This is a genomic window from Pseudomonas sp. TH21, from assembly GCF_016651025.1.
GTDB classification, from domain to species: Bacteria; Pseudomonadota; Gammaproteobacteria; order Pseudomonadales; family Pseudomonadaceae; genus Aquipseudomonas; species Aquipseudomonas aylmerensis.
Window position 1 is genome coordinate 1,716,059 of sequence record NZ_JAEKEQ010000001.1, and the last position, 109,452, is coordinate 1,825,510.

Below are 109,452 nucleotides of genomic sequence, written 5' to 3' on the forward strand. Positions count from 1 at the left end.
CATTCGTGAAGCGCTGCATCGCTTGGGCCAGGAAGGGCTCACCCGTTACGTGCGCAATAAAGGCGTGATGGTCCGGCGGCTTGAACGCGCTGAGGTGCGCGATTTGTTTGTCGTGCGTCGCACCCTGGAGTTGCAGGCCATTGCCCAGAGCAGTGCGCTTGCCCGGGATCAATCCGCACGTATGCAGGACGCGATCGACGCCACCACTTTGGCCCGCGAACGCGAGGATTGGCGTGCGGTGGCGACCCACAGCCTGGTGTTCCATCAGCAGATTGTCGGGTTGATGCGCAGCCCGTTGTTCGATGAGTTTTTTGCCCAGGTGATTGCCCAGTTGCGTCTGGTGTTTTGCGCGGCGCCGGATGAGCAGCGTTTCCAGTCGCCCTGGTTGGAGCGCGATCGCGAGATTTACTCCTTATTGGCCCGAGGAGACAAGCCGGCGGCAGGGGAGGCGATGAGTCTTTACCTGGATGATTCGGAGCGTCTGTCCCTGGTCCTGTTCGACCACTCCTGATTGAGGATCCGCATCATGTACAAAGACTATCCGGCCGCTTATCAGGTCAGCAAAGGTTCAGCACTGCAGGTCGACACTGCATTCTATGAGCGGATTCGCGACAAGGTGAGCCAGCGCACGCTGGTCGAGCAGTTCGAGGTGCCGATCCGAACGGGCAGGGCGTGGAAAGTACCGGCCGGGCATGTGTTTCGAGTGACTACGCCGGTCGGCCCGCAGGTCGGCGACTTCAACGTGTGGAACGCCAACGACCCTCGCGAGCGCCTATGGGCGGCGCGCACTCGTCAATTGCAGGGCGCCCATGTCAGCACCCATGACCGCCTGTGGTCGAACCTGCCATTTTTGAGGCCTTTGGTGACAATCACAGACGACAGCCTCGCCAGTTACGGCATCGATGAACACGGCGGGCGCCTGCACGATTTGCTTGGTACGCGATGCGATCCCTACGTCAACCGCATGCTCACCGGTGAGGACTTTCACCACCATTGCCATTCGAACCTGACCCGCGCGGTTTTACCGCACGGTCTTACGGAGTTCGATGTGCATGACGTGCTGAATATTTTCCAGTGTACGGGCCTGAATCATGACGACATGTATTTCATGAAGGCGTGCCCGGCGCAGAAGGGCGACTACCTGGAGTTCTTTGCCGAGATTGATTTGCTGTGTGCGCTGTCGACGTGCCCGGGCGGGGATTTATCGCTGCCGATGTGGGGCCCGCAGGCACAGGATCCGCTGACGGTGTGCCGTCCGCTGGGGGTGGAGATCTATAAGCTGGAGGATGAGCTGCTGAACGGCTGGAGCCAGCCGGAGCGTGCTGCCTACAAGGGGCAGCACGGTTTGCATATTGCCAAGGCGCCTTGGGAGTAACCCCAAGGTTCAGCGATCCTGCGCGTCCTTGGCATCCGCCTGGGCGTTGCGCTCGGCGACGCGCTTGCGTTGTTCGTCGGTGAGTTCCACCTTGTTGGCGCTGTCACGCAGCATCATCAACCCACCGACGATCGACCCGATCGCTACCACTAAAATCAACCATGCATACCACGGCATAAGGCTCTCCTTGAGGCAGATTGCCGTGGGAGAGTTTTCCCACGGTAATAACTGCTTTGAGTGACAGGCTTTCTTACTAGTTCAGTGTAGGCCCGTTCTGCCTCCAGTAGATCAGAGCCCGGTCAACATCGCATCCGCCGGTGCATCCGCGCGGTCCTGCGCGGTCAGTTGGAAGTAGATGAAGCCCGCCAGCATGAAGCCCAGGAAAATCAGGCCGATCAGCGCGTTGAACCAGGCCATGGCCACCAGGCAGACCACCGCCAGCACCAATGCAATACCCGGCACGATCGGGTAGCCCGGCGCGCGGAAGGTGCGTTCCAGCAGCGGTTCGGTCTTACGCAATTTGAACAGGCTGAGCATGCTCATGATGTACATCACGATGGCGCCGAACACGGCCATGGTGATCATCGCTGCGGTCAGCGTCATGCCACCGAGGTTGATCAGGCCGTCGCTGTAGATTGCGGCGATGCCTACCACGCCACCGGCAATGATTGCCCGGTGAGGTGTCTGAAAGCGCGACAGTTTGGCGAGGAAAGACGGCAGGTACCCGGCGCGGGCAAGGGCAAAGAACTGGCGCGAGTAACCGAGGATGATCCCGTGGAAACTGGCGACCAGACCAAACAGGCCGATCCACACCAACATGTGCAGCCAGCCGGAGCTGTCGCCCACCACGGTTTTCATCGCCTGCGGCAACGGATCGTTGATGTTCGACAGGGTGCGCCAGTCGCCCACGCCGCCCGCAAAGAACATCACGCCCATGGCCAGGATCACCAGGGTGAGGATGCCGCTGATGTAGGCTTTTGGAATGGTGCGCTTCGGATCTTTCGCTTCCTCGGCTGCCATGGCCGCGCCTTCGATGGCGAGGAAGAACCAGATGGCGAACGGAATCGCGGCAAACATCCCGGCAATCGCCGGGGCGCCGAAGGTGTCGGAACCGGCCCAGCCGTTCAGGGCGAAGTTGCTGAAGCTGAAGGCGGGGGCGACCACGCCCATGAACACCAGCAGTTCGGCGACGGCGAGTACGCACACCACCAGCTCGAAGGTGGCGGCGAGTTTCACGCCGAGGATATTCAGGCCCATGAACACGATATAGGCGCCGACGGCGGCGTGTTTCGGGTCGAGTGCGGGAAACTGTACGTTGAGGTAGGCGCCGATGGCCAAGGCGATGGCGGGTGGCGCAAAAACAAACTCGATCAAGGTGGCGAGGCCGGCGATTAATCCGCCTTTCTCACCAAAGGCACGACGGCTGTAGGCAAATGGGCCACCGGCGTGAGGAATTGCGGTAGTTAGCTCGGTGAAGCTGAAGATGAAGCAGGTGTACATCGCCGCGACCATCAATGAGGTCACCAGGAAGCCCAGGGTCCCGGCAACACCCCAGCCATAGCTCCAGCCGAAGTACTCGCCGGAAATCACCAGCCCGACCGCGATGCCCCATAAGTGCAGGGTGCCCAAGGTGGGTTTGAGTTGTGTGTTCATGATGTTGCTCTCCCTGAACCGTTTGGAATGATTCAAGGTGTTGCAGCGGCCATGCCAGCCTGAGGATCGTTGTCGTAAAGCCGCGTTACTGTCGCGTGGGGGATGGTTTGGCGTTTGAATTTTGCCGGTGTCGCACCAGATAAGTGCGGTGGTGCTTGAGCTGCCGCCATCGCGGGCAAGCCCGCTCCCACGGGCGGCCGTGTCTTTTTCTGCTTAAACACAGGGGACCGAGTCTTTCCAGATCAAGCACGGTCAAGTGTGGGAGTGGGCTTGCCCGCAATGAGGCCCTCAAATTCCCCACAAATCCCCCTGTAAACCCCGCATAAACCCACTCTTTACGCCGTCTTTACGCCCCAGCCACACCCTCGCTCTCGTTCCTTTACGCCCCTCCTGCCGACAATTGCCCCACACGCGGCACTCGCCGCTAAACGGAGAGACTTCCATGAGCGTTCTGGACGGGGTGTCACTGCTATTGGCCGTGGCACTGTTCATTTATCTGCTGGTTGCGCTGTTACGCGCGGATCGGAACTAGGAGCAGGGCTATGCACAGTTATGACTATTGGCTGATCATCGCCTTCTTTGCCGTGGTGCTGGTGCCGGCACCGTTCCTGGGGCGGTTCTACTACAAGGTGATGGAAGGCCAGCGCACCTGGCTCACGCCGGTGTTCGGCCCCGTCGAGCGCGCGTGTTATCGCCTGTCGGGCGTTGACGAGCATCAGGAACAGAGCTGGCAGAAATACACGCTGGCCTTGCTCGCGTTCAACCTCGCAGGTTTCTTGCTGTTGTTCGCGATCCTGTTGTTCCAGGACTATCTCCCGCTGAACCCGCAGAAATTGCCGGGTCAGGAATGGACCCTGGCCTTCAACACCGCGGTCAGTTTCATGACCAACACCAATTGGCAGTCCTACAGCGGTGAGGCGTCCCTGAGTTACCTCAGCCAGATGGTGGGCCTGACCGTGCAGAACTTCGTCAGTGCGGCCACCGGTTTGGCAGTCCTGGTCGCTCTGTGCCGTGGGATTGGTCGCAAATCCACCAAGACATTGGGTAACTTCTGGGTCGATATGACTCGGGCGACCCTCTACGGCCTGCTGCCGCTGTGCCTGGTGCTGGCATTGTTCCTGGTGTGGCAGGGCGTGCCGCAAACCTTCGCGCATTATGTGGATGCCGTGACCATGCAAGGCGTGGATCAAGTGATCCCCCTGGGGCCTGCCGCCAGCCAGATTGCGATCAAGCAATTGGGCACCAACGGTGGCGGCTTCTTCGGCGTCAACTCGGCGCACCCGTTTGAAGACCCGACTGCCTGGGCCAACCTGTTCGAGTTGGCGTCGATCATCCTGATCCCGGTGGCGCTGGTCTTCACCTTCGGCCATTACGTGAAGGACCTGCGTCAGAGCCGCGCGATTCTCGGCTGCATGCTGGCGTTGTTCATCATCGGCGGCGCGACCTCGCTGTGGGCCGAATACCAGCCTAACCCAACCCTCAACAATCCGGCCGTGGAGCAAACCGCACCACTGGAAGGTAAAGAGGCACGCTTCGGTACCACCGGTACCGTGCTGTGGTCGGTGACGACGACGGCGGCGTCCAACGGCTCGGTCAACGGCATGCAGGACAGCCTCAACCCTCTCAGTGGGATGGTGGCGCTGGTCAACATGATGGTCGGCGAAGTGATCTTCGGCGGCGTCGGTGCTGGCATGTACGGCATGTTGCTCAACGTCTTGATCGCGGTGTTCCTTGCCGGCCTGATGATCGGCCGCACTCCGGAATACCTCGGCAAGAAACTCCAGGCCAAGGAAGTGCAATTGCTGGTGGTGACCCTGCTGGTGATGCCAGTCGGCGTGCTTGTGCTGGGCGCTATCGCCGCCAGCCTGCCGGGTCCGGCCGGTGCCATCAGCAACCCCGGGCCCCACGGTTTCAGTCAGTTGCTCTACGCCTACACCTCGGCCAGCGCCAACAACGGCTCGGCATTTGGCGGCTTCAGCGCCAACACCGCGTTCCATAACTTGATGCTGGGCCTGGGCATGTTGATCGGCCGCTTCGGCTACATCCTCCCGGTACTGGCCCTGGCCGGCAGCCTGGCGATGAAGAAGACCGCACCGATCGGCCAGAACAGCTTCCCGACCCATGGCCCGCTGTTCGTGACCCTGTTGACCGTGACCATTTTGCTGGTGGGCGGCCTGACCTTCCTGCCGACGCTGGCACTGGGCCCTATCGCTGAACACTTGAGCATGGGCTTCTAAGGGGATATGAAAATGAATATGCCTGCAAAAAACGCGGCTCCGGTGAACACCCAGGAACCGCCAAAAACCGCGATGTCCGCCCTGTGGCGCCCGGCGCTGGTCCAGGCCTTCGTCAAGCTGGACCCGCGCCAGCTGCAACGCTCGCCAGTGATGCTGGTGGTCGAGTTGACCGCCATCCTCACCACCGTGTTGTGCTTTGTGCCCGACACGGCAGTGCCGACCTTCGTCGCCGTGCAGATTGCCGTGTGGCTGTGGTTCACCGTGCTGTTCGCCAACTTCGCCGAGGCCTTGGCCGAAGGTCGTGGCAAGGCCCGCGCTGACAGCCTGAAGGCCGGCAGCGAAGGCCTCAGCGCACGCCGCAAGGAGGCCGATGGCAGCTTCAAGGTCGTGCCGGCCGCCAGCCTGCGCAAAGGCGATGTCGTGCGCGTCACCGCCGGGGAAATGATCCCCGGTGACGGCGAGGTCATCGAAGGCATCGCCGCGGTCAACGAGGCGGCGATCACCGGCGAATCCGCACCGGTGATCCGCGAGTCCGGCGGCGACCGCTCGGCCGTTACCGGCAATACGCGCCTGGTGTCGGACTGGCTGCTGATCCGCATCACTGTCAACCCTGGCGAGTCGACCCTGGACCGCATGATTGCGTTGGTGGAAGGCGCAAAACGCCAGAAAACCCCCAATGAAGTCGCGCTGGATATCCTGCTGATCGGCCTGACCTTGATCTTCCTGTTGGTGGTGGTGACCCTGCAGCCGTTCGCCCACTTTGCCAATGGCAGCTTGCCGCTGGTGTTCTTGGTCGCACTGCTGGTGACCCTGATTCCTACCACCATCGGCGGCTTGTTGTCGGCCATCGGCATCGCCGGCATGGACCGCCTGGTGCGCCTCAACGTGATCGCCAAGTCTGGCCGCGCCGTGGAAGCGGCGGGCGACGTGCATGTGTTGCTGCTCGACAAGACCGGCACCATCACCTTCGGTAACCGTCGTTGTGCGGCGGTGGTCGCGGCGCCTGGTGTCAGCGGCCGGGACTTGGCCGAAGGCGCGCTGCTGGCGTCACTTGCGGACGACACGGCGGAAGGTAAATCCATCGTCGAATACCTGCGTGCCTTGCACCCCCAGGCCGAGCCATCCCTGGATGAGCTGACCGCCGTACCGTTCAGTGCTGAAACCCGCTTGTCCGGTGTCGACTACCAGGGCCGCGTGTTCCGCAAAGGCGCAGTGGACTCGCTGCTGGCGTTTATCGGCCAGCAACGTCGCGACCTTGCCCCTGCGCTGTCGCGGGAAATCGACAAGATCGCCCAGAGCGGCGGCACCCCGTTGCTGGTGTGTGCCGATGGCAAGCTGCTGGGCGCGATCCACCTCAAGGACGTGGTCAAGCCCGGCATTCGCGAGCGTTTCGCCGAGCTGCGCAAGCTGGGCATCCGCACCGTGATGGTCACCGGTGACAACCCGCTGACCGCCGCCGCGATTGCCGCCGAAGCGGGCGTGGATGACGTGCTGGCCGAGGCTACTCCGGAGAAAAAACTCGCGCGCATCCGCCACGAACAGAATGACGGTCGCCTGGTCGCGATGTGCGGCGACGGTGCCAACGATGCCCCGGCGCTGGCCCAGGCTGACGTCGGCATGGCGATGAACGACGGCACCCAGGCCGCACGCGAGGCGGCCAACATGGTCGACCTCGACAGCGACCCGACCAAGCTGCTCGACGTGGTGCAGATCGGCAAAGAGTTGCTGGTGACGCGCGGTGCGCTGACCACGTTCTCTATCGCCAACGACGTGGCCAAGTACTTCGCGATCCTGCCGGCGCTGTTCGCCTCGATCTACCCGCAACTGGGCGTGCTCAACGTGATGCACCTGCAGAGCCCGCAGAGCGCGATTCTGTCGGCGATTGTGTTCAACGCCTTGATCATCGTGGTGCTGATTCCCCTGGCCCTGCGAGGTGTGCGTGTGCAGGCGGCGAATGCCGCGGCGTTGCTGCGCCGCAACCTGTTGATCTATGGGCTGGGCGGGATCCTGGTGCCGTTCGTGGGCATCAAGGCGATCGACATGCTGCTGACTGCGCTGCACCTGGTGTAACCCCAACCCTGGTAGGAGCCGGCTTGCCGGCGATGGGTCCGATGCGGTCCGACTGACCCTTCGTCATCACCGGCAAGGACCAAGCGTCCTCCGGCTCCTACAGGTCGTGATGATTCAATGTGAGGAATGTGCAATGTCTAACATGATCCGTCCGGCCCTGAGCCTGCTGGTGCTCATGACCCTGATCACTGGCGTCGCTTACCCGCTGGTAGTGACTGGCGTCGCCCAAGTGGCGTTCCCGGACCAGGCCAATGGCAGTCTGGTGCGCGACGACAGCGGCAAAGTGCGTGGTTCCAGTCTGATCGCCCAGGATTTTACCGGCGACAACTGGTTCCACCCACGGCCATCGGCCGGCGCGTTTGCCACGGTTTCCAGCAGCGCCAGTAACCTGGGCCCAAGCAACCCGGCATTGGCCACCCGTGTGTTCGACGACGCGAATAAACAGTTGGTGCCCGCCCAGGGCCCTGTGCCTCTGGCTTCGCTGACTACCTCTGGCAGCGGTCTTGATCCACACTTGCCACCTGCGGCAATTGCCTATCAACTGGCGCGAGTGGCGGCGGCGCGGAATGTGCCGGTGTCGACCTTGCAGCGCTTGCTCGATGAACACATCGAAAGCCCGCTGGTAGGCCCGCCGGTGGTGAATGTGCTGGCGCTGAACATGGCCCTGGAAAAATTGTAAGCGGTGGTGCCGTCATCGCGGGCAAGCCTGCTCCCACAGGGTATGCATGCCTAACGTGGGAGCGGGCTTGCCCGCGATGACGGCGTGACAGACTCCCTATGAATACCTGAAGGAACCCTCGCGCATGAGCGACTCCGGCCGCGCCGACGCCCTCTTAGCCGATCTGCCCCGGGATGGCCGTGGCCGGCTCAAAGTCTTCCTCGGCGCCGCGCCGGGAGTGGGCAAGACCTACGCCATGCTCCAGGCGGCGCACACGCAGTTGCGCCAGGGGGTGCGGCTGATCGCCGGCGTGGTCGAAACCCACGGGCGCGCCGAGACTGAAGCCTTGCTCAGCGGCCTGCCGCAGCAGCCATTGTTGCGCACGGAATACCGCGGCGTGATGCTCGAGGAAATGGATCTCGATGGCCTGCTCGCCGCCAAGCCCAAGCTGGTGCTGGTCGACGAACTGGCCCACAGCAATGCCCCCGGCAGCCGGCATGAAAAACGCTGGCAAGACATCCAGGAACTGCTCGCCGCGGGCATCAACGTGTTTACCACGGTCAACGTCCAGCACCTGGAAAGCCTGAACGATCAGGTGCGTGGCATCACCGGCGTGCAGGTGCGCGAAACCCTGCCGGACTGGGTGCTGCAAGAGGCGGATGAACTGCTGCTGATCGACCTGCCATCGCGCGAACTGCTGGAGCGCCTGCGCGACGGCAAAGTCTATGTGCCGGAGCAGGCTCGCGCGGCCATCGATGCGTTTTTTACCCAGACCAACCTGATGGCGTTGCGCGAGCTGGCGATGCAGACCGCCGCCGCCCACGTCGATGACGATTTGGCCCAGGGCTATCGCCAACTTGGCCAGGCTGCGCCAGCGGTGCGCGGTCGTTTGCTGGTCGGCGTGGATGGCGATGCGCAGGCCGAGCGCCTGGTGCGTCATGCCAGTCGCGTGGCCCAGCGCCGGCATTTGCCGTGGAGCCTGGTGCATATCGATAACGGCCGCGCGCGCGATGAGCAGTCGCGCCTGCGTCTGCAAAACGCCCAGCAACTGGCCGAGCGCCTGGGCGGGGAAGTGGTGCTGCTGCGTGCGGGGGAGGTGGCCAAGACCTTGATCCAGCATGCCGCCGAACGCCGTGCCAGCCTGGTATTGGTTGGGCAATCGCGGATGCGCTGGCGCCGCCGCGTGTTCGGTGGTGGCCTGGCCGCACGGCTGTTGCGCAATGCGCGGGGCCTGGAAATCAACGTGCTCGACAGCGACGACATCCCCGCACCGCCGCGTCTGCCGGATGTGCGCGGCTTGGTGTGGTTTGACTACGCTTTGGCGGTGCTCGCCACCGTGGTGGCTGCGGCTGTGGCCTGGGCGGTGTCCAGTGTGTTGCCGCTGCCGAATATTTCCCTGGTGTTTCTCGCCGCCGTGTTGCTGGTGGCGGTGCGCAGCAGTCTCGGGCCGTCGCTGGTGTGTGCCGCGCTGTCGTTCCTGACGTACGACTTTCTGTTTATCCCACCGAATTTTTCCTTCGCCATCCAGCGCGAAGAGGACGTGCTGACCCTGCTGTTCTTCCTGCTCATGGCCGCGCTCACGGGTAACCTGGCTGCCCGCCAGCGCCGGCAGTTGCAGGCGTTGCGCGATACCCAGGAAGAAACCAGCGAATTGCTCGACCTGTCGCGCAAACTCACGGCCGCCACCGATCGGCAGGCGGTGATCAGTGCGGCGGCGCATCATCTGGAAGGTTGGAGCGACCTGGACCTGTGCCTGGTCAATCGCGATGGCCAGGGCGGCTGGAAGGTCGAGACCGGTGGCCCATTGACCCTCACCGAAGCCGAACGCGCTGCCGCGGACTGGGCCTGGCAGCATGACCAGCCAGCAGGCATGGGCACCGGCACCTTGCCGTTCGGTCGTTGGTGGTGGTGGCCGCTGTCGAGTGAGGAGGGGCCCTTGGGCTTGCTCGGGGTGAGTGCCAAGCCCGGCCGGGAGTTGAGTGGCCAACGCCGCCGCTTGCTCACTGCGCTGAGCCAGCCACTGGCCCAGGCGCTGGCGCGGGCGCAACTGGCGCAGGAGCTGGAGTCGGCGCGCCTGCACGGCGAAACCGAGCAACTGCGCAGCGCGTTGCTGGCCTCGGTGTCGCATGATTTGCGCACGCCGTTGACGTCCATGCGCGGCAGTATCGACAGCCTGCTGGCGCTCGGTGAGGCGATCCCGCTGGAGGATCGCCGCGAATTGCTCGAAGGTACCCGCGATGAGGCCGAGCGCCTCGACCGTTACATCCAGAACCTGCTCGACATGACGCGCCTCGGCCACGGCGCCCTGAAGCTGGCGCGCGATTGGGTGTCGCCGGGCGACATCGTCGGCAGCGCACTCGGGCGTTTGCGTGCCGTATTGGCGCCGCTGCAGGTCAGCACCCAGGTGCCGGCGGAGTTGCCGTTGCTGTATGTGCATGCCGCGTTGATCGAGCAGGCGCTGGTCAATGTGCTGGAAAACGCCGCGCGCTTTTCGCCGCCCCAGGGCCGTTTGCAGCTCAGCGCCGGTGTCTCTGACAACCAGCTGTTTTTGCGGTGGCCGATGAGGGCCCGGGGATTCCCGAGGAGGAGCGTGCGAAGATTTTCGATATGTTCTACACCGCCGCCCGAGGCGATCGCGGCGGGCAGGGCACGGGGCTGGGCCTGGCGATCTGCCAGGGCATGGTTGGTGCCCATGGTGGGCATATCAGCGTGGCCGATGGCATCGACGGGCGCGGCACCTGCATCACTTTATTCCTGCCGCTGCCGACCCAGCCTGGCCTGGAAGGCGAGCCGTGAGCTACCCTCTTTTCTCCACGGAATTTGATTGGACACCATGAGCCAGACCGCGACGATTTTGGTCATTGATGACGAACCGCAGATCCGCAAGTTCTTGCGCATCAGCCTGGCCTCCCAGGGCTACAAAGTGATCGAGGCCGGCACCGGCAACGAGGGCTTGGCCCAGGCGGCGTTGAGCAAGCCGGACTTGCTGGTGCTCGACCTCGGCCTGCCTGACATGGACGGCCAGCAGGTGCTGCGCGAGTTTCGCGAATGGTCGATGGTGCCGGTCCTGGTGTTGTCGGTGCGGGCCAGCGAAGGGCAAAAGGTCGAGGCCCTCGACGGTGGCGCCAATGACTACGTGACCAAACCTTTCGGCATCCAGGAATTCCTCGCCCGCGTGCGCGCGCTACTGCGCCAGGCCCCGGCGGGGGAAGCCCAGGAAGCGGCGTTGCGGTTTGGCCCCTTGACCGTCGACCTGGCCTACCGCCGCGTGCTGCTGGACGGCGTCGAAGTGGCGCTGACCCGCAAGGAATACGCGGTGCTCGCGCAACTGGCGCGGCATCCGGGGCGGGTGATTACCCAGCAGCAACTGCTCAAGGATATCTGGGGCCCGACCCACACCGATGACAGCCACTACCTGCGCATCGTGGTGGGCCATCTGCGCCAGAAACTGGCGGATGACCCGACCCAGCCGCGATTTATCGTGACCGAGGCGGGGGTGGGTTACCGGTTGTTGAATGCTTGAGTTTATCGGCGCCTGGACGGGCGTCATCGCAGGCAAGCCAGCGCCTGCATTCGTCCGCATTCCAGAGGGCGAGCTCGATTGAATGTGGGGCCTGGGCTTGTCTGGTTTTTGTGACGGGGGACGACATTTTTGCAGGCCAGTTCCTGCATTCGTCCGCATTCCAGAGGGCGAACTCGATTGAATGTGGGAGCCGGGCTTGCCCGCGATGAGGCCCTCAGCTACCACCCACCTGTCAGCGCTGCTCACTCTCATACCGATCCAGCGTGTCACTGGCAATTTCCCGCCCCAGCGCGATCAACTCCGGCGCCTTGTAGAACTCGAAAAACCGGCACACCCGCTTCGGCACGTTGATCAGGATATCCGGCGGGTAGCCCGCGATCTTGTACTGCGCCAGCGACGTCTGCATCACCTCGAAGCTTTGGTTGATCAGGTCCAGCAATGACGCCGGGCCGACGTTGTCGATGATGAACGAGCCAGTCGCCGACTTCGGTGCCCCGGCCTTTTCCGGCGCGGCGGCAGGTTGCTGGGATTCCGGCTCGGCCGACTCCAGCCACGGGTTGATCTCGGCCGCCTGGGCCTGCAGGGCTTCCTGCTCCAGCTTCAACAACTGCTCGGCCTGTTTGCGGCGAAACGGCAAGTGCGAGCCGAGGGACTTCACCAGGCTGTCGAAACGGCTCTTGAACGCCGGCGGACGCTGGATCACCGGCAACTGGTAGTGCTTCTGATTGGTGGCGTTGAGGTTGACCGCAATGATCAAGTCGCAATGGCTCGACACCACCGGCACGATAGGCAGCGGGTTGAGCAGGCCGCCGTCCACCAGCATGCGGTTGCCTTGCATCACCGGGGTGAACAGGCTCGGGATCGCCGCCGAGGCGCGCATGGCCTGGTGCAGGCAGCCCTCCTGGAACCAGATCTCCTGCTGGTTGGTCAGGTCAGTGGCGACGGCGGTGTAAGGGATGCGCAGCGCTTCGATATTGATCTCGCCGACGATCTTGCGGATCTGCCCGAAGACTTTCTCGCCGCGAATCGCGCCGAGGCGAAAGCTCACGTCCACCAGGCGCAATACATCGAGGTAGTCGAGGCTCTCAATCCAGTTGCGATATTCGTCCAGCTTGCCGGCGGCGTAGATCCCGCCGACCACAGCGCCCATGGAGCAGCCGGCGATACAGGCAATGTCGTAGCCGCGCCGTTCGATTTCCTCGATCACCCCGATATGGGCGTAGCCCCGCGCCCCACCGGAGCCCAGCACCAAGGCAACACGCTTTTTCATGGTCGATGTCCTCCCCTAGGCAAGCACCCACAATGCACCTTTTGAGGGGGTGGCTTCAATCTTCGTGCGGGCATGCAGTATTTTTCCAGGAAAGCCATGCAGCTCGGGTATGCTCTGGCAATAGGCGAGTTCGATTTCAGGTTGACTGATAAGGCACTTTTCCTTGCAGGAAACGTCTACAGCGTACGACTGTTTTTCTTTATTTGAGGTGTCATCAATGAAAGCCTGGATGTGTGTGCCTGTGATCGTGTTGGCCCTGGCCGGTTGTGCCGGGAAAACCGCGTACCGCGACAGCTGCGGCACGCAACTGGATGCAGCGTGGCACGAACTGGACTTGGCCAAGGCTGAAGGTTTTGCCGGCACCGTGAGCTACTCCAAGGCCCTGTCTTTGTTGACCGGCGCCAAGACCCAACAGCAATTCGAAGCGTTTGAAGGCTGCTCCAACAAGGCCGAGAAAGCGCGGTTCTATATTCGTGAGTCGCGCGCCGGCCGCTAAGCCGTCTACGCTGGCGTGAGCCAGCCGGGATTTTCATCGTCAAGGGGGAAGGGATGTCAGCTTTGGTCGATCAGTTAGTCGCTCAGGTCATTGGCCTGGAAGTAGGGTTACTGAGCTGCCAGGCTCGCCTCGCTGCCGTCACCGACGATGAATCCCTGCACGACCTGCGCACTACTGTGCGCCGCCTGCGCAGCCTGTTGCGCCCCTTGCGCGGGCTGCCCGGGGTGGAACAGGTTGAGGCGGCCGCCCGTGCGGTCGGCCAATTGACTACGCCGCTGCGTGACCGTGAGGTGCTGGCGGCGTATTTGCACGCGCATGGCCACCACGAGGCCGCTGATCGGCGCATGCGCCTGCAACCCGATGCGTATCGCCATGTGGCGCAAGGCGCAGAACTTGCGCATTTGCTGCTGATTCTCGATGCATTCCCACGGTTTATCCGCGCCAGCGAACATCAGAAATTGCTCAAGGGCCTGCGTCCGCGAATCCAGAAACGACTGGCCAAGCAATGGCACCAACTTGATCAAGCCCTGAAGGATCCTGAGCACGATCGCCACCGCCTGCGTTTGTTGATCAAGCGCGTGCGTTACGCCGCCGAGGCCTATCCCGAGTTGGACAAGCTGCCCGCCAACGCCATGTCGCGCCTGAAAAAGGCCCAAGGTGCCCTGGGCGACTGGCATGACTGCTGGCAGTGGCTGGCCCAGGCTGAACACCAGGCGGATTTGCAGCCGTGTGTTGCCGTGTGGCATCGCACCATGGCCAAGGCGCAAGGGCAGGCGGACCGCGTGCTGGACAAGCTCAGCGCCGATTGTTTCTAAAACGGTCCGGGTTTTGGCCGGAATAAGCGCTGTACGTTGCTGGCTCGATGGTTAAGATCCTTCATCTGTTTCTTTTGATGTGAGGTCGCCATGCGCTTTAGTGATTTGCTCGACGCCGCCCGAAACCACCCGCTGGACGTCACCATTCCCGCCGAGTGGGCCCAGGGCCGCGCCACGTTTGGTGGTCTGGTCGCCGCCTTGCAGTACGAAGCGTTACGCGCCAAGGTGCCGGCGGATCGCCCATTACGCTCGCTGGCAATCACTTTCGTCGGCCCGGTAGCGCCTGACGTAGCGGCCAGTTATGAAGTCGAAGTCTTGCGCGAAGGCAAGGCGGTCAGCCAATTGCTTGGCCGTGTGGTGCAGAACGGTGAAGTGGCGACATTGGTCCAGGCCAGTTTCGGCGGGTCTCGCGCGTCGGAAATCGATGTGGCGAGCGAGCCACCGCCGGTGTTCAAGCACTGGGATGAGTGCCAGGAGTTGCCCTATATCAAGGGGGTCACCCCTGAATTCATGCGCCACCTGGCGATGCGCTGGAGTGTCGGCGGCTTGCCGTTCACCGGTAATAAGTCCCGCGACATGGGCGGTTGGGTGCGATTGCGTGGGGATGTCAAAGAAGAACCGCTGACCGAGGCGCATATTCTCGCCCTGGTCGATGCCTGGCCCCCGGCCTTGCTGCCGCACCTCAAGAAGCCAGCGCCAGGCAGCACCCTGACGTGGACCATCGAATTTATCCAGCCGCTGCAGGACCTGACGACCCTGGACTGGTGCCAATACCACGTCAACATCGAACACGCCCGTGACGGCTATGGCCATGCCGCTGCCGCACTGTGGGGCCCGACCGGCGAGCTGATCGCCTTAAGCCGCCAGACCGTGGTGGTCTTCGCCTGACCTCAATGCCGGTGGCGCTGGCGCCAGGCACGCCACCAGCCGCCGCTCAGCACAAAGCGCGGGAAGGTCACGAACTGCTCGACCACCAGGCGTTGCACTGCGTCTTTACGATCACTGAATGGCTCACTGGCCTGGGCTTCCAGGCTATGTCCATGACGCTGCAGCGCCAGGCCGGCGAGAATGCCGACAACGCCAATGGCGAAGCTGGCCAGGCTCAGGCTGAACACCCCCGACACAATCAACAGAAACCCGATGATGAACAGCGGCACCGCAATCAGGTGCAACGCCAGGTTGGTCGGGTGTTGATGGTTCTGCGGGTAGTTACGCCATTGCCAGGCGGGGAGATTGGGATGACGTTTGCCCATGGTGGTGAATCCTCTGTCCGTTGAAACAACATGCAGAGAGTCTAGGTGGGGTTGCGTGAGGGGGCGAATTGGGGCTGGCTATGGGGGTCATAGAGGGCGATTTTTGACAGGTTACCCTCATGTCAAAATAGCGCAGTCAGGGTCGTCCCTGTGCATCGGATACGTAAGAATAGGTATGCGGTCGTAGGACCGCTGCAATACCTTTGCATCGTGCAGAACCTCAGGTTCACCGAGGCCTAGTTGTAGGGTGGGGACTACAGGTTGAACAGTCCTACAGTTTCAACTGCCCGATCGCCTTACTCAGTTCTCCAGCCAGCGTCGCCAGTTCATTGCTGGTCGTCGCGGAGTCCACAGTCTGTTGCACGGTGTTCTCGGTCACGTCACGGATGCTTACCACTGCGCGGTTCATCTCTTCGGCGACGTGGCTTTGCTGTTCGGCGGCGACGGCGATCTGGGTGTTGCTTTCGCGCATTTGCGCCACGGCGCCGGTGATTTCGGCGAGTGCGGCGCCGGCCTCCTGGGCTTGTTGCACGCAGTCGTCAGCCTTGAACGAGCTTTCCTGCATGAAGTCCACTGCGTCGCGCGTGCCGGCTTGCAGCGCCGAGACCATGCGGGTGATTTCGTCGGTGGAGCTCTGCACGCGCTTGGCCAGGTTGCGCACTTCGTCGGCAACCACGGCGAACCCCCGGCCCATTTCGCCGGCGCGCGCGGCTTCGATGGCGGCGTTGAGCGCGAGCAGGTTGGTCTGTTCGGCGATGCTGTGGATCACGCCGACCACACCGTTGATTTTCTGGCTGTCCTCGGCCAGTTTCTGGATCATTTCGGCGGTCTGTTGCACGCCGGTGGACAGCCCGGCGATTGAGCGTTGCACGCGGGTGACCACTTCCTGGCCGCTGCCGGCGAGGGTGTCGGCGGTCTGGGACAGGTCGCGCGTGGCACCGGCATGTTGAGCAATGTGGTAGACGGTGGCGGTCATCTCGTTGATAGCAGTGGCGGCCTGGTCGGTCTCGCTTTGCTGGCCGAGCATGCCGTGCTGCACTTCGTTCATGCTGCTGGCCAGCCGCGCGGCACCCTCGTCGAGTTGCCGGGCGGTGCGTGCCACCGTATTGACCACCCGCTGGTAGCCGGCTTGCATGGCGTTGAAGGCGCTGGCCATCTGGCCGACCTCGTCCTTGCAGGCCAAGGGCACACGGGCCGACAGGTCGCCGGTTTTCTCCACGTGCAGCATCACGTCCTTGAGGGTATTGAGCTGGCTGAGCAGGAAGCGGATCAATAACTGCGAAGCGCCGAGCATCGCCAGCATCAGAATCAATACGGCCACCGCATAGTTGGCGAAGCGTTCGCGGAACACCTGGCTCAGGCTGGGGGCATAGGCCAGCACGGCGACCTGTTGGCCGTCGGGGCGCGCGATCACTTCGGCGCCCATCAGCGGGTTCTCGCCAAACAGCGGCATACGGTTGAGGTCGACCCAGCCGTTGGCGCCGCTCAGGGCTGAAAGATCCTGGTCAGCTCGTTGTGGGATCTGGCCTTGTGCATATGTCAGCCAGTGCTCATCTGTGGGCAGGGCCTTTTCCGCCGGCCAGGCACTGAGCAATCGCGCCTGGGCCTGCGCCGAGGCCTGGGACGCATCGCTGCGCGCCTGTTGTTCAAGCTGCACGGCGTACAGCACCAGCAGCAGGGTGGTGATGAACGCGACCGCGTTGACGGCCCAGAATTTGTACTTCAGCGAGATATTGCTAAGCCAGGCACCCATGGAAGGTTTTCTCTGATAGCGGAAACAGTATTGGCAAGGTGCCATTATTGTGCCGCTACTCAGGAAGCCGGTTTTGACATGGGTCAATGCGCCGCATCAATCCACGGCAGGCAAGCCAAAAAACGCGCGCGCGCTGGCGGTGCTGTGCGCGGCCAGGTCTTCCACGCTTTCGTTGCGGTGCAACGCGACTTCGCGCAGTACTTCCGGCAAGTAGGCCGGTTCGTTGCGGCCGTTTTTTGGTTTCGGCCGCAGGGTGCGTGGCAGCAGGTAGGGGGCGTCGCTTTCCAGCATCAGACGGCCACGGGGAATTTCCCTCACAAGCGGGTGCAAGTGTGTCCCACGGCGTTCGTCGCAGATCCAACCGGTGATGCCGATGTGCAAGTCGAGGTCGAGGTAGCTGAACAATGCCGACTGTTCGCCGGTGAAGCAGTGCACCACGGCGGCGGTGAGGTGGTCGCGGTAGTCCTTGAGGATTTCCAGCAGGCGTTGGTTGGCGTCGCGTTCATGCAGAAATACCGGGAGTTTCAACTCGACGGCCAGGGCCAAGTGCTCTTCCAGGACTTTCTCCTGCTGCGGGCGTGGGGAAAAGTCGCGATTGAAGTCCAGCCCGCATTCGCCCACGGCACGCACGCGGCTTTCACTGAGCAGGCCGCGCAAACGCTGGGCGCTGTCGCCGTTCCAGTCACTGGCGGAATGCGGGTGGATGCCGGCCGTACTGAACAGGCGCTGGCCGCTTTCATCGAGTTTCAAACACAGTTCCAGGGCCTGCTCACTGCCGTCGACGCTGGTGCCGGTGAGTACCAATTGCTGTACGCCAGCGGCATAGGCTCGCTCGAGAACGGCCAGGTGCTTCTCGTCGAAACTGGGGTTGGTCAGGTTGACGCCGATATCAATGAGTTGCATGGTGCTATCTCCGCCTGCGGCCGGAAAGCATATCAGAGCTGTAGATTTATAAGAAAATCGAAGAACTACAACGAGTTATAGCTGTCTTTGAACGTCGCAAGTGACATTGTGGTCGGCCGACCGCCTGACCCAGTGTCGCCGTTGCGTACCTTGCCAGCGCATAAAGCGCTCTGTTTCTGACGCCCACCGCCTCGTTTTTCGCGAGAGCGTTGGCCAGTATTCTTTCCGGAGAGCGGATGATCCGACCCTCGGCGTTGCTTATGTTGTGCCTGACGTTATTGCTGCCCATGGCGGCGGTTGCGCGTCTGGACGGGCCGCTGGAAGTGACCAAGCCCAGCAAGGTGCGCGACTTGGCGGAGATCCGCTCCAGCCGCACCTTGCGCGTATTGGTCAACCAAAGCCGCAATAGCTCTGGTGAAGTGCAGGGCCAGGCTATCGGGGTGGAATATCACCGCCTGCGCGCCTTCGAGCAGTACCTCAATGGCCACGCCCGTGATGGCCAGGAAATCAACCTCAAGATCATTCCCAAGGCCAAGGACCAACTCCTTGGCGCGCTGGCCCGTGGCGAAGGCGATCTGGTGGCCCCTGGTGAACTGCTGGATGTGAAGGCCGCACACAAGATCAGCACCAGTGACCCGATCGCCAGCGGAGTGCCGCTGTGGCTGGTGGGGGTCAAGGGCGAGCGGCGGTTTACCAAGTTGGAGCAACTGTCTGGCCGGACCGTGGCGCTGACCACTGGCAGCGCGGCGGCGGATGCCATCAGTCAGGTCAATCAGAAGCTGGCGCTGCACAAGCAGCCGTCGATCAAGGTGGAATGGGTCGACCCGACGCTCGCGGTGGAGGACGTGCTGGAGATGGTCCAGGCGGGGATTTTTCACCTGACCATCGTCGAGAAGCCGATTGCCGAGCGCTGGTCGAAAATCTTGCCCAAATTGCGCTTCGATAAGCAGGTGGCGATCAGCGAACCAGGTGACGAGTACTGGTTCGTGCGCCAGGACGCGTCGATGCTGCGGGCCAGCATCGATCGATTTCTCAAGACCTATCGCACGCCCTCCGACCAGGATGTCGCGTTCCAGCGTATCTATCGGCGCCTGTACCAAGTGCGCAATCCGCTGGCCCGGGTCGACCGCCAGCGCCTGGAGAAGCTGCGCCCGGTCCTGCAAAAACATGCGCGCGAGCAGGGCATGGACTGGTTGAACCTTGCGGCATTGGCCTTCAAGGAGTCGGCACTCGACCCCGGCGCGCGCAACAGCGGCGGCCCCACCGGCCTGATGCAGATCACGCCGTCGGCGGCGCAGCGGGTGGGGGTCAACAATATCGAGAACCTCGACAGCAATGTGCAGGCCGGTGCGCGCTATCTGGCGATGATCCGCCGCAAGTTTTTCGCCAGCCCCAAGCTCAATGAGCGCGAGCGCATGGCCTTTGTACTGGCGGCCTACAACATGGGCCCGGAGCGCGTCCAGGGCATGCGCACCGAGGCCAAGCGCCGGGGGCTCAACCCCAACCAGTGGTTCTTCCAGGTTGAACGCATTGCCATGGAGCAGGTGGGCATGAGCGGCGTCAGCTATGTTAATAGCGTTAACAAGTACTACTTGGCGTTCGATCGGGAGCGGGAGTCCCTGGAGCCGCCAGCGCCGAAAATTGCCTCACGGAAGTAATCGATTAATTCGATATTGATAAGGCAGTTTTTGCGCTTTTAACATTGCTTAAACTGATTAATATGGCGGCCAACCAACCCCTGTTTCGAAAAGGATTACAAGCATGAGCCCACTGATCAAAAGCCTCCTGACCACCCGTGCCGGTTACGGCCTGACTGTCCTGCGCATTGTTGTTGGCATTATCTTCGCGGCCCACGGCTCGCAAAAACTCTTTGGCTGGTTCGGTGGCTACGGCCTGGCCGGCACGGCGCAGTGGATGGAAAGCATCGGCCTCGCACCGGGTACCCTGATGGCACTGTTGTCGGGCGGGACCGAGTTCTTCGCCGGCCTGGCACTGATCATCGGTTTGCTCGCTCGCCCGGCGGCACTGGGCTTGACCATCCTGTCGCTGGTGGCGATCTTCTCGGTGCATATCCATAACGGTCTGTTCATGGCCAATAACGGGTATGAGTTCGCATTGGCGCTGCTCGGCGGCGCGCTGGCAGTGCTGCTGGAAGGTGCCGGCAAATTGTCTGCAGACCGCGCCATCGCCCGCTGATCGACGTCTGGAAAACCGACAAGGCCCGCCCCTGTGCGGGCCTTTTCGTTGCCCGCCATTCTTGACACCGCCCCTGCGGCTTCTCTAGGATGCCGCTCATGCGCCGATTTAAACAGCTAATTGCGGGGCGCCACCGGGACTCTATGCAGCCCGACAGAAGCTTGTACTCCCATGCCGAGACAGCTTTGAAATTCCGCTAAAGCGCTGGTTCGGTGTTGCCTCTCACCTGCCCGCAGACTTTTGAGGCAGAGACACGACACGATGAATGCACTACGCCCCCTGATACGCCTGGCCCCGATCACCGCGGACCTGACTCAACGCAATCCGAAAATTCTCCTGGGCGGCAAGCACCAGCCGACGCTGTTGCGTTACCTGGATGGCTGGCCGCGTCGTACCGGGCGGCCATCGGCGTTCCTGATCCAGTTTGTGGAAGACGGCGACTCTCTCGCCCGTTTTGCCAACAACAGCTTTGACCTCGCGGTCATCCAGGCTCCGAGCGCCGTCAATGCAGCTGAAGTGATCGGCCATCTGACCCGCATTGCCCGGCAAGGGCTGATCGCCAGGCGTTGAGGTTCAGCGACGTGCGGCCTCGCCGTTCAAGCGTCGTCGACGATGGCCGAGAAACACCAGCCAGGCAACCAGGCACAACATCAGCGGGATCGCGAAGGTCACGCCCAGTTTTATCGCCAGCTCCAGGCGATTGATCTGCGCGTATGCCTCGGCCTTCAAGGCGTGCAACTCCATGGGCAAACGCAGGCGCTCCTTATTGAGGGCCTGCAATTGCGTCCTGGTGTCCACTGCCTGGGTGCCCAGGTTGATCACTTGTGGCGTCAACTGCCGCCATTCCTGTTCCGTTCGCTGCAGGCGTCGTTCCACCTCATAGGCCTTGCCGCGATAGACCTGTTCGGCGGCGTTGCGCATGGCCTCCAGCAGGGTCGGTGAGTTGCTTGCTGGTGTACGCGGCCGAACGTTGGCCAGTGCTTCAAGGGCGGACAGGTTATCCAGTGTATTCAAGATAAACAGTGCGTTGCTGTCAGGCGTCGCGGGGCTGAGCTGATCGGTGAGCATGTCGGTGTCGGCGACCACCACGACATGGATCTTTGTCGCTTTTTGCACGCCCGGCGGTTGACCCTTGATGCCTTCAGGAAATGCCGAATAAGCCGGCCCCTCGATACGGGCCGCAATTACATGACGTTTGCCTTGTTTGGGCAGCACGTCAGACAATGCGTCACGCACGGTGACGTCCACGAAACGCTCGGTATCCATCAGCTCGGCGTGCTCGGAGCTGTACAGCAGGGGGGTAAATGTCGTGCGACTTTTAGCCAGGCGAGAGACAGCGCCGCTGCTGGATACGATCACGGTGTTCAATTTCCAGGTGCTCACATCCTGCGTGTTCATCGCCTGCCGTGGCAGGTTTAACCGGGCTGGGTACCGCTCCGCGTTTCTTCCGGGGCCCGGCTCAGTCCAAGACGAATAGAGGCCGTCGACCAGCAGCTTATCCGCTGGCATCTGGATACCCCAGGCGGCCAGCAGTTCGTGCAATCGAGTATTGGCTGGCGCACGGCCTGAGCGTTGCTCGCCCAGGGGGTCGATAAACATCATCAACCTGCCGCCCTTCAATACAAATTGTTCAATGCCATACAGGGTCTGTTCGGACAACGCGGCGGGCTGCACCACCATCAGTGCCTGGACATATTCCGGGATGCGCACGGTCGTCGACTCCAGCAGCGCGAGGTTAAAGTGCTGCTGCACGGTCTTGAGCAGCCGCCCTGCGGATTCCTCCATCGCTTGCCCTGAGATCAGACCGACAATGGGGCGCTCAGGGTGTTGCAACTTATAGATCAAGTGGCTGATTTCGTAATCGAGCAAGGGCTCACGATCAAGGCTGAATGATTCGATGCGTTGCGCACCGTGACCGGCACGGGTACCGATAAGGCCCAGAAAACCGCCCTCATCGTCGAGGCCAAATAGCTCCGCTTTGTAGGCATCCTCTGAAAAACGTGCAGGTTCGATAAGGTGCAGGTTGAGCATGCCTCGGGCGGCTTTTTCATATTCCTTGAGCCGGTCCTCGATACGCTTGCCATAGCGTTTCATCGCGGGACTTCTTGCTGGGGCGTTGTTGGCGTTGAAGTAATACAAGTCTACCGGGCTTTCCAGGGAATTCAGGAAGTGCCGTACGGTGGGGGATAAAGTGTGGATCTGGGAACGGGAATAGTCCCAGCGAATGTCGGGAAGTTTAACTATCCAGACCAGGTTGAACGCGAGGAATAGTAAAAGCAAGACAATAAGTGTCATGCCGGTACGCAGAGTGGATCGCATGGGGCTTTCCTTCTCAGCGATGCTTGTAATTAAGGGTGATGGTCGCCGCAGTGAGGAAGGCCAGGATCATGCTAATGAAGTAAAGAATGTCGCGAAGTGCAAATTTTCCATCGTCCAGGCTGCTGAATCTTGAAAGCGGATTGAGGGAACTCAAACTGTCGATAACCCAAATGGGCGCTTGATGTTCCAGAGCATCGAGTAAAGATGAAAGTCCACTGACGGTGAGCAGTAAGCCCATCGTCAGTATGACGACGACGGTACGCTGACGGACGCAAGTGAAGATGAAACAACCGGCAGATAGATAACTGCCCGCCAGCAGCCAACTTGCCAAAAATTGCGAGGCTATAACGGCGTTGTCCGCCCTGCCCAGATAATTGGCGATGATGACCAGCGGAAACGTCAACAGCAGAGCCACGCCGACTACAACCCAGGCAGCCAGGAACTTGCCGATCACCCACTCAAAGGGGGTGACGGGCAATGTTTTCATCAGTTCGAGAAAACCGGCATTCGCCTCATCCGACCAGAGTTGCGCCGCCAGGGCGGGGATCAAGAGTAAGTAAAGCCAGGGATGCAGTTGGAAAAAAACCTGCAAGGTGCTGCTGTCTTGCTCCAGCCACGGGCTGAGGTGAAAACCCAAGGCCACGGACAGTACTAAAAAAATCGCCACGCTCAGGTATGTGCCTGGTGTGCAGGCATAACTGGCGAGTTGGCGCTTGAAAATGACGGGCAGCAATTTCAAAGAGTGGCCTCTCGGCTCAGGTGGTGGACCACATCGTTCAGGCGGCCTGACTCCTGGTGCAGCGAGCTGATTTGCCACCGACGACTGGCGATGAGTGTGTGAATGTGTGAGGAGATGTTATGGCCCGGCATGGCCAGCACGGTCACGGTGCCGGGGGCATGGCGATGCTCTTCGATGCCCGCCACGCCTGGCAGGACGGCGAGCGCCAGCAGGTCCAGAGGCGTTTGCGCGGTCAGGGTAACTGCCTGGAAATGACGGGAATCGCGTTGCAGATCAGGCAGTGGCGTATCGGCCACCAGACGCCCGCCCGCAAGCACCAGCGCCCGTGTGCAGAGTTCGGACAATTGATCGCAGTGCCGGGACGCGATGATCACCGTCATCTCCTGCGTCAACGACCTAATAAGCGCCCTGAAGGTGTGTCTTTGATCGGGTGCCAGTCCTTCGGTCGGCTCATCCAGTAACAACAAGGCCGGACCATGCAGGATGGCTTGGGCAATCGCGACTTTACGTTTCCATCCAGTGCAGAGTGTGTCGAGGGGCGCGTTGAGAATGGGCCATAACTCCAGTCGCATGGCGGCGTGTTCCACGCGCGCGCGTTTTTCTGCGCCGTGGAACCCACGAATGCTGGCAATGAAATGCAGGAACGCGTTTGCCGACATCGTTGGATGACCGAGATCCCGGTCCAGTTGATAGCCGATCGCTTTCTTTATCTTGAGAACTTGCGGGTTGATACCCTGGACAGTGACGTGTCCACTGGAAGGCGAAGTTGTACCGGAAAGTATATTCAACAGTAGCGTTTTAACAGTAGGGTCTTCTCCAAAAAGCCCCAGGCATTCGTGTTGATTGGCGCTGAATGAGAGATCACTGATAATGTTTTTCTTGTCCAGGTATTTTGTCACGTTGCTTATTTCGATCATGTGTTTACCGAATAAGTTTGGTATGACGTTAAGGGAGAGATTTTAAAAAGGGTACGGATAATCATCGCTTTTGGGAACGACGATCAGCATTAATAAGAGAAGTCCTACGTGTGTGCCCGGTACATCGCTGAAACAATTGGAGTGTGTGTTGACTTTTAAATTTCGAATGTTTATTTGATGTTTGTATAGACGTTCTGCGCTGTGTAACGAGGCCTGATAATCATGATGCTGCTACGTACCCTAGTTCTTGAACGCGATGGTCAGGATGCACCGGTCAACGGCGCACTGCTCTGTGGGTTTGCTGTTGGTCAGATTGCCTCCAACTTCCTCGTTTACAGCCTCGATGAAGAAGTTGAACCGGGGAGTTCCAGGGTTTACATCGCGGCATTGCGTAAAAAAGCCGAACGGTATTTTCTCGGTGGTGTCGAGTCCAGGGACGACTTGCAAGTTGCCATGCATGTGTTCAAGCAAATTCTGACGTTGGCGGCGTCGGGTGCAAAAGCCGCTGGCGTCACGGAAACCCAGTTGCCCTATCATTTTGTCGATTTGAAAGGCTGCAAGCTGCCGCCTGCCAGGCCCGAGGATCACCACTCGGTGATCATCAAGAAAGCGCTGGTGATGAAGGTGATTACCCTGGGCATTTCCGCGCCTGCGTTGCCGGCAATCGAAAGCGCGTCATTGATCGTGCCGTCCATTCGCTTTTCATCGAAATTAAGCTCGTCCCCCAGGGCAGCGATCGCGGCCGACCCTGCCCGTGTACCTGAGCACGAGCAGCCTGTCGAAGAGCCACGCCCGGTGGCGATCGAAATGCCGGTAAACCGCGTACAGGCTGAACCTGTGATGCCGCCCGCGCCGGAGCCGCGGGGTCAACCTGGATTGCCCGCGCCCATGGACCAGAACGCCATGTTCGAGGTGGACAGTACACTGACCAACCTGGCGCGTGTCGCACAGGAGTTGACCCAACAAAAGCTCGCCGTCATCGAACAGCAGGCGGCGCTTGATCAATGGCAGGCTCGATTGCAGCAGGAACAAAGCCAGTCCGATGAGAGGTCTCGAGAGCTGGAGCAGCGCATTGCCCAGTTGCATGACCAGTCGCTTGCGGTCAGCCAGAGAACCGAAACACTGAAGGTCATGACGTCGCAGGTGTCGAACCTGCGCCAAAGCTTGCGCGCGATGCTGCTGGACCTGGACCAGGTCCTGGATGGCTAGACCGGCCTGGCTACTTTCCCGGGTTCATTTATCATCAACGCCAGCCAGCCGACGCCAGGGCATGATTGCCTGGCCGATTGGCACCTATGGACATTGCCTGGGGATGCATGCGTTTGAGTACCAAGCTGATTACCAAAGAAGGTCATGAAGCGCTGAAGAAAGAGCTGGACTACCTGTGGCGCGAAAAGCGCCCGGACACCACGCGCAAAGTGACATGGGCTGCCTCGCTGGGCGACCGCAGCGAAAACGCCGACTACCAGTACAACAAGAAATTGCTGCGCGAGATCGATCGCCGGGTCCGGTACCTGCGCAAGCGCCTGGAAGACATGCGCGTGGTGGAGTACATGCCCGAGCAGGAAGGGAAGGTGTTTTTCGGCGCCTGGGTCGATATCGAAAACGAGCAGGGCGAGACCAAGCGTTTTCGGATTGTCGGCTATGACGAGATTTATGACCGGATGGACTATATCTCCATCGACTCTCCGATGGCCCGCGCGTTGTTGCGCAAGGAAGTCGATGATGAGGCCATTGTGCAGACGCCCGGCGGCGAAGTGTGCTGGTGGATCACCGGGATCGAGTATGTGAAGTGAGCGCCGTTGGCCCGCGTCCTTTGAAGGACGCGGGCCATTGTGTTTTCAGCCTTCGCGCAATACGGTCAGAGGGCTGGCATTCAGTGCGCGGCGCGTACCGAAGACCCCGGCCCCGCCGATCAGTACCGCACCGATCACCGGCAGCACCAACAACCACGGGTGCGGGTGCCAGGCCAGGTCAAAGGCATAGCGGTACAGCACCCAGGTCACCAGCTCGGTTCCCAGCGCCGCCAGCAACCCGCTGACGGCACCCAGCAAGCCGAACTCGATGCGCCTGGCCTTGACCAGCAGCTTGCGTTCGGCACCCAGGGCGCGCAGCAGTGCACCTTGGCGGATCCGCTCATCAAGGGTGGCCTGCAGGCCGGAGAACAACACCGCCATTCCGGCCGCCAGCACAAACAGCAGCACGTACTCCACCGCCAGGGTCACCTGCGCCAGGATGCTGCGCAACTGCTCCAGCAGTGCCTCGACCTGCAGGATGGTCACGGCCGGGAAGGCACGCGACAGATCGACAATCTGCTGGTCGTGCCCAGGCGCCAGGTAAAAGCTGGTCAAGTAGGTCGCGGGCAGATCCTTCAGCGTGCCTGGCTGGAAAATCATGAAGAAGTTCGGCTGGAAGTTGTCCCAGTTGATGGTGCGCAGGCTGGTGACCCGCGCTTCACGGTTTTCCCCGCCCACGGTAAACACCAGGTGGTCGTTGAGTTTGAGCTTGAGGCTTTCTGCGACCTTGGCTTCTACCGAGACCCCGGGGATTTCATCGGTGGGTTGCTGCGACCACCAGGTGCCCGCTGTCAGGGCGTTGCCCGGTGGCAGGTCGGCGGCCCAGGTGAGGCTCAAGTCACGTTGCACCGCGCGGTCGCCGCTGGAGTCCTTGCTGACAATCTCCTGCACCGGTTCGCCGTTGATGCTGATCAGCCGGCCCGGCACCACGGGATACAGCGGTGCTGACTGCGCCTGCAGCTCCAGCAGGCGAGCGCCGAACGCGTCTTTGTCGGCCGGCAGGATGTTGAGGGCGAAATAGTTGGGCGCATCCTTGGGCAACTGGTTTTGCCAGGTGTCGAGCAACTCGCCGCGCAGCAGGGCAATCAAGCCCATCGACAGCAGGATCAGGCCAAAGGCCAGGGACTGGCCAGCCGCCGCCAGCGGGTGACGCAGCAATTGTCCCAGGCCCAGGCGCCAGGGCAGGGAGGCGCGGGCCAGCAGGCGTCGCAAGCTTTGCAGCAGCAACAGGAGCAGGCCACCGAGTACCAGCGCTGCCACCACGCCACCGCCGAGCAGGGCGAAGGTCAGCACCAGGTCGAGGCTCAGGCGCCACATGATCAGGCCCAGGGCGAACAGGGCTGCGCCGTAGACCATCCAGGTGCTGGAAGGAATCGGCAGCAGGTCGCGACGCAGTACCCGCAGCGGCGGCACCCGACCCAATGCCGCAAGTGGCGGCAGGGCGAAGCCGGCGAGGGCGACCAGCCCGGTGCCGATCCCGGCGATGGCCGGCAGCAGGCCGCCAGGCGGTACGTCCGCCGGCAGCAGATCGTGCAGGAAGTAGAACAGGCCAAACTGCGCGAGCCAGCCGAGCAGGGCGCCGGTCAGGCTCGCCAGCAGGCCCAGTACGCTCAATTGCAGGCTGAACAGCAACATCGCTTCACGGCGCGATAACCCCAGGCAGCGTAACAATGCACTGGCGTCGAAGCGGCGGGTGGCGAAACGGTTGGCCGACAAGGCCACGGCGACGCCGGCCAGCAGCACTGCCACCAGGCTTGCCATGTTCAGGTAGCGCTCGGCCTTGCCCAGGGCGCCGCCAATCTGCTGGTTGCCGTCTCGCGAGTCCTGCAGGCGCTGGTTGGCGGCGAGGCCGGGCTTGACCAGGTCGCGATAGGTTTGCAGCGCTGTGCTGCCCTGTGGCCCGCGCCACAGTTCGCGGTAGCTGACGCGGCTGCCGGGCTGGACCACACCGGTGGCATCCAGGTCCGCCAGGTTGATCATCACCCGGGGCGTGAGGCTGTAGAAGTTACCGGCGCGGTCGGGTTCGTAGGTGAGGATGCGGTCCAGGCGCAGGGTCTTCATGCCGACATCGATACTGTCGCCGACCTTGAGGTCGAGTGCAGTCAGCAGCCGCGCCTCCACCCAGGCTTCACCGGGCTTCGGGCCACCTCCCGGGGTTTCATCGCCAAACGGCGCAGCCGCGCTTTTCAGCTCACCGCGCAGCGGGTACTGCTCGTTGACCGCCTTGATGCTGGAGAGCTGGATGCCGTTGTCGGTGGCAATCACGCTGGAGAATTCGACCACCCGGGCGTGATCCAGGCCCAGTTCGGTCCCCGACCGGATTTGTTCGGGCCGCGCCGGCGAGCTGCCTTCAAGCACCAGGTCGGCGCCGAGGAACTCGGTGGCGCGCAGCATCATGGCGCCATTGAGGCGGGCACCGAAATAGCCGATGGCGGTGCTGGCAGCTACCGCCACCAGCAGGGCGAAGAACAACACGCGCAATTCGCCGGCGCGGGCATCGCGCAGCAATTGGCGCATGGCAAGGCTGAACAGGCGCAACAGCGGCAAACGTGCCATCAAGGCTCCAGGGGCGCGACCATCAGGCCGGCTTCAAGGCGGATCAGGCGTCGGCAACGGTGGGCCAGGCGCTCGTCGTGGGTGACCAGCACCAGGGTCGTGCCGCTTTCTTTGTTGAGCTCGAACAGCAGGTCGCTGATGCGCTCGCCGGTGTGGCTGTCGAGGTTCCCGGTGGGTTCATCGGCAAATAGCACGTCCGGTTCGGCAGCGAACGCGCGGGCGATCGCCACTCGTTGCTGTTCACCGCCGGACAACTGGCGCGGCGAGTGGGTCAGGCGTTGGCCCAGGCCGACTCGCTCCAGCAAATGGGTGGCGCGCTCGCGGGCGTCTTTGCGGCCGTCCAGCTCCAGCGGCAGCATGACGTTTTCCAGGGCGTTGAGGCTGTCGAGCAACTGGAAGGACTGGAACACGAAGCCCACGTGCTCGGCGCGGATGCGCGCACGCTGGTCTTCGTCGAGGGTGCTGAGGGCTTGCCCGGCGAGTGTGACTTCGCCGCTGCTGGGCAGGTCGAGGCCGGCCAGCAGGCCCAGGAGGGTGGATTTACCGGAGCCGGAAGCACCGACGATAGCCAGGCTATCGCCCTTGTTCAGTTCCAGGCTCAGTTCGTGCAGGATAGTCAGTTCACCTTCCGCGCTGGGAACCACTTTGCTAAGGTTCCGCGCGATGAGAATGCTTGCGCCCATGGAGAATCCGATGCGAATGTGGTTTTTGAGTGCTGGCCTGGCCTTGATGTGCATGGCCCAGAACGCAGCGGCGGGTACAGTCCTGATCGTTGGCGATAGTATCAGTGCCGGTTTCGGCCTGGATACCAGCAAAGGGTGGGTAGCGTTGCTGGGACAACGGCTCAAGAAGGAAGGTTTCGACGATAAAGTGGTCAACGCTTCCATCAGCGGCGACACCAGTGCCGGAGGCTTGGCGCGCCTGCCGGCGGCGCTTGCAGAGCATAAGCCGGATGTCGTGGTGATCGAGCTTGGCGGCAATGACGGCCTGCGCGGCCAACCGCCTGCGCAATTGAAACAAAATCTTGCGTCGATGATCGATCAGTCCAAGGCCGGCGGCGCCAAGGTGCTGTTGCTGGGCATGCAGTTGCCACCCAACTACGGCCCGCGCTACACCACGGCATTCGCTGAAGTGTATGGGGCACTGGCCAAGGAAAAAAACGTCCCGCTGGTGCCGTTTTTCCTCGAGGGCGTCGGTGGTCATCCCGAACTGATGCAGGCGGATCAACTGCACCCGGCGGTCGGCGCCCAGGGCAAGTTGCTGGAAAATGTCTGGCCGACGCTAAAACCGCTGCTTTGACGCTTTTCTACCGGCAGGCTTTCGGCTAAGGTGGCGCCCCCCCGATTTGGAGCCCTTGATGTCGCGTCCTGCCTGGTCCCTGTTTAACTACCAACTGATCGAGCCGGACGAGCAGCTGGATCTGTTCGCCTGCCAGGAAGTGCGGGTGCATCTGGTCACGCGGCAATTGGAACTGGGCGGCTCCATCGATCGTACCCTGTGCGGTACGTTACTGCCGGCGCAACCGCGGTGGTCGCTGGTCGATCGCTCGATCTTCCAGGACCAGCGCCTGTGCCCGTTGTGCCGGGCGATTCTGGAGTCCCAGAAGCGCGGCACGCCGCCAATCTGGCCGGAGCTGCGTTTCGAGCTCTAGATGCAGCTGCAAGCTTCACGCTATAAGCTGTAAGCTAGCGGCTGAAAGCTTGCAGCTTGCAGCTTGTTTTTAACCTACCCGTCGTTCTGCGAAGGATTTTCCGGATGTTGTCGCGCCTTTCCGTCGTCACCTGCTGCCTGTCTCTTGCTGCACTTTGTGCGGCCGGTTCTGCGTCAGCCTTGCAGTTGCCCCTGCCCCCGCCAGGCGAGGACATCGTCGGTCAGGTCCAGGTGATCAAGGCCAAGTACGAAGACACCTTTGCCGACCTGGGCACGACCTATGACCTGGGCTATTCGGAGATGGTCGCGGCCAACCCGGGCGTGGATGCCTGGTTGCCGGGGGCGGGCACTGACATCGTGCTGCCGACGCGTTTCATCCTGCCGCCCGGTCCTCGGGAAGGCATCGTGATCAACCTGGCGGAGTACCGGCTCTATTACTTCCCCAAGGGCCAGGACGTGGTCTACACCTTCCCGCTGGGGATCGGTCGTGAGGGCTGGGGCTCGCCGGTCGCCCACACCACGATTACCGGCAAGATCCCTAACCCGACCTGGACCCCGCCCGCCTCGATCAAGGCCGAGCACGCCGCCAATGGCGATCCGCTGCCCAACGTGGTGCCGGCCGGTCCGGACAATCCTTTGGGACCGTTCAAGTTCACCCTGGGCACCCCGGGCTACCTGATCCACGGTTCGAACATGAAATTTGGTATCGGCACGCGTACAAGCCACGGTTGCTTCCGCATGTTCAACAACAACGTGCTGGAGATGGCCAGTATGGTGCCGGTGGGTACCTCGGTGCGCATCATCAACGATGCCTACAAGTTCGGCAGCAGCGGCGGCAAGGTCTACCTCGAGGCGCATACGCCGCTGAACGACGACGGCACGCCTTCGGTGGTCGACAAGCACACGGCGGTCATCAACGCCTTGCTCAAGCGTGAAGACCTGGCCAATAACCTGCGGGTCAACTGGGATCAGGTGCGTGATGTGGTCGCGGCCGAAGACGGCCTGCCCACCGAAATCGGGGTGCCGGGTGCAGCGCCGATAGCGTCCAGCGCGCCGATCGACCTGCAGCAATAAGCCTGCTCGACCCTGAGCCCGCCACAGCCTTGCGCTGCGGCGGGCTTTTTATTGCGCGGCATCGAGGCACGAATCGCGGGCAATAAAAAAGCCGACCCAAGAATGGATCGGCTTGATAACAACCCCGAGGGATTATTACTTGCGGCTTGCTTTTTCAAGCATGCGCAGAGCGCGCTCGTTAGCTTCGTCAGCAGTCTGTTGTGCTTTTTGAGCAGCAGCCAGAGCTTCATCAGCTTTACGGTAGGCTTCGTCTGCACGAGCCTGGGAGCGAGCTGCTGCGTCTTCAGTTGCAGTCAGACGAGCTTCGGTTTCTTTGGAGACGCTGCTGCAACCGGTAGCCAGAACTGCGGCCAGAGCCAGAGCAGAGAATTTCAGAACGTTGTTCATCGTGTTCCCCTTCAAGGACTTTCTATTAAATGGCTATTTCCTCAGAGTGAGTTCATAGCCGGCGTACATACTACTCATTACTTGTAGTAAGTAAACTGACGTAGCGCAAGAAGCAAAAAAAATTCTTGTGCCGAATCTATTTTGGCTAATCTTTTGGAGGTTTGTATAAAAACCGTCCAATTTTTTGCAGTCGGGCGAAAATTGGATCCAGGCTGAAAGGGCCGGCCCGCATGTGTTAAGCCTTGTAAACAGATGAAAATTTATATATCGAGGCCGACACTTTCGCGCTGCTTGCCTTTACCACGCCTGGCATCTTTTGCGCATGTAGAGTGACTTTAAGAGCGGCAGTTCGTCTCAAGGTTCAACGGCCGGCAAATGTTCAGGCTATCGGTCACCGGTTGATCGAGGCCCTTTCTATATCCACCCATGGCAAGGATGACGAGTGCGGCTTGAGCAATGGCAGGATTGGTGCCTACTATTCTCTACGTGCTGGTTGTGAGCGCTAAAGGTTTTCTCGTTGTCGAAACCGGCACGGGGTGGCGTAGATGTTCCTTCGCCGGAAAAACATCGGTAAGGTAGGGGTCGCAATCTTAGACCCGCGAGGAGTAGTGATGAGCGAGGCGTTGTCCATCCACCATGACCAGGCTGGTCATCAGTTCGAGACCAATGTGGACGGTCATCGTGCCTATCTGACCTATATGGACCTCGGGAAGCAGACCCTGGACATCTATCGGACCTTCGTGCCCAACGCGCTGCGCGGCCGTGGTATTGCGGCGGCATTGACCGAAGAAGCGCTGAAGTTCGCCGAAGAGGCCGGCTACACGGTGATCCCGTCCTGCTCCTATGTCGAACGCTACATGGAGCGCCACCAGCGCCATGCAGCGAAGCTGTAAGCCACACGCTGCAGCATGAAAAACGCCGGGCTTAGCCCGGCGTTTTTGTGTGCGCTCGATTCAACCGCACTGTCAGGTGCGTTTGCGCTTGGGCAAGACGTCCTTGAGCTTGGCGTGCATGCTGCGCAGGGTGTTCTCGGTAGCAGCCCAGTCGATGCAGGCATCGGTGATCGACACGCCGTACTGCAAGTCGGCGAGGTCCTTTGGAATCGCCTGGCAGCCCCAGTTCAGGTGACTCTCGACCATCAGGCCGATAATCGACTGGTTGCCTTCGAGGATCTGGTTGGCGACGTTTTCCATGACCAGTGGCTGCAGCGCCGGATCCTTGTTGGAGTTGGCGTGGCTGCAGTCGACCATGATGTTCGGCTTGATCTTGGCCTTGTTCAGGGCCTGCTCGCACAGCGCGACGCTGACCGAGTCATAGTTGGGCTTGCCGTTGCCACCGCGCAGCACCACGTGACCGTAGGCGTTGCCCTTGGTGGTGACGATGGAGACGCCGCCTTCCTGGTTGATGCCCAGGAAGCGGTGAGGGCTGGAGACCGATTGCAGCGCGTTGATCGCCACGGTCAGGCCGCCGTCGGTGCCGTTCTTGAAGCCGACGGCCGACGACAGGCCGGACGCCATTTCGCGGTGGGTCTGGGATTCGGTGGTGCGGGCGCCGATGGCCGACCAACTGATCAGGTCCTGCAGGTACTGCGGGGAGATCGGGTCGAGGGCTTCGGTGGCGGTGGGCAGGCCCATTTCCGCCAGGTCCAGCAGCAACTGGCGACCGATGTGCAAGCCGTCCTGGATCTTGAACGAGTCGTCCAGGTACGGGTCGTTGATCAAGCCTTTCCAGCCCACAGTGGTCCGTGGTTTCTCGAAATAGACGCGCATCACCAGGTACAAGGTGTCGGACACTTCCGCTGCCAACACCTTGAGGCGCTCGGCGTACTCGTGGGCAGCCTTGAGGTCGTGGATCGAGCAGGGCCCGATCACCACGAAGAGGCGGTGGTCGGTGCCGTCGAGAATGTCACGGATGACTTCGCGGCCCTTGGTGACGGTCTGCAGGGCAGCGTCGCTCAGGGGGATTTCGCGCTTGAGCTGATCGGGTGTGATCAGCGTCTCGTTGGATTCGACGTTAAGGTCATTGATCGGTAAATCAGCCATCGTGTTACTCGCCAGGGTCACGGGTGCCGGCCGCCAGCCATCCCCGTGCGGCGGGCACAGCATGATTTTGAATACAGGGGGGAGGAACCTTAGCGCGTAACACGGGCCCGCGACAATGGGCAAAGCCCGCTTTAATCCCGTGCAGGCCGCACAAATGCTTCATGGGAGAACTCGCTGGCATGGCGCGCCACCCACTCGCGGGCCAGGGCTTCGAGTTGTGCAGGTGTCGGTTCGGCATCTTCGTGCTGGCGGCAGTAGCGTTCCATCCGGCATGCTTGTTCGCCCATGCGCGCGCCGAACAACGCATGCTCATCGGTAAACGAGATGCCGATGCGATAGCCGTTTTCGACCTTGCGGCACCAGGCTACATACCCCGGATACCGGGCGTTGGCGCCCAGGGACGGGATGTGCAGGTCAACGGCTGTGCCCTGGCGCCAGGCGCGTGGCCAATGGCAGGCGATGCCGCCCAGGCCGACCGTGTGCAGGCGCTGGCGGGGGAGGGCAGGAGAGGGACGTTGGATTAACTCGACAGCGACATCATCAGGGTGAGGTAAAAAACGACCCATGTACACGGACTCCGAGCACCGTCCAGTTGACGGCGGTGGCAGCAGTATAGTGAAGGAACTGGAATTGACCGACCTGGATATTGACCAGCAATTGCTGGGATTGCCAGGTATTTCGCTGGTGGTGTTCACCAGCGTCGGGTGTTCCAGTTGCCGTTGGGCGCGCCAGCAGCTACCGGGCTGGTCCCTGCCGATTGACCGCGTGTGCTGGGTGGATGCCGGCCACAACGGCGGCGCGGTCGAACGCTACCAGATCTTTCATTTGCCCGCGTTGTTCGTGGTGTGCGAGGGTCAATTCCTCGGGCAGTTACAGACACGTCTTACACTCACTGACCTTACCGACGCGATCAATCAAGCGCTTACCCGTACTCCAGAGGATCTGCCATGACAGCACAGTCGCCCCGCATTGGCATTATCGGCACCGGCGCCATCGGTGGTTTCTACGGCCTGATGCTGGCGCGCGCCGGTTTCGATGTGCACTTCCTGTTGCGCAGCGAATACGCCGCGGTCAGTGAGCATGGTTTGCACCTGAACAGCAGCGTGCATGGTCACTTGCACCTGCATCCGGTGCAGGCCTACGCACGGGCCGCCGACATGCCGCCGTGCGACTGGCTGCTGGTGGGCACCAAGTCCACGGGTAACGTTGAGCTGGCCCCGACTATCGCCCAGGTCGCGGCGCCGGATGCCAAGGTGGTGTTGCTGCAAAACGGCCTGGATGTGGAAGACAGCCTGCGTGAACACTTGCCGGCGTCGCTGCATCTGCTGGGTGGGCTCTGCTACATCGGCGTACACCGCTCCGCGCCTGGCGTGGTCGAGCATCAGGCGCTGGGGCGGGTCAACCTGGGGTATCACAGTGGCACCGCGGCCAACGACGACGCCCGTCGGCAGGCGATTGTCGAAGCCGGCGCCGCGTTGTTCCACCAGGCCGGCATCGACTCCCAGGCCATGGCCAATGTGCATCAGGCGCGCTGGCACAAGTTGGTGTGGAACGTGCCCTATAACGGCCTGTCCGTCCTGCTGGGGACCGGCACCACGGCGATGATGGCGGACGAATCCAGCCGCGAGTTGATCCAGGCATTGATGGCCGAAGTGGTGCAGGGCGCCCATGCTTGCGGGCATGAAATCCCCGCCAGTTACGCCGAGCAGATGTTCGCCATGACTGAAACCATGGACGACTACCTGCCGAGCATGTTTCACGACCACGTGCATAAACGCCCGCTGGAACTGGCGGCGATCTATGCGCGGCCACTCGCCGCGGCCAAAGCCGCTGGTTGCGAATTGCCACGGATGCAGGCGCTGTATCAGGCCTTGAGTTTTATTGATCGGCATAATCGCTGAGTGAGGAAACACACCATGGCCAAGGGTTTGGGTGACAAGTTGGTGCTGGCGATTTCCTCGCGGGCACTCTTCGACTTGAGTGAAAGCCACAAGGTCTATCTGGCCGAGGGGGTCGAGACCTACCGCCAGTACCAGATCGAACACGAGGAAGAAATCCTCGAGCCGGGCGATGCCTTCCCGCTGGTCAAGAAGCTGCTGAGCCTGAATGCCAGCCTTGGTCGCGCCCGGGTCGAGGTGGTGCTGGTGTCGCGCAACAGTGCCGACACCGGCTTGCGTGTGTTCAATTCCATCCAGCATTACGGCCTGGATATTTCCCGCGCCGCTTTCGTCGGAGGGCGTAGTCCTTATCCTTATTTGGCAGCGTTCGGTTGCCATCTGTTTCTTTCCACCCATGCTGAGGATGTGCGCAGTGCCCTCGATGCGGGGTTTGCGGCAGCGACGATTTTGTCCGGCGGTCCACGCCGTGCCTCCAGTGAGGAATTGCGGATTGCCTTTGACGGCGACGCGGTGTTGTTCTCCGATGAGTCGGAGCGCGTGTACCAGTCCGGCGGGTTGGAAGCGTTCCAGGCCAGCGAGCGCGAGTCGGCGCGCCAGCCGTTGCATGGCGGTCCGTTCAAGGGGTTCCTGGCCGCGCTGAACCTGTTGCAGCGCGAGTTTGCGGACGAGGACTGCCCGATTCGCACGGCGTTGGTCACTGCGCGTTCGGCGCCGTCCCATGAGCGGGTGATCCGTACCTTGCGCGAGTGGGATATTCGCCTGGACGAGTCGCTGTTCCTGGGTGGGCTGGAGAAATCCGCGTTCCTGGAAGCGTTCGCCGCCGATGTTTTTTTCGATGACCAGGCCGGTCATTGCGAGAAAGCCAGGGAGGTGGTGGCCACCGGGCATGTGCCTCATGGCATCAGTAATGAAGTGAAGAGCTAAGTCAATCCAAGTCGTCCGGGCGCTGCTAAGCTGATTCAATCTCCGCCGTCCTGGCAGTCCAGGAGGTTCTATGATTCGCTCGATGCTCTTTGCCACGGACCTTGGTCTGTACGCGCCTTATGTGATGCAGCATGCGTTGGCGCTGGCGCGGACGTTCAAGGCAGATCTGTACGTGATCCACGTGGTCGAGCCGATCGGGTTGTTCGCCGAATCGGTGTTGCAGAGCTACCTTGATGAGAAGGCCCTGAGTGAATGGCAGAGCCAGGGGCTGACCACGGTGATGGCGACGATCGAGCAGCGGGTGCTGGACAGTTTTCGCGAGGAGTTGGGGGAAGGGGAGCAGGACCTGAAGGTGATTCGCTCGGTACGGGTGATCCAGGGGGATCCGTGCGAGGTCATACTCGATCAATTGCGCAAACTCTCCGTAGACCTGCTGATCGTCGGCAGCCACAGCCACGCGACTTCCGCTGCCACTCCGCTGGGGCGTACCGCAGCTCGGGTGTTGCAGCTGTCTACCGTGCCGGTTTACCTGGTGCCTTCGTTACAACGTCGACGCAGTGATGACGTGTGATGGGTAAATAACGATAAAAAGTTCTAGATTTATCCGTCAAACCTTTAATATAGTTATATACCGTCGCTGATACCCGTGGCGTCTATTTGCTTTGAGGGACACATATGAAGCTTCAACAACTGCGCTACATCTGGGAAGTGGCGCACCACGACCTCAACGTTTCCGCTACCGCTCAAAGCCTCTACACCTCGCAACCCGGTATCAGCAAGCAGATCCGCCTGCTCGAAGACGAGCTGGGCGTCGAAGTGTTCGCGCGCAGCGGCAAGCACCTGACCCGTGTCACCCCGGCGGGTGAGCGCATCATCACCACCGCCGGCGAGATCCTGCGCAAAGTCGAAAGCATCAAGCAGATCGCCCAGGAATTCTCCAACGAGAAGAAGGGCACCCTGTCCATCGCTACCACCCACACCCAGGCGCGTTATGCCTTGCCGCCGGTGATCCGCGATTTCATCAAGCAATACCCTGACGTCGCGTTGCACATGCACCAGGGCTCGCCGATGCAGATCGCCGAAATGGCAGCTGACGGCACCGTCGATTTCGCCATTGCCACCGAAGCCCTGGAGCTGTTCGGTGACCTGGTGATGATGCCGTGCTACCGCTGGAACCGTTGCGTGGTCGTGCCTCAAGGTCACCCGTTGGCCAAGCTGCCGAAGCTGACCCTGGAAGCCCTGGCCGAATACCCGATCGTGACCTACGTGTTTGGTTTCACCGGCCGTTCCAAGCTCGACGAGGCTTTCAGCCATCGCGGCCTCACGCCGAAAGTGGTGTTCACCGCCGCCGACGCCGACGTGATCAAGACTTACGTGCGCCTGGGCCTGGGCGTGGGCATCGTGGCCAAGATGGCCGTCGATACCAACCTCGACAAAGACCTGGTGGTGCTCGATGCCAGCGAGTTGTTCGAGTCCAGCGTGACCAAGATCGGCTTCCGTCGCGGCACGTTCCTGCGCGGCTTCATGTGCGACTTCATCGAGAAATTCGCGCCGCACCTGACCCGTGAAGTCATGGCCAAGGCGATCCAGTGCCACAACAAGCAGGAACTGGAAGAACTGTTCGACGGCGTCGAGTTGCCGGTTCACTGACATTGCAGGGGCTGGCTTGCCGTGGTGAGGGAGCGTGCTCCTTCGCCACTATCAGCTCGCTCCTGCAGGCGTTTATTTGGCCTCGGTCACCGTAAAGTGCTGCCGGGCGCCCGCCACCAGAATCTCCACCTCATCCCCTTCGAATTTGTGCAGCAGGCTCTTGCCCAGCGGCGAGCGCGGGGTGATGACGGTCACCGGTTGCCCGACCACATCCACTTTCAAACCCGCCGCGTCCGGCGCCAGGAACAGCCACTGCTGACGACCGTGCTCGTCTTCCAGCCCGAGTAGCGCGCCGATTTCTATACCGCGCTGATCATCATAAGCACGCAACGGCATGCTCTGGCACAGCGCCAGCGCCTGCTTGATTTCCTCGACCCGTTTGGCTTGGCCCGCCGCGAGGTAGGACGCCTCGAGGCCCAGGGTGTCGTATTTGTTTTCGGCGATGTTTTCTTCGTGGGTCGCGGTTTCGTAGGCGGTCTGCGCGGCGCGTTGGGCAATGTCGAGATCGACGCTGAGCTTCTCCAGCACAAGCTGGTGGACGGCGTGTTTATTCATGGCTGTGCTTGATCATTCGCAAAATTGCAGGACATTTGCCCGGCTCTTTTCATTGGGCGCGTTCTGGTCCTGTTGCAGCCAGAACTGGCACTTGGGGTTGGACAGGTTGCGCGCGTTGGTGCGGGCCTGATCCAGGCTCTGCTGTTGCTCCTGCTTCTGCAGGTTCTGTTGATACTGCTCGAACATTCGGTTCGGCGGCTCCGGCACAGCCACCGCCGGTTTACCCAGTTGCTGGACAGCTTGGGCCACGGGCGCCAGGGTTTGCGGGAAGAGGTAGCGCGATGCCAGCCAACTGGTCAGCACAATGGCGATAAACCCCAGCCACACCCCCATGGCGATGGCGAACGTAAGCTTGGGCAGCGACAACGATTGATCCGACATGATGGCCTCCTGGCAGGCAATTGCGGCGTGGCGGCGATTGTCGCACAGCCGCTGTGCAGAATAATCGCGATCAAGCCTTCTGCATCAGGGCATTTATGCGGACAATCGGGCCTTTGATCGTAGGAGCCCGGAATGAAAGCCCGCTGGGATATTTTTTGCAGCGTCGTCGACAATTACGGCGACATCGGCGTGACCTGGCGCCTGGCCCGGCAATTGGTGGTGGAGCACGCCTGTTCCGTGCGTTTGTGGGTCGACGACCTGCGGGCCTTCGAGCGCATGTGCCCGGAAATCGATGTGCACCTGGACGAGCAATGGCAAGAGGGCGTGGAAGTGCGCTTTTGGCCGACCGAATGGCGGGACACAGCCTCCGCCGATGTAGTCATCGCCGCGTTCGCCTGCCAGTTGCCGCCCGAGTACATGGAAGCCATGGCGGCAGGCGCGCGTGCGCCCTTGTGGATGAACCTCGACTACCTCAGCGCCGAAGAGTGGGTGGTGGGTTGTCATCGCCTGCCGTCAGTGAAGTTCAAGGGGGTGCAGAAGTACTTCTTTTTCCCGGGTTTCCGACCGGGCACCGGCGGGCTGCTGCGCGAGGCTGGATTGCTGGAGCAGCGCCAGGCGTTTCAGCAGGACGCAGCCGCACAGCGCCAGTTCCTGCAGGCCCTGGGCGTATTTGCGACAGAGGGAGCACGCCTGATTTCATTGTTCGCCTACGAAAATGCCGGGCTGGGCCGTTGGCTGGATGTGTTGTCGAGCGACGTGCGGCCCACGCACCTGTTGGTCCCGGAAGGGCGCATCCTCGGTGATGTGCAGCGCTGGCTTGGCGTGGAGGGCCTGGTGGCGGGGGACGTGCATCAGCGCGACGCCTTGACCGTGCAGGTGCTGCCGTTCGTGCGCCAGGAGCAATATGACCGCCTGCTCTGGTGCTGCGACTTCAATGCGGTGCGCGGCGAAGACTCGTTCGTGCGTGCCCAGTGGGCCGGGCGTCCGCTGTTGTGGCACATCTATCGGCAGGACGAAGACATCCACCTCGACAAGCTCGATGCCTTCCTCGCGCTGTACACCGCGGCTTTATCACCGGCTGCCAGCGCTGCATTGATCGCACTCTGGCAAGCCTGGAACACTGATGGCGATATGGCACAAGCGTGGAAAATGCTGCTGGAGCACTGGCCGGAGGTGAACCAGCATGCGCAGACGTGGTGTCTGGAACAAGGCTTGCAGGCCGATCTTGCGACGGCGCTGGTACAGTTTTATGAAAGTTGGATATGATACGCGACCTTGATTTTTGTAAATCCCATCCAAATTTCGGATATACGCAATGAAAACTGGTAAAGAACTGAAACCCGGTACAGTGATCCGTCTCGAAAACGACCCTTGGCTGGTTCAGAAAGCTGAGTTCACCAAGTCTGGTCGTAACAGCGCAATCATGAAGACCAAGCTGAAGAACCTGCTGACCGGTTACAAGACCGAGATCGTCTACAGCGCCGATGACAAACTGGACGACGTGATCCTCGACCGCAAAGAAGCGACCCTGTCCTTCATCAGCGGCGACACCTACACGTTCATGGACACCACCGACTACACCATGTACGAGCTGAACGCTGAAGATATCGAAGCCGTTCTGCCGTTCATCGAAGAAGGCATGGAAGACGTCTGCGAAGCTATTTTCTTCGAAGAGCGCCTGGTTTCCGTAGAGCTGCCGACCACTATCGTGCGTAAGGTTGCCTACACCGAAGGTTCCGCTCGCGGCGACACTTCGGGCAAGGTAATGAAGCCAGCCAAGCTGAGCAACGGTACCGAACTGCAAGTAGCCGATTTCATCGAAATCGACGACCTGATCGAGATCGACACCCGCGAAGGTGGTTCGTACAAAGGCCGCGCCAAGAAGTAATTCTGGCTCGCCAACAAAAAACCCGACTTAGCGTCGGGTTTTTTTATGCGCGGCTGTTTATCAGATGGCAACGTGCAGGCGTACTTCGACATTGCCACGGGTGGCGTTGGAGTACGGGCACACCTGGTGGGCGGCATCGACCAGGCTTTGCGCCTCGTCCTGGGCCAGGCCCGGCAGGCTGATATGCAGGTCGATATCCAGGCCGAAACCACCGGGGATCTGGCCGATGCCGACGTGGGCAGTGATCGAGGCGTCATCCGGGATTTTGCGTTTAGTCTGGCTGGCGACGAATTTCAGTGCGCCGATGAAGCAGGCCGAATAGCCGGCGGCGAACAGTTGCTCAGGGTTGGTGGCCTGGCCACCGGCACCGCCCAATTCCTTGGGGGTGGAGAGTTTGACGTCGAGGATGTTGTCGCTGGAAACGGCGCGACCATCACGGCCGCCGGTGGCGGTGGCTACTGCGGTATAGAGCGTTTGCATGGTGTCGTCCTCTTGGTTTTTTAGCGCTAAATGTTTGCGCGCTAAGTAGTTGGTGAGGCGAATGTATAGCGCTAATGTTTAGCGCGCAAGATAAATTTTAAAAATTTTCCCCTCGATGCACAAACGGTAGGAGCCGGCTTGCCGGCAAGCCGGCTCCTACAAGGGGGAAGGGGGGTTAGACGCTGGCTTGCAAATGACTGCGCAAGGCAATCAGGTCAGCCTGCAGCTTGAGCAACTGTTCCAGCTCCAGTCCGCTGGCGCCAAGGATGCACTGCGGAATGCCCATGGCCTTGTCCTGCAGGGCACGGCCGGCGGCGGTCAACTCGACGACGACGACCCGTTCATCTTCGCGGCTACGGGTCCGGCTGAGCAGGCCTTCAGCCTCCAGGCGCTTGAGCAGGGGCGTGAGCGAGCCTGGATCAGTCAGCAGGCGGCTGCTGATTTCGCCGACGGTCAAGCCATCTTCTTCCCACAGCACCATCATGGCCAGGTACTGCGGGTAGGTCAGGCCGAGGGCTTGCAGCAGGGGTTTGTAGACCTTGGTCATCAGCAGCGAGGTCGAGTGCAGGGCGAAGCACAGCTGGTTATCCAGCATCAGGGACTCGCAGGGATCAGGGTTTTTGCTCATGGCGGTGCCTCAAAAAAGCGTATCTGGCCTGGAATCTAGCGGGCAAATCTTTAATGCGCCAGATAATTCTGTCCGGGTGGTCAGACAAGCCCGCTCTGCAGCGCCAGATCCCAGGGCGGCACCGGGCTGAAGCGCGATTTCAGGTATTCCAGCAACAACCGGCTGCGGGCATTCGCCTGCTGTTCCAGGCGCAAGGCGTAAATCCCGGTGGTTTCCGGGCTGGGCAGGCCATCCTCGCAAAACAGTGGCAACAGTTCTCCGCGTACCAGGTATTCACTGGCCAGCCAGGTGGGCAAGTGGGCGATCCCCAGCCCGGCGAGGGCGCCGGACAGCAGCGCTTCGGCGTTGTTGGCGCTCATGCGGATGCGCTGCGGACGGTAGGTGGCGCGGCGCCCATCCAGCTCGAAGCGCCATGCGAACATGGGGGCCAGGCCGTCCCAATCCAGGCCATCATGCTCGCTCAGTTCGCGCGGATGAGTGGGGGTGCCACGGCTTTTCAGGTAGGCCGGACTGGCACAGGCGATGCGCACGATGCTGGCCAGCGGCGTGGCGATCAGGCGGGTATCGACGATATGCCCGGCGCGCAATACCAGGTCGACCTTGCCCAAGTGGGCACCCTGCATGTCGACAAAGCTGTCGATCAAATGCAGGTGCACATCCAGCCCCGGATACACGTTGAGGAAATCCGCAATCACCGGCGCCAGGTGCCGTCGGCCAAATGCTGCGGGCGCATCCACGCGAATCAGGCCTTCTGGCGCATGGCTCAGGGACACCGCCTCGGCGCGCGCCAGTTGCAACTCGCTGACAATCCGCCGCGCCCGCTCGGCAAACGCCAGGCCGGCGGGCGTCGGCACCACGGCGTGGGTGCTGCGCTGGAACAGGCGACTGCCCACCGAGTTTTCCAGGCTGTCGATGCGCCGAGCCACCGCCGAGGGTGTCAGCGGATGACGGCGGGCGGCGGCGGAGAAGCTGCCGGTTTCCAGGACATCCAGAAACAGGCCGAGCTGATCGGTAAGAGTGTTGGGGTTCATAGGCGTACGCTTATGCGAAATTGGCACAGCCATTGTGCGTTGCTGTGCGTTTCCGTGCCAGAGGCGACTGCGTAGCATGCAAGGCCTGGCATGGGGGAGTAGCGAACGGTGGTGGATTTAGCGATGTACCTGATATTGGGCGCGGCCCTCGGCACGGTGGGCGGCCTGTTCGGGATTGGGGGTGGCTTGATCGCCATCCCCGTCCTTGGCGTGTTGTTCGGCCTCGATCAGCAACTTGCCCAGGGCACGGCGCTGGTGATGGTGGTGCCCAACGTGATGCTGGCGCTGTGGCGTTATCACCAGCGCAACCGCATCGAATTGAGGCATGCGCTGCCCTTGGGCGTGATGGGCTTCAGCTTCGCCTGGCTCGGCTCGATCTGGGCGGTGGGGCTGGACGCAGGCGCCATGCGCATCGGCTTTATCGCATTCCTGCTGACGCTGTCGGCCTACAACCTGCTGCGTATGTTCACACGCAACGCGCCGCCCACCGCGCAAATGCGTTATTCCTGGCCGTGGCTTGGCGTCTTGGGCGCAGCTTCCGGCTCCATGGGCGGGCTATTTGGCGTCGGGGGCGCGGTGGTTGCTACCCCGGTGCTGACCAGCCTGTTCGGCACCACCCAAGTGGTCGCCCAAGGCCTGTCCCTCGCCCTGGCACTGCCCAGCACCAGCGTGACCCTGGTCACCTACGCCTGGCACCACGAAGTGGACTGGATGATCGGCGTGCCGCTGGCCGTTGGCGGAATGCTCAGTATCAGTTGGGGCGTGAAAGTGGCCCATGCGCTGCCGGAGCGTGTATTGCGCGGCCTGTTTTGCGGCTTCCTGGTGGTGTGCGCGGTGATGCTGACGTTTAAAGTTTGAAGCCTTCGATGATGTAGTCGGCCAGGCAATCGGTAATCGGCGAGGCCAGCAATGGGTTGCGCAGCAGGCGCAGATTCATCGAGGGCAATGGGGGGAAGCCGTCCTCGCTGCCGAGTATGCACAGGTCCGGGGTCACCAGGCTTTCCATGCTGACCATGGCCGCCAGGCCCGCGCTGACAACGGCCTGGATCGCCGCCCCGTTGGAACTGTGGTAGGCCAGGCGATAATTGCGCTCGGCCGAATCGAGTGCCGCCAGGGCCCATTGCGTGTAGAGGCAGTCGCCACCGGGAATCGCCAGTGGCAGGGCATCGTGCTCGTCCACGCAAAAGCACGGCGCCGCCGCCCACACCATGCGTTCAGTGCGCAACAGCTCACCGACATCATTGCCCGGCTCGCGGCTGATAACGGTCAGCGCCAGGTCCCGTCGCTGCATCAGCACGCTTGATCCCTCGCAGTGCATCTCGATCTGGATCAGCGGGTAGGCCTTGGAAAACTGTTTGAGAATGCCCGGCAGGAAGCGCATCACGTAGTCATCCGGCGTGCCGATGCGCACCAAGCCGACCATGTGGGGCTCGCGCAAGGTATTGAACACCTCGCTGTGCAGCTTGAGGATGCGTCGCGCGTAGCCCAACAGCACCTGACCCTCGGGCGTCAGCCGCACCTGACGCCCGTCGCGCTCGAACAGCTTGCGTTGCAGCACGTCTTCTTCCAGGCGTTTCATCTGCATGCTCACCGCTGATTGGGTGCGGTTGACCAATTCGCCGGCGCGGGTAAAACCGCCCTGGTCGGCGATGGCGACGAAGGTACGCAGCACTTCGGTGTCGATGCTCGGGTAGCCGGACAATTGATCAATCTCTGAGATGTATTGCATAAGAAACATTCGTTGGATTGATCATAAGGCCAAGCACACACTCGCGTCATCCCCACTGGAGGGCGAGAAGATGAAAGGTCAAAGAGGCTTTGTGTTGCTGGCGAAACGTCCGTTTTCCGGGCTATTCCATAAGGTTGTGCGGTGGCAGACGCTGCATGCGGAGCGCCAGACACTGGCAGCCTTGAGTGATGATGCGCTCAAGGATATAGGGCTTAACCGCGGCGACGTCGAGCAGGATCGCCACCTGCATTTCTGGCAAGACCCGCTGCGAAAATGATGCGGGATGCAGTAGGGTAGTCGGCGCGCCCATATGGAGATTCGCATGCCCGCCGACCTGTCTTTTTCACTCAAGCAAGCTCGACGCCTGGCGCTGGCCGCCCAAGGTTTTTCCGGGCGCCAGGCGCCTGCACTGATCAAGGCCGCTCACATCAACCGCCTGGTCGAACGCCTGGGTGTGTTGCAGATCGATTCGGTGAATGCCGTGGTGCGTTCTCACTACCTGCCACTGTTTTCCCGCTTGGGCACTTACTCCCCGTTGATCCTCGAACAGGCGGCCTGGAGCCAGGGGCGCCGGCGTTCGCTGTTCGAATATTGGGGGCATGAGGCCTCGCTGCTGCCGATGGCGTTGTACCCGTTGATGCGCTGGCGCATGCAGCGGGCGCAGCAAGGGCAGGGCATTTATTCGCAAATGGCGCGCTTTGGCCGTGAGCAGCAGGCGGTCATTCAACGCGTCCTGAAGACCGTGGAGCAACAGGGTGCGCTGGGCGCGGGGAGTCTGTCGACTCGCGAGGAGCGCGCCGGCCCGTGGTGGGATTGGAGCGAGGAAAAACACGCGCTGGAATGGCTGTTTGCTGCGGGGCTGGTCACCGTGGCCGGTCGACGTGGGTTCGAGCGGCTCTACGATTTGCCGGAACGGGTGATCCCTGGCGAGATCCTGCTGACAACGGTGGGCGAAGCCGAGGCCCAGCGCGGCTTGTTGTTGCACAGCGCGACTGCACTTGGCGTCGCTACCGAAAAAGACCTGCGCGATTACTTCCGCCTCGACCCTGCCGACAGTCGCAATCGCCTGGCCGAACTGGTGGAGGACGGGCGGTTGCAGGTGTGCCAGGTGCAAGGTTGGAAGCAACCGGCGTACTGTCTGCCCGAGCCGAAAGTGCCACGCAAGGTGCCGGCCAGCGCATTGCTGTCGCCGTTTGATTCGCTGGTCTGGGAGCGCGCGCGTACCGAGCGCCTGTTCGATTTTCGCTATCGGCTGGAGATCTATACCCCGCAAGACAAGCGGGTCTATGGCTACTACGTGCTGCCGTTCCTGCACAACGAACGCATCGCCGCGCGCATCGACTTGCGCGCCGAACGTGCCAACGGGCGGCTGGCTGTGCATGCGGTGCACGAAGAAGAACCGGGGCTGGATGAAGAGGGGATGCTGGCGCTGGCCGCGAACCTTCGACAGATGGCCGACTGGCTGGGGCTGGAACAGATCCAGCTCAATTGCCAGCGGCCAAGTGCCGACAGGTTGCGGGCGGCGATGATCAGTCGGGACAGGCTTGTTTAGAGCCTCATCGCGGGCACTTGTGGGCGCCGGGCTTGCGCGCGATGGCGTCAGCCCCGGCGATTCAACCTCTCAACGCTTGACCTGTTTGAGCGTCTCCGCAATCAGGAACGCCAGTTCCAGCGACTGATCGGCATTCATCCGGGGGTCGCAGTGGGTGTGGTAACGATCCGACAAGCCATCCTCGGTGATCGGTCGCGCACCACCAATGCACTCGGTGACGTTCTGCCCGGTCATCTCGATATGAATCCCGCCGGCATAGCTGCCCTCGGCCTGGTGCACCTGGAAGAACTCCTTCACTTCGCCGAGGATCTGCGCGAAGTCGCGGGTCTTGTAGCCGCTGCTGGCCTTGATGGTGTTGCCGTGCATCGGGTCCGAGCTCCACAGCACCTGCTTGCCCTCGCGCTGCACGGCGCGAATCAGCTTGGGCAGATGTTCGCCGACCTTGCCTGCGCCCATACGCGCGATCAGGTTCAGGCGGCCGGGGTCGTTGTCCGGGTTGAGGATGTCGATCAAGCGGATCAGGTCGTCGGGGTTCATGCTCGGGCCGACCTTGACCCCGATCGGGTTGTTCACCCCACGCAGGAACTCGACGTGGGCGCCGTCAAGTTGGCGGGTGCGGTCGCCGATCCAGAGCATGTGCGCCGAGCAGTCGTAGTAGTCGTTGGTCAGGCTGTCCCGGCGCACGAAGGCTTGCTCGTAGTTGAGCAGCAGCGCTTCGTGGGCGGTGAAGAAGCTGGTTTCGCGCAGTTGCGGTGAGCTGTCCATGCCGCAGGCGCGCATGAACGCCAGGGTTTCGTCGATGCGGTCGGCCAGTTGGCTGTATTTTTCCGCCAGCGCGGAGTTGGCGATGAAGTCCAGGTTCCACTTGTGAACCTGGTGCAGGTCGGCAAAGCCACCCTGGGCAAAGGCGCGCAGCAGATTGAGGGTCGCGGTGGACTGGTGATAGGACTGCAGCAGGCGCTCGGGGTCCGGCACCCGGCTTTTTTCGTCGAAGCCGATCCCGTTGACGATATCGCCGCGGTAGGCGGGCAGGGTGATGCCGTCGATGGTCTCGTCATTGGCCGAGCGTGGCTTGGCGAACTGACCGGCCATGCGTCCGACTTTGACCACCGGGCAGCCGGCGGCGAAGGTCATCACAATCGCCATCTGCAACAGCACCTTGAAGGTGTCGCGGATCTTCGCGGCGGAGAACTCGGCAAAGCTCTCGGCGCAGTCACCGCCTTGCAGCAGGAACGCCCGACCCTGGGTCACTTCGGCAAACTGACGGCGCAACTCACGGGCTTCCCCGGCAAATACCAGCGGCGGGTAGCTGGCCAGGTTCTGCTCCACTTGCAGCAAGTGCGCAGCGTCCGGGTACTGGGGTTGTTGCTGGATCGGCAGGGCGCGCCAGCTGTCGGGGCTCCAGGGTTGGCTCATCATGAACTCGATAGGGTGGTTGACGGTCGGGCGTCAATGTTATCAGCAATTAGTGCGTGACCTGTTGCCGCCGGTTGGCCGACAATCGCGCCTTTGCCGTGCGGTAAACCCTTTAGGAGTAGTGATGACCGAGGAGCGTGTCGAGCGCCTGCTGGCCGAAGTCCATGATGATTTCGGCATGATCCGTGTGCTCGAAGTGGCCGATTACCGCTTTCTCGAATTTGGCGACGCCATCGAGCAAAGCTGCGTGTTCACCGCCGACCCAAGCTGGCTGGAGTACGACTACACCCGCGCGATGCTGATCGGCGCGTTGTGCCATGAGCTGCCGGAGAGCGCGCTGTTCCTCGGCCTGGGTGCCGGTACGCTGACCCAGGCGTGCCTCAAGTTTTTGCCGCTGGAAGACGTCGAAGCCATCGAACTGCGCCCCGACGTGCCGCGCCTGGCCATCGAGTACCTGGGGCTGGACGACGATCCGCGCCTGTACATCCGCATCGGCGACGCCCTGCAATTGCTCGATACAGCCGAGTCGGCCGACCTGATTTTCGTCGACCTTTATACCGATGTCGGCCCAGGCGTCGGGCACCTGGCCTGGACCTTCCTGGAAAACTGCCAGAAAAAACTCAACCCCGACGGCTGGCTGGTGATCAACCAGTGGGCCACCGACGACGGCAAACCCCTGGGGGCGGCGTTGTTGCGCGGGTTGTACCACCGGCATTACTGGGAACTGCCGGTGAAGGAGGGCAATGTGATTCTGCTGGTGCCTTCGGAACTCGATCAGGCGCTGGACCTGGATGCGCTGTCGGCGCGTGCCGAGGCGCTGGCACCGCGATTGGGTTATTCGTTGCAGCCGTTGATCAAGGCGATTCGGCCGGCAACTTAGTCGCCAGTGCCGACGCTATCGCGGGCAAGCCCGGCTCCCACAGGCTGAAATGCGCACCCTCTGGGAGCGGGCTTGCCCGCGATAGCGCCATCAGCCGGTTCAGATACCCTTGAACACCCCGGGACGCTTCTCGATCATCGCCCGCACGCCTTCCTTGGCATCCTCGCTGTTGAGCAACTTATCCACCATCGGCGGCAAGGCGGCGGCCGCGACGGTTTCGCCTTCGATGCGCGCCAGGCGTGCCGACATCAAGGTCGCCTGCACCCCAAGCGGTGCCTGGCGGGCGATGCGGCTGGCGAGTTCGATGGCGCGCGGCAGCAGGTCTTCACTCGCCATCACCTCCTGCACCAGGCCCAGGCGCAGGGCATCATGGGCGTCGAACTCATCGCCGGTGAGCAACCAGCGCATGGCGTTGCCCCAGCCGGCGACCTGATGAAAGCGCAATGTCGCACCGCCAAAAGGAAAGATCCCACGTTGCACTTCCATCTGCGCGAAGCGGGTATTGCTCGCGCACAGGTTGATATCCGCCGCCAGCATCAATTCGATGCCGATGGTCAGGCAGTAACCCTGGGCCGCCACGATCACCGGTTTGCTCACCCTGGGGCCGGCGAACACGCCCCACGGATCGCAGCCGCCCAGCGGCGGTTGCCAGCCTCCCGCCATCACGCCGCTGACGTTGGCCAGGTCCAGCCCGGCGGTGAAGTGGTCGCCGTGGGCGAATACCACCGCCACGCGCGCGTCTGCATTTCGATCAAATTCGCCATACGCCAGGCTCAGCTCATTGAGCAGATCCAGGTCGAACGCGTTGCGCTTGGCGACTCGATCCAGGCCCAACAGCAGGACATGACCCTGGAGTTCACGGCTGACGCGGCTGCTGCTGGGTTGATTCATCGGGGGTGCCCTCGGGCGCAATGGAAGGTTTCGGACCAAAGGTGTTGATCGCCAGGTGAACCGTTTAAGCGTTACGACCAACGGGGCCGGGCCTTTGAAAAATAGACCCTCGCGGGCCGCCGCGCAAAGACTGTGACGCAGCGCGGTTTATCGGCACTTTGCGATAAAAAAAGCTCCCTTTTTCAGCTATTTCCGGTATAGTGCGCGCCGGCCTTTAACCGGGCCGCGTTTAGGTAGCGCAATTCCCCGAAGTCAGCTTCGGCTGCACGTCCGCACAGCGGACTCTCCCTTGACGAATCTTTTTCATTCATTCGTTTTCGCAAATCCCCGCCGACAAAGCAGCCAGGGCGACTCTTGAGTCTCAACACGGCATGCGCAGCTTTGGAGCATGGGTCTTTGCGGATGCACTTAGAGGCAGACCCATGACCCAGGAAACCGGCGGCTTCGCCGCTTTTAATCTTAACCCGAATATTCTTGCAGCCGTCGCAGCGACCGGCTACGAAGAGCCTTCGGCGATTCAGCAGCAATCGATCCCGATCATCATGGCCGGCCAGGACATGATTGGCCAGGCGCAAACCGGTACCGGTAAAACCGCCGCGTTCGCCCTGCCTATCCTGCACTGCATCGATCCTGCCAAGCGCGAACCGCAAGCCCTGATCCTCGCGCCAACTCGTGAGTTGGCGCTGCAAGTAGCAACCGCTTTTGAAACCTACGCCAAGCAAATGCCAGGCGTTACCGTTGTGGCTGTCTACGGCGGCGCGCCGATGGGCCCGCAACTGAAAGCTATCCGTAACGGCGCACAGATCGTCGTTGCCACCCCGGGCCGTCTGTGCGACCACTTGCGTCGTGACGAGAAAGTCCTGTCGACCGTGAACCACCTGGTTCTGGACGAAGCCGACGAAATGTTGAAGCTGGGCTTCATGGATGACCTGGAAGTCATCTTCAAGGCACTGCCACCGACCCGTCAGACCGTACTGTTCTCGGCCACCCTGCCACAGTCGATCCGCGCCATTGCCGAGCGCCATCTGCGCGATCCGCAACACGTGAAGATCCAGACCAAGACTCAGACCGTTACCGCGATCGAACAGGCTCACCTGTTGGTTCACGCTGACCAGAAGACCTCGGCTGTATTGAGCCTGCTGGAAGTCGAAGACTTCGACGCCCTGATCATGTTCGTGCGCACCAAGCAAGCGACCCTGGACCTGGCCAGTGCCCTGGAAGCCAAAGGCTACAAGGCCGCTGCGCTGAACGGTGACATCGCCCAGAACCAGCGTGAGCGCGTAATCGACTCCCTCAAGGATGGCCGCCTGGACATCGTTGTGGCAACCGACGTAGCCGCTCGTGGTCTCGACGTTCCACGTATCACCCACGTGTTCAACGTGGACATGCCGTACGATCCAGAGTCCTATGTTCACCGTATCGGCCGTACCGGCCGTGCTGGTCGCGAAGGCCGTGCACTGCTGCTGGTGACTCCACGTGAGCGCCGCATGCTGCAAGTGATCGAGCGTGTAACCGGTCAGAAAGTCGCCGAAGTCCGCCTGCCGGATGCCCAGGCCGTTCTCGATGCCCGCATCAAGAAACTGACCAACAGCCTGTCGCCGCTGGTGGCTGATGCTGAATCGACCCACGGCGACCTGCTGGACCGCCTGACCGCCGATATCGGTTGCACCCCGCGTGCCCTGGCTGCAGCGCTGCTGCGCAAGGCTACCAACGGTCAGGCCCTGACCCTGGCAGCGATCGAGAAAGAACGTCCACTGGTTCCGAACAGCGCGCCACGCGGTGATCGTCCAGAGCGTTCCGGCGACCGTCCAGAGCGTGGTGATCGTGAGCGTCGTGCTCCGGTTCCATTGGCTGAAGGTCGTGCCCGTTGCCGTACCGCGCTGGGCGCGCGTGATGGTATCGCGGCCAAGAACCTGCTGGGCGCTATCCTCAACGAGGGTGGCCTGGCACGTGAAGCTATCGGTCGCATCCAGGTCCGTGACAGCTTCTCCCTGGTGGAGCTGCCGGAAGACGGTCTGGAGAAACTGCTGGCCAAGCTGAAAGACACACGCGTTGCCGGTAAGCAGCTGAAGCTGCGTCGCTACCGCGAAGATTGATCCGCCCTTGGGCTGATTGATCGCACATAAAAAATCCCCGACTGGTTCGGGGATTTTTTTTGTCGTGCGCTTAGGTATGAAACGCGCCGCGCCAGTGCATGCGCGGGTCCAGAGCGCAAAACCATCGAACGAGATGGGCGCGGTGGCTCGCTATCAGCTGTAGCTGCCAAGCTGCAGAACTTATCGACTTTGGGAAAAGTCCGCGCGTCCAGGCGGCCTTTCTGACTGCTCGCCTCGCTGTACAGCATCTACCCTTGAATGATGTGACATCTATTGATTGCTCTTCAGAAAGAGTCCGTGGCTGCTATGAGTACTAATTATTCCCTGGGTTTTCCACACATAATACCTGCGTCTAATGTCTATTCTTCTACGTTACCGTCAGTCAATTCGATGGTTGAGCGAGGAGGCGGCCGGCGTGATGAAAGTAGCTTGCAACTGACGGAGCGCGATATTGCTTCGAAGGTCGAGGTAATGCGCTCAGGAAGAAGTCTTCCTGCAGGGCCTGTTTCGACTATGAAGATTATCGAAACTTCGAGGCTTGATAAAGTCAGCGATCCAAGGCTCGAAATCAAGAAAGAAGCTACCTCGCCCAACGGCCTGTATGGCGTGAGTTACTCACTTTCCGCGCCAGGACCTGGTTTTAGCAACATCACGTTTCCGATGAGTATCGACGAAGGTCTTCAAAGAAAAAGTGGCAAGGATGCGGGGATTTATTACGCGATGATGTTTGGTGTTAATTCCGCGGAAGGTAAAGCTCTGGGGCGCGGCTATATCGGAATGCAGCCACGCGAGGATGGCAAGGCTCTGATTGTATTTTCTGGATATGGCTCGCATTTCAAGGCGCCGCAAGGCCGCCCCGAGTTTGATGGGATGAAGGGCGCCAGTAATAGCACCCTGGTGGATTTCAAATTTGGGAATAAATATAACCTTACAGTGGAAGTGGATCCTGAAAACCCTCGAAAGTTGAAAGGGTTTATTCAGGATGTCACGGATCCTCATAGGCCCAGGCCCAAGCAACATGTCAAAGATATTTATGTCGATCAGGCGGTTGCGTTATCCGGTAGAGATACAGGGTTTGTCGAGCAGTACGGCGCAAGAATAAATCGAAGCTCGCAAATTGCTACGACTGGCGGCAGTTTTTTTGCGCCCTTTACTCGAGACGAAAAAGGCAGTGTCAAAGTGGGTGAAATCAATAGCATAGGGTTATATGGTAGGTATAAGAACTCGATGACAGGTAATCAACAAGTTACCAAAGAGGCTGGCCAAAGGAAGGAGTTGAAGTTCTCTTTTCACGGCGTTGGTTATGAGAAGAAAGGCTGACAAAACCGCGTCAGCCGAAGCGGTAGATGTCCATGCCCAGCGCCCCCAGGGTGAAACCCTGATGCGCCACGCTGAAAGCGCCACCGGCGCCGCGCGCAAAATACAGCGGCAGCAGATGCTCATCACTGGGATGGCTGCGCACGGCATTCGGTGCCTGGCGGCGATAGTCGTGCAAGGCGTTTTCATCGTTGGCTGCCAGCTTGTCGACGACCCAGTCGCGAAACTCAAGCGCCCATGGCGTGATGGTCTCGGGCCCGGCGCGCCAGTCAAGCTCACCGAGGTTATGGGTGATGCTGCCCGAGCCGATCAATAACACGCCTTGCTCGCGCAGACTGGCGAGGGCGTGCCCGACGCGGGTCTGCAGGGCAGGGCCCATGCGGCTGGGCAGGGACACCTGCACCACCGGGATATCTGCCGCCGGGTACATCAGCGACAACGGCACCCAGGTGCCGTGGTCAAAGGGCCGGCGCTCATCAATGCGTGCGTTCAGGCCGTCGGCATGCAGCAGTTCGACAATTTCTCCGGCCAATTGCGGGTTGCCCGGCGCCGGATACTGCACGGCAAACAGCTCGGGGGGAAAGCCGCCAAAGTCGTGCCAGGTTTCGGGTGCGGGGCTGCCGGTGACCAGCAGCTCCTGGCTTTCCCAGTGCGCCGACACCACTACAATCGCCCGCGGTCGTGGCAGTTCGGCAGCCAGACGCTGGAGGGCTGGGCCGCTGGCACCGGGTTGCAGGGCGAGCATGGGCGAACCATGGGAAATAAACAGGCTGGGCAGCATGGGGAGGGTCCTGAGCGTTAACATGGGCCCATCTTCAATCAGATCATTGATCTAAATCTAATATAAGTTTTAGCACCATTTGATCGAATTTTCGGAGTGATCCATGGAGCCTAAGTTTTGGCAGGAGCGCTGGGCGCGCAATCAGATCGGTTTTCACTTGCCTGAGGTCAACCCTTACCTGCAACGGCACTGGCCGCAGTTGGCCCTCGCGCAGGGCGCCCAGGTGCTGGTCCCCTTGTGTGGCAAGAGCCTGGACTTGATGTGGCTGGCCAGCCATGGGCTGCGGGTACTCGGCGTGGAGCTGTCGGAACAGGCGGTGAAGGCGTTTTTCAGCGAGCAGAACCTGGTGCCGCGCATCACACGGCGCGGCGTCTTCAGCGTGTACCAGGCTGATCTGATCGAGGTGTGGTGCGGCGATTTCTTCGCCCTGGACGCCGAGGCCGTGGCCGATTGCACCGCGCTTTATGACCGCGCCGCACTGATCGCCTTGCCCCCATTGATGCGCGCGCGGTATGCCGAGCATCTGCACCAGTTGCTGCGTCCCGGTTGCCAGGGGCTGCTGATCACCCTCGATTACGATCAGACGCAAAAGGCCGGCCCGCCGTTTGCGGTGACGGATGACGAGGTCAAGGTGCTGTTCGGCTCGCAATGGACGCTGCGCGTGCTGGAAGAGCAGGACATCCTCGGCGAGAGCTGGAAGTTCGTTCAGGACGGCGTTACGCAGCTGGATGAGCGTGTCTATCAGATGACGATGCGTTGACCAGGGCTGGGTATTTACACCGCTTCGGGTACGCTGCCAGACCTGTGGCGGGGGAGATTGCTCCCGCAGGCGGCCTGGCATCTGGCCGCTACGCGATCCAAATGTGGGAGCCGGGCTTGCCCGCGATGACGATATAAACGCCCACAAAAAAGGGGCGATCAGATCGCCCCTTCTTGTCTTGCGCCGGCTGTCAGCCGCGACGACGCAGTGCGTCGATACGCTCTTCCAGCGGTGGGTGGCTCATGAACAGGCGAGCCATGCCCTGTTTGATGCCACCGTTGATGCCGAAGGCAGTCAGGCTGTCCGGCATATGCACCGGCAGGCCTTGTTCGGAGCGCAGGTGTTGCAGTGCTGCAATCATCGCCCCGGTACCGGCCAGGCGTGCACCGGCTTCGTCTGCACGGAACTCGCGTTTGCGCGAGAACCACATGGTGATCGCGCTGGCCAGGAAGCCCAGCACCACTTCAGCGAAGATCGTCGCGACGAAGTAGGCAATGCCGCGGCCTTCTTCGTTCTTGAAGATCACCTTGTCGACAAAGTTGCCGATGATCCGCGCGAAGAACATCACGAAGGTGTTCACTACCCCCTGAACCAGCGCCAGGGTGACCATGTCACCGTTGGCGACGTGGCCGATCTCGTGGGCCAGCACGGCTTTCACTTCATCGTAGGAGAAGCGTTCGAGCATGCCCTGGCTCACCGCAACGAGTGCGTCGTTCTTGTTCCAGCCGGTGGCAAAGGCGTTGGCTTCATATGCCGGGAAAATCCCGACCTCGGGCATCTTGATCCCCGCCTCGCGGGACAGCTGCTCGACGGTTTGCAGCAACCATTGCTCATGCCGGGTGCGTGGCTGGGTGATGACCTGGGTGCTGGTGCTCATTTTCGCCATCCACTTGGAGATGAACAGCGAGAACAGCGAGCCGGCAAAACCAAAGACGGCACAGAAAACCAGCAGCTGATTGAGGTTCAGGTCAACCCCGTTGGCCGCCATGAACCCGTTGAAGCCGAAAAGGCTCAGGGTGATGCTGGCAATCAGCACGACCGCCAGGTTAGTGGCCAAGAACAGCAGGATGCGCATCATGGTTGTAGAGTTCTCCTCATGCTTAATATGTCGCGTACTGCGGGGTATATAAGGTGCGGCATGGGGTGATTCAACCGAGCGACTATTTCAAACTGTGTCCTACAGCCTGAATGTAGAGTCTTGAAGGGATTTTCCGGCTCGCTAGCCGCGGTTGGATCACTTCGCCGTTGCCTTGCCGCCCTGTAATTATAGGGTGCAAGTGCGAGAACGGGCGCCACAGGTGCCAAGGCTTAGGGCGCGGGTGGAGAAGTGTTGCCAGATACTCGCCGTACGACCGCATGTCGGTCGTACGGCGACATCTACCCTACTGGCGATAGGACTTGAGGAAGTTGCCGATGCGACCAATGGCCATGTCCAGGTCATCCACACGCGGCAGGGTCACCACACGGAAGTGATCCGGCCACGGCCAATTGAACGCCGTGCCTTGCACCACCAGCAGCTTTTCCGACAACAGCAGGTCGAGCACGAACTTCTCGTCGTTGAGGATCGGGCAGACCTTCGGGTCGATGCGTGGGAAAGCGTACAGCGCGCCCATGGGCTTCACGCAGCTCACGCCCGGGATCGCGTTGAGCAGTTCCCAGGTGCGGTTGCGCTGTTCCAGCAGGCGGCCCTGGGGCAGTACCAGGTCGTTGATGCTCTGGTAGCCGCCGAGGGCGGTCTGGATGGCGTGCTGGCTCGGCACGTTGGCACACAGGCGCATGTTGGCCAGCATGTCGATGCCTTCGATATAGCTCTGGGCGTTGTGCTTGGGCCCGGAAATGGCGATCCAGCCAGAACGGAAGCCCGCCACGCGATACGACTTGGACAGGCCGTTGAAGGTCAGGCACAGCAGGTCAGGTGCCAGCGACGCGGTGCACACGTGGACGGCATCATCGTAGAGGATCTTGTCGTAGATCTCGTCGGAGAACACCACCAGGTTGTGCTGGCGCGCCAACTCGAGCATGCCCAGCAGCACTTCCCTGGAGTACACGGCGCCGGTGGGGTTGTTCGGGTTGATGATCACCAGGGCCTTGGTGTTGGGGGTGATCTTGGCCTTGATGTCGGCCAGGTCCGGGAACCAGTCGGCGCCTTCATCGCACAGGTAATGCACCGGGTGGCCGCCGGCCAGGGTCACCGCTGCCGTCCACAGCGGGTAGTCGGGTGCCGGCACCAGCACTTCGTCACCGTTGTTGAGCAGCGCCTGCATGGACATCACGATCAGCTCGGACACGCCATTGCCCAGGTAGATGTCTTCAATACCGACGCCTTCGACCTGCTTCTGCTGGTAGTACTGCATCACCGCCTTGCGCGCGCTGAACAAGCCCTTGGAGTCGCTGTAGCCCTGGGCGGTGGGCAGGTTGCGGATCACGTCCTGGAGGATTTCATCCGGCGCTTCGAAACCAAACGGCGCCGGGTTGCCAATGTTCAGCTTGAGGATGCGATGGCCTTCCTCTTCCAGGCGTTTGGCGTGCTTGAGCACTGGGCCGCGAATGTCGTAGCAGACGTTGGCGAGCTTGTTCGATTTGCTGACCTGCATGGCGATGTGATCCTGAAAATGAACGATCCAGACGGTGTGGACACTACCGTACTGCGAATCCTGCGGGGCCCGCACCCATAAATACGTTTGAATGCCGGTTGCGCGGGTGCCAGACTGGCGTTTTGAAGAGGCGCAATCATACGTGCCGCCTGATCCATGGAAAAGACACAGATCAGGCTTTTTCAGTTGCCGAGGTGTACCGATGGATAAGTTGCAGAAAACCCTTGAAGAGTGGCGGGACATGCTCGATCCCGCGCAGTACCAGGTTTGCCGTCTCAAGGGCACCGAGCGTCCTTTCAGCGGCAAGTACAACGAAACCAAGACCGATGGCGTGTACCACTGTATCTGCTGCAACGAGCCCCTGTTCGATTCCACCACCAAGTTCGATTCCGGCTGCGGCTGGCCGAGCTTTTACGCGCCGATCGCCGAGAGCGCGATGGTCGAGATTCGCGATGTCAGCCACGGCATGATCCGCACGGAAGTCACCTGCGCCAAGTGCGATGCGCACCTGGGCCACGTGTTCCCGGACGGCCCGCCGCCGACCCACTTGCGTTACTGCATCAACTCGGTGTGCCTGGACCTGGTCCCGCGCTGAGCGATATAGGCCAACGTAAACCCCTGTAGGCGCACGGCTTGCCGGCGATGGCATCCTTGGGATCGCTATCGCAACAAGCCGGGCGCCTGCAGGAAAAAGGTGATAGTGGGGTATCAATGCCGCCAATTAAATTGCATGCAATTTAATTGCCTACTATGTTTACCTTCTTTTCTCCCTATCGAGACACTGCCATGAGCGACAACCTGCTGAGCATCCCGTGCACCACCATCAAGGGTGAGCAAAAGACCTTGGCCGATTTCGCCGGCAAGGCCATCCTGGTGGTCAACACCGCCAGCAAGTGTGGCTTCACCCCGCAGTACAAGGGCCTGGAGCAGCTCTGGCAGCAGTACAAGGACCAGGGCCTGGTGGTACTGGGCTTTCCCTGCAACCAGTTCGGCAAGCAGGAGCCGGGCAACGAAGGCGCGATTTCCGAATTCTGCGAGCTGAACTACGGCGTCAGCTTCCCACTGTTCAAGAAAATCGACGTGAACGGTACTGAGGCCCATCCTCTGTTCGTGCAACTGAAAAAACAGGCGCCGGGCCTGCTGGGGTCCAAGGGGATCAAGTGGAACTTCACCAAGTTCCTGATTGGCCGCGACGGCCAGGTGGTCAAGCGCTTTGCCCCGACGACCAAGCCGCAGGACCTCACCCAAGAGATTGAAGCCCTGCTCAAATGACCGACCTGCCTACCGTGTCCCTGGCCCTGGACGATCAGTTGTGTTTCAAGCTGTATGCCGCCTCCCGGGCCGTGACCCGCGCTTATAAGCCGATGCTGGATCAGCTTGGCCTGACCTACCCGCAATATGTGGTAATGCTGGTGCTGTGGGAGTGGCACGAAGTGGCTCCGGCGCAACCGACGGTCAAGGCCCTGGGCGAGCGCCTGATGCTCGACTCGGGCACGCTGACGCCGCTGCTCAAGCGCCTTGAGCAGCTCAAGTGGGTCAGGCGCCAGCGCAGCGCCAGAGACGAGCGCGAAGTGCACCTCAGTCTCAGTGATGCCGGTTTGCACCTGCGCGACCAGGCCCATGGCCTCAAGACCCGATTGTTATGTGACAGCGGCATCGACCTGAACCAGGCCGACGCCTTGCGCCACGGCCTGGACCAGTTGCTTGGGCAGATCAGAGACTTGTCGTCGTCGGCACCCACAGGTCCAGCAGGCCCTTGAGTTCTTCGCGGCGAAACGGCTTGGCCAGGTAGTCATTCATGCCCGCTGCCCGGCAACGCTCGCGCTCTTCGGAGAGGGCGTTGGCGGTCAGCGCGACAATCGGCAGGTCCGGCCAGCGTCCGCTTTGGCGGATCTGCCGGCTGGCCTCATAGCCATCCATCACCGGCATGTTGCAGTCCATCAGCACCAGGTCGAAGCGTTGCTCTTCGAGGAACTTGAGCGCTTCGCCACCATGGGCGGCCACGACCACTTCGCACCCCAGCTTGCTCAACATGCCCTTGGCGACCAATTGGTTGACCGGATTGTCCTCCACCAGCAGGATGCGCGCCCGGTGTGCCAGGGGCGCGGCCTCCAACTGGAGGGGGTCGAGGATCAGTTGCGGGTCGCTGCGTAAATTGCGCTGCAGGATCTGGTACAACGCATTGCGGCTCAAGGGGCGCGCCTGTTGCTGCAAGGGCGCCAGCGCCGCCACTTCTTCGCTGGGCATGAAATTGCCATAGGCGGTCACCAGCAGGATCGGTGCGGTAATGGCAGGCCGCAGGCGGAACAGGCATTCCGGACAATCGGTGATCAGCAGGTCCGGGGCCAGGCCACTCAAATCCTCGTCCTGCGAGTAGCAGCGGGGTGTCAGCCCCCAATGCGGCAGCAAGGTGCTGAGCAGTTCCGTCAGGCCACTGCCGGCGCTGGTTATGGCGATGACCTCACCCGCCAGCGGCGCCTGTTGCACGGCGGGCAAATGCAGGGGCAGGGGCAGCTCGGCGCAGAACTGGCTGCCGAAGCCGACCTCCGAACTGATGCTCAGACGGCCTTTCATGGCTTCGCACAGGTTGTGCGTCAACGCCAGGCCCAGCCCCGTGCCGCCAAACTGGCGGGTGATGCCCGCGCCGGCTTGGGTGAAGGGCTGGAAGATTTTCACTTGGGCTTCCTGCGCAATGCCGATACCGGTATCACACACTTCGATGCGCACCCGGCCATTCAGGGCGCTGAGGCGCACATCCACGCGACCGAAACGGGTGAACTTCAACGCATTCGACAGCAAGTTGCTGACGATCTGCCGCACGCGCGTCGGGTCGCCCAGCACCTGGGCGGGAAACTGCGGGTCGATCAGGCAGGTCAGCTCGACGCTCGGCGCGGCGTTCTGCGACAGCAGGTTGGCGGTGTCTTCGACCAGCGAGCCCAGGTCGAACGGGATCACCTCCAGCTCCAACTGACCGGCGTCGAACTTGGACAGGTCGAGGATATCGTTGAGCAACTCCACCAGCACCTTGCCCGAGTCATGGGCGATCGACAGTTGCTGGCGCTGCTCGGCGTTCAGCGAGCTGTCCAGTGACAGCGCGATCATCCCCAGCAGCCCATTGAGCGGGGTGCGGATTTCATGGCTCATGTTCGCCAGAAACGCCGCGCGGGCCTGGGCCATGCCCAGGGCGGTCATCTTCGCCGCTTCCAATTCTTCGTTGGACTGGCTCAGGCGCTGGTTGCTCGCCTTGAGTTCAAGGGTGCGCGCGGAGACGATGTTTTCCAGTTGCCCCAAGTATTCGGTCAGTCGGTCTTCGGCATGCCGGCGTTGCTGGATCTCCGTCTCCATGTTTTCAAATTGCTGGTTGGCCACGCTGACCAGCACACCGATCTCGTCGTGTTCATGCCCGGCTGGGCAGTCCAGGCGGGCGTGCCGGCGGTTGCTCAGCTCGCGAATGACGCGTACCAGTGGCTGGGTCAGCATCACGTAGAAGAGGGCCAGGAGAATGCCGGTGAGCAGCAGGCTACGGGCAAACCCGTTGAGCAGGGTGATCTCGGCACGGTGCAGGAAACGGCTGCCGAAAGCGTAGGTGTCCACGTCCAGACGCAGCACGCCGAGGGATTCGTTGGGCATATGGCTCAGGTACAGCCGGTCTTCGAACTGACGGTTGGCGCCAAACAGGAAATCGCTGATGGGGCGGTAGGGGCTTTCCATGCGCGGCCGTTCGACATCGGCCAGTACCACGCCGTTGTTGTCGATCAACTGCGCGTTAATGATCGCGGGGGAGTGCAGCAGGCCCAGGGTCAATTCCTGGGCCAATTCGGCGTCAATGTTATAGGCAATACGCGACGTAGGATTATGGCTGATTTCGATCAGCGAGCGTATTTCACGGTTGATGGATGCGTCTTCACTGGCATAATCAATGCCGATTTGGATCAGGCTGAGCAAGGTTCCCAAGACGAAACCGACCAGCACAGTCAATCTGGCTTGTTTATAAGACAAGCGGTGGGCGAACTTGATATCCATCGAGTGTTGAACCACTTCACGTTTCCCTTCGCCCGGCAAGCATAGCTGAACATCCACAGGCTCTGGCTTGCCGGCATGAATCGTTTTTTACGCGGCCTCGTGCGATCCGCCGCAGGGTTGCCAATACGCCATCTTTTGCAAGAACTTGCCAGAGGAATAATCGTGGATTCTCGACTGAATGCTTTTCTTGAGCGGGCCGACGCAGTGCTCGCCCGCCTTGAACCCTTGTTGCCCGCGCCACGCCAAGCCATCGACTGGAACCAGTGCCTTGCCGCCCGTTGGCAGCGTGAAGGTCGCACCGGCTTCCTGTTGCCGCTGGAGGTGAGCCTGGACATGCGCCTGTCCGACCTGATCGGCGTGGACAAGCAACGCGAACAACTGGCCCGCAACACCCAGCAATTCATCGACGGCCTGCCAGCCAACCACGCGCTGCTGTGGGGTTCGCGCGGCACCGGCAAATCGTCGATGGTGCGTGCCTTGCTGGCCCAGCATGCCAAGGCCGGCCTGCGCCTGATCGAAATCGAGCGCGATCACCTGGCCGACCTGCCACGGGTGGTCGAGCAACTGGTCAAGCTGCCGCAGCGCTTTATCCTGTTCTGCGACGACCTGTCGTTCGAGGCCGGCGAGGGCGATTATCGCGTACTCAAGAGTGTGCTGGATGGTTCGCTGGAACAGGCTCCGGAAAACGTGCTGCTGTACGCCACGTCCAACCGTCGCCACCTGGTACCGGAAAACCAGAGTGACAACGACAACTGGAAACGCGTGGACGGTGAGCTGCATCCGAGCGAGGCGGTGGAAGACAAGATTGCCTTGTCCGACCGTTTTGGCCTGTGGCTGTCGTTCTACCCGTTCACGCAAGAGCATTTCCTGGATGTGGTCGAGCACTGGATCGGCGAGCTTGCTAACAAAGCCGGTTTGCAGTGGCAGCGCGATGAGGCGCTCGACATCCTCGCCGTTCGCTGGGCGACCGGGCGCGGCAACCGCAATGGCCGTTGCGCGTACCAATTTGCCCGTTACTGGGTAGGCCTCAAACTGCTGGAGCGTCAGCCATGATCGATCTACAACACGCCGGCACCGGCCTCGACGGCTACGCGATGCTGTGTGCGCAGCTGGAATCGCTGCTGGCCGATGAGCGCGATTTCATCGCCAACAGTGCGCAGTTTTCGGCGTTTCTGTTTAACCAGCTGGACGACTTGAACTGGGCCGGCTTTTACCTCAACCGCAATGAAGAGCTGGTGCTGGGGCCGTTCCAGGGGCAGATCGCGTGTGTGCGTATTCCGTTCGGTCGTGGTGTGTGCGGAGCGGCGGCGTCGTCGCGCCAGACCCAGCGCGTCGAGGATGTCCACGCGTTTCCCGGGCATATCGCCTGTGACAGCGCCTCCAACAGTGAGTTGGTGGTGCCGCTGGTCAAGGGCGACAGGCTGATTGGCGTCCTCGACCTCGATAGCCCGTCCCTGGCACGCTTTACCGAGCAGGACCAGGCGGGTATCGAACAGCTGGCGGCGATCTTCCTGCGCTTGACCGACTGCTGATCAACGAGGGGGCGGATGCCGCCCCCTTATTGACTCTCCAGCTCCTGCAACTGCACCTGCAGCAGCCGTTCCAGCTCCAGCATCAGTTTTTCCAGGGCTTTCACCTGCGTGTCGATCAGGGGGCGGTCAGCGTCCTGCGCGCACACCTGTTCGAGGCTTTCGCACTGCGAAGCCAGCGTTCGGGCTTGAACGATGCGGGCAGCGCCCTTGATCTTGTGCGCCTGTTCGCTGATGTCTCGGGATGAAGCCTGGGCGGCTATCAAGGCGAGCAACTCCTGGCGATCGCGACGACTGCTGCTCAGCAACTCCTCCAGCAGGCGTCGACTCATCTGCGGATCGCCGCCGGTCAAGGCCTCGAAATTACCCAGGTCCAGAATCAGGCCGGCCGACCGCGGGCTGATCTGCGCCAGTTGCCGCTCCAGCGCGGTGAGGCTGATGGGTTTGAACAGGCAATCGTTCATGCCTGCCTGGGCGCAGCGCTGTTTCTCCTCGGGTTGGGCGTTGGCGGTAAAGCCCAGTACGACACAGGGCGTCAGTTGCTCGCGCTGCTCGTACTCGCGGATCGAGCGGCTCAACTCGTAGCCATTCATGATGGGCATGTTGCAGTCGGCTATCACCAGGTCGAAGTGCTCCTGGCGCCAGGCCTGGAAACCGGCCGAGCCGTTGTGGGCGGCGGTGAACTGGTGGCCCAGGTAGCCGAGCTGCTGGCACATCAACAGCCGGTTCGCCGGGTGATCGTCCACCACCAGGACATTCAGCACGGGCGCCGTCGCGGGGGCCTCGGGCTTGAATTCGTCCACCGCCAGCACCGGCTGCAGGCGCGTCATCTTCAGGTTGACGTACACCTGGGTGCCGACCATCGGCACGCTGCTAAGGCTCAGTTGGCCGCCCATCATCGCGCACAGGCTGCGGCAGATCACCAACCCCAGGCCCGCGCCGCTCCTGGCCAGGTGCCCGGAGTTGTCGGCCTGGGCAAAGGGTTCGAACAGGCGCATCTGATCGTCACGGCTGATGCCGATGCCGGTGTCTTCGACCACCAGTTTCATCTCGATCTGCTGCGGCAGTTGGGTGGGTAACACCTCGACCTTGATCTTTACCTGGCCTTGCTCGGTGAACTTGATCGCGTTGCTGACCAGGTTGGACAGCACCTGCTTGAAGCGCAACGGGTCGATCAAGACCTCGGTGGCGTCCAGCTCGGGCTTGAACTCCAGCAACAGGCTGAGGGTTTTCTGCCGGGCGAGGCCATCAAACACGCGCACCACCGACTCGATCACTTCCCGCAGGTTGACGCGTTCGGGCGCCAGGCTCAGGCGGCCGGATTCGATACGGGCGATATCGAGGATATCGCCGATCAGCTCCAGCAGGTCCTTGGCCGAGTTGTACGCCACTTCGATGGCCGGGCGATCGAGATGACCCTGGTCGGCTCGCTTGAGGGTCAGCTCGAGCATGCCGATCACGGCGTTCATCGGCGTGCGGATTTCGTGGCTCATGGTCGCGAGGAAGGTGCTCTTGGCCCGGTTGGCTTCGTCGGCACGCTCCTTGGCGGCGCGCAGTTCGTCGAACAACTGGCGTCGTTCGCTGATGTCGATCCAGCCGCCGATGATGCCCTGGACCTCGCCGACGGAGTCGCGGTACGGCAGGATCCAGTGGTAGATCGTCAGTTTTTTCTCGCGAATGTGCAGGGTGCGGTCGAGGATCAGCGGGTTGCCTTCGGACACCACGCGCTTGTAGTCGGCATGGTATTGCGCCGCCTCTGCCGCCATCGCCGTGCTGATCTGCAGGGCGCTTTTGCCGATCACCTCCTCGCGCTTGACGTCGAACACCTGCAGGTAACTGTCGTTGCAGGTCTGCAGCAGGCCCTTGCGGTCGCGGACGTAGATCGGGTGCGGGGTTTCGTTGACCAGCGCACGCATGAACTCGAACTGATCATTGAGCGCGCGCTCCGCCATCCTGCGGTGCTTGATCTGGCGGCGCATATAGGCGTTCCAGCCCAGGGAAATCAGCAAAAGCAGGCCGGTGCCGATGATGATGCGGGCAATCAGTTGATGGTAGTCGCGCCAGTAACTGTCGGAGGCCGCGGTGTAGCCGCGCCAGCGACTGTTGATCACCCCCAGCTCATCCGGGGCGATGCTCAGCAGGGCCTTGTCGAGAATCGAGGTGAGTTCGGTGGCGCTGCGTGCTGTCGCCAGCGCAAAAGTGGCAGGGGTGGTGCCGATGCTGGAACTGATTTGGAGCTTGTCCTGGAACATCGGCGAAGACAGGAAGTAATTGGCGACCACCAAGGTATTCACTGCGCCGTCCACGTTGCCTTGCACCAGCAATTCGGCCGACTTGAAGGTGTCGCCGGTTTCTACCAGCTGGATCTTGGGAAAGTTGTCGCGCAGGAATGTTTGCAACGGGCTGCCCTGGGTCACCGCCAGCCGCTTGCCTTGCATTTCCTCAAGACTGCTGGGGGCCTGGCCATCCTTGCGCGTCAACATGACGTAGGAGTTTTCCAGGTAGGGGCGACTGAAGTTCAACTGGGCTTCGCGCTCGACGCTGGGGATGACCGCCCCGATGATATCGGCCTTGCCCGCCTCGACCTGATTGATCATCACGTTAACATCACGTTCGCGCTGGACGTCGAAGCGCAAGCCGGTACGCAGGCGAACCAGTTCCAGCAAGTCGGCGGCGATGCCGCGAAAATTCCCGTCGGAGTCAAAAAACGTCAGCGGTGCAAAGGTTTCGTTCACGATCACCTTGACCACCGGGTTGTCCCGCAGCCAGCGTTCTTCGCGCAAGGTCAGTTGCAGTTTCTGGTCGGTCAGCAGGATGTCGCTGCCGGCGCTCCAGCGCTTGGCGATCGTTTCACGTTCGCTGGTGGGCACCGCGCGCAAGACTTCGTCGACGATGCTCAGCAGGGTGTGCTGGTGCTGGGGCATCGCGAAGCTGAACCCATAGGCTTCATGCTTGCCGAAGTTCGCCATCCGCACGTTCTTCAGGTAGCCCTTGTTGATCATGTAATGCGTGGAAATGGTATCGCCGAGAAAAACGTCGGCCTGTTCGAAGGCCACCGCGTTCAGCGCATTCTGATACGAGGGGTAGGCACGGATGATCGCCTTGGGGTACAGCTTTTCCACCTCACCCAGGGGCAGGTAGTGGTAGACCAGTGCCAGGCGCATTCCGGCCAGGCCCTCGCTGAGGCTACGGGTTTCGCCTTCGCGGGTTACCAGCACCGGCCGGTCCACGGCGTACGGCTCTGACAATACCAGGTGCGGGTTTGCCGCCTCAAAGCTGTTGGAGGAGCCCAGCAAGTCGATCTCGCCGGTTTCAAGGGCGCTGATCGCGGCCTCTCGGGAGGGATAGCGCAGGACCTTGACCGGCAGGGCCAGCGCCTTGGCGAGCAGGCCGGCGTAGTCGGCGGTGAGTCCTTCATAGTCGCGCCCACTGGACGTGAGATCGAAGGGCGGGTAGTCAGGGAAAGCGGTGCCCAGCACCAACTCGCGTTTGTTCTGTAGCCATTGGCGTTGGGCTTTGTTCAGGCGGTTTTCCAGTGGTACGTAGCTCGCGCGGCTCAGCAGGTTGAAATGTTCCGGGCCAGTTTGAGGGGTTGCGGGCACGGCGGCGCTGAAGCACAAGCCGGCACTCAATATAATCAGATAGTCCTTTATACACCTGGGCATCCGTTTTCTCACACTAGCGCGTTTCGTTTTGCCATCTCGATAAGTTCTACCAAGGACTTGGCTTGAAGTTTCTGCATCAGCCTCTTTTTATAAGTGCTTACAGTTTTATTACTCAGAAACATACCCTTGGCTATTTCCTTGTTGGTGCGGCCTTGTGCAAAAAGTTGCAATACCATCAACTCGCGGTCATTGACTGCCTTGAACAGTTCAAGCTCCTGGGTATCCACGCCGTCTGCACCGTGGGAGTTCAAGGCCTGGCTGGGAAAGTAGTTGTAGCCGGACAATACGGCGCGAATGGCGCTCAGCAGTTCGCTCAGGTCGCCTTCCTTGCACACGTAGCCGTCGGCGCCCGAGCGCATGCAGCGCGTAGCGAACAGGGTGGGGGATTGGGCGGTCAGGACCAGGGTTTTCATCGAGGTATTCATGGCGTTGAATCGGCACAGCACCTCGAGCCCATCGAGTTTCGGAATGCTGATGTCCAGGATGATCAGGTCCGGCAGGCATTCGCGGACCATTTGTATGGCGTCGCACCCGTTGTCCGTTTCGCCGACGACTTCGTAACCTTCGTGTTCCAGCAACATCCTGATGGCCAGCCTTATAACCGGGTGGTCATCGATAATAAAAACGGTGTTCATAATCACATTCCATGCAAGTGCAAATAAAGCGGGCACATTAGCTCAGAAGTTGAGGGGGGAGCATGAACTCGAGGGGGCATAGATATAAAACAGGAAAGTTCCTACATTAAAAAAGGTAATAGCCTACTGGTCGCTAAGGCTTCGAGAGTCGGGTGGTCAGCGATTCAGCGGCGCGTCGCCCGAATCGTGGTGCCGGGGATTTAACGGCCCTTATACGTGTGCTTTTCGACGGTTTATATGTTTTAAGTCCTACACGTTTAAGCGGGGCAATGAGTGGGTCAAGCGTGAAAACTCATCTTTGTTCAACGGCTTTGATAAGTAGCCGAGTAAGGGCAGCCCACGCTCCCGGGCTTGCTCGTGCAGGGCCGATAATTCAGCTTCGGGTAGCCCGCTGAGCAGGATGGCGGCGCTGATAAAACGTCGGCGGCTGGCGATTTCGATCAATTCGAGCCCCGGCAGGTCCGGCAGGCACTGGTCGCAGAGGAGGATATCGAAAGGGCTGTCGGCCAGCGTCATCAAGCGGATCGCCTGTTCGGCGTTTTCCGCCGGGGTCAGCTGCCCGAAACCGAAACTCTTGAGCAGGTACTGGGTGGCAAGCAGCTGGAACGGATGGTCCTCCACCACCAGGATGCGTAAGGGGTAACTGGGCATAGAAGGCACACAGTGAGTCAAGCGTCGATGGGGGGCACGTAGGAACGGTTCGCCAGGTTGGCCCGGAGTGCGCGCGATTATTCCTCGTGTGGTTGTGCGAATTCGATCAGGCCGCTCTGTTACCGTCGTAGGCAGATTCTGTTCAGGCAACAGGCGGCGTGATCGGCGGGGTTATTGGGGGCTGGAGCGTCCCGTCATCTCCCGCGCCATTTCGGTGGCATAGCTGTCGGTCATGCCGGCGATAAAGTCGATCATGCGCAGGAACGAAGCGTGCAACGGCCAAGCAGGGTTCGGTGCGTTGTTGCCCAGCAGGTCGAGAATGCGGCGGTTCTTGAAGGACGGCGTCCGCCCGCCATGCTGCTCCAGGGCTGCGCCGCAAAAGGCGTTCAGGAGAATTTCCAGAGTGGTGTAGGCGCCGATCTCATGCAGGGTCTTGCGCTTGTCCTGGAAGATTTTCTTGCGCGCCATGTCCTTGGCATCCAGTACGCAACGCTTGGCCGGGCCGTGCATGTGCTCGACCAGGTCGCCGGGCAAAGTGCCGGCCAACAGGGCGTCCTGCTGTTCGACGAAGGCCCGCGCCGCGGCATTGGTCAAATGCTCGATAGCCTTGCCGCGCAGAATCGCCAGCTTGCGCCGACGCGAGTCCTGGGAGCCCAGTTGCCGATAGGTCTGCGGCAGGTCGTCGCCCACCAGGTCGAGCAGCAGCGACTCAACCTCGGCGTATTCCAGCAACTCCATTTCCAGGCCGTCTTCCAGGTCGATCAAGGCGTAGCAGATGTCGTCCGCCGCTTCCATCAGGTAAACCAGCGGGTGACGCGCCCAGCGCTGTTCTTCGAGCTGCGGCAGGCCGAGCTTGTGGGCGATCTGTTCGAGGATCGGCAGTTCGCTCTGGTAGCAGCCGAACTTGTGCTTCTTGTAGCCCAGGGAGTCGGCGTGGCGGGCGGTCCAGGGGTATTTGAGGTAGGTGCCCAGGGTCGCGTAGGTCAGCCGCGTACCGCCATCGAACTGGTGGTATTCAAGCTGGGTGAGCACACGAAAGCCTTGGGCGTTGCCCTCGAAATTAAGGAAGTCATTGCGCTCGGCGGTGCTCATGTCATCCAGCCAGCCGCGTCCGGCAGCTTGCTGGAACCAGTGGCGGATGGCGTCTTCGCCGGAATGCCCGAACGGCGGGTTGCCGATGTCATGGGCCAGGCAGGCCGATTGCACGACCATGCCCAGGTCGCTCGGATCACACCAGTCGGGCAGGGCGCTGCGCAGGGTTTCACCGACGCGCATGCCGAGGGAGCGACCCACGCAGCTGACTTCCAGGGAATGGGTCAGGCGCGTGTGGATGTGGTCGTTGCTGGACACCGGGTGAACCTGGGTCTTGCGACCGAGGCGGCGAAACGCGCCGGAAAAAATAATTCGGTCGTGGTCTTTGTGAAACGGGCTGCGGCCCAATTCTTCCGGGCTGTGCAGGGGCTTTCCAAGACGTTCGCGGGTAAGCAGGGTGGGCCAATCCAAGGCGGGTACTCTCCGTACGGTGAATGTCCCTCCCAGCTTCCCGGTTCAGCGAGGCCTGGGCAAGCGAAAATCTACAACCCGGCCGCGTCGATATCGATTAACAGCAAGCGCTGACCGTTATCGAAGAATTGTCCGGCGGTGAGGCAATACTGGTTGGTGGTGGCATCGCGGTAGGTCGAGGACAAGGTCAGGCGGCGTTCTTCCCAGCCTTCGGCCAGCAGGTGATAAAAATACGGGCGCCAGGACCAGTTATGGCCCAGGTAGCGGCTGTCGGCTTGCCAGGCGTCCTGGCGCCACTCGAAGTTCGGTGTCAGCTGGGTGCCATGGCGGTCGCACTGATAAAAACGCAACAGCCAGGGAAAGTCCGGCAGTTGCGGCAGCTCGCTCAGCGGTGCCTGACCCTGGGCCCAGGCCTGCAGGATCTTCATCAGCTCGGCCAATTGCTGGCGCAGTTGCATGACGCGCCCGCGTTCCGCGAGTTTCTGTTGCACATACGCCGCGCGCAGCTGCGCAAAATGCGCCACGAAGGCATCGGTGGCAAACCAGTCCAACTGCGCCTGCGCGAACAGGTAGCCCTGCACATAGCGCGAACCGCACTCCAGGGCGAAATTCAACTGGGCTTCGGTTTCCACGCCTTCGGCAATGATCCAGCAGCCGGTTTTTTCCGCCATCTGCGCCAATGCGCGCACCACTTCACTGCTCGGCCCACCCTTGGCAGCTTCCTGGAACAGACGCATGTCGAGCTTGAGAATATCCGGCTGCAACGCCAGCACCCGGTCGAGCTGGGAATAGCCGGCACCAAAGTCGTCGATGGCGATGCGCGCGCCCGCCTCGCGATAGCGCGCCACCACCTGGGCCAGGCGCTGGATATCGCCACCCAGCTCAGTGATCTCGAACACGATGCGCTGTGGGTCGACGCCATGCTGGTGGATCTGCCTCAGGCTCGGCAGGGCCTGGCCCGGGCGCAGGCGGTTGATCCAGCGCGGCGAGATGTTCAGGCTCAAGAACCAGTCTTCGGGGGCCTCATGCAAACGGCTCAGCGCATTGTCGCGAATCTGCCGGTCGAGGCGGCGCAAGCCCACACCCGGCGTACGCGGATCGGCAAACAGCGGGCCGACGGACTGCAAGCGCCCATCCGCCTGGCGCAGGCGGCCGAGGGCTTCGACGCCGGCGATACGGCCCGTGGCGGTGTCGATGAACGGTTGGAAGCAGGCGAGCGGTTGCCCGTCGATCACGGGGCCTCCTTAGATGCGTTGCCGAAAAAAGGCCCGGCCCTCGAAAACGAGGACCGGGCCGTTTCTGTTAGCAAGAATGCAGCCAGCTGGCTCAGCTTTTGCGCGAACTGCCCTGCATGGCCAATTTGATCAGCGGGATCAGGCCGGCACCGAGGCGCACCAGGCGCGTCAGGCTGCTGATCCCGCCGCCCTTGGCGCCTTTGCCGGTAAAGAAGCCCATCAGCGTGACGGCGGCCACGCCCCACAGCGGCGCGTGCTTGATGCCCAACCCGCCCTGGAAGCTCTGGCCCATGTTGCGCACCTTGTTCAGAGGCACCATCAGTTGCTGGGACTCATGGCGGATCTCCTGGCGGTGCATCTCCATGCGCAGGCGAATCAACGCCTTGCGCATTTCCCGGCGCGAGGTTTGCTGGATTTCATTCGAGCTCATGGCAGCAGGCGCTCCCGATCATTGGCCAACTCTTCGAGGGTGGCGTGGAAGGGCGTGGACTCATCGAACACTGCCGCTTTCAAGCGCACCCCGCAGAAGGCGGCGGCGAGGCTGTAGAAGACGCACAGGCAGATGATCCCGGTGAGGCGGTAACCGGTATCCCACACGAGGATCATCACCAATGTCGACAGCCCCACCAGCAACAGCAGGGCAAACACCAGCGCCAGGCCGGCAAACAGCAGCAGGCTGACAGTGCGCGCCTTCTGCTCCTGCAATTCGATGCCAAACAGTTCGACATGGCTGTGCAGCAAGCCCAGCACGGCCGCGCCCAGACGTCGAGAGGTTGTGCCCGTGGACGAGCTGCTTTCGCCGATAGACATGATTTAGCGCCTTGTAGCCAGCAGACCGATCAAGAAGCCCACACCGGCAGCGATACCGACGGACTGCCATGGGTTGGCCTGGACGTAATCCTCGGTGGCCGTGACCGCCGCCTGGCCGCGTTCGCGCAGGGACTCTTCGGTCAGTTGCAGGGTTTCACGGGCCTTGAGCAGGCTCTCGTGAATCTTGCTGCGCAGCTCATCGGCCTGGTCGCCGGCCAGGACCTTGGTGTCGTCCAGCAACCGTTCGGTGTCACTGACCAGGGTTTGGAAATCCGCCATCAGTATTTCTTGAGCAGTCTTTGCAGTTCTTCTGGCCATGGTTATCTCCGTGATTGGCTGATCGGTACGTGTGTTTTCGAGTCACCGGCATCGGTGAAGGTTCAGTTCAATTGTGTGGTACAGCTTTTGCTTTGCCTTGGTGCGCACGCCCCGGGGCCTGCGCTGAATCTGGGCGGCCTGAGGCCAATGCCTTGAAAAACCTTACCCTAAATCACTCAAACCCGCGGAAAAACCCTGTCGGCAACGGCCTGTTGTGTTAATCGCTGCGCTAAAGCGGTTCATGCCCTCTGAAGAGGGGTGGGACCGGTGGTGCCAATTTAGTGCGCGAAACCCTGGCTTGAACCGCTTTGGTGCTTTTTGCCTTTAATGCAGGCCTGCCCACCTCCATGGAAAATTTGCAAAGCGCGGTGGATACCCTTGTCCACAGTTCCAACACCCTGTTCATCCTGATCGGTGCGGTCATGGTCCTGGCCATGCACGCCGGCTTCGCGTTCCTGGAAGTCGGCACCGTGCGCCAGAAGAACCAGGTCAACGCCTTGTCGAAGATCCTCAGCGACTTCGCCATCTCGACCCTGGCCTATTTCTTTATAGGCTATTGGATCTCCTACGGTGTGAGCTTCATGCAACCGGCGGCGGTAATCAGTGCCGACCACGGCTATGGCCTGGTGAAGTTCTTCTTCCTGCTGACCTTCGCCGCGGCGATCCCGGCGATCATCTCCGGTGGCATCGCCGAACGCGCACGGTTTGTTCCGCAACTGTGCGCCACCGCGCTGATCGTCGCGTTCATCTACCCGTTTTTCGAAGGCATGGTCTGGAACGGCAATTTCGGCTTGCAGGCCTGGCTGCTGGCGACCTTCGGCGCCAGCTTCCATGACTTCGCCGGTTCCGTGGTGGTGCACGCCATGGGCGGCTGGCTGGCGCTGGCGGCGGTGTTGCTGCTGGGCCCGCGTAACGGCCGTTATCGTGACGGGCGGCTGGTGGCGTTTGCACCGTCGAGCATTCCGTTCCTGGCGTTGGGCTCCTGGATCCTGATCGTCGGCTGGTTCGGCTTCAACGTGATGAGCGCGCAAACCCTCAATGGCGTCAGTGGCCTGGTGGCGGTCAACTCGCTGATGGCCATGGTCGGCGGCACCGTGGCCGCGCTGGTGATCGGTCGCAATGACCCAGGTTTCCTGCACAACGGCCCGCTGGCCGGGTTGGTGGCGATCTGTGCCGGCTCCGACCTGATGCACCCGGTGGGCGCGCTCGTCACCGGTGTCGTCGCCGGTGGCCTGTTTGTGTGGTGCTTCATTGCGGCCCAGGACCGCTGGAAGATCGATGACGTACTGGGTGTGTGGCCGTTGCACGGCCTGTGCGGCGTGTGGGGCGGCATTGCCTGTGGCATCTTCGGGCAGACCGCACTGGGTGGGCTGGGCGGCGTGAGCCTGATCAGCCAGTTGATCGGCACCGCCCTCGGCGTCGTGGTCGCGCTGGGCGGCGGCCTGTTGGTGTACGGCGTGATCAAGCGCCTGCACGGGCTGCGCCTGAGCCAGGAAGAGGAGTATTACGGCGCCGACCTGTCGATCCACAAGATCGGCGCGGTCAGTCAGGATTGATCGGCGCCGCGTCATCGCTGGGCGCCTGCGAGTAAAACCCGTGCAGCAGGCGATAGCGGTTGTGCCGGACCTCGTCGACCCGCGCCTGTACCTGTTGGTCGGGCAAGCCGAGCATCACCAGGGCGTGGGAGGCGAGCATCAGGCTCGACTCCAATAGCTCGGGCACCACCTCGCTGGCGCCCGCGGCTTTCAATTCGGCCAACTGGCTGTCATCGCGGGTGCGCACCAGGATCGGCACGTAGGGGTTGATCCGCCTTGCCTCTTTGAGCACCACCAGGGCCACATCGCTGTTGTCCACCGCAATCACCACCAGGCGTGCGCGCTCCAGGCCGACTGCGCTGAGCAGGGCGCCACGCCGACAGTCGCCATAGTGCACGCTGCTGTCTTCGGTGGCCGCTTCCTGTACGCGTTCCGGGTCGTCATCCAGGGCGATAAAGGCTTGCTGTTCGTGCCGCAGGAACCGCCCGATGGATTGCCCGACCCGGCCATAGCCACAGATCACTGCGTGCCCGCGCAATTGGGCGTTGAGGGCGGTGATCGCCTCCAGTTGCACTTGCTGGTTGGGCTTGCGGTGCAGGCGCAGCGCGAGGGCCGGCGCGGCGCGCAACAGCAGCGGGGTAAGCAGCATCGAGCAGAACGTGGCGGCGAGCAGCAGGCCGTTGAATTCATCCGGGATCAATCGGCTCTGCTGCATCTGCGCCATCAATGCAAAACAGAACTCGCCGCCCTGGGCCAGGGCCAGGCCGCTGCGCCAGGCGGTCTCACCGTCACTGCCGCGCCATTTGACCAGGGCGGCGACCACGCACGCCTTGACCAGCATGAGTGTGAGGGTGAAACCGAGGATCAGCAGGCTATGGCTGACGAACAGTTGCAGGTCGATCAGCATGCCGATGCTGACAAAAAACAGCCCGAGTAAAATGTCGCGAAACGGGCGGATATCCGCTTCGATCTGATGGCGGTAATGACTTTCGCCCAGCAGCATCCCGGCGAGAAACGCACCGAGGGCCGGGGACAGCCCCAACAGGTGCGTGAGCCAGGCGGTGAGCAGCACGATCACCAGTGCCAGCAGCACAAACAGCTCGGCCGAATGGGACGCGGCCACCTCATGAAACAGGCGCGGCAAGAGCCAGCGGCTGGCAAACAGCAGGCCGACGAACAGCACCACGGTCTTGCCCAGGGTCAGCGGCAGCGCCCAGTACCAGGCTTGCTCGCTGCTGCCGGCAAACACCGGCACCAGGGTCAGCAGCAACACCGCCACCACGTCCTGGAACAGCAGCACACCAATCGCGTTCTGGCCGTGGCTGCTGAAGATTTCCCCGAGGCTGGTCAGTTCCTTGCTGACGATAGCGGTGGACGACAACGCTAGCCCGGCACCGAGCAACAGCGCAATGCCCGGCGCCACCCCCAGGACCATCAACAAACCACCCAGCAGCGCCCCGCAGCCCAGCACCTGCAAGCTGCCCAGGCCAAACACCACGCGGCGCAGGGCGAGCATCTTGGTCAGGGAAAATTCCAGGCCCAGGGAAAACAGCAGGAACACCACCCCCAATTCGGCGAGGTCGGGCAGCTCTTCGCTGTCGTTGACCCAATCCAGCGCAGTGGGCCCCACGGCCAGGCCCACACACAGGTAGCCCAGCACCGGCGGCAATTGCAGGCGGCGAAACAGCGCAATCACCACCAGGGATGAGGCCAGAATGATCAGCAGGTTGGCAAACACACGCATCTCCGTTGCAGGTGGCGGACAAAAAGCCGCGAGAATCGCTGAATCAGTTATAGGCCATGCTGACCTGGGTCAGGTGTTTCTGTGGCCGATTGGATTTCAAGTGGCAAGCGAGGGCTGTTGTGGTGAGCGGGCTTATTGTTGGTGATCTGGCTTCCTGTGGTGAGCGGGCTTGCCCCGCGTTGGGCGCGCAGCGGCCCCGAAACGTATCGCCCCAGTTGTGTCTGGATGAGCGTGGAGGCCTTACTGGGGCCGCTGCGCAGCCCAACGCGGGGCAAGCCCGCTCGCCACAGGTATTGGGTGCGCTTAGAATGATCACCTACTTCTGACAGGGTCTATTCGTCATGCTGCCTGAATGCCAATTGTTCGGCACCCTGGGTTGCCACCTGTGTGAGTTCGCCGAAGCCGAAATCATGCCGCTCGTCGAACACGGGCTGCTGGTGGAGTTGGTGGATATCACCGACCCCGTCGACCTGACCGAGGCCTACGGCCTGCGAATTCCGGTGCTTCGCCGGGTCGACACCGGGGCGGAACTGGATTGGCCATTCGACACACAACAGGTCGTGGCCTTCCTTCGTTGAGGTTTCTGCGATGGCAGGTTTCCAAATATTGCGTTACTGTATGTTTGTACAGCGATTGAATAGAGGGAACGCCCGTGGTGAATGTTGAACAACTGAAAAGCAGCGTCAATCGCATGTCCGCCGACGTCGTGCGCAACGCGGTGAACGAGCTGCGCCTGGACGGCCTGGTCACGGAAGGCAAGACGCCGTTTAACAAAGTGCATTTCAATACCTGCTTCGCCGAGATCGAGGCCTTGTTCCAGCGCGCCGGTTACCACAAGCAGCTGGACGTGGTGGGTTACCAGGGCTTGCTGTACGCGCTGTATGATCCGGGCCGCTGGGAAGCGGTGGACGTGCTGCGCTGGCTCAAGGAGTTCACCGAGGCCGCGAGTGCTTCGCCGATCCTGCGTGCCGAGTTGGTCAAGGCCTGAGATCCGCCCTAGGCTCAATCCCGCTGCATGCGGGATAATGCCTGCGTGTTTTTCCAGGCTTCGAGCATTTCATGTCCTCTACCGGTTTCTCCGCCTCCCAGCATCAAGCCAGCACCTTGTACCTGCCACCGGGCCCCTGGGCGACGGTGCTGGATTGCCTGTGCGAACACTTCCCGGCCATCAGCCGCGAACACTGGCTGGACCGCATCGCCCGTGGCCGCGTGCTGGACATCAACGGCAGCCCGATCCGCCTGGACCTGGCCTACAAGGAAGGCCTGTGCATCTATTACTTTCGCGAAGTGCCGAACGAAAAGGTCATCCCGGTGCAGGAAACCATCCTGTACGCCGACGAACACCTGGTGGTCGCCGATAAACCGCATTTCCTGCCGGTGACCCCGGCCGGTGAGTACGTCGAGCAAACGCTGCTGCGCCGCTTGATTCGCCGCCTCGACAACCCCGCGCTGGTGCCGCTGCATCGCATCGACCGGCATACGGCGGGGCTGGTGCTGTTCTCGGCCAATCCGGCCAGCCGCTCGGCTTATCAGCAGCTCTTTCCCACGCGACGTATCGATAAATTCTACGAGGCCATCGCCCCGGCACTGCCCGCGTTGACGTTCCCCCTGGTGCACAAAAGCCGCCTGGTGGAGGGCGAACCATTTTTTCGCATGCAGGAAGGCGCCGGCGCCAGCAACACTGAAACGGCCGTGGAAGTGCGTGAGAAAAATGCCGATCTATGGCGCTACGGTCTGTTTCCGGTGACCGGCAAGAAGCACCAGTTGCGCGTGCACATGACCGCACTGGGCGCGAGTATCTGCAACGACCCGTTCTACCCCGAGGTGATCAAGGATGCGGTGGACGACTACGCCAACCCGTTGAAGCTACTGGCCCAGGGCGTGCGCTTCATTGACCCGGTCACCGGCGAAGCACGCCACTTCAACAGCCGCATCACCCTCGACTGGTAACCCCCCGGAAACGACAAGGCCCGCGCGAGGCGGGCCTTGTGGCAAGCGTTTGAGGCTTACAGGTCCTTAACGGTACGGACCTGGTCCTTGTTGATACGGGTCTGTTTGCCGTCCAACTGCTCGAACTCGTAGAAGCCCGAAGCCTTGTCGAATTTAGGGGTGTCGACGGCCTGGATTTCGCGACCGTCATTCAGGGTGATCACTGTTGGCGAGGCGCAACCGGCGAGAGTGGCGAGGCCCAGTGCAAGCATGAGAGCGGCGATGGTCCGTTGAGTCATGAGTGTGTCTCCGAGAGAATACTTTTTAAATGCTGACCTTGTGACGTGTGAGACGCCGCCAAAGTTCCTTGTGCGAAAGTTCATTCTGACACGTCAGTCCTTGGGTGCAACAGCTCTGGCGTATTCAGGTTGGCCAAGCGTGGATCATCCGCCGGGCATTCCAGGCCCACGCCCCCCAGTTGCAGGAAGATCTTGCGCGGGCTGCGCTCACCGGCGTGCCACGCCTGTTCTACCTCGGTTCGCAGGTGGGTGGGGATGATGCAGATCAAGGGTTCCCAGAATTCGCCATGACGCACCATCACGGGCACCTGCGGATGGCATTGCGCGGTGTCACGCAGGGCGCTCAGTAATTGCGCGTCGAGGTTTGGCACGTCACACGGCAATACCAACAGGTGTGTATGGCGCGCGGCTGCCAGCCCTGCGCGGATGCCGGCGAGCGGGCCGGGGAAGTCCGGGCTGTCGTCGCTCACCAGGTAGTCGGCGTAGTGGGCGTAGCGGTCCTGATTGCGGTTGCAGGAGATGATCAAGTCGTCGGTCAATGGCCGGGTCAGGCGTTGCAGATGTGCAATCAACGGCGCGCCGCGCCACGCCAGCAGGCCTTTGTCCTGGCCACCCATGCGTTGGCCACGGCCACCGGCCAGTAACAGGATCGAACAGGGCAGGGGCGAAGAATCGAGAGACATGGCGGTTCCGCTGCGGCAGGTAAAGAGGGCCCTGTGATATAACATCGGGCTGTTCCTTCGACAACCGGACCGAGCCATGAAAGCCAAGGCTGATGCGCCCTTCGTACCCCTGAATATCGCTGTATTGACCGTCAGCGACACCCGCACCCTGGACACCGACACCTCGGGCCAGGTGTTCGTCGACCGCCTGACCGCCGCCGGCCACGCCTTGGCCGAGCGCGTGCTGCTCAAGGACGACCTGTACAAAATCCGCGCCCAGGTCGCGCACTGGATCGCCGAAGATGTGGTGCAAGTGGTGCTGATCACCGGCGGCACCGGTTTTACCGGCCGCGACAGCACCCCGGAAGCCGTCAGTTGCCTCTTGGACAAGCAGGTCGACGGTTTCGGCGAATTGTTCCGCCAGATTTCCGTGGCCGATATCGGCACCTCCACCGTGCAATCCCGTGCCTTGGCTGGCCTGGCCAACGGCACGCTGGTGTGCTGCCTGCCGGGTTCCACCAACGCTGTGCGCACCGGTTGGGACGGCATCCTCGCCGAACAGCTGGATAACCGCCATCGCCCGTGCAACTTCGTACCCCACCTCAAACAGGCTGAACCCTGTGAATCCCGTGGGTAAGCCTGGCAAGACCGGCGCCCTGATGCCGGTGGAAGACGCGCTCCAGCAATTGCTCGACATGGCCGCCGCCGCGCCGATTCGTGAGCAGGAATCGTTGCTCCTTGCCGAGTGCGATGGCCGCGTCCTGGCGCAGGATCTGATCTCCACCCTCGACCTGCCGCCGTGGCCCAACAGTGCCATGGACGGCTACGCCTTGCGCCTGGCGGACTGGACCGGCGAGCCGCTGGTGGTCAGCCAACGCATCTTCGCCGGCAACGCGCCGCAGCCCCTGGCCACTGGCACCTGCGCGCGCATCTTCACCGGTGCACCGGTGCCGCCAGGCGCGGACTGCGTGGAGATGCAGGAAAATGCGGTGGTCCACGCCGATGAGCGCGTGAGCTTTACCGAGCCCTTGCAGGTCGACCAGAACATCCGCCCCCAAGGTCAGGAAACCACCGTCGGCGAAATGGTCTTGAGCGCCGGCACGCGCCTGGGCCCGATCGAGTTGGGTCTCGCCGCTTCGCTGGGGCACGCTCGTCTTGACGTGATCCGCCGTGTGCGCGTGGCCGTGCTGTCCACCGGTGATGAGCTGATCGAGCCCGGTTTGCCGTTGGGGCCTGGACAGATCTACAACAGCAACCGCCGTGTGCTGTGCAGTTGGCTTGAGCGCATGGGCTGTGAAGTGATCGATGCCGGCATCCTGCCGGATGACCTCGAGCAGACTCGCACCTGCCTGGCGAGCCTGGGCGCGGTTGACCTGATCCTGTCCACCGGCGGCGTATCGGTGGGCGAGGCGGACTTCCTCGGCATCGCCCTGCGCGAAGAGGGCGAGCTGGCCTTGTGGAAGCTCGCGATCAAGCCGGGCAAGCCGCTGACCTTCGGGCACTTCCGTGGCGTGCCGGTGATCGGCCTGCCTGGCAACCCGGCGTCGACCCTGGTGACCTTTGCCCTGTTGGCGCGGCCTTACCTGTTGCGCCGCCAGGGCGTGCAAGACGTGGAACCACTGCGTTTCGAAGTGCCGGTGGGCTTCACCTGGCCCAAGCCGGGCAACCGTCGCGAGTATTTGCGCGGGCGCATCGAGCAGGGCAAGGCGATCATCTACCGCAACCAGAGCTCCGGCGTGCTGCGCAGCGCGGCCTGGGCGGAAGGCTTTGTGGAAGTGCGGGAAGGCACCACGCTGGAGGTGGGCGACAGCGTCAATTTCATCCCGCTGAGTGAAGTCCTGAACTGACAATAGAGAGCTGAGTGGGGGAGGGGGCGAGTCGTTAGTAGTCTTCGCCGCGTGCGGTCACATCGCGTTCCGCCGGCTGGGCGTTGGGGTCATAGCCCACGGGGAACTTGCCCTTCAAGGTCCAGGCGAACGCGATGATTTCGGCAATGGTGCGGTACAACTCCTCGGGAATGCTGTCGCCCAATTCCATCCTCGCCAGCAGCTTCACCAGCTCGGCGTTTTCATAGATCGGGACTTCGTTTTCCCGCGCCAACTTCAGGATCGCCTCGGCGAGGGCGTCGTCGCCCTTGGCGGTCAGGGTCGGGGCTTGTTGGCCGTCGTATTTGAGGGCAATCGCCTGACGCGGTGGTGTCGGGTTTTTCATGCGGTCTCATCCACCCAGCGTTGTTCCAGTCCGGTTTTCGGCCCGCGCGGCGGAGTGCCAAGGTGACAATCGAGGTCGCCGACGTTGATGCCCGACGTCACCAGGCGCTCGCGCAGGTTGCCCAAGTGGCTTTCAATCAGGCTGGCGGTAAACGGCCGGGTTGCCCATAACTGGCTGGACAGCTTGCCCTGGGTCAATTGCGCCTGCACCTGCAACGGCCCCAGTGGCTCCATATCGAAGGCCAGCTCGACGCGCCAGAGCATCTGCTTGGGATCTTTCTTGTCTTTGCGCTCGGGCTGGTCCTTGTCCGGCGCCGGCTCTTCGCGCTGGAACTTGACCTGCAGCGGCACGATGTCCTGCAAGGTGCGCATCGGGATTTCCAGTTGCCAGGTGGTTTGCAGGCGGCCATCGGCGGTGGTGCCGGTCTGTTCCAGGCTCGACAACTGGTGGCTCTGCAATCGCGAGATCGCCCCGGCGGCGAGGCGCAGCAGGTTTTCCAGGTCGCCTTCGCCTTCCAGTTTGGCCATCAGCCGCTCGGGCAGCGGGAAGCCTGCGGGTGTCTGCCGGGCGCTGACCTGGCCGAGGGTGTTCAATGGGCTGCGCACGAAGTTCGGCAACACCTGGGCCAGCGTATTGGCGGCGAGGATGGCATTCATATTGGTGCTGGCGGGGAGGGCGGGCAGCAGATCCGCGACCAGGCGCAGCAGGGCGCCCTTCATGTCCAGCGGCGGGATCTGCGGGTTTTGCCCGGCGAGCAGCTTGGCTTCGAGGAAGGCGCCGCTGTTCTGAATCACCTGGGCCAGCACCTTGGGGTTGCTGACCTGCGCCAGGTCCGGCAAGGCCGCCAGTAACCGCTCGGCTGCGGCACGCAGGTCAGCGGAGGTGCTGTCGCCACGTGGCAGGTTCTGGAGCGCAGTGAAGACCGCATCCAGCGAGCCCTGGCGACTTTGCTGGGTGGCGAGTTGCTGGGTCACCGCCAATTGATCCTTGAGCCCGCTCAACGGCACAAAATTCAAGGTCTGTGCGTTCTGCACCACGGCGCTGAGCAAGCTGCCCACGCGCAAGGGTTGCGGGCTTTCCACGGTCAGGGTGGCCCCGACCAGGGCGTTATTGAGCACGGTCACCAGCGAACGGTAGATGGCCGGTTGCGTGGGGCCCTGGGGCAGCATCTGGGTGGTCAGCACCTTGGCTTGTAACAGCGTGCCCACCGGCATTTGCGTGGTGTCGATGCGCGTCAGCGCGGCCACGTTCGCGCTCAAGGCCTGCTGCAGGCTGAGCGTGAGGTTGCCGGCGGGCGTCTGGCTGACGGCCACGTTACTGCCCAGCGGCAAGGGCTGCGCGCTGCTCGCCTGGACCAGGGTCTGGCGGCCACCCTCGAGGGTCAGCTTGAGCAACAGCTGAAAGGCTTCACCGCCTTGTTTCAGGGCGATGACCTCGGCATTCGCGGTTTTCCCGGGGTCGATCAGGCCGATCTGCGGCTCCAGCAGTTTCAGCAACTCACCGGTCGCGGGCGCCAGGGCAGGCCCGGTTGCCGGAGCAGGTGCTAGCGTAGGAAGGTTGATCTCACCGGTCATCGCGCGCGTCGTCTCTGGGGAAATTGCCCTCTTTAGAGTAGGGCATCACATGTATAATGCCGCCCGTCTGCAAAGAGAGCGGTAAAAACCTCACAACTATTTGATCCAGCTCTCTAAAATCGGTCGCCAAAGCCGTTATTGTGCATTTCTCTTTAACGGCCGCTGCACCGCCGACTTGAACCGTAAAGGCCCGCGATCTCTTGACCAGCCCTCTTCTTGAAGCCGTAGCGCTTGCCTGTGAACGCGACCTGCGCCTGCTGTTCGAACACCTCGAACTGCGGCTGACGGGCGGCGACATGGTGCAGATCAGCGGCCCCAACGGCAGCGGCAAGACCAGTCTGCTGCGCCTGCTGGCCGGGTTGATGCAGCCGACGGCCGGCGTTGTACGCCTCAACGGCAAACCCCTCAATGAACAGCGCACCGAGCTTGCCCGCAACCTTGTCTGGATCGGCCACGCCGCCGGCATCAAGGATGTGCTGACGCCTGAAGAAAACCTCAGCTGGCTCAGCGCCTTGCATCATCCGGCCGCGCGCGACGCCATCTGGCAGGCCCTGGCCGCTGTCGGCCTCAAGGGCTTTGAAGACGTTCCCTGCCACACCCTGTCCGCCGGCCAGCAGCGCCGCGTGGCCCTGGCGCGCCTGTATCTGCCCGGCCCGCCGCTGTGGATTCTCGACGAACCCTTCACCGCCCTCGACAAACAAGGCGTCGCCCAGTTGGAAGAGCACCTGGCGCGACATTGCGAGCAGGGCGGCCTGGTCGTACTCACCACCCACCATAACCTCACGCGCATGCCCGCCGGTTACCGCGACCTGGACCTGGGCCGGTGGTCGGCATGAGCGTGTTTGCCCTGCTGGTCGCCCGCGAAGCGCGGCTGTTGTGTCGTCGCCCGGCGGAGTTGGCCAACCCGTTGGTGTTCTTTGCCATCGTGATCGCCTTGTTCCCGCTGGCGGTCGGCCCCGAGACTAAACTGTTGCAAACCTTGTCCCCGGGACTGGTGTGGGTGGCAGCGCTATTGTCGGTCCTGCTCTCGCTGGACGGGCTGTTTCGCAGTGATTTCGAAGACGGTTCCCTCGAACAGTGGGTCCTTTCGTCGCACCCCCTGCCACTTCTGGTACTGGCGAAGGTACTGGCACACTGGGCTTTTTCCGGCTTGGCGCTAGTCTTGCTCTCGCCGCTGCTGGCGATGATGCTCGGGTTGCCCACCGAGTGCCTGCCGATCCTGCTCCTGAGCCTGTTGCTCGGCACGCCGGTACTCAGCCTGTTGGGGGCCGTGGGTGCAGCGTTGACCGTCGGTTTGAAACGGGGTGGCCTGTTGCTCGCCCTGTTGATTCTGCCTTTGTACATCCCGGTGTTGATCCTCGGCAGCGGCGCCTTGCAGGCCGCGCTCATGGGCATGCCGGCGACCGGTTACCTCCTGTGGCTTGGCAGCCTGACCGCCCTGGCGGTAACCCTGACACCCTTTGCTATAGCGGCTGGCCTGAAGATCAGCGTCGGCGAATAATGAGGTCTGGCCAAGCGTTTTAACCGTGGCCAGTAAAGACCCTGAGCCTCCCGCAATGACGGGAGGCCACCGTGATGGAAACAGCAATGAACTGGACCTGGTTTCACAAGCTCGGCTCGCCCAAATGGTTCTACGGCATCAGCGGCAAGCTGCTGCCGTGGTTGAGCGTCTTCGCCGTATTGCTGATCGGCATCGGCCTGGTCTGGGGCCTGGCCTTCGCGCCGCCGGACTACCAGCAAGGCAACAGCTTTCGCATCATTTATATCCACGTGCCCGCCGCGATGCTCGCCCAGTCCTGCTACGTGATGCTGGCCGTGTGCGGCGTCGTCGGCCTGGTGTGGAAGATGAAACTTGCGGATGTGGCCCTGCAATGCGCCGCGCCCATCGGCGCGTGGATGACCGCCGTGGCGCTGGTGACCGGCGCGATCTGGGGCAAACCCACCTGGGGCTCGTGGTGGGTGTGGGATGCGCGACTAACGTCGATGTTGATCCTGCTGTTCCTGTACTTCGGTCTGATTGCCCTGGGCAACGCGATCAGCAATCGTGACAGCGCCGCCAAGGCCTGCGCGGTGCTGGCGATTGTCGGCGTGATCAACATCCCGATCATCAAGTACTCGGTGGAGTGGTGGAACACCCTGCACCAGGGCGCCACCTTCACCCTCTCCGAAAAACCGGCCATGCCGGTGGAGATGTGGGCGCCGCTGCTGCTGATGGTGCTGGGGTTCTACTGTTTCTTCGGCGCCGTGCTGTTGCTGCGCATGCGCCTTGAAGTGCTCAAGCGTGAAGCCCGCACCAGTTGGGTCAAGGCCGAAGTGCAAACCAGCCTGGGAGCGCGTGGATGAGCTTTGCATCTTTCAGTGATTTTCTCGCCATGGGCCATCACGGCCTGTATGTCTGGACGGCCTATGGCATCTGCCTGGCGGTGCTGGCCCTCAACGTGGCCGCGCCGATCCTGGCCCGCAAGCGTTACCTGCAACAAGAGGCGCGTCGTCTGCGCCGGGAGACCGAAAAGTGAATCCGCTGCGTAGAAAGCGTCTGTTGATCATCCTTGCCATCCTGGCCGGCGTCGGCATTGCCGTGACCCTGGCCCTGAGCGCCCTGCAGCAGAACATCAACCTGTTCTATACCCCGACCCAGATCGCCAATGGCGAAGCGCCGGTGGACACGCGCATTCGCGCCGGCGGCATGGTGGAGAAGGGCTCGCTCAAGCGTTCCGGAGATTCCCTCGACGTGACCTTCGTGGTCACCGACTTCAACAAGGCCGTGACCATCACCTACCGTGGCATCCTCCCGGACCTGTTCCGCGAAGGCCAAGGCATCGTCGCCCTGGGCAAGCTCAACGCCGAGGGCGTGGTGGTGGCCGATGAAGTGCTGGCCAAGCACGATGAGAAATACATGCCGCCCGAGGTCACCAAGGCCCTCAAGGACAGCGGTCAACCCGCGCCAACCCCCGCCAAGGAGGGCTAAGTGATGACGTCCGCACTGTTTATTCCGGAGCTGGGCCAACTGGCGATGATCCTCGCCCTGTGCTTTGCCATCGTCCAGGCCGTGGTGCCATTGCTCGGCGCCTGGCGCGGCGACCGCCTGTGGATGAGCCTGGCGCAACCGGCGGCCTGGGGGCAGTTTGCCTTTTTGCTGTTCGCGTTCGGTTGCCTGACCTATGCGTTCATGACCGACGACTTTTCCGTCGCCTATGTGGCGAACAACTCCAACAGCGCGCTGCCTTGGTACTACAAGTTCAGCGCCGTGTGGGGTGCCCACGAAGGCTCCTTGCTGTTGTGGGCGCTGATCCTCGGCGGCTGGACCTTCGCGGTGTCGGTGTTCTCGCGCCAACTGCCGCAAGTCATGCTGGCGCGCGTACTGGCAGTAATGGGCATGATCAGCATCGGCTTCCTGCTGTTCCTGATCATGACGTCCAACCCATTCAGCCGCATCCTGCCGCAGATCCCGGTGGACGGGCATGACCTCAACCCACTGCTGCAGGACATTGGCCTGATCGTGCACCCGCCGATGCTCTACATGGGGTACGTGGGGTTTTCGGTGGCCTTCGCGTTCGCCATCGCCGCCTTGCTCGGTGGGCGCCTCGATGCCGCCTGGGCGCGCTGGTCGCGGCCGTGGACCATCGTCGCCTGGGCCTTCCTCGGGATTGGCATCACCCTGGGCTCATGGTGGGCCTACTACGAGCTCGGCTGGGGCGGCTGGTGGTTCTGGGACCCGGTGGAAAACGCCTCGTTCATGCCATGGCTGGTCGGCACCGCGCTGATTCACTCGCTGGCGGTCACCGAAAAACGCGGCGTGTTCAAGAGCTGGACCGTACTGCTGGCCATCGCGGCATTTTCCCTCAGCCTGCTTGGCACTTTCCTCGTGCGTTCGGGCGTGCTGACGTCGGTGCACGCGTTTGCGTCCGACCCTGAGCGCGGCGTATTCATCCTGATCTTCCTGCTGTTCGTGGTCGGCGGCTCGCTGACGCTGTTTGCGTTGCGTGCCCCGGTGGTCAAGAGCCAGGTCGGCTTCAACCTGTGGTCGCGCGAAACCCTGCTGCTGGGCAATAACCTGGTACTGGTGGTGGCCGCGTCGATGATCCTGCTCGGCACCTTGTATCCGCTGGTGCTGGACGCGTTGAGCGGTGCCAAGTTGTCCGTGGGCCCGCCGTACTTCAACGCGTTGTTCATTCCGTTGATGGGCCTGTTGATGGTGGTGATGGCCGTCGGCGTGCTGGTGCGCTGGAAAGACACTCCGGTGAAATGGCTGGCGGGCATGCTGATGCCGGTACTGCTCGGCAGTGTGGCCCTGGCAGTGATCGCCGGTATTGCCTACGGCGACTTCAACTGGGCGGTACTTGCGACCTTCCTGCTCGCCGCCTGGGTATTGCTCGCCGGTGCGCGTGACATCGTCGACAAGACCCGCCACAAAGGCTTGATCAAAGGCTTGCCGACATTGACCCGCAGCTACTGGGGCATGCAGGTCGCGCACATCGGCATCGCCGTGTGCGCGCTCGGCGTGGTGCTGTCCAGCCAGAACAGCGCCGAGCGCGACCTGCGCCTGGCGCCGGGCGAGTCCATGGACCTCGCCGGTTACCACTTCATCTTCGAAGGCGCCAAGCACTTCGAAGGGCCGAACTTCACGTCGGACAAAGGCACGGTGCGCGTCGTCCGTAACGGCAAGGAAGTGGCGGTGCTGCACCCGGAAAAACGCCTGTACACCGTGCAGAGTTCGATGATGACCGAAGCCGGTATCGACGCCGGTTTCACCCGCGATCTCTACGTGGCGTTGGGTGAACCGCTGGGTGATGGCGCCTGGGCGGTGCGTGTGCACGTGAAACCATTTGTACGCTGGATCTGGTTCGGCGGTTTGCTCACCGGTTTTGGTGGGTTGCTGGCCGCGTTGGATCGGCGTTATCGGGTCAAGGTCAAGAGCCGGGTGCGTGAAGCCCTCGGTCTGCAGGGAGCGGCGGCATGAAGCGTTGGTTGATGGTTTTACCGCTGGCGGCTTTCCTGGTGGTGGCCGTGTTCCTGTATCGCGGCTTGTACCTGGACCCGGCCGAGCTGCCCTCGGCGATGATCGGCAAACAGTTCCCGGCCTTCAGCCTGCCGACGGTGCAGGGCGACAAGACCCTGACCCAGGCTGACCTGCTGGGCAAACCGGCGCTGGTCAACGTGTGGGGTACCTGGTGCATCTCGTGCCGTGTCGAACACCCGGTGCTGAACAAGCTGGCCGAGAAAGGCGTGGTGATCTACGGCATCAACTACAAGGACGACAATGCGGCGGCCTTGAAGTGGCTGGGGGAGTTTCACAACCCGTACCAGCTGGATATCCGCGATGAAGACGGCAACCTCGGTTTGAACCTTGGCGTGTACGGCGCTCCGGAAACCTTTTTCATCGATGCCAAGGGCGTGATCCGCGACAAGTACGTCGGTGTGATCGACGAGGTGGTCTGGCGTGAACAACTCGCCGCCAAGTACCAGGCGCTGGTCGATGAGGCCAAGCCATGAAGCGCCTGTTAGCGGCTGCCGTCCTGGCGCTGGGCTTGGCCGGCGTGGCCCACGCGGCCATCGATACTTACGAATTCGCCAAGGACGGTGACCGCGAACGTTTTCGCGAGCTGACCAAGGAACTGCGCTGCCCCAAGTGCCAGAACCAGGACATCGCCGACTCCAACGCACCGATCGCCGCCGACTTGCGCAAGGAGATCTTCCGCATGCTGGGGGAGGGCAAGGACAACCAGCAGATCATCGACTTCATGGTCGACCGCTACGGTGATTTCGTGCGCTACAAACCGGCCCTTACCGGCAAGACCGCGTTGCTGTGGTTCGGCCCCGCCGGGCTGCTGCTGGCTGGCGTGGTGGTGATGGCCGTGATCGTGCGCCGCCGCCGCGCTGCGCCGACCGATGGCTCCGATGCGCTGTCCCCTGATGAGCGTAAACGTCTCGACCAATTGCTGGACACCAAGACTGATGATTGATTTCTGGCTCGCAGCCGGCTTGCTGCTTCTGATTGCCCTGAGTTTTCTGTTGATTCCGGTACTGCGCGGCCGCCGCGCCCAACGTGAAGAGGATCGCACCGCGCTGAACGTGGCGCTGTACCAGGAACGCGTCGCCGAGCTGCAGGTGCAGCAGGACGAAGGCGTGCTCAACGCCGCGCAACTCGACACCGGCCGCGCCGAAGCCGCCCGCGAGTTGCTGGCCGACACCGAAGGCGTGGAAAAACCGCGTGAATCGCGCCTGGGCAAGCCGCTGCCATTGTTGGCGGCATTTTTGGTACCTGTCCTCGGCGTTGCGCTGTACCTGCATTATGGCGCCAGCGACAAGGTCGAGCTGACCCGCGAATTCTCCCAGCCGCCGGTGTCCATGGAAGACATGACCCGCCGCCTGGAACGCGCCGCCGCTGCCCAGCCGGACTCGCCGGAAGGCCTGTACTTCCTCGGTCGCGCCTACATGGCCCAGGATCGCGCCGCCGATGCCGCGAAGGTCTTCGAGCGCACCGTGGCCTTGGCCGGGCGCCAGCCGGAACTGCTCGGCCAGTGGGCCCAGGCGCAGTACTTCGCCGACAACAAACAGTGGTCGCCCAAGGTCCAGGCGCTGACGGACGAAGCCTTGAAGCTCGACCCGAAGGAAGTCACCAGCCTTGGCCTGCTCGGGATCGCGGCCTTTGAAGGCCAGCGTTATCAAGAGGCAATCGACTACTGGAATCGTCTATTGGCGCAACTGCCACCGCAAGACAATTCCCGTGCGGCGTTGCAAGGCGGTATTGATCGGGCAGCGGAGAAACTCAAGGAAAGCGGCGGTACCGTCGCGCAGAAAACCGGGATGAAAGTCCGCGTGGACCTGGCGGCCGAGGTGAAAGCCAAAGCCCTGCCAACCGACACCGTGTTCATTTTTGCTCGCGCCGTCAGTGGCCCGCCGGCGCCGTTGGCTGCCAAGCGCGTCACCGTCGCCGACCTGCCGATCACCGTCGAACTGGGCGATGCGGACGCGATGATGCCGCAGTTGAAACTGTCCAACTTCCCCGAAGTCCAACTGGTTGCGCGCATATCCCGGGCAGGTCTTCCAACCGCTGGCGAGTGGATCGGCCGCAGCCAACCCTTGGCCAGCACCACCACTGCTCTGCAGCAGCTGACCATCGACAGTCCGGACCAGTAAATCGAGGAAACGCCTATGACCGCATTTGCACGCATCACCTTGCTCAGCCTGGTATTGGGCCTGAGCGCTTGTGCGGTCCACCGCCCACCTCCCGCGCCGACCGGCCCGACCATCCCACCGTCGGGCCCGTCGACCCAGCCGAGCACCAAACCATCCGGCCCGGTGACCCCGCCGCCGAAACCCGTGCCCACCTCGTCGCCAACCTTCGCCCCACCGCCCGGCGCCGCCAGCCACTGGGACGGCAAGATGCAGGTGTATGTGCTGGAAGAGCAGCCCGACACTTTCTACCGCCAGCGCACGTATTACCGCTGGAGCAACGGCTGGAGCCGCTCCATCAGCCCGAACGGGCCATGGGAAGAAACCAATGTCCAGGGCGTGCCGCCGGGATTGAGCAAGCAGTACGCGCAGTGACAAACAGGCGACCTTTGAAAGGTCGCCTTTTTTATGCCTGACTTGAAATGCAGTCGCCTGTGGGAGCCGGGCTTGCCCGCGATGGCGGTGTGTCAGGTGCCGAATCAATTGCAGCTATACCGCCATCGCAGGCAAGCCAGCTCCCACATTTGATCTGCGTACACCCAGGAGCCCAAGTCACACCCGGATCCCCTGTGGGAGCGGGCTTGCCCGCGATGGCGGCCTGGCAGTTGATGCAGTGGGTGCCTGATCTACCGCATTCGCAGGCAAGCCAGCTCCCCCCATTCGAGCTTCATTCGTTCTGGAGTTTGAGCGAACGCTCGAAGCCACCGAGCCAGTGAATCAACCCGGCCAACACGCCCAGCACCACCCCGAACTCCACAATCCCCATCCACCCAAACTGTGCCATCAACCATCCACTCACCGTCGCCCCAATCGCCCCACCCACAAACGTCGCGGTCATGTACAAACTATTGATCCGCCCCTGCGCCTTCGGGTCTACCGCAAACGCCCGCGTCTGATTCGCCACCAACCCCGCCTGCACGCCGATATCCAGCACGATCACGCCCACCACCAGCAAAACCAGCGACGTCTGCGCCCCGGCCAGCAACAGGTACGCCAAGGTCACAATGCCCACGCTGGCCCCGATCACCTTGCGGCAGCCTACCTTGTCCGCCGCCCGACCACCGTACGAGGCGGCGAATGCGCCCATCGCGCCGATAATCCCGAAACCACCGGCCCAGGCACTGCCCAGCTGCCACGGCCCATTGGCCAGCAACCCCGCCAGATTCACCCAAAACGCGTTGAAGCACGCCCACAACAACGCCTGCACCATCATCGATTGCCGGATTGGGCTGTTATCGCGCATCAGCGGCCAGAGCGAAGCCAGCAGGCGCGGGTAGGAAAGATTGCTGCTCGGCACGCCCGGCGGCAGCAGCTTGGCCGCGATAAACCACACCGGGATCATGAATGCCGCCTCAAGCGCATACACCGCGCGCCAGCCATAGGCCTCGCCGACCACGCCGCTGATCGTGCGCCCGAGCAAAATCCCCAGCATGATCCCGCTGACCACCGTGCCCACGTTGCGCCCGCGCTCATGCGGCGGCGACATCACCGCCGCGAACGGCACCAGTTGCTGTGGCACGCAACACACCATTCCCAGGCCAAACGAGGCACCGATCAGCGCCCAGATACTCGGCGCAAAGGCCGCCGCCAGGGCAAAACAAAACGCCAGTGCGATTTGCCCCAGCACCAACTTGCGCCGATCGAAGCGGTCGCCCATCGGCAGCAACAGGGCCAGCCCGGTGGCAAATCCCAGCAAGGCCGCGCCCGCCACCAGGTTGACCGTCGACACGGGGACGCGCATGTCCGAGGCAATCAACGGCAGCACCGGCTGCGTGCAATAAATATTGGTGACCACCGCCCCGGCGATCACCGCCATCATGATGATCTTGCCTCGCGGCGGGGAACTCTCGGACGTTATCGGCAGGCTGCTCACGGCACTTTCCTTTTGTTGCAGGGGGTTGAGTGAGCAACCTTACGCAGTCGCATTTATGTCGATAATCCCCTAGGATCGGGAATCATCCTTCCAAAATTTGATAGGGCGTCATGAACCGTCTTGAGTCGATGTCGGTGTTTGTTGCAGTAGTCGACGCGGGCAGCCTGTCGGCGGCCGCACGCAAGTTGGACATGCCGCTGGCCTCCGTCAGCCGCAAAGTCGCGGAACTCGAAGCCCACTTGAAGTCCCGGCTGCTGCACCGCACCACGCGGCAGTTGTCGCTCACGGACGTGGGCGCGTCTTATCTGGCCGCGTGCCGGCGAATTCTTGAGGAAATTGGTGAAGCGGAGCGGGCGGCGACCGGTGAATATGCGGTGCCCAAGGGCGAGTTGGTGGTGACCGCGCCCATCGTGTTCGGGCGCCTGCATATTGTGCCGGTGGTGGCGGAGTTTCTCGCGCAGTACCCCGAAATCAGCATCAACCTGATGCTCACCGACCGCGTGGTGCACTTGATGGAAGAACAATGCGACGTGGCCGTGCGCATTGGTGACCTGCCGGACAGTTCGCTCAAGGCCGTGCAGGTCGGCACGGTGCGGCGGGTGGTGTGTGCCAGTCCCGAATACCTGCAAACCCATGGCCTGCCGGCCACGCCGCAGGCGCTGGCAGACCATAACTGCATTACTTTCGAAGTGCTGGCCTCGGTGGGCGCCTGGGTGTTTGGTGCGGGTAAAGCGCAACAGACCGTGCCAGTGCATTCGCGGCTGTCGGTGAACACCGCGGAAGCGGCAATCACGGCGGCGACACTGGATGTTGGTGTAATTCGGGTGCTGTCGTATCAAGTGGCGGATGCAGTGCAAAAGGGTGATTTGCAGGTGGTGTTGCAGCCGTTTGAATCGGCCGCACTGCCCATCAACCTGGTGCATAAAGGCCAGGCACCATTGCCGCTGAAAGTGCGCGCATTCCTGGATTTCGTCACCCCGCGCCTGCGCGCCCGCGAAGCCAATATCCCCTAATGCACACGGAACAAATGTGGGAGCAGGCTTGCCTGCGATAGCAGTGTTTCAGCCATAAATCTGCCAACTGACCCACCGCCATCGCAGGCAAGCCAGCTCCCACATAGATCGTCTCAGCCATCAGGCCACGGGGCACTCCCGATTCAGCGCTTGATCTGCCAACAACTGCGCAATCTCAACCCTCTGCACCCCATCCGCGACCAAGCAGAAGGGGGGCGAGCTATACGCAGGTTGGTCGACCAGGGAATGGAAATCCGGCAGGGCCTGAGCCCTCCCACGCACAGCTCGCCATAACGCGAACACACTAATGCCGCTTGCGCGGCACTGTGCGTCATTCTGACCCAGGCGACCAAGCCTGATCGCTGAGATGAGCAGCGACTGCGAGAGGCCAACGGTGCGTTATAGCAACCGCAACCCACACGGGTTGTAGGACAGTTCCTAGAAGCAGCGGACAGGTTGTGGCGAGCAGGCTTGCCCTGCGTTGGGCTGCGAAGCGGCCCTGAAGCCTGACGACGCGTTCTGCCTGAATAAACGCGGTGGTCTTATTGGGGCTGCTGCCCAGCCCAGCGCAGGGCAAACCTGCTCGCCACAATAAGACCACGCAGGGTCGCATCCAACCTTTCACAAAACCTTCATCCAACCGACCCCTTGTAGTCATGTGCAAGTCATAGGGCTGACACAGCCCAGGCCTACTGTCGTTTGAACTCAACCGCAGCCATCCATTGGCTGTTCAAACAAGACAGAGAAGCCCATGACTCACGCTATCCATGTCGATCACTTGAACAAGACCTTTGCGAAGAAATCCGCATTGGTCGACCTCGAACTCACCATTGCCGCCGGTGAGATGGTCGCGCTGATTGGCGCTTCCGGTTCCGGCAAGTCCACCTTGTTGCGCCACCTGGCGGGCCTGGCCTGTTGCGACAAGAGTAACGGCGGCAGCGTCAAGGTGCTGGGCCGGGAGGTGCAGGCCAGTGGACGGTTGAACGGCAAGGTACGGCGGTTGCGCGCGGACATCGGCTACATCTTCCAGCAGTTCAACCTGGTCAATCGCCTGAGCGTGCTCGACAACGTGCTGCTCGGTTGCCTGGGCCGCATGCCGCGCTGGCGCGGCAACCTCGGGTTGTTCAATGCCGAGGAGAAGGCCTTTGCGCTCGAGTCCCTGGCGCGTGTGGGCCTGGCCGACCTGGCTGCGCAACGCGCGTCCACCTTGTCCGGCGGCCAGCAGCAGCGCGTGGCGATTGCCCGGGCATTGACCCAGCGTGCCGAGGTGATTCTTGCCGATGAACCGATCGCCTCGCTCGACCCGGAGTCGGCGCGCAAGGTCATGGAGATCCTCGCCGACATCAACCGCCGCGATGGCAAGACCGTCGTCGTGACCCTGCATCAAGTCGATTACGCCATGCGTTATTGCCCCCGCGCCGTGGCGCTCAAAGGCGGGCGCATTCACTTCGACGGGCAGGGCAGCGCGATGAGCAGCCAGTTCCTGAATGATTTGTACGGTGCCGACGTCGACACCAGCCTGATGTTTTCCGACCAGACCCGCCGCACCGAGGTGACCCCTCGGCTGGCCCTGGCGCGCGCTTGAAACCCTACTCACGACCCACAGGAATCCCGTCCATGTTGAACCGTATCGGCCACGTGTTTCTGTCTGCCGCGTTACTGGCGAGTGCCGCGATGGGCAATGCCTACGCGGCGGACAAAGCCATCAACTTCGGCATCATGTCCACCGAGTCTTCGCAGAACCTCAAGAGCATCTGGCAGCCCTTTCTGGATGACATGCACAAGAAGACCGGTCTGACCATCAACGCCACCTTCGCCTCCGACTACGCCGGCCTGATCCAGGGCATGCGGTTCAACAAGGTCGATGTGGCCTGGCTCGGCAACAAGGCCGCGATGGAAGCGGTAGACCGCTCCAACGGCGAGATCTTCGCCCAGACCGCCGCCGCGAACGGCGCCGCCGGTTACTGGAGCGTGCTGATCGTGCGCAAGGACAGCCCGATCAACAACGTCGACGATATGCTCAAGAACGCCAAGAACCTGACTTTCGGCAACGGTGATCCGAACTCGACCTCGGGCTATCTGGTACCGGGCTACTACGTGTTCGCCAAGAACCACGTCGACGCCGCCACCGCCTTCAAGCGCACGCTGAACTCCAGCCATGAAGTCAACGCGCTGAGCGTGGCCAAGGGGCAGTTGGACGTCGCCACCTTCAACACCGAAAGCTGGGACCGCCTGGAAGTCACCCAACCGGACAAGGCCGCGATGCTCAAGGTGATCTGGAAGTCGCCGCTGATCCCGGCCGACCCGATGGTGTGGAGCAAGGCGCTGAGCGACAGCGAGAAAACCAAGATCCGCGATTTCTTCGCCCACTACGGCGACACCGATGAAGAGAAGGCGGTGCTGAAGAACATGCAGTTGGGCAAGTTCCTCGCTTCCAACGACGACCAACTGTTGCCGATCCGCCAGCTGGAGCTGTTCAAGCAGCGCACCACGATCAGCGCTGACGATCACCTCGAAGCGGCTGACAAGGCCAAGAAGCTGGCGGACATCGACGCCGACCTGGCCAAGTTGCAGCAGCGCATCAGCGAGCTGGACAAGAAAACCGCAGCCAACGGCTAACCCCCTGTAGGAACCGGGCTCTAGGGGGAGCCGGCTTGCTCGCGAATACGGTGTGTCATTCAACGCATCCGGCGACTGATTTACCGCATTCGCGAGCAAGCCCGCTCCCACATTAAGCAGGTTCCAACCATATACCGAGAGTGACCCATGACGACTTTGCACGCTGAAGCGGTTGGCAAAAGGACCTGGCCGCAATACCTCGGCTGGGGCCTGTTCCTGGTCCTGCTGGCCTGGGCCTGGCACGGCGCGGAAATGAACCCGCTGGCGCTGTACCGCGACTCCGGAAACATGGCGACCTTCGCCGCGGACTTCTTCCCGCCGGATTTCCACGAATGGCGCTCCTACCTCAAGGAGATGATCGTTACCGTGCAAATCGCCCTCTGGGGCACGGTGTTGGCCATCGTCTGCTCAGTGCCGCTGGGCATCCTGTGTGCCGACAACATCACCCCCTGGTGGGTCCACCAGCCGCTGCGCCGGGTCATGGATGCCTTCCGCTCGATCAATGAAATGGTGTTCGCGATGTTGTTCGTGGTTGCCGTCGGCCTTGGTCCCTTCGCCGGTGTCCTGGCGCTGTGGATCAGCACCACCGGCGTACTCGCCAAGCTGTTTGCCGAAGCCGTCGAGGCCATCGACCCGGGCCCGGTGGAAGGCGTGCGGGCCACGGGCGCGAGTGCCTTGCAGGAAGTCATCTACGGCGTGATCCCGCAGGTCATGCCGCTGTGGGTGAGCTACGCGTTGTACCGCTTCGAAGCCAACGTGCGGTCGGCCACGGTGGTGGGCATGGTCGGTGCCGGCGGGATCGGCGTGATCCTCTGGGAAAACATCCGCGCCTTTCAGTTCGTACAAACCTGCGCGGTGCTGCTGGTGATCATCGTGGTGGTGAGCTTGATCGACGTGCTGTCCCAACGGCTGCGCAAGCAGTTCATCTGACCTTGGAGGGGTGCCCGCGCGGCGCTTTTTTTAAGCATGCAGTTGTCTAGACAAGAAGAACCGGTGTACCGCGAACTCGCGGACATCCTGCGCCGTGAACTGAGCAGCTACCAAGCCGGCGACTTCCTCCCCGGCGAGGTGCACATGGCGGAACGCTTCGGCGTCAACCGCCACACCCTGCGCCGCGCCATCGATGAGCTGGTGTTCGAGGGCAGCCTGTTGCGCCGCCAGGGCAAGGGCACCCAGGTGCTCGACCGGCCGCTGATCTACTCGATGGGCGCCGAGACCTCCTACAGCCAATCCTTGTCGGCCCAGGGTGTCGGTGTCGAGGCGGTGCTGCTCAAGCGCCGCTACTGCTACGCCAGCCGCGAGGAAGCCGGGCACCTGGGCATCGCCGAAATGGCGCCGATGATCGAGCTGCAAACCCTGCGCAAACTCGACCACCAGCCCGTCAGCCTGATCCGCCATCGCTACTGCGCCAGCCGCGCGCCGTTGCTGGCCGACTACACCGGCGGCTCGTTGCGCCAGTACCTGCGTGAGCGTGACCTGCCGCTGACGCGCACCCAGAGCCTGATCGGTGCGCGCTTGCCCAACCGTGATGAAGCCGCGCTGCTGCTGATGCCCCGGCATTTGCCGGCCCTCACCGTGTTTACCCTTTCCTGCGATCGCGACGGCCGCCCGGTGGAGCTGGCGCAGTCCACCAGCCGTTCGGATCGCTTCCAGTACCAAGTGGTGACTTGATGGAGACCACGATGAACCTGTCCCCGCGTCAACACTGGATTGGCGTGCTTGCCCGCGCCCAACTCAGTGAACTGCAACCGCATGAAGCCGCGTTGAAAGACGTGGAATACCAGACCATTCGCGCTCCGGAAATCGGCATGACCCTGGTGCGCGGCCGCATGGGCGGTAATGGCGCGCCGTTCAATCTCGGCGAAATGAGCGTGACCCGCTGCGTGGTGCGCCTGGCTGATGGTCGCACCGGCTACAGCTACCTGGCCGGGCGCGACAAGGTCCACGCCGAACTGGCCGCCCTGGCCGACGCCCACCTGCAAGGCGCTCATCCGAGCATTTGGCTCAGCGACCTGATCACCGCGCTGGCCAGTGCCCAGGCACAACGCCGCGCGCAAAAAGAAGCCGACACGGCGGCCACCAAGGTCGAGTTTTTCACCCTGGTGCGAGGAGAAAACTGATGAGTGCTCACCTGTTGCAACCGGCGTTTGTCGACCCGGTCCTGGATGCCCAGCGCGGCTTTCGCGCCGCCCTCAAGGCCCTGGCCGAACCGGGGTTGATCCAGCACCTGCCTTCGGCCCCGCGCCTTGACGGGCTGGCGCCTGCCACCTACGCCTTGTGCCTGGCGCTGCTGGATGTGGACACGCCGCTATGGCTGGCGCCGAGCTTCGATACGCCGCTGATCCGCGCCAACCTGGCCTTCCACTGCGGTTGCCCGCTCACGGATAAGCGCGAGGACGCCGTGTTTGCACTGCTGGGCGAGCAGGACCTGCTCGACCTCGGCGGCTTCGACCACGGCAATGACCGCTATCCCGATCAGTCCTGCACTTTGCTGGTGCAGCTCACCGACCTGGAAGCCGGTCGCGGCCTGCTCTGGCGCGGCCCGGGCATCCAGGCCCAGCGCCGGGTGCACGTGCCGGTGCCACAAGCTTTCTGGCACGAGCGTCAGTGCCGCGAAGCCTTCCCCCGTGGCCTGGACGTGCTGTTCGCCGCCGGCCATCACCTGATCGGCCTGCCGCGCAGCAGCCGCATCGCAGAGGAGCACGCCTGATGTACGTAGCCGTCAAAGGTGGCGAACAGGCCATCGACAATGCCCACCGCCTGCTGGCAAAAAAACGCCGGGGCGATACCGCGATTCCTGAACTCAGTGTCGAGCAGATTCGCCAGCAACTGCCCCTGGCCGTGGCCCGCGTAATGACCGAGGGCTCGCTGTTCGACGCCGAACTCGCCGCGCTCGCGATCAAGCAAGCGGCGGGGGATCTGGTGGAGGCGATTTTCCTGTTGCGCGCCTACCGCACCACGCTGCCGCGCTTCAGCCCGAGCCTGCCGATCGACACCGCGCAAATGTCCTTGAGCCGGCGCTTGTCCGCCACGTTCAAGGACGTGCCCGGCGGCCAATTGCTCGGCCCTACTTTCGACTACACCCATCGGCTGCTGGATTTTGCGCTGCTGGCCGACGGCGAATATCCGGGGCCGCAGACCACGCCCGAGGCGACGCTGGAAGCCTGCCCGCGCGTGCTCGGTTTGCTCGCCAAGGAAGGCCTGATCAAGCACGAAACCGACGACAACGCGCGTGTCGCCGATATCACCCGCGACCCGCTGGAGTACCCCGCCAGCCGCGCCGAGCGCCTGCAGGCCCTGGCCCGTGGCGATGAAGGTTTCCTGCTGGCGCTGGGGTATTCGACCCAGCGCGGCTACGGCCGTAACCACCCGTTTGCCGGCGAGATTCGCATCGGCGACGTGGAGGTCTGGATCGACCCCGAAGAGCTGGGCTTCCCCATCTGCCTGGGCAGCATCGAAGTGACCGAGTGCGAGATGGTCAACCAGTTCGTCGGCTCGGCCACCGAGCTTGCGCAGTTCACGCGCGGTTATGGCCTGGCGTTCGGGCATGCCGAGCGCAAGGCCATGGGCATGGCGCTGGTCGACCGCTCACTGCGCGCCGGGGAATACAACGAAGAGATCGTCTCGCCGGCCCAGCGCGAGGAGTTTGTGCTGGCGCATTGCGACAACGTCGAGGCGGCGGGCTTTGTTTCGCACCTCAAATTACCGCACTACGTGGACTTCCAGTCCGAACTGGAACTGATCCGCAAACTGCGCCAACCGGCCGAGGGCACCCGCCATGAATGACCTGACGCAAGCGCCGGTACGCGACCCGGCCTACAACTTCGCCTACCTCGACGAGCAGACCAAGCGCATGATCCGCCGCGCCTTGCTCAAGGCCGTGGCGATCCCCGGTTACCAGGTGCCGTTCGGCGGTCGCGAGATGCCGTTGCCGTATGGCTGGGGCACCGGCGGCATGCAACTGACCGCCGCGATCCTCGGCGCCGATGACGTGCTCAAGGTCATCGACCAGGGCGCCGACGACACCACCAACGCCGTCTCGATTCGCCGCTTCTTCGCGCGCACCGCGGGCGTCGCTACCACCGAGGCGACCCCTGAGGCGACGGTGATCCAGACCCGCCACCGCATCCCGGAGACCCCGCTGCAGGCCGGCCAGGTCATGGTTTACCAGGTGCCGATCCCGGAACCGCTGCGCTTTATCGAACCGTCGGAAACCGAGACGCGCACCATGCACGCCCTGAATGATTACGGCGTGATGCACGTGAAGCTCTACGAAGACATCGCCACCTTTGGCCATATCGCCACCAGCTATGCGTACCCGGTGATGGTCGATGAGCGCTACGTGATGGACCCGTCGCCGATCCCCAAATTCGACAACCCCAAGCTCGACATGAGCCCGGCCTTGATGCTGTTCGGCGCCGGTCGCGAAAAGCGCCTGTACGCGGTGCCGCCCTACACCCAGGTCACCAGTCTGGACTTCGAGGATCACCCGTTCGAAGTGCAGCAGTGGGAGCACAACTGCGCCATTTGCGGCAGCCATGAATCGTTCCTCGATGAGCTGATTCTGGATGACGCCGGGACCCAGAGTTTCGTGTGTTCCGACACCTGGTATTGCGCCCAGCGGGTCAAGGAGAACAACCAGTGAGCCAGCCGTTATTGCAAGTCCGCGACCTGTCCCTGTTGTACGGCCCGGAGAAGGGTTGCCAGGGCGTCAGTTTTGACCTGTACCCCGGCGAAGTGCTGGGCATCGTCGGCGAGTCCGGTTCGGGCAAATCCACCTTGCTCTCGCTGCTGAGCGGGCGTTTGCCACCGCAGGCGGGGAGCATCGGCTATCGCAGCAAAGACGGCGAATGGCTTGACCTCTACAGCGCCAGCGAAGCCGAGCGCCGCACCTTGCTGCGCACCGAATGGGGCTTTGTCGAGCAGAACCCCCGCGACGGCCTGCGCATGGGCGTGTCGGCCGGCGCGAATATCGGCGAGCGCCTGATGGCCCAGGGCGTGCGCAACTATGCGCAACTGCGCGGTGCCGGCCTCGACTGGCTGGGCCAGGTGGAAATCGATCCGCAGCGTATCGATGACCTGCCGCGCACTTTCTCGGGCGGCATGCAGCAGCGCCTGCAAATCGCCCGCAACCTGGTTTCCAGCCCGCGCCTGGTGTTCATGGATGAGCCTACCGGCGGCCTCGATGTGTCGGTGCAAGCGCGGCTGCTCGATCTGCTGCGCGGCCTGGTGCGTGAGCTGGACCTGGCGGTGGTGATCGTTACCCACGACCTGGCCGTGGCACGCCTGCTCGCTGATCGCCTGATGGTGATGCGTCGCTCGCGGGTGGTGGAAACCGGGTTGACCGACCAGATCCTCGACGATCCACAACACCCTTACTCTCAACTGCTGGTGTCTTCGGTACTGCAGCCATGACGAATGCCTTGATCGAGGTCCGTGACCTCTCGAAAACCTTCACCCTGCACCAACAGCATGGGGTGGTGCTCAACGTGCTGCGCGGCGTGGGGTTCAGCGTGCAGGCGGGCGAATGCCTGGTACTGCATGGCCAGTCCGGCGCGGGTAAGAGCACCTTGCTGCGTACCCTGTATGGCAACTATCTGCCGGCGGGCGGCAGCATCCGCGTACGTCATGCGCAGGCGTGGCTGGAGCTGGTCGGCGCGGCGCCGCGCGACATTCTGCAGGTGCGCCAGCAGACCCTCGGTTACGTCAGCCAATTCCTGCGGGTGATCCCGCGCGTGGCGTGCCTGGATGTGGTCATGGAGCCGGCGCTGGCGCGTGGCTGGTCCAAGGCCGATGCGCAGTCGCGTGCCGAGCACTTGCTGGCGCGCCTGAACATCCCCCAGCGCCTGTGGCAACTGGCGCCCGGGACCTTCTCCGGTGGCGAGCAGCAGCGCGTCAACATCGCCCGCGGCTTCATGGTGGAGTGGCCGGTGATGCTGCTGGACGAACCCACCGCGTCGCTGGATGACAGCAATCGCCAGGTGGTGCTGGAACTGATCAACGAAGCCAAGGCCGGCGGTGCCGCGCTGATCGGCATTTTCCACGACCGCGCTGCCCGTGAAGCGGTTGCCGACCGCCATTTCGACATGACCCCCACGCCCGTTGCCGAAGAGGAATACGCACATGCCCGCTGAACAGATCCTCAGTAATGCCCAGGTGGTCACCGCTGATCGCATGTTCCTCGGTTGCGTGGTGCTGCGCGCCGGCAAGATCGTCGACATCGCCGAAGGTCGCAGCCAGTTGCCCCAAGCCCAGGATCTGGGCGGGGATTGCCTGCTCCCCGGCCTGGTGGAATTGCACACCGACAACCTGGAAAAACACATGACCCCGCGCCCCGGCGTGGACTGGCCGTCGACCTCGGCGGTGCTCAGCCACGATGCGCAAATTATCGCGGCGGGCATCACCACGGTGTTCGATGCGGTGTCCATCGGGGACGTGAACCCCAAGGGCAATCGCATGAAGAAGCTGCCGGCGATGCTCGACGCGATTGCTGCGGCAGAAGGCGCCGGCCTGACGCGCGCCGAGCATCACCTCCACCTGCGCTGCGAGCTGTGCCACCCCGACACCCTCAGCGTGTTCCGCGACCTGGTGGAAAACCCGCTGGTGCGCCTGGTCTCGGTGATGGACCACTCGCCGGGCCAGCGCCAGTTCGTGCTCGAATCCAAGTACCGTGAGTACTACATGGGCAAGTACCACCTCAACGACGAAACCATGGACGCTTTTATCGTGCTGCAGATGGCCAACTCGCGGGAGTACAGCGACCGTTATCGCGCGGCCATTGTCGAGCATTGCCTGGGGCGCGGCCTGTCGGTGGCCAGCCATGACGACGCGACCCTGGCGCATGTGGAGGAGTCGGCGCGCTACGGCATGACCATCGCCGAATTCCCGACCACGCTGGAGGCGGCGAAGGGGTGTCAGGCACTCAACATGAAAGTCTTGATGGGCGCGCCGAACGTGGTGCGCGGTGGGTCGCACTCGGGTAATGTGGCCGCCGCCGGCCTGGCTGCCGAGGGATTGCTGGATATACTTTCCAGTGATTACTACCCGGCCAGCCTGTTGCAGGCTGCGTTCGTGCTGGCCGACCAGCAGGACGGCGGCGACCTGTCGCGGGCGGTCAAGATGATCAGCCTGGCGCCGGCGCAAGCGGCCGGGCTGGCGGATCGGGGTGAAATTGCCATTGGCCTGCGCGCGGACCTGGTACAGGCCCGCAGCCGCGAAGGGCTTCCTGTAGTGCAACAAGTCTGGCGACAGGCGAAGAGGGTGTTTTGATGGTGGGCAGGTTGATCTATCTCATCGGGCCATCCGGTTCGGGCAAGGACAGCCTGCTGGATGCCGCACGCCCGCGCTTGGCCGAGCGCGGCTGCCGCATCGTGCGCCGCGTGATCACCCGCTCGGCGGAAGCGGTGGGTGAAGCGGCCCAGGGCGTGAGCCCGCAGCAGTTCGCGGCGCTGCAGGCCGAGGGTGGGTTTGCCCTCAGTTGGCAGGCCAATGGGTTGTCCTACGGGATTCCCCGGGAAATCGACGACTGGCTGGCGGCGGGGCAGGACGTGCTGGTCAACGGCTCGCGTGCGCACCTGGCGCAGACCCGCGAGCGCTATCCGAACCTGCTGGTGCTGTTGCTGACGGTGGATCAAGCCGTGTTGCGCCAGCGCCTGGTCGCGCGAGGACGCGAGTCCCTGGCGGATATCGAGGAGCGCCTGGCACGCAATGCACGCTTCACGGCGCAACTGATCAGCGGCAATGGCGCGGGGTTGTTCGTGCTGGACAATTCCGGCCCGCTGGAACACACCGTCGAGCGCCTGCTGTGCTGCCTCGACCACGGGCACTCGGCATGCGCCTGACGCTGCTCGGCACCGGTGACGCGCGGCAAGTCCCGGTGTATGGCTGCGAGTGCGCGGCGTGCGCGATGGCGCGCAGCGATGCGAGCCTGCGCCGCCGACCGTGCAGCGCGCTGATCGAATGCGGCGACCAGCGCTGGCTGATCGACAGCGGCTTGCCCGACCTCACCGAACGGTTCCCGCCGCGCAGTTTCAACGGGATTTTCCAGACCCACTATCACGCCGATCATGCGCAAGGCTTGCTGCACTTGCGCTGGGGCCAGGGGCTGGTGATACCGGTGCACGGCCCGGCGGATCCGGAAGGTTTGTCCGACCTCTACAAGCATCCCGGCATCCTCGATTTCAGCCAGCCGTTTGCCGCGTTCGAAACCCGGCAGTTCGGCGCGCTGAGCGTTACCGCGTTGCCGTTGCAACATTCCAGGCTGACCCTGGGTTACCTGCTCGAAGGCGAGGGGCGCCGCATCGCCTACCTCACCGACACCGTCGGCCTGCCGCCTGACACGCTGGCCTGGTTGCAACGCGAGCCGCTGGATGTGCTGGTGCTGGATTGCTCCATGCCGCCGCAGCCGCAAGCTCCGCGCAATCACAATGACCTGACGCTGGCGTTGCAGAGTATTGCCGACACCGGTGCGCAGTTGGGGGTACTGACCCATGTGGGGCATACGCTGGATGCATGGCTGCTGGAACATCGGCGCGAGTTGCCACGGCATGTGACCGTGGGGTGGGATGGCCGGGTGCTTTAGCGCAGGCGCCTGTCAAGCGGCAAGGTCCTGACCCACGGGAAAACCACCATGAAAAAGTTGAGCGAATGTATCCGTGTCAGGGCGGCTTTGAAGCAGTAAGTGCCGGTCAATTGTGTGGGTTTATATTTTTATCGCGTGGAATCAACAGGTTTTCAGCTTCGCCCATGTGTGTCTGGTTTTTTGAAGTGCAAGTGTTTTTTCGCGTGTTTTAGCAGGTGTTGCCCCACGCCGCGCTGTTTCAGGACGAACTAAATAAAGGCTGTTGCGCACTCATTTTTGCAGGGAAATTCAATCAGCCGATGCTCACGTGTCTGGCTCATTTATCCTCTAAAAAGAGCGCAAATTCCCATGATCAGTTCTGAGTCTTTATCGCGTACACCCCCACAGCAAACCTTGCCGCTTGCCGATCCCGGGCCGTTTGGCGTGGGCGCCAGCGGCAAGCCGACCTACACCACCGACCAGGCGGGCAAGCACATCACCCGCGATAACCTGCACTTTCACGACCGCAATAACGACAACAAGATAGATCTTTCCTACACCGTCGATCCCACTTTCTCTGCTGCGCAGCAGCAACGTGTGCGCCAGGCCGCGCAGTCCTGGCAGGACGTGGCCAATATCAGTTTCAAGGAGCGGGCGGCAGGTGCGGACTGCACGGTTCACGTCAAGAACAACCCACGTGGAGACCGTGGCGTCGCCATCTCACCCACGCGCGCCACCAGCAGCACCACCGCGACGATTGGCACATTGAAATCAGGCAGTTCGCCGGGGCTGGACAGCCACTTTTCGCTCACCGCCGTGCATGAAATCGGACACGCCATCGGCCTGCAGCATCCGGGTAACTACAATGGCGGTGATTCCACTTATGACAAGAGCGCTGTGTATGCCGGTGACACCAAGGCGCGCAGTGTCATGAGCTACTGGTCTGAAAAGCATCAGGCCGGTCACGATTTTCGCCACTGCAACCCCAGCGCGCCGATGATGGATGACATTGCCGCGGTGCAGCGGTTGTATGGGGCCAATCACCAGACCCGCAAGACCGACACCACCTATGGCTTCAACTCCAATACCGAGCGCGAAGCCATGACCCTCAAGAGCGCCACGGACAAACCGATCTTCTGCGTCTGGGATGGCGGGGGGGACGATACCCTGGATTTTTCCGGGTTTGCCCAGAACCAGAACATCAGCCTGAAGGCCGAGTCGTTTTCCGATGTGGGTGGTTTGAAGGGCAACGTCTCCATCGCCAAAGGCTGTACGGTTGAGAACGCCATCGGCGGTGCCGGACGGGATGTGTTGACGGGCAATGACGCGAACAATCGGCTCAAGGGCGGTGCGGGGGCCGACACATTACGCGGCGGTGGGGGCGCGGATACGTTTATCTACGACAAGGCCAGTGACTCCACACCGCAGCAGCCGGACGTGATCGAGGACTTCACCACCGGGGTCGACAGGCTCGACGTCTCGGGCGCCTTGAGAGAGGCGGGGGTCGGTGCCCTGGTGTTTACTGACCGGTTCAGTGGGCGGGCCGGGGAGGCTGTGCTCAAGCATGACACTGCCACGGGTCGTTCAAGCCTGGAGATCGACCTGAAGGGCACGGGCAATGCCGGCTTCATGGTCAAGAGCATGGGCCAGATCAAGCCGGGGGATGTGCTGTGGCAGGGGCAAACGGTGCCGAAGGTCGTGCCAGCACCGGTACCGGCACCGACGCCAGCACCCGTGCCCGCACCACCGCTACCGGCACCGCTTTATCCGACGGCAGGCATGATTTCAGTGTTAAGCGAAATGCTCGCCACGACGCTGTCGACCTTGCTGCAGTTAGTGCTGAACGTTGTCAGGCGTTGATCAGCGCTTCGACATACTCCACAAACGCGCGTGCCTTGGCGCTCGCCATCCGGCCGGTGGGGAACACTGCCCACAAATCCCGGGGCGGCAAATGCCAGTCCGCCAGCACGCGCTTGACCTCGCCGCTGGCCAGCTCCGGCGCGAACATCCAGCTGGAAGACAGTGTCAGGCCCAGATGGCTCAGTACGGCGGCGCGCACGCCTTCCGCCGCCGTCACGCGCACGCGGCCATGGGCAACGAGCGGGTAATGCGTGTCGCCTTGGGTAAAGTTCCAGTGCGAGCCTTCGCCTCGGGTGTAGATGATCGCCTGGTGCTGCAGCAAGTCCGCCGGGGTGGCGGGCTCGCCGAAGCGTTCGAAGTAGGCCGGGGTGCCGAGGATCACGCAGGGTGATTCACCGATCTTGCGCGCCGTGAGGCTGGAGTCATCCAAGTTGCCCATGCGCAGGGCGACGTCGATGCCTTCTTCCACCAGATTGAGCGTGCGGTCATCGAGCACCACGTCGACATTCACCCCCGGGTACTGCTCCAGGAACGCGCCCAGGTGCGGAATGATATGCATGCGGGCGAAGGTCACCGCTGCGCTGATACGCAGGTTGCCCGACAGCCCGGCGCCGGCTCCCCGGGCGGCGTCGTCGGCCTCGTTGGCTTCGTCGATGGCGCGCCGGGCTTTCTCGAAAAACGCCAGGCCGGCCTCGGTGGGCGTAAGGCCACGGGTCGAACGCAACACCAGGCGCACCGCCAGGCGTGCTTCCAATTGCGCGATGCTCTTGGACACGGCGGGCTGGCCGATGCCCAGGCGCTTGGCAGCGGCCGAGAACGAACCGGTTTCGACAACGTGGACGAAAGTTTCCATGGCAGTAAGGCGGTCCATCGGGTGTCCTTGGGTTATCGGGTGAGGGCGTCGAGCAGCGCCGAGGGTTCCGGGCGTTGAGTGTAATCCGGGTTGACCTCGGCGTAACGAATCACGCTGTCCTGGCCGATCACATAGCGGGCGGGCATGGGCAGTGTCCAGGCCGGATCGTCGTTGATCAGCGGCAGGTTGTTGCCCAGCGCCTTGTAGAGTTCGATCAAATAATCCGGCAATTGAAAGCGCAGCCCGAACGCATCGGCGACGTCGTTGTGGGTGTCGCTGAGGATCGGGAACCCCAGCGCGGCAATGCGCGTGGATTTGCGGCTGTTGGCGGCCGTTTGCGGCGACAGGGCCAGCAACTGGGCGCTGGCCGCCTTCAGTGTCGGCAGAAACGCCTGCAACGCCTGCAATTCCAAAGTGCAGTACGGGCACCACACGCCTCGGTAGAACGTCAGCACCAGCGGCCCCTGGGCCAGCAGCCTGGCCGAGGACACCGCGTTGCCCTCGGCGTCCTTGAGGCTGAACAGCGGCGCTTTGTCTCCCACCTTGAGGGCACGTTGTGCTGCACCGCTGGCGATCAGCTCGGCGGTGGCGCGCTCCATGATCGGATGGATATGCGCGGGCGCGTTATAGGGCGGCTTGCCCGCTTTGAAGTCAGCGCGGAAGGCATCAAGTGTGGCTTGAAGTGTCATGGCGGTAGTCTCTCGGGAGATGAGCCGGCTTGGCTGGAGGGGATGATGGGCGCGGCGGTGCGCGGGTAGAAGCGGGCTGCCGGGCATAGGATTTATGCGTCGAGGGAATGAATGCGTGTAATACCAACATTCGGTAAAACAGCCGCCAGTCGGGATCCCCGATTTTGTGCTTGAGTAAAGATAACTCTAGGGTTACTTTTATTCAGGCCAAGCCAAGGAGGCTGCGGTGCAAAGCAGGCTATTGATCAAGGAGCTGCAAGAGGCGGGTTGGGTGCTGGATCGGGTCACGGGCAGTCATCACATTTTTACTCACCGCTATAACCCGTACACGATCCCGGTGCCGCACCCCAAGAAGGACCTGCCGCTGGGCACCGTCAGAAGCATCAGGAAACGCGCCGGGCTGTTTCAGTTCTAAGGAGAGCATTCATGCAATACCCAATCTGTATCGAATGGGGCGATGACTTTACCGCCACCGGTATTCAGATCCCCGATATTCCAGGCGCGGTCACCGCCGGTGACAGTTTCGAAGAGGCGTACAACGCCGCCGTGGAAGTCGCGCACATCATGCTGCAAGAAATCGCCGCCGAAGGTGGGCCGATTCCGATGCCCACGTCGGTGGCCAATCATCACGCCCATGAAGACTACGCCGGGATGGGCTGGGGCATGCTCGAGCTGGACATCTCGCCCTATCTGGGCAAGACCGAGAAGGTCAACGTGACCTTGCCCGGTTATGTCATCCAGCGCATCGACCGTTATGTGCGCGAGCACAAGGTCAAAAGCCGCTCGTCATTCCTGGCGGACGCGGCCTTGGAGAAGCTGGTGCGCTCCTGAGGGCGATCAGGCCGTGGCGACCGTGACCTGGCGCGAAGCGCTCAGGAAGCGCAACAGCGCCACCAGCGGGAACGCACTGCCCACCAGCATCACGCCCAGCCAGCCACCGTGCTCGTAGACGCTGCTGGCAATCGCCGAGCCGAAGGCGCCGCCGATGAAGATGCTGGTCATGTACAACGCGTTGAGGCGGCTGCGGCTGTTGGCGTCGAGGGCATAGATCGCGCGTTGACCGAGGACCATGTTCATCTGCACGCAGAAGTCCAGGACCACGCCGGTCACCGCCAGGCCGATCACGCTGTACAGCGGGTGCACGAAGGCTGGCAGGAAGCTCAGCACGGCAAACAGCATGGCCAGCAGTGAGGCGCGGTGAGTATGGCCGGCATCGGCCAGGCGGCCGGCGATGGGCGCAGCGATGGCACCCAGGGCACCGACCAGTGCGAACAACGCGATCTCACTTTGGCTCAGCCCATGATTGCGCGCCAGCTCCAGCGGTGCGGCGGTCCAGAACAGGCTGAAGGTGGCAAACATGCAGCCCTGGTAGAACGCACGTTGGCGCAGCAGGGGTTGTTCACGCAACAAGGTGCCGAGCGAGCCGAGCAATTGGCCATAGCTGGCGCTGTGGTCAGGCTGGCGCTTGGGGATGGTCAGCATCAGCACCACGCTGATGAACGCCATCAACGCGGCCGCCGCCATGAACATCGCCCGCCAGCCGAAGTGGTCCGCGACCACACTGGACACCGGCCGCGCCAGCAGAATGCCGAGCAGCAGCCCGCCCATGATGCTGCCCACCACCCGGCCACGGGATTCGGCGGGTGCCAGGTGGGCGGCCAGCGGAATCAGGATTTGCACCGACACCGAACTGAAGCCGATCAGCAACGACACCAGCAGGAACAGGTTCGGCTGCTCGGTGAAGGCCGCGCCCAGCAAGCTCGCAATGGCCACCACGGTGGTGGTGATCATCAGCTTGCGGTTTTCCAGCAGGTCGCCCAGCGGTACCAGGAAAAACAGGCCGAGGGCATAACCGATTTGCGTCAGGGACACGATCAGGCTGGCCATCGCCGGGGTGAGGCCGATGTCCGGTGCGATCAGTTCGATGATCGGCTGCGCGTAGTAGATGTTGGCGACGATGGCGCCGCAGCAGAACGCAAACAGCATCACCATCGCGCGGGTCATGGTGGTTGTAGGGTGTGAGGTAGCGTTCATGGTGTTCTCATAAAAGCGGAGGAAGTAGGCGAGCGAGAGTAGAGACAAGGTGCAACGGCGAGTAGGCCGCTGGTGGTGATAACACTCATGCCGGGAATTAATGACTGAAACGTTAACTTTCGCGTCGAACGGCAATGATACATTCAGACACAACTGCCGAAACAGGAAATCCATTGCGATGAAGATCACGTTGAACAAGATGCTCCTGGCTTCCACCCTTGCCGCCGCCATGGCTGTCGGCCTGGCGAACGCGGCCGATGCCCCACGCGTGGGTGTGCGTGGCGCCATCACGGCGATCGACGGCGACGCGATGCACGTCAAGGTCAACAGTGGTGAAGACGTCACGGTGCACCTGACAAAAGACACCCAGGTCCGTGCCGTGACGCTGGCCAGGATCGACGAGATCAAGCCCGGCAGCTACATCGGCTCGGCCGCCATGCCCAACGCCGACGGCACCCTGACTGCCCTCGAAGTGCATGTGTTCCCGCCGGCGATGGCCGGCACGGGCGACGGGCACCGGGCGTTCGACCTCAAAGAAGGCAGCAGCATGACCAACGGCACGGTCGGCGACCTGGTGGTGAGCAACGGGCGGACGTTGACCGTCAAATACAAAGGGGGCGAGCAGAAGATCGTGGTGCCGGATGATGTGCCGATCGTGAACCTGGAGCCAGGCGACCGCAGCTTGCTCAAGCCGGGGGTGAAGGTGGTGATGTTTGCGGCGAAGGACGCGGACGGGACGGTGACGGCGCAGGCTATCTCGGCCGGCAAAGATGGCGTGACACCGCCGATGTAAGGGCCAGGCGCATCCCCCAATGCAGGCGCTGGCTGGCCTGCGACAGCATCACCTCGGTATGCCTGATACGTCGAGGTGTCTGCATCGCAGGCCAGCCAGCTCCCACACGGGGCTGCGTTTGTTCAGTTATTGACCGCTGTAGATCTGGTCGAAAACACCGCCATCATTGAAGTGGGTTTTCTGCACGGTGCGCCAGTCGCCGAAGGTCTTCTCTACCGAGAGGAATTCGACTTTCGGGAAGCGGTCGGTGTACTTGGCCAGTACCTTCGCGTCGCGTGGGCGCAGGTAGTTGTTGGCGGCGATTTCCTGGCCTTCCGGCGACCACAGGTACTTCAGGTAGTCTTCGGCGGCCGCGCGGGTGCCTTTCTTCTCGACCACTTTGTCGACCACCGACACCGGCGGCTCGGCTTCGGCAGAGACGCTTGGGTAGATCACTTCGAACTGATCACGGCCGAATTCGCGGGCGATCATTTCTGCTTCGTTTTCAAAGGTCACCAGCACGTCGCCGATCTGGTTGGTCATGAAC

Annotated in this window: 116 protein-coding genes and 1 pseudogene (2 of these 117 only partly in view); 73 read left to right on the forward strand and 44 right to left on the reverse strand. The window is 62.0% G+C overall.

All coding sequences use genetic code 11. The annotated features are described in order from the left end of the window. Together JFU04_RS07675 and JFU04_RS07680 are read left to right on the forward strand one after the other, a co-directional pair. On the forward strand, window positions 1-511 hold the 3' portion of the coding sequence (locus tag JFU04_RS07675; protein WP_201143789.1) for a GntR family transcriptional regulator. The gene continues 134 nt to the left of window position 1, outside the view; the window shows 511 of its 645 coding nt (coding positions 135-645); its start codon lies beyond the left edge, outside the window; it ends in the stop codon at window positions 509-511. A 15-nt stretch (window positions 512-526) separates the two neighbouring features. Beyond that, on the forward strand, window positions 527-1,375 hold the full coding sequence (locus JFU04_RS07680; protein WP_201143790.1) for an urea carboxylase-associated family protein: 849 nt from the start codon (window positions 527-529) through the stop codon (window positions 1,373-1,375). A 9-nt stretch (window positions 1,376-1,384) separates the two neighbouring features. On the opposite strand, the gene JFU04_RS07685 is transcribed toward JFU04_RS07680, so the two are convergent. Beyond that, a complete protein-coding gene (locus JFU04_RS07685; protein ID WP_012722955.1) occupies window positions 1,385-1,552 on the reverse strand; it encodes a DUF2897 family protein in 168 nt (55 codons plus the stop codon). A 111-nt stretch (window positions 1,553-1,663) separates the two neighbouring features. Next, a complete protein-coding gene (eat, locus tag JFU04_RS07690) occupies window positions 1,664-3,028 on the reverse strand; it encodes an ethanolamine permease (protein ID WP_065901771.1) in 1,365 nt (454 codons plus the stop codon). Window positions 3,029-3,470: 442 nt separating this feature from the next. On the opposite strand from eat, the gene kdpF reads away from it, so the two are divergent. From kdpF to JFU04_RS07720, 6 genes and pseudogenes are all read left to right on the forward strand, one after another. After that, window positions 3,471-3,560: a K(+)-transporting ATPase subunit F gene (kdpF, locus tag JFU04_RS07695; RefSeq protein WP_003218754.1), complete on the forward strand. Its 90-nt coding sequence runs from the start codon at window positions 3,471-3,473 to the stop codon at window positions 3,558-3,560. Window positions 3,561-3,570: 10 nt separating this feature from the next. Next, window positions 3,571-5,265, forward strand: a complete 1,695-nt coding sequence (kdpA, locus tag JFU04_RS07700) for a potassium-transporting ATPase subunit KdpA (RefSeq protein ID WP_106804759.1) — start codon at window positions 3,571-3,573, stop codon at window positions 5,263-5,265. Between the two features lie 12 nt (window positions 5,266-5,277). Beyond that, complete coding sequence (gene kdpB / locus JFU04_RS07705; RefSeq protein ID WP_446739682.1) at window positions 5,278-7,335, forward strand: potassium-transporting ATPase subunit KdpB; 2,058 nt, start codon at window positions 5,278-5,280, stop codon at window positions 7,333-7,335. 133 nt (window positions 7,336-7,468) lie between these two features. Beyond that, window positions 7,469-8,014 (forward strand): potassium-transporting ATPase subunit KdpC, encoded by a 546-nt coding sequence (kdpC, locus tag JFU04_RS07710; RefSeq protein WP_065901764.1) that lies wholly within the window; start codon window positions 7,469-7,471, stop codon window positions 8,012-8,014. Between the two features lie 124 nt (window positions 8,015-8,138). Beyond that, a pseudogene (locus JFU04_RS07715) lies at window positions 8,139-10,789 on the forward strand (DUF4118 domain-containing protein). 37 nt (window positions 10,790-10,826) lie between these two features. After that, a complete protein-coding gene (locus tag JFU04_RS07720) occupies window positions 10,827-11,516 on the forward strand; it encodes a response regulator (protein ID WP_106805704.1) in 690 nt (229 codons plus the stop codon). A gap of 232 nt (window positions 11,517-11,748) precedes the next feature. Here JFU04_RS07720 and JFU04_RS07725 read toward each other — a convergent pair whose 3' ends face one another. Further along, entirely contained in the window at window positions 11,749-12,786 is a 1,038-nt protein-coding gene (locus tag JFU04_RS07725) for a patatin-like phospholipase family protein (RefSeq protein WP_065901760.1), read from the reverse strand. A 217-nt stretch (window positions 12,787-13,003) separates the two neighbouring features. Here JFU04_RS07725 and JFU04_RS07730 point away from each other — a divergent pair, with 217 nt between their 5' ends. From JFU04_RS07730 to JFU04_RS07740, 3 genes are all read left to right on the forward strand, one after another. Continuing rightward, window positions 13,004-13,282 (forward strand): hypothetical protein, encoded by a 279-nt coding sequence (locus JFU04_RS07730; RefSeq protein ID WP_010176194.1) that lies wholly within the window; start codon window positions 13,004-13,006, stop codon window positions 13,280-13,282. A gap of 53 nt (window positions 13,283-13,335) precedes the next feature. Continuing rightward, window positions 13,336-14,097 carry a CHAD domain-containing protein gene (locus JFU04_RS07735; protein ID WP_201143792.1) on the forward strand — a complete coding sequence of 254 codons (762 nt, stop codon included), beginning with the start codon at window positions 13,336-13,338 and terminating at the stop codon, window positions 14,095-14,097. A 90-nt stretch (window positions 14,098-14,187) separates the two neighbouring features. Then, window positions 14,188-14,985, forward strand: a complete 798-nt coding sequence (locus tag JFU04_RS07740; RefSeq protein WP_201143793.1) for an acyl-CoA thioesterase — start codon at window positions 14,188-14,190, stop codon at window positions 14,983-14,985. A 2-nt stretch (window positions 14,986-14,987) separates the two neighbouring features. Here the strand turns inward: JFU04_RS07740 and JFU04_RS07745 are convergent, their stop codons facing one another. The 3 genes from JFU04_RS07745 to JFU04_RS07755 all read right to left on the reverse strand — a co-directional run bounded on the left by JFU04_RS07745 (window position 14,988) and on the right by JFU04_RS07755 (window position 18,006). After that, window positions 14,988-15,350, reverse strand: a complete 363-nt coding sequence (locus JFU04_RS07745; RefSeq protein WP_065901754.1) for an Mpo1-like protein — start codon at window positions 15,348-15,350, stop codon at window positions 14,988-14,990. A 271-nt stretch (window positions 15,351-15,621) separates the two neighbouring features. Next, entirely contained in the window at window positions 15,622-17,103 is a 1,482-nt protein-coding gene (locus tag JFU04_RS07750) for a methyl-accepting chemotaxis protein (protein ID WP_201143794.1), read from the reverse strand. Between the two features lie 96 nt (window positions 17,104-17,199). Continuing rightward, on the reverse strand, window positions 17,200-18,006 hold the full coding sequence (locus JFU04_RS07755) for a TatD family hydrolase (RefSeq protein ID WP_120447953.1): 807 nt from the start codon (window positions 18,004-18,006) through the stop codon (window positions 17,200-17,202). Window positions 18,007-18,242: 236 nt separating this feature from the next. On the opposite strand from JFU04_RS07755, the gene JFU04_RS07760 reads away from it, so the two are divergent. The 3 genes from JFU04_RS07760 (at window position 18,243) to JFU04_RS07770 (ending at window position 20,772) form a co-directional block, all read left to right on the forward strand. Next, window positions 18,243-19,664: a transglycosylase SLT domain-containing protein gene (locus tag JFU04_RS07760; RefSeq protein ID WP_065901750.1), complete on the forward strand. Its 1,422-nt coding sequence runs from the start codon at window positions 18,243-18,245 to the stop codon at window positions 19,662-19,664. A gap of 103 nt (window positions 19,665-19,767) precedes the next feature. Then, window positions 19,768-20,202 carry a DoxX family protein gene (locus JFU04_RS07765; RefSeq protein WP_065901747.1) on the forward strand — a complete coding sequence of 145 codons (435 nt, stop codon included), beginning with the start codon at window positions 19,768-19,770 and terminating at the stop codon, window positions 20,200-20,202. Between the two features lie 261 nt (window positions 20,203-20,463). Next, complete coding sequence (locus JFU04_RS07770; RefSeq protein ID WP_065901740.1) at window positions 20,464-20,772, forward strand: hypothetical protein; 309 nt, start codon at window positions 20,464-20,466, stop codon at window positions 20,770-20,772. A gap of 3 nt (window positions 20,773-20,775) precedes the next feature. Here JFU04_RS07770 and JFU04_RS07775 read toward each other — a convergent pair whose 3' ends face one another. The 3 genes from JFU04_RS07775 to JFU04_RS07785 are packed head-to-tail and all read right to left on the reverse strand — an operon-like array spanning window position 20,776 to window position 24,177. Beyond that, window positions 20,776-22,521 carry a Gldg family protein gene (locus JFU04_RS07775; protein WP_201143795.1) on the reverse strand — a complete coding sequence of 582 codons (1,746 nt, stop codon included), beginning with the start codon at window positions 22,519-22,521 and terminating at the stop codon, window positions 20,776-20,778. A gap of 13 nt (window positions 22,522-22,534) precedes the next feature. Beyond that, a complete protein-coding gene (locus JFU04_RS07780) occupies window positions 22,535-23,260 on the reverse strand; it encodes an ABC transporter permease (protein WP_201143796.1) in 726 nt (241 codons plus the stop codon). Next, window positions 23,257-24,177 (reverse strand): ABC transporter ATP-binding protein, encoded by a 921-nt coding sequence (locus JFU04_RS07785; protein WP_201143797.1) that lies wholly within the window; start codon window positions 24,175-24,177, stop codon window positions 23,257-23,259. The genes JFU04_RS07780 and JFU04_RS07785 overlap by 4 nt, the downstream gene beginning before the upstream one ends. Window positions 24,178-24,399: 222 nt before the next feature. Between JFU04_RS07785 and JFU04_RS07790 the strand changes: the two genes are divergently transcribed. Continuing rightward, the gene (locus JFU04_RS07790) at window positions 24,400-25,386 is read left to right on the forward strand and encodes a hypothetical protein (RefSeq protein ID WP_201143798.1); all 987 of its coding nucleotides are present in this window, start codon (window positions 24,400-24,402) and stop codon (window positions 25,384-25,386) included. Between the two features lie 113 nt (window positions 25,387-25,499). Continuing rightward, window positions 25,500-25,973: a transcription elongation factor GreB gene (gene greB, locus JFU04_RS07795; RefSeq protein WP_016972352.1), complete on the forward strand. Its 474-nt coding sequence runs from the start codon at window positions 25,500-25,502 to the stop codon at window positions 25,971-25,973. A gap of 45 nt (window positions 25,974-26,018) precedes the next feature. Here greB and JFU04_RS07800 read toward each other — a convergent pair whose 3' ends face one another. Next, window positions 26,019-28,529, reverse strand: a complete 2,511-nt coding sequence (locus tag JFU04_RS07800; RefSeq protein ID WP_201143799.1) for an ABC transporter permease — start codon at window positions 28,527-28,529, stop codon at window positions 26,019-26,021. Next, on the reverse strand, window positions 28,529-29,212 hold the full coding sequence (locus JFU04_RS07805; protein WP_201143800.1) for an ABC transporter ATP-binding protein: 684 nt from the start codon (window positions 29,210-29,212) through the stop codon (window positions 28,529-28,531). The genes JFU04_RS07800 and JFU04_RS07805 overlap by 1 nt, the downstream gene beginning before the upstream one ends. A 10-nt stretch (window positions 29,213-29,222) precedes the next feature. On the opposite strand from JFU04_RS07805, the gene JFU04_RS07810 reads away from it, so the two are divergent. From JFU04_RS07810 to JFU04_RS07820, 3 genes are all read left to right on the forward strand, one after another. Beyond that, window positions 29,223-29,828 (forward strand): arylesterase, encoded by a 606-nt coding sequence (locus JFU04_RS07810; RefSeq protein ID WP_065901725.1) that lies wholly within the window; start codon window positions 29,223-29,225, stop codon window positions 29,826-29,828. A 58-nt stretch (window positions 29,829-29,886) separates the two neighbouring features. Further along, on the forward strand, window positions 29,887-30,180 hold the full coding sequence (locus JFU04_RS07815; RefSeq protein WP_003172705.1) for a hypothetical protein: 294 nt from the start codon (window positions 29,887-29,889) through the stop codon (window positions 30,178-30,180). A 104-nt stretch (window positions 30,181-30,284) separates the two neighbouring features. Next, on the forward strand, window positions 30,285-31,253 hold the full coding sequence (locus JFU04_RS07820; RefSeq protein WP_106804748.1) for a L,D-transpeptidase family protein: 969 nt from the start codon (window positions 30,285-30,287) through the stop codon (window positions 31,251-31,253). A 135-nt stretch (window positions 31,254-31,388) separates the two neighbouring features. On the opposite strand, the gene oprI is transcribed toward JFU04_RS07820, so the two are convergent. Continuing rightward, the gene (oprI, locus tag JFU04_RS07825; RefSeq protein WP_003172710.1) at window positions 31,389-31,640 is read right to left on the reverse strand and encodes an outer membrane lipoprotei OprI; all 252 of its coding nucleotides are present in this window, start codon (window positions 31,638-31,640) and stop codon (window positions 31,389-31,391) included. Window positions 31,641-32,251: 611 nt separating this feature from the next. On the opposite strand from oprI, the gene JFU04_RS07830 reads away from it, so the two are divergent. Next, a complete protein-coding gene (locus JFU04_RS07830) occupies window positions 32,252-32,533 on the forward strand; it encodes a GNAT family N-acetyltransferase (RefSeq protein ID WP_003189869.1) in 282 nt (93 codons plus the stop codon). 72 nt (window positions 32,534-32,605) lie between these two features. Here the strand turns inward: JFU04_RS07830 and JFU04_RS07835 are convergent, their stop codons facing one another. Together JFU04_RS07835 and JFU04_RS07840 are read right to left on the reverse strand one after the other, a co-directional pair. Beyond that, the gene (locus JFU04_RS07835; protein WP_016975370.1) at window positions 32,606-33,682 is read right to left on the reverse strand and encodes a 3-deoxy-7-phosphoheptulonate synthase; all 1,077 of its coding nucleotides are present in this window, start codon (window positions 33,680-33,682) and stop codon (window positions 32,606-32,608) included. Window positions 33,683-33,813: 131 nt separating this feature from the next. Continuing rightward, window positions 33,814-34,248 carry a PilZ domain-containing protein gene (locus JFU04_RS07840; RefSeq protein WP_106804747.1) on the reverse strand — a complete coding sequence of 145 codons (435 nt, stop codon included), beginning with the start codon at window positions 34,246-34,248 and terminating at the stop codon, window positions 33,814-33,816. On the opposite strand from JFU04_RS07840, the gene JFU04_RS07845 reads away from it, so the two are divergent. The 5 genes from JFU04_RS07845 (at window position 34,247) to cysB (ending at window position 38,154) form a co-directional block, all read left to right on the forward strand. Then, the gene (locus JFU04_RS07845) at window positions 34,247-34,633 is read left to right on the forward strand and encodes a thioredoxin (RefSeq protein ID WP_065901722.1); all 387 of its coding nucleotides are present in this window, start codon (window positions 34,247-34,249) and stop codon (window positions 34,631-34,633) included. The genes JFU04_RS07840 and JFU04_RS07845 overlap by 2 nt on opposite strands. Beyond that, a complete protein-coding gene (locus tag JFU04_RS07850) occupies window positions 34,630-35,583 on the forward strand; it encodes a putative 2-dehydropantoate 2-reductase (RefSeq protein ID WP_201143801.1) in 954 nt (317 codons plus the stop codon). Before JFU04_RS07845 ends, JFU04_RS07850 begins: the two co-directional genes overlap by 4 nt. Window positions 35,584-35,598: 15 nt before the next feature. Next, the gene (locus tag JFU04_RS07855; RefSeq protein ID WP_201143802.1) at window positions 35,599-36,504 is read left to right on the forward strand and encodes a 5'-nucleotidase; all 906 of its coding nucleotides are present in this window, start codon (window positions 35,599-35,601) and stop codon (window positions 36,502-36,504) included. A gap of 70 nt (window positions 36,505-36,574) precedes the next feature. Then, window positions 36,575-37,075, forward strand: coding sequence for a universal stress protein (locus JFU04_RS07860; RefSeq protein ID WP_065901717.1), 501 nt, complete (start codon window positions 36,575-36,577; stop codon window positions 37,073-37,075). Between the two features lie 104 nt (window positions 37,076-37,179). Further along, the gene (gene cysB / locus JFU04_RS07865; protein WP_003189876.1) at window positions 37,180-38,154 is read left to right on the forward strand and encodes an HTH-type transcriptional regulator CysB; all 975 of its coding nucleotides are present in this window, start codon (window positions 37,180-37,182) and stop codon (window positions 38,152-38,154) included. A gap of 72 nt (window positions 38,155-38,226) precedes the next feature. Here the strand turns inward: cysB and JFU04_RS07870 are convergent, their stop codons facing one another. Together JFU04_RS07870 and JFU04_RS07875 are read right to left on the reverse strand one after the other, a co-directional pair. Next, entirely contained in the window at window positions 38,227-38,709 is a 483-nt protein-coding gene (locus tag JFU04_RS07870) for a GreA/GreB family elongation factor (RefSeq protein ID WP_065901715.1), read from the reverse strand. A gap of 12 nt (window positions 38,710-38,721) precedes the next feature. Beyond that, complete coding sequence (locus tag JFU04_RS07875; protein ID WP_065901713.1) at window positions 38,722-39,090, reverse strand: hypothetical protein; 369 nt, start codon at window positions 39,088-39,090, stop codon at window positions 38,722-38,724. A 132-nt stretch (window positions 39,091-39,222) separates the two neighbouring features. On the opposite strand from JFU04_RS07875, the gene earP reads away from it, so the two are divergent. Beyond that, window positions 39,223-40,356: an elongation factor P maturation arginine rhamnosyltransferase EarP gene (gene earP / locus JFU04_RS07880; protein ID WP_201143803.1), complete on the forward strand. Its 1,134-nt coding sequence runs from the start codon at window positions 39,223-39,225 to the stop codon at window positions 40,354-40,356. A gap of 49 nt (window positions 40,357-40,405) precedes the next feature. Then, window positions 40,406-40,978 carry an elongation factor P gene (locus JFU04_RS07885; RefSeq protein WP_003172723.1) on the forward strand — a complete coding sequence of 191 codons (573 nt, stop codon included), beginning with the start codon at window positions 40,406-40,408 and terminating at the stop codon, window positions 40,976-40,978. Between the two features lie 60 nt (window positions 40,979-41,038). On the opposite strand, the gene JFU04_RS07890 is transcribed toward JFU04_RS07885, so the two are convergent. The 3 genes from JFU04_RS07890 to JFU04_RS07900 all read right to left on the reverse strand — a co-directional run bounded on the left by JFU04_RS07890 (window position 41,039) and on the right by JFU04_RS07900 (window position 43,117). Beyond that, window positions 41,039-41,458 (reverse strand): organic hydroperoxide resistance protein, encoded by a 420-nt coding sequence (locus JFU04_RS07890; protein WP_201143804.1) that lies wholly within the window; start codon window positions 41,456-41,458, stop codon window positions 41,039-41,041. Between the two features lie 175 nt (window positions 41,459-41,633). Beyond that, complete coding sequence (locus JFU04_RS07895; RefSeq protein ID WP_065901707.1) at window positions 41,634-42,086, reverse strand: MarR family winged helix-turn-helix transcriptional regulator; 453 nt, start codon at window positions 42,084-42,086, stop codon at window positions 41,634-41,636. A gap of 80 nt (window positions 42,087-42,166) precedes the next feature. After that, entirely contained in the window at window positions 42,167-43,117 is a 951-nt protein-coding gene (locus tag JFU04_RS07900; protein ID WP_120447962.1) for a LysR family transcriptional regulator, read from the reverse strand. A 108-nt stretch (window positions 43,118-43,225) separates the two neighbouring features. Between JFU04_RS07900 and JFU04_RS07905 the strand changes: the two genes are divergently transcribed. After that, a complete protein-coding gene (locus JFU04_RS07905) occupies window positions 43,226-43,975 on the forward strand; it encodes a TSUP family transporter (RefSeq protein WP_201143805.1) in 750 nt (249 codons plus the stop codon). On the opposite strand, the gene JFU04_RS07910 is transcribed toward JFU04_RS07905, so the two are convergent. Next, the gene (locus tag JFU04_RS07910) at window positions 43,965-44,846 is read right to left on the reverse strand and encodes a LysR family transcriptional regulator (RefSeq protein WP_120447963.1); all 882 of its coding nucleotides are present in this window, start codon (window positions 44,844-44,846) and stop codon (window positions 43,965-43,967) included. The two genes, JFU04_RS07905 and JFU04_RS07910, sit on opposite strands and share 11 nt — an antisense overlap. 70 nt (window positions 44,847-44,916) lie before the next feature. Between JFU04_RS07910 and JFU04_RS07915 the strand changes: the two genes are divergently transcribed. Then, complete coding sequence (locus tag JFU04_RS07915; protein ID WP_242485884.1) at window positions 44,917-45,123, forward strand: DUF1127 domain-containing protein; 207 nt, start codon at window positions 44,917-44,919, stop codon at window positions 45,121-45,123. A 45-nt stretch (window positions 45,124-45,168) separates the two neighbouring features. Next, window positions 45,169-46,398: a winged helix-turn-helix domain-containing protein gene (locus JFU04_RS07920; RefSeq protein WP_201143807.1), complete on the forward strand. Its 1,230-nt coding sequence runs from the start codon at window positions 45,169-45,171 to the stop codon at window positions 46,396-46,398. Window positions 46,399-46,467: 69 nt separating this feature from the next. On the opposite strand, the gene JFU04_RS07925 is transcribed toward JFU04_RS07920, so the two are convergent. Next, a complete protein-coding gene (locus tag JFU04_RS07925; RefSeq protein ID WP_106804736.1) occupies window positions 46,468-47,814 on the reverse strand; it encodes a class II 3-deoxy-7-phosphoheptulonate synthase in 1,347 nt (448 codons plus the stop codon). Window positions 47,815-47,938: 124 nt separating this feature from the next. Between JFU04_RS07925 and JFU04_RS07930 the strand changes: the two genes are divergently transcribed. Continuing rightward, window positions 47,939-48,694 (forward strand): spermidine synthase, encoded by a 756-nt coding sequence (locus tag JFU04_RS07930; protein ID WP_201143808.1) that lies wholly within the window; start codon window positions 47,939-47,941, stop codon window positions 48,692-48,694. Between the two features lie 99 nt (window positions 48,695-48,793). Here the strand turns inward: JFU04_RS07930 and JFU04_RS07935 are convergent, their stop codons facing one another. Next, the gene (locus JFU04_RS07935) at window positions 48,794-49,585 is read right to left on the reverse strand and encodes a crotonase/enoyl-CoA hydratase family protein (protein ID WP_065901693.1); all 792 of its coding nucleotides are present in this window, start codon (window positions 49,583-49,585) and stop codon (window positions 48,794-48,796) included. A gap of 422 nt (window positions 49,586-50,007) precedes the next feature. Between JFU04_RS07935 and JFU04_RS07940 the strand changes: the two genes are divergently transcribed. Both JFU04_RS07940 and JFU04_RS07945 read left to right on the forward strand, forming a co-directional pair. Further along, window positions 50,008-51,681 carry a DEAD/DEAH box helicase gene (locus JFU04_RS07940; RefSeq protein WP_065901692.1) on the forward strand — a complete coding sequence of 558 codons (1,674 nt, stop codon included), beginning with the start codon at window positions 50,008-50,010 and terminating at the stop codon, window positions 51,679-51,681. Between the two features lie 429 nt (window positions 51,682-52,110). After that, window positions 52,111-53,001 carry a hypothetical protein gene (locus JFU04_RS07945; RefSeq protein ID WP_242485885.1) on the forward strand — a complete coding sequence of 297 codons (891 nt, stop codon included), beginning with the start codon at window positions 52,111-52,113 and terminating at the stop codon, window positions 52,999-53,001. Window positions 53,002-53,011: 10 nt separating this feature from the next. Here JFU04_RS07945 and JFU04_RS07950 read toward each other — a convergent pair whose 3' ends face one another. Then, window positions 53,012-53,779, reverse strand: coding sequence for a DODA-type extradiol aromatic ring-opening family dioxygenase (locus JFU04_RS07950; protein ID WP_106804735.1), 768 nt, complete (start codon window positions 53,777-53,779; stop codon window positions 53,012-53,014). 103 nt (window positions 53,780-53,882) lie between these two features. Here JFU04_RS07950 and JFU04_RS07955 point away from each other — a divergent pair, with 103 nt between their 5' ends. Next, a complete protein-coding gene (locus JFU04_RS07955; protein WP_201143809.1) occupies window positions 53,883-54,539 on the forward strand; it encodes a thiopurine S-methyltransferase in 657 nt (218 codons plus the stop codon). A 190-nt stretch (window positions 54,540-54,729) separates the two neighbouring features. Here the strand turns inward: JFU04_RS07955 and htpX are convergent, their stop codons facing one another. Next, on the reverse strand, window positions 54,730-55,617 hold the full coding sequence (gene htpX, locus JFU04_RS07960; RefSeq protein ID WP_034102803.1) for a protease HtpX: 888 nt from the start codon (window positions 55,615-55,617) through the stop codon (window positions 54,730-54,732). A 304-nt stretch (window positions 55,618-55,921) separates the two neighbouring features. Continuing rightward, the gene (locus JFU04_RS07965) at window positions 55,922-57,133 is read right to left on the reverse strand and encodes a pyridoxal phosphate-dependent aminotransferase (protein WP_025857865.1); all 1,212 of its coding nucleotides are present in this window, start codon (window positions 57,131-57,133) and stop codon (window positions 55,922-55,924) included. A gap of 202 nt (window positions 57,134-57,335) precedes the next feature. Here JFU04_RS07965 and msrB point away from each other — a divergent pair, with 202 nt between their 5' ends. From msrB to JFU04_RS07980, 3 genes are all read left to right on the forward strand, one after another. Beyond that, complete coding sequence (gene msrB, locus JFU04_RS07970) at window positions 57,336-57,728, forward strand: peptide-methionine (R)-S-oxide reductase MsrB (protein ID WP_106804732.1); 393 nt, start codon at window positions 57,336-57,338, stop codon at window positions 57,726-57,728. Between the two features lie 191 nt (window positions 57,729-57,919). Next, window positions 57,920-58,405: a glutathione peroxidase gene (locus JFU04_RS07975; protein ID WP_065901684.1), complete on the forward strand. Its 486-nt coding sequence runs from the start codon at window positions 57,920-57,922 to the stop codon at window positions 58,403-58,405. Then, window positions 58,402-58,893 (forward strand): MarR family winged helix-turn-helix transcriptional regulator, encoded by a 492-nt coding sequence (locus JFU04_RS07980; protein WP_201143810.1) that lies wholly within the window; start codon window positions 58,402-58,404, stop codon window positions 58,891-58,893. Before JFU04_RS07975 ends, JFU04_RS07980 begins: the two co-directional genes overlap by 4 nt. Here JFU04_RS07980 and JFU04_RS07985 read toward each other — a convergent pair. Beyond that, window positions 58,847-61,156 carry a hybrid sensor histidine kinase/response regulator gene (locus JFU04_RS07985; RefSeq protein ID WP_201143811.1) on the reverse strand — a complete coding sequence of 770 codons (2,310 nt, stop codon included), beginning with the start codon at window positions 61,154-61,156 and terminating at the stop codon, window positions 58,847-58,849. The genes JFU04_RS07980 and JFU04_RS07985 overlap by 47 nt on opposite strands. A gap of 162 nt (window positions 61,157-61,318) precedes the next feature. Here JFU04_RS07985 and JFU04_RS07990 point away from each other — a divergent pair, with 162 nt between their 5' ends. Together JFU04_RS07990 and JFU04_RS07995 are read left to right on the forward strand one after the other, a co-directional pair. Beyond that, window positions 61,319-62,209: an ATP-binding protein gene (locus tag JFU04_RS07990; protein WP_065901679.1), complete on the forward strand. Its 891-nt coding sequence runs from the start codon at window positions 61,319-61,321 to the stop codon at window positions 62,207-62,209. Continuing rightward, complete coding sequence (locus JFU04_RS07995) at window positions 62,206-62,688, forward strand: GAF domain-containing protein (RefSeq protein ID WP_201143812.1); 483 nt, start codon at window positions 62,206-62,208, stop codon at window positions 62,686-62,688. The genes JFU04_RS07990 and JFU04_RS07995 overlap by 4 nt, the downstream gene beginning before the upstream one ends. Before the next feature lie 26 nt (window positions 62,689-62,714). Here JFU04_RS07995 and JFU04_RS08000 read toward each other — a convergent pair whose 3' ends face one another. The 8 genes from JFU04_RS08000 to JFU04_RS08035 all read right to left on the reverse strand — a co-directional run bounded on the left by JFU04_RS08000 (window position 62,715) and on the right by JFU04_RS08035 (window position 71,502). Next, window positions 62,715-66,350, reverse strand: a complete 3,636-nt coding sequence (locus tag JFU04_RS08000) for a transporter substrate-binding domain-containing protein (RefSeq protein ID WP_201143813.1) — start codon at window positions 66,348-66,350, stop codon at window positions 62,715-62,717. A gap of 8 nt (window positions 66,351-66,358) precedes the next feature. Beyond that, the gene (locus JFU04_RS08005; protein WP_065901673.1) at window positions 66,359-66,985 is read right to left on the reverse strand and encodes a response regulator transcription factor; all 627 of its coding nucleotides are present in this window, start codon (window positions 66,983-66,985) and stop codon (window positions 66,359-66,361) included. Window positions 66,986-67,234: 249 nt separating this feature from the next. After that, window positions 67,235-67,636 (reverse strand): response regulator, encoded by a 402-nt coding sequence (locus JFU04_RS08010; RefSeq protein ID WP_201143814.1) that lies wholly within the window; start codon window positions 67,634-67,636, stop codon window positions 67,235-67,237. 171 nt (window positions 67,637-67,807) lie between these two features. Then, entirely contained in the window at window positions 67,808-69,139 is a 1,332-nt protein-coding gene (locus JFU04_RS08015; RefSeq protein WP_065901669.1) for a deoxyguanosinetriphosphate triphosphohydrolase, read from the reverse strand. Window positions 69,140-69,210: 71 nt separating this feature from the next. Beyond that, window positions 69,211-70,374: an EAL domain-containing protein gene (locus JFU04_RS08020; RefSeq protein WP_201143815.1), complete on the reverse strand. Its 1,164-nt coding sequence runs from the start codon at window positions 70,372-70,374 to the stop codon at window positions 69,211-69,213. 91 nt (window positions 70,375-70,465) lie between these two features. Continuing rightward, window positions 70,466-70,804: a hypothetical protein gene (locus JFU04_RS08025; RefSeq protein ID WP_065901665.1), complete on the reverse strand. Its 339-nt coding sequence runs from the start codon at window positions 70,802-70,804 to the stop codon at window positions 70,466-70,468. Continuing rightward, window positions 70,801-71,184, reverse strand: coding sequence for a phage holin family protein (locus JFU04_RS08030; protein WP_065901663.1), 384 nt, complete (start codon window positions 71,182-71,184; stop codon window positions 70,801-70,803). Before JFU04_RS08030 ends, JFU04_RS08025 begins: the two co-directional genes overlap by 4 nt. Window positions 71,185-71,187: 3 nt before the next feature. After that, window positions 71,188-71,502 carry a DUF883 family protein gene (locus JFU04_RS08035; RefSeq protein ID WP_065901661.1) on the reverse strand — a complete coding sequence of 105 codons (315 nt, stop codon included), beginning with the start codon at window positions 71,500-71,502 and terminating at the stop codon, window positions 71,188-71,190. A 347-nt stretch (window positions 71,503-71,849) separates the two neighbouring features. On the opposite strand from JFU04_RS08035, the gene JFU04_RS08040 reads away from it, so the two are divergent. Further along, window positions 71,850-73,058: an ammonium transporter gene (locus JFU04_RS08040; RefSeq protein ID WP_065901935.1), complete on the forward strand. Its 1,209-nt coding sequence runs from the start codon at window positions 71,850-71,852 to the stop codon at window positions 73,056-73,058. Here JFU04_RS08040 and JFU04_RS08045 read toward each other — a convergent pair. Continuing rightward, window positions 73,045-74,781 (reverse strand): cation:proton antiporter, encoded by a 1,737-nt coding sequence (locus JFU04_RS08045; protein ID WP_207200642.1) that lies wholly within the window; start codon window positions 74,779-74,781, stop codon window positions 73,045-73,047. The genes JFU04_RS08040 and JFU04_RS08045 overlap by 14 nt on opposite strands. Before the next feature lie 341 nt (window positions 74,782-75,122). Here JFU04_RS08045 and JFU04_RS08050 point away from each other — a divergent pair, with 341 nt between their 5' ends. The 3 genes from JFU04_RS08050 to JFU04_RS08060 all read left to right on the forward strand — a co-directional run bounded on the left by JFU04_RS08050 (window position 75,123) and on the right by JFU04_RS08060 (window position 76,731). Continuing rightward, window positions 75,123-75,359, forward strand: a complete 237-nt coding sequence (locus JFU04_RS08050) for a glutaredoxin family protein (protein WP_065901659.1) — start codon at window positions 75,123-75,125, stop codon at window positions 75,357-75,359. A 74-nt stretch (window positions 75,360-75,433) separates the two neighbouring features. Then, a complete protein-coding gene (locus JFU04_RS08055) occupies window positions 75,434-75,769 on the forward strand; it encodes a transcriptional regulator (RefSeq protein WP_065901657.1) in 336 nt (111 codons plus the stop codon). A 71-nt stretch (window positions 75,770-75,840) separates the two neighbouring features. Next, entirely contained in the window at window positions 75,841-76,731 is an 891-nt protein-coding gene (locus tag JFU04_RS08060) for a pseudouridine synthase (RefSeq protein ID WP_106804725.1), read from the forward strand. Window positions 76,732-76,787: 56 nt separating this feature from the next. Here JFU04_RS08060 and JFU04_RS08065 read toward each other — a convergent pair whose 3' ends face one another. Beyond that, on the reverse strand, window positions 76,788-77,009 hold the full coding sequence (locus tag JFU04_RS08065) for a YgdI/YgdR family lipoprotein (protein ID WP_065901933.1): 222 nt from the start codon (window positions 77,007-77,009) through the stop codon (window positions 76,788-76,790). A gap of 80 nt (window positions 77,010-77,089) precedes the next feature. After that, a complete protein-coding gene (gene mobA / locus JFU04_RS08070) occupies window positions 77,090-77,692 on the reverse strand; it encodes a molybdenum cofactor guanylyltransferase MobA (RefSeq protein WP_201143817.1) in 603 nt (200 codons plus the stop codon). Between the two features lie 76 nt (window positions 77,693-77,768). On the opposite strand from mobA, the gene moaB reads away from it, so the two are divergent. Next, window positions 77,769-78,308 (forward strand): molybdenum cofactor biosynthesis protein B, encoded by a 540-nt coding sequence (gene moaB / locus JFU04_RS08075; RefSeq protein ID WP_065901653.1) that lies wholly within the window; start codon window positions 77,769-77,771, stop codon window positions 78,306-78,308. Further along, window positions 78,292-79,518 (forward strand): molybdopterin-binding protein, encoded by a 1,227-nt coding sequence (locus JFU04_RS08080; protein WP_201143818.1) that lies wholly within the window; start codon window positions 78,292-78,294, stop codon window positions 79,516-79,518. Before moaB ends, JFU04_RS08080 begins: the two co-directional genes overlap by 17 nt. A 34-nt stretch (window positions 79,519-79,552) precedes the next feature. On the opposite strand, the gene JFU04_RS08085 is transcribed toward JFU04_RS08080, so the two are convergent. Then, entirely contained in the window at window positions 79,553-79,882 is a 330-nt protein-coding gene (locus tag JFU04_RS08085; RefSeq protein ID WP_106804722.1) for an EscU/YscU/HrcU family type III secretion system export apparatus switch protein, read from the reverse strand. Then, on the reverse strand, window positions 79,879-81,456 hold the full coding sequence (fliK, locus tag JFU04_RS08090) for a flagellar hook-length control protein FliK (protein WP_106804721.1): 1,578 nt from the start codon (window positions 81,454-81,456) through the stop codon (window positions 79,879-79,881). Before fliK ends, JFU04_RS08085 begins: the two co-directional genes overlap by 4 nt. A 200-nt stretch (window positions 81,457-81,656) precedes the next feature. Here fliK and ccmA point away from each other — a divergent pair, with 200 nt between their 5' ends. The 10 genes from ccmA to JFU04_RS08140 all read left to right on the forward strand — a co-directional run bounded on the left by ccmA (window position 81,657) and on the right by JFU04_RS08140 (window position 89,007). Then, window positions 81,657-82,292, forward strand: a complete 636-nt coding sequence (gene ccmA, locus JFU04_RS08095) for a cytochrome c biogenesis heme-transporting ATPase CcmA (RefSeq protein WP_065901648.1) — start codon at window positions 81,657-81,659, stop codon at window positions 82,290-82,292. Further along, a complete protein-coding gene (gene ccmB / locus JFU04_RS08100) occupies window positions 82,289-82,957 on the forward strand; it encodes a heme exporter protein CcmB (protein WP_017734375.1) in 669 nt (222 codons plus the stop codon). Before ccmA ends, ccmB begins: the two co-directional genes overlap by 4 nt. Window positions 82,958-83,043: 86 nt before the next feature. After that, window positions 83,044-83,799 carry a heme ABC transporter permease gene (locus tag JFU04_RS08105; protein WP_201143819.1) on the forward strand — a complete coding sequence of 252 codons (756 nt, stop codon included), beginning with the start codon at window positions 83,044-83,046 and terminating at the stop codon, window positions 83,797-83,799. After that, on the forward strand, window positions 83,796-83,972 hold the full coding sequence (gene ccmD, locus JFU04_RS08110) for a heme exporter protein CcmD (RefSeq protein ID WP_003172771.1): 177 nt from the start codon (window positions 83,796-83,798) through the stop codon (window positions 83,970-83,972). The genes JFU04_RS08105 and ccmD overlap by 4 nt, the downstream gene beginning before the upstream one ends. Further along, the gene (gene ccmE / locus JFU04_RS08115; protein WP_065901643.1) at window positions 83,969-84,424 is read left to right on the forward strand and encodes a cytochrome c maturation protein CcmE; all 456 of its coding nucleotides are present in this window, start codon (window positions 83,969-83,971) and stop codon (window positions 84,422-84,424) included. The genes ccmD and ccmE overlap by 4 nt, the downstream gene beginning before the upstream one ends. A 3-nt stretch (window positions 84,425-84,427) precedes the next feature. Continuing rightward, window positions 84,428-86,416, forward strand: a complete 1,989-nt coding sequence (locus JFU04_RS08120; RefSeq protein ID WP_065901642.1) for a heme lyase CcmF/NrfE family subunit — start codon at window positions 84,428-84,430, stop codon at window positions 86,414-86,416. After that, window positions 86,413-86,949: a DsbE family thiol:disulfide interchange protein gene (locus tag JFU04_RS08125; RefSeq protein WP_201143820.1), complete on the forward strand. Its 537-nt coding sequence runs from the start codon at window positions 86,413-86,415 to the stop codon at window positions 86,947-86,949. Before JFU04_RS08120 ends, JFU04_RS08125 begins: the two co-directional genes overlap by 4 nt. Further along, window positions 86,946-87,419 carry a cytochrome c-type biogenesis protein gene (locus tag JFU04_RS08130; protein WP_053255191.1) on the forward strand — a complete coding sequence of 158 codons (474 nt, stop codon included), beginning with the start codon at window positions 86,946-86,948 and terminating at the stop codon, window positions 87,417-87,419. Before JFU04_RS08125 ends, JFU04_RS08130 begins: the two co-directional genes overlap by 4 nt. Next, entirely contained in the window at window positions 87,412-88,596 is a 1,185-nt protein-coding gene (ccmI, locus tag JFU04_RS08135) for a c-type cytochrome biogenesis protein CcmI (protein WP_065901639.1), read from the forward strand. Before JFU04_RS08130 ends, ccmI begins: the two co-directional genes overlap by 8 nt. A gap of 15 nt (window positions 88,597-88,611) precedes the next feature. Beyond that, window positions 88,612-89,007 carry a hypothetical protein gene (locus JFU04_RS08140; protein ID WP_065901637.1) on the forward strand — a complete coding sequence of 132 codons (396 nt, stop codon included), beginning with the start codon at window positions 88,612-88,614 and terminating at the stop codon, window positions 89,005-89,007. Window positions 89,008-89,299: 292 nt separating this feature from the next. On the opposite strand, the gene JFU04_RS08145 is transcribed toward JFU04_RS08140, so the two are convergent. Next, window positions 89,300-90,505, reverse strand: coding sequence for an MFS transporter (locus JFU04_RS08145; protein WP_120447975.1), 1,206 nt, complete (start codon window positions 90,503-90,505; stop codon window positions 89,300-89,302). 110 nt (window positions 90,506-90,615) lie between these two features. On the opposite strand from JFU04_RS08145, the gene JFU04_RS08150 reads away from it, so the two are divergent. The 15 genes from JFU04_RS08150 (at window position 90,616) to JFU04_RS08220 (ending at window position 104,557) form a co-directional block, all read left to right on the forward strand. Further along, on the forward strand, window positions 90,616-91,518 hold the full coding sequence (locus tag JFU04_RS08150; RefSeq protein WP_201143821.1) for a LysR family transcriptional regulator: 903 nt from the start codon (window positions 90,616-90,618) through the stop codon (window positions 91,516-91,518). 751 nt (window positions 91,519-92,269) lie between these two features. Then, window positions 92,270-93,103, forward strand: coding sequence for a phosphonate ABC transporter ATP-binding protein (phnC, locus tag JFU04_RS08155; protein WP_065901634.1), 834 nt, complete (start codon window positions 92,270-92,272; stop codon window positions 93,101-93,103). Window positions 93,104-93,135: 32 nt separating this feature from the next. Next, window positions 93,136-94,137 (forward strand): phosphonate ABC transporter substrate-binding protein, encoded by a 1,002-nt coding sequence (phnD, locus tag JFU04_RS08160; RefSeq protein ID WP_065901633.1) that lies wholly within the window; start codon window positions 93,136-93,138, stop codon window positions 94,135-94,137. A gap of 147 nt (window positions 94,138-94,284) precedes the next feature. Further along, the gene (gene phnE, locus JFU04_RS08165; protein WP_058427920.1) at window positions 94,285-95,067 is read left to right on the forward strand and encodes a phosphonate ABC transporter, permease protein PhnE; all 783 of its coding nucleotides are present in this window, start codon (window positions 94,285-94,287) and stop codon (window positions 95,065-95,067) included. A 36-nt stretch (window positions 95,068-95,103) separates the two neighbouring features. Then, window positions 95,104-95,808, forward strand: coding sequence for a phosphonate metabolism transcriptional regulator PhnF (gene phnF, locus JFU04_RS08170; protein WP_162946071.1), 705 nt, complete (start codon window positions 95,104-95,106; stop codon window positions 95,806-95,808). A gap of 11 nt (window positions 95,809-95,819) precedes the next feature. Beyond that, a complete protein-coding gene (gene phnG, locus JFU04_RS08175; RefSeq protein ID WP_106804714.1) occupies window positions 95,820-96,257 on the forward strand; it encodes a phosphonate C-P lyase system protein PhnG in 438 nt (145 codons plus the stop codon). Continuing rightward, window positions 96,257-96,847, forward strand: coding sequence for a phosphonate C-P lyase system protein PhnH (gene phnH, locus JFU04_RS08180; protein ID WP_201143822.1), 591 nt, complete (start codon window positions 96,257-96,259; stop codon window positions 96,845-96,847). The genes phnG and phnH overlap by 1 nt, the downstream gene beginning before the upstream one ends. Beyond that, window positions 96,847-97,923 (forward strand): carbon-phosphorus lyase complex subunit PhnI, encoded by a 1,077-nt coding sequence (locus JFU04_RS08185; RefSeq protein WP_065901624.1) that lies wholly within the window; start codon window positions 96,847-96,849, stop codon window positions 97,921-97,923. The genes phnH and JFU04_RS08185 overlap by 1 nt, the downstream gene beginning before the upstream one ends. Then, window positions 97,916-98,782: an alpha-D-ribose 1-methylphosphonate 5-phosphate C-P-lyase PhnJ gene (locus JFU04_RS08190; RefSeq protein WP_065901622.1), complete on the forward strand. Its 867-nt coding sequence runs from the start codon at window positions 97,916-97,918 to the stop codon at window positions 98,780-98,782. Before JFU04_RS08185 ends, JFU04_RS08190 begins: the two co-directional genes overlap by 8 nt. After that, entirely contained in the window at window positions 98,743-99,552 is an 810-nt protein-coding gene (gene phnK / locus JFU04_RS08195; RefSeq protein ID WP_168167060.1) for a phosphonate C-P lyase system protein PhnK, read from the forward strand. The genes JFU04_RS08190 and phnK overlap by 40 nt, the downstream gene beginning before the upstream one ends. Beyond that, a complete protein-coding gene (phnL, locus tag JFU04_RS08200) occupies window positions 99,549-100,271 on the forward strand; it encodes a phosphonate C-P lyase system protein PhnL (protein WP_201143823.1) in 723 nt (240 codons plus the stop codon). Before phnK ends, phnL begins: the two co-directional genes overlap by 4 nt. Further along, window positions 100,261-101,406, forward strand: a complete 1,146-nt coding sequence (locus JFU04_RS08205) for an alpha-D-ribose 1-methylphosphonate 5-triphosphate diphosphatase (RefSeq protein WP_201143824.1) — start codon at window positions 100,261-100,263, stop codon at window positions 101,404-101,406. Before phnL ends, JFU04_RS08205 begins: the two co-directional genes overlap by 11 nt. Then, window positions 101,406-101,978: a phosphonate metabolism protein/1,5-bisphosphokinase (PRPP-forming) PhnN gene (phnN, locus tag JFU04_RS08210; protein WP_065901615.1), complete on the forward strand. Its 573-nt coding sequence runs from the start codon at window positions 101,406-101,408 to the stop codon at window positions 101,976-101,978. Before JFU04_RS08205 ends, phnN begins: the two co-directional genes overlap by 1 nt. Continuing rightward, entirely contained in the window at window positions 101,969-102,718 is a 750-nt protein-coding gene (gene phnP / locus JFU04_RS08215) for a phosphonate metabolism protein PhnP (protein ID WP_106804708.1), read from the forward strand. Before phnN ends, phnP begins: the two co-directional genes overlap by 10 nt. 348 nt (window positions 102,719-103,066) lie before the next feature. Then, the gene (locus JFU04_RS08220) at window positions 103,067-104,557 is read left to right on the forward strand and encodes a M10 family metallopeptidase C-terminal domain-containing protein (protein WP_201143825.1); all 1,491 of its coding nucleotides are present in this window, start codon (window positions 103,067-103,069) and stop codon (window positions 104,555-104,557) included. Here the strand turns inward: JFU04_RS08220 and JFU04_RS08225 are convergent. Next, on the reverse strand, window positions 104,547-105,428 hold the full coding sequence (locus tag JFU04_RS08225) for a LysR family transcriptional regulator (protein WP_120447983.1): 882 nt from the start codon (window positions 105,426-105,428) through the stop codon (window positions 104,547-104,549). The genes JFU04_RS08220 and JFU04_RS08225 overlap by 11 nt on opposite strands. Window positions 105,429-105,442: 14 nt before the next feature. Next, window positions 105,443-106,099: a peroxiredoxin-like family protein gene (locus tag JFU04_RS08230; protein WP_201143826.1), complete on the reverse strand. Its 657-nt coding sequence runs from the start codon at window positions 106,097-106,099 to the stop codon at window positions 105,443-105,445. Between the two features lie 226 nt (window positions 106,100-106,325). Here JFU04_RS08230 and JFU04_RS08235 point away from each other — a divergent pair, with 226 nt between their 5' ends. Together JFU04_RS08235 and JFU04_RS08240 are read left to right on the forward strand one after the other, a co-directional pair. Further along, window positions 106,326-106,514, forward strand: a complete 189-nt coding sequence (locus JFU04_RS08235) for a type II toxin-antitoxin system HicA family toxin (protein WP_065901605.1) — start codon at window positions 106,326-106,328, stop codon at window positions 106,512-106,514. An 11-nt stretch (window positions 106,515-106,525) separates the two neighbouring features. Continuing rightward, window positions 106,526-106,930: a type II toxin-antitoxin system HicB family antitoxin gene (locus JFU04_RS08240; RefSeq protein WP_016978509.1), complete on the forward strand. Its 405-nt coding sequence runs from the start codon at window positions 106,526-106,528 to the stop codon at window positions 106,928-106,930. Window positions 106,931-106,936: 6 nt separating this feature from the next. Here the strand turns inward: JFU04_RS08240 and JFU04_RS08245 are convergent, their stop codons facing one another. Next, entirely contained in the window at window positions 106,937-108,133 is a 1,197-nt protein-coding gene (locus JFU04_RS08245; RefSeq protein WP_083221339.1) for an MFS transporter, read from the reverse strand. Between the two features lie 178 nt (window positions 108,134-108,311). Between JFU04_RS08245 and JFU04_RS08250 the strand changes: the two genes are divergently transcribed. Then, window positions 108,312-108,926, forward strand: a complete 615-nt coding sequence (locus JFU04_RS08250; protein WP_201143827.1) for a DUF5666 domain-containing protein — start codon at window positions 108,312-108,314, stop codon at window positions 108,924-108,926. Window positions 108,927-109,052: 126 nt separating this feature from the next. Here the strand turns inward: JFU04_RS08250 and JFU04_RS08255 are convergent, their stop codons facing one another. Continuing rightward, window positions 109,053-109,452: the final stretch of a sulfate ABC transporter substrate-binding protein gene (locus JFU04_RS08255; RefSeq protein WP_065901602.1), read on the reverse strand. It continues 605 nt past the right edge of the window; 400 of the gene's 1,005 nt are visible here — the last part of the coding sequence; its start codon lies off the right edge, out of view; its stop codon occupies window positions 109,053-109,055.

Bases quoted from the DNA above. Each gene is read 5' to 3' on its own strand.
- JFU04_RS07680 (WP_201143790.1), top strand. From the start codon at position 527: ATGTACAAAGACTATCCGGCCGCTTATCAGGTCAGCAAAGGTTCAGCA.
- JFU04_RS07685 (WP_012722955.1), bottom strand. From the start codon at position 1,552: ATGCCGTGGTATGCATGGTTGATTTTAGTGGTAGCGATCGGGTCGATC.
- eat (WP_065901771.1), bottom strand. From the start codon at position 3,028: ATGAACACACAACTCAAACCCACCTTGGGCACCCTGCACTTATGGGGC.
- kdpF (WP_003218754.1), top strand. From the start codon at position 3,471: ATGAGCGTTCTGGACGGGGTGTCACTGCTATTGGCCGTGGCACTGTTC.
- kdpA (WP_106804759.1), top strand. From the start codon at position 3,571: ATGCACAGTTATGACTATTGGCTGATCATCGCCTTCTTTGCCGTGGTG.
- kdpB (WP_446739682.1), top strand. From the start codon at position 5,278: ATGAATATGCCTGCAAAAAACGCGGCTCCGGTGAACACCCAGGAACCG.
- kdpC (WP_065901764.1), top strand. From the start codon at position 7,469: ATGTCTAACATGATCCGTCCGGCCCTGAGCCTGCTGGTGCTCATGACC.
- JFU04_RS07720 (WP_106805704.1), top strand. From the start codon at position 10,827: ATGAGCCAGACCGCGACGATTTTGGTCATTGATGACGAACCGCAGATC.
- JFU04_RS07725 (WP_065901760.1), bottom strand. From the start codon at position 12,786: ATGAAAAAGCGTGTTGCCTTGGTGCTGGGCTCCGGTGGGGCGCGGGGC.
- JFU04_RS07730 (WP_010176194.1), top strand. From the start codon at position 13,004: ATGAAAGCCTGGATGTGTGTGCCTGTGATCGTGTTGGCCCTGGCCGGT.
- JFU04_RS07735 (WP_201143792.1), top strand. From the start codon at position 13,336: ATGTCAGCTTTGGTCGATCAGTTAGTCGCTCAGGTCATTGGCCTGGAA.
- JFU04_RS07740 (WP_201143793.1), top strand. From the start codon at position 14,188: ATGCGCTTTAGTGATTTGCTCGACGCCGCCCGAAACCACCCGCTGGAC.
- JFU04_RS07745 (WP_065901754.1), bottom strand. From the start codon at position 15,350: ATGGGCAAACGTCATCCCAATCTCCCCGCCTGGCAATGGCGTAACTAC.
- JFU04_RS07750 (WP_201143794.1), bottom strand. From the start codon at position 17,103: ATGGGTGCCTGGCTTAGCAATATCTCGCTGAAGTACAAATTCTGGGCC.
- JFU04_RS07755 (WP_120447953.1), bottom strand. From the start codon at position 18,006: ATGCAACTCATTGATATCGGCGTCAACCTGACCAACCCCAGTTTCGAC.
- JFU04_RS07760 (WP_065901750.1), top strand. From the start codon at position 18,243: ATGATCCGACCCTCGGCGTTGCTTATGTTGTGCCTGACGTTATTGCTG.
- JFU04_RS07765 (WP_065901747.1), top strand. From the start codon at position 19,768: ATGAGCCCACTGATCAAAAGCCTCCTGACCACCCGTGCCGGTTACGGC.
- JFU04_RS07770 (WP_065901740.1), top strand. From the start codon at position 20,464: ATGAATGCACTACGCCCCCTGATACGCCTGGCCCCGATCACCGCGGAC.
- JFU04_RS07775 (WP_201143795.1), bottom strand. From the start codon at position 22,521: ATGCGATCCACTCTGCGTACCGGCATGACACTTATTGTCTTGCTTTTA.
- JFU04_RS07785 (WP_201143797.1), bottom strand. From the start codon at position 24,177: ATGATCGAAATAAGCAACGTGACAAAATACCTGGACAAGAAAAACATT.
- JFU04_RS07790 (WP_201143798.1), top strand. From the start codon at position 24,400: ATGATGCTGCTACGTACCCTAGTTCTTGAACGCGATGGTCAGGATGCA.
- JFU04_RS07800 (WP_201143799.1), bottom strand. From the start codon at position 28,529: ATGGCACGTTTGCCGCTGTTGCGCCTGTTCAGCCTTGCCATGCGCCAA.
- JFU04_RS07805 (WP_201143800.1), bottom strand. From the start codon at position 29,212: ATGGGCGCAAGCATTCTCATCGCGCGGAACCTTAGCAAAGTGGTTCCC.
- JFU04_RS07810 (WP_065901725.1), top strand. From the start codon at position 29,223: ATGCGAATGTGGTTTTTGAGTGCTGGCCTGGCCTTGATGTGCATGGCC.
- JFU04_RS07815 (WP_003172705.1), top strand. From the start codon at position 29,887: ATGTCGCGTCCTGCCTGGTCCCTGTTTAACTACCAACTGATCGAGCCG.
- JFU04_RS07820 (WP_106804748.1), top strand. From the start codon at position 30,285: ATGTTGTCGCGCCTTTCCGTCGTCACCTGCTGCCTGTCTCTTGCTGCA.
- oprI (WP_003172710.1), bottom strand. From the start codon at position 31,640: ATGAACAACGTTCTGAAATTCTCTGCTCTGGCTCTGGCCGCAGTTCTG.
- JFU04_RS07830 (WP_003189869.1), top strand. From the start codon at position 32,252: ATGAGCGAGGCGTTGTCCATCCACCATGACCAGGCTGGTCATCAGTTC.
- JFU04_RS07835 (WP_016975370.1), bottom strand. From the start codon at position 33,682: ATGGCTGATTTACCGATCAATGACCTTAACGTCGAATCCAACGAGACG.
- JFU04_RS07845 (WP_065901722.1), top strand. From the start codon at position 34,247: ATGTACACGGACTCCGAGCACCGTCCAGTTGACGGCGGTGGCAGCAGT.
- JFU04_RS07840 (WP_106804747.1), bottom strand. From the start codon at position 34,248: ATGGGTCGTTTTTTACCTCACCCTGATGATGTCGCTGTCGAGTTAATC.
- JFU04_RS07850 (WP_201143801.1), top strand. From the start codon at position 34,630: ATGACAGCACAGTCGCCCCGCATTGGCATTATCGGCACCGGCGCCATC.
- JFU04_RS07855 (WP_201143802.1), top strand. From the start codon at position 35,599: ATGGCCAAGGGTTTGGGTGACAAGTTGGTGCTGGCGATTTCCTCGCGG.
- JFU04_RS07860 (WP_065901717.1), top strand. From the start codon at position 36,575: ATGATTCGCTCGATGCTCTTTGCCACGGACCTTGGTCTGTACGCGCCT.
- cysB (WP_003189876.1), top strand. From the start codon at position 37,180: ATGAAGCTTCAACAACTGCGCTACATCTGGGAAGTGGCGCACCACGAC.
- JFU04_RS07870 (WP_065901715.1), bottom strand. From the start codon at position 38,709: ATGAATAAACACGCCGTCCACCAGCTTGTGCTGGAGAAGCTCAGCGTC.
- JFU04_RS07875 (WP_065901713.1), bottom strand. From the start codon at position 39,090: ATGTCGGATCAATCGTTGTCGCTGCCCAAGCTTACGTTCGCCATCGCC.
- earP (WP_201143803.1), top strand. From the start codon at position 39,223: ATGAAAGCCCGCTGGGATATTTTTTGCAGCGTCGTCGACAATTACGGC.
- JFU04_RS07885 (WP_003172723.1), top strand. From the start codon at position 40,406: ATGAAAACTGGTAAAGAACTGAAACCCGGTACAGTGATCCGTCTCGAA.
- JFU04_RS07890 (WP_201143804.1), bottom strand. From the start codon at position 41,458: ATGCAAACGCTCTATACCGCAGTAGCCACCGCCACCGGCGGCCGTGAT.
- JFU04_RS07895 (WP_065901707.1), bottom strand. From the start codon at position 42,086: ATGAGCAAAAACCCTGATCCCTGCGAGTCCCTGATGCTGGATAACCAG.
- JFU04_RS07900 (WP_120447962.1), bottom strand. From the start codon at position 43,117: ATGAACCCCAACACTCTTACCGATCAGCTCGGCCTGTTTCTGGATGTC.
- JFU04_RS07910 (WP_120447963.1), bottom strand. From the start codon at position 44,846: ATGCAATACATCTCAGAGATTGATCAATTGTCCGGCTACCCGAGCATC.
- JFU04_RS07915 (WP_242485884.1), top strand. From the start codon at position 44,917: ATGAAAGGTCAAAGAGGCTTTGTGTTGCTGGCGAAACGTCCGTTTTCC.
- JFU04_RS07920 (WP_201143807.1), top strand. From the start codon at position 45,169: ATGCCCGCCGACCTGTCTTTTTCACTCAAGCAAGCTCGACGCCTGGCG.
- JFU04_RS07925 (WP_106804736.1), bottom strand. From the start codon at position 47,814: ATGAGCCAACCCTGGAGCCCCGACAGCTGGCGCGCCCTGCCGATCCAG.
- JFU04_RS07930 (WP_201143808.1), top strand. From the start codon at position 47,939: ATGACCGAGGAGCGTGTCGAGCGCCTGCTGGCCGAAGTCCATGATGAT.
- JFU04_RS07935 (WP_065901693.1), bottom strand. From the start codon at position 49,585: ATGAATCAACCCAGCAGCAGCCGCGTCAGCCGTGAACTCCAGGGTCAT.
- JFU04_RS07940 (WP_065901692.1), top strand. From the start codon at position 50,008: ATGACCCAGGAAACCGGCGGCTTCGCCGCTTTTAATCTTAACCCGAAT.
- JFU04_RS07950 (WP_106804735.1), bottom strand. From the start codon at position 53,779: ATGCTGCCCAGCCTGTTTATTTCCCATGGTTCGCCCATGCTCGCCCTG.
- JFU04_RS07955 (WP_201143809.1), top strand. From the start codon at position 53,883: ATGGAGCCTAAGTTTTGGCAGGAGCGCTGGGCGCGCAATCAGATCGGT.
- htpX (WP_034102803.1), bottom strand. From the start codon at position 55,617: ATGATGCGCATCCTGCTGTTCTTGGCCACTAACCTGGCGGTCGTGCTG.
- JFU04_RS07965 (WP_025857865.1), bottom strand. From the start codon at position 57,133: ATGCAGGTCAGCAAATCGAACAAGCTCGCCAACGTCTGCTACGACATT.
- msrB (WP_106804732.1), top strand. From the start codon at position 57,336: ATGGATAAGTTGCAGAAAACCCTTGAAGAGTGGCGGGACATGCTCGAT.
- JFU04_RS07975 (WP_065901684.1), top strand. From the start codon at position 57,920: ATGAGCGACAACCTGCTGAGCATCCCGTGCACCACCATCAAGGGTGAG.
- JFU04_RS07980 (WP_201143810.1), top strand. From the start codon at position 58,402: ATGACCGACCTGCCTACCGTGTCCCTGGCCCTGGACGATCAGTTGTGT.
- JFU04_RS07985 (WP_201143811.1), bottom strand. From the start codon at position 61,156: ATGGATATCAAGTTCGCCCACCGCTTGTCTTATAAACAAGCCAGATTG.
- JFU04_RS07995 (WP_201143812.1), top strand. From the start codon at position 62,206: ATGATCGATCTACAACACGCCGGCACCGGCCTCGACGGCTACGCGATG.
- JFU04_RS08000 (WP_201143813.1), bottom strand. From the start codon at position 66,350: ATGCCCAGGTGTATAAAGGACTATCTGATTATATTGAGTGCCGGCTTG.
- JFU04_RS08005 (WP_065901673.1), bottom strand. From the start codon at position 66,985: ATGAACACCGTTTTTATTATCGATGACCACCCGGTTATAAGGCTGGCC.
- JFU04_RS08010 (WP_201143814.1), bottom strand. From the start codon at position 67,636: ATGCCCAGTTACCCCTTACGCATCCTGGTGGTGGAGGACCATCCGTTC.
- JFU04_RS08025 (WP_065901665.1), bottom strand. From the start codon at position 70,804: ATGAGCTCGAATGAAATCCAGCAAACCTCGCGCCGGGAAATGCGCAAG.
- JFU04_RS08030 (WP_065901663.1), bottom strand. From the start codon at position 71,184: ATGTCTATCGGCGAAAGCAGCTCGTCCACGGGCACAACCTCTCGACGT.
- JFU04_RS08035 (WP_065901661.1), bottom strand. From the start codon at position 71,502: ATGGCCAGAAGAACTGCAAAGACTGCTCAAGAAATACTGATGGCGGAT.
- JFU04_RS08040 (WP_065901935.1), top strand. From the start codon at position 71,850: ATGGAAAATTTGCAAAGCGCGGTGGATACCCTTGTCCACAGTTCCAAC.
- JFU04_RS08045 (WP_207200642.1), bottom strand. From the start codon at position 74,781: ATGCGTGTGTTTGCCAACCTGCTGATCATTCTGGCCTCATCCCTGGTG.
- JFU04_RS08050 (WP_065901659.1), top strand. From the start codon at position 75,123: ATGCTGCCTGAATGCCAATTGTTCGGCACCCTGGGTTGCCACCTGTGT.
- JFU04_RS08060 (WP_106804725.1), top strand. From the start codon at position 75,841: ATGTCCTCTACCGGTTTCTCCGCCTCCCAGCATCAAGCCAGCACCTTG.
- JFU04_RS08065 (WP_065901933.1), bottom strand. From the start codon at position 77,009: ATGACTCAACGGACCATCGCCGCTCTCATGCTTGCACTGGGCCTCGCC.
- mobA (WP_201143817.1), bottom strand. From the start codon at position 77,692: ATGTCTCTCGATTCTTCGCCCCTGCCCTGTTCGATCCTGTTACTGGCC.
- moaB (WP_065901653.1), top strand. From the start codon at position 77,769: ATGAAAGCCAAGGCTGATGCGCCCTTCGTACCCCTGAATATCGCTGTA.
- JFU04_RS08085 (WP_106804722.1), bottom strand. From the start codon at position 79,882: ATGAAAAACCCGACACCACCGCGTCAGGCGATTGCCCTCAAATACGAC.
- fliK (WP_106804721.1), bottom strand. From the start codon at position 81,456: ATGACCGGTGAGATCAACCTTCCTACGCTAGCACCTGCTCCGGCAACC.
- ccmB (WP_017734375.1), top strand. From the start codon at position 82,289: ATGAGCGTGTTTGCCCTGCTGGTCGCCCGCGAAGCGCGGCTGTTGTGT.
- JFU04_RS08105 (WP_201143819.1), top strand. From the start codon at position 83,044: ATGAACTGGACCTGGTTTCACAAGCTCGGCTCGCCCAAATGGTTCTAC.
- ccmD (WP_003172771.1), top strand. From the start codon at position 83,796: ATGAGCTTTGCATCTTTCAGTGATTTTCTCGCCATGGGCCATCACGGC.
- JFU04_RS08120 (WP_065901642.1), top strand. From the start codon at position 84,428: ATGACGTCCGCACTGTTTATTCCGGAGCTGGGCCAACTGGCGATGATC.
- JFU04_RS08125 (WP_201143820.1), top strand. From the start codon at position 86,413: ATGAAGCGTTGGTTGATGGTTTTACCGCTGGCGGCTTTCCTGGTGGTG.
- JFU04_RS08130 (WP_053255191.1), top strand. From the start codon at position 86,946: ATGAAGCGCCTGTTAGCGGCTGCCGTCCTGGCGCTGGGCTTGGCCGGC.
- ccmI (WP_065901639.1), top strand. From the start codon at position 87,412: ATGATTGATTTCTGGCTCGCAGCCGGCTTGCTGCTTCTGATTGCCCTG.
- JFU04_RS08140 (WP_065901637.1), top strand. From the start codon at position 88,612: ATGACCGCATTTGCACGCATCACCTTGCTCAGCCTGGTATTGGGCCTG.
- JFU04_RS08150 (WP_201143821.1), top strand. From the start codon at position 90,616: ATGAACCGTCTTGAGTCGATGTCGGTGTTTGTTGCAGTAGTCGACGCG.
- phnC (WP_065901634.1), top strand. From the start codon at position 92,270: ATGACTCACGCTATCCATGTCGATCACTTGAACAAGACCTTTGCGAAG.
- phnD (WP_065901633.1), top strand. From the start codon at position 93,136: ATGTTGAACCGTATCGGCCACGTGTTTCTGTCTGCCGCGTTACTGGCG.
- phnE (WP_058427920.1), top strand. From the start codon at position 94,285: ATGACGACTTTGCACGCTGAAGCGGTTGGCAAAAGGACCTGGCCGCAA.
- phnF (WP_162946071.1), top strand. From the start codon at position 95,104: ATGCAGTTGTCTAGACAAGAAGAACCGGTGTACCGCGAACTCGCGGAC.
- phnG (WP_106804714.1), top strand. From the start codon at position 95,820: ATGAACCTGTCCCCGCGTCAACACTGGATTGGCGTGCTTGCCCGCGCC.
- phnH (WP_201143822.1), top strand. From the start codon at position 96,257: ATGAGTGCTCACCTGTTGCAACCGGCGTTTGTCGACCCGGTCCTGGAT.
- JFU04_RS08185 (WP_065901624.1), top strand. From the start codon at position 96,847: ATGTACGTAGCCGTCAAAGGTGGCGAACAGGCCATCGACAATGCCCAC.
- JFU04_RS08190 (WP_065901622.1), top strand. From the start codon at position 97,916: ATGAATGACCTGACGCAAGCGCCGGTACGCGACCCGGCCTACAACTTC.
- phnL (WP_201143823.1), top strand. From the start codon at position 99,549: ATGACGAATGCCTTGATCGAGGTCCGTGACCTCTCGAAAACCTTCACC.
- JFU04_RS08205 (WP_201143824.1), top strand. From the start codon at position 100,261: ATGCCCGCTGAACAGATCCTCAGTAATGCCCAGGTGGTCACCGCTGAT.
- phnN (WP_065901615.1), top strand. From the start codon at position 101,406: ATGGTGGGCAGGTTGATCTATCTCATCGGGCCATCCGGTTCGGGCAAG.
- phnP (WP_106804708.1), top strand. From the start codon at position 101,969: ATGCGCCTGACGCTGCTCGGCACCGGTGACGCGCGGCAAGTCCCGGTG.
- JFU04_RS08220 (WP_201143825.1), top strand. From the start codon at position 103,067: ATGATCAGTTCTGAGTCTTTATCGCGTACACCCCCACAGCAAACCTTG.
- JFU04_RS08225 (WP_120447983.1), bottom strand. From the start codon at position 105,428: ATGGACCGCCTTACTGCCATGGAAACTTTCGTCCACGTTGTCGAAACC.
- JFU04_RS08230 (WP_201143826.1), bottom strand. From the start codon at position 106,099: ATGACACTTCAAGCCACACTTGATGCCTTCCGCGCTGACTTCAAAGCG.
- JFU04_RS08240 (WP_016978509.1), top strand. From the start codon at position 106,526: ATGCAATACCCAATCTGTATCGAATGGGGCGATGACTTTACCGCCACC.
- JFU04_RS08245 (WP_083221339.1), bottom strand. From the start codon at position 108,133: ATGAACGCTACCTCACACCCTACAACCACCATGACCCGCGCGATGGTG.
- JFU04_RS08250 (WP_201143827.1), top strand. From the start codon at position 108,312: ATGAAGATCACGTTGAACAAGATGCTCCTGGCTTCCACCCTTGCCGCC.